General features: G+C 73.6%; 103 protein-coding genes, 9 tRNA genes and 2 pseudogenes (2 of these 114 cut by a window edge). 29 read left to right on the top strand and 85 right to left on the bottom strand.

The genetic code is table 11. The features are described 5' to 3' along the window. The 16 genes from AB0K43_RS14265 to pyrR all read right to left on the bottom strand — a co-directional run. On the bottom strand, positions 1–1,795 hold the 5' portion of the coding sequence (locus AB0K43_RS14265) for a primosomal protein N' (RefSeq protein ID WP_363639342.1). 272 nt of this gene lie to the left of the window's left edge; only the first 1,795 of its 2,067 coding nucleotides appear in the window; its start codon is at positions 1,793–1,795; its stop codon lies off the left edge, out of view. 138 nt (positions 1,796–1,933) lie between these two features. Next, on the bottom strand, positions 1,934–3,142 hold the full coding sequence (metK, locus tag AB0K43_RS14260) for a methionine adenosyltransferase (RefSeq protein WP_363639340.1): 1,209 nt from the start codon (positions 3,140–3,142) through the stop codon (positions 1,934–1,936). Positions 3,143–3,296: 154 nt separating this feature from the next. Beyond that, the gene (coaBC, locus tag AB0K43_RS14255; protein ID WP_363639338.1) at positions 3,297–4,535 is read right to left on the bottom strand and encodes a bifunctional phosphopantothenoylcysteine decarboxylase/phosphopantothenate--cysteine ligase CoaBC; all 1,239 of its coding nucleotides are present in this window, start codon (positions 4,533–4,535) and stop codon (positions 3,297–3,299) included. 194 nt (positions 4,536–4,729) lie between these two features. Continuing rightward, entirely contained in the window at positions 4,730–4,996 is a 267-nt protein-coding gene (rpoZ, locus tag AB0K43_RS14250) for a DNA-directed RNA polymerase subunit omega (RefSeq protein ID WP_033819200.1), read from the bottom strand. Positions 4,997–5,053: 57 nt separating this feature from the next. Then, a complete protein-coding gene (gmk, locus tag AB0K43_RS14245; RefSeq protein WP_363639336.1) occupies positions 5,054–5,611 on the bottom strand; it encodes a guanylate kinase in 558 nt (185 codons plus the stop codon). Positions 5,612–5,671: 60 nt separating this feature from the next. Beyond that, positions 5,672–5,998 carry an integration host factor, actinobacterial type gene (gene mihF, locus AB0K43_RS14240; protein ID WP_033819202.1) on the bottom strand — a complete coding sequence of 109 codons (327 nt, stop codon included), beginning with the start codon at positions 5,996–5,998 and terminating at the stop codon, positions 5,672–5,674. A gap of 245 nt (positions 5,999–6,243) precedes the next feature. Then, complete coding sequence (pyrF, locus tag AB0K43_RS14235) at positions 6,244–7,080, bottom strand: orotidine-5'-phosphate decarboxylase (RefSeq protein WP_363639334.1); 837 nt, start codon at positions 7,078–7,080, stop codon at positions 6,244–6,246. Beyond that, on the bottom strand, positions 7,077–8,051 hold the full coding sequence (locus AB0K43_RS14230) for a dihydroorotate dehydrogenase (RefSeq protein ID WP_363639332.1): 975 nt from the start codon (positions 8,049–8,051) through the stop codon (positions 7,077–7,079). The genes pyrF and AB0K43_RS14230 overlap by 4 nt, the downstream gene beginning before the upstream one ends. Next, a complete protein-coding gene (locus AB0K43_RS14225; RefSeq protein WP_363639330.1) occupies positions 8,048–8,905 on the bottom strand; it encodes a dihydroorotate dehydrogenase electron transfer subunit in 858 nt (285 codons plus the stop codon). Before AB0K43_RS14225 ends, AB0K43_RS14230 begins: the two co-directional genes overlap by 4 nt. 127 nt (positions 8,906–9,032) lie before the next feature. Continuing rightward, positions 9,033–10,133, bottom strand: a complete 1,101-nt coding sequence (locus AB0K43_RS14220) for a quinone-dependent dihydroorotate dehydrogenase (RefSeq protein WP_363639328.1) — start codon at positions 10,131–10,133, stop codon at positions 9,033–9,035. 91 nt (positions 10,134–10,224) lie between these two features. Beyond that, on the bottom strand, positions 10,225–13,533 hold the full coding sequence (carB, locus tag AB0K43_RS14215; RefSeq protein WP_363639326.1) for a carbamoyl-phosphate synthase large subunit: 3,309 nt from the start codon (positions 13,531–13,533) through the stop codon (positions 10,225–10,227). 3 nt (positions 13,534–13,536) lie between these two features. Beyond that, positions 13,537–14,748 carry a glutamine-hydrolyzing carbamoyl-phosphate synthase small subunit gene (gene carA, locus AB0K43_RS14210; RefSeq protein ID WP_363639324.1) on the bottom strand — a complete coding sequence of 404 codons (1,212 nt, stop codon included), beginning with the start codon at positions 14,746–14,748 and terminating at the stop codon, positions 13,537–13,539. Beyond that, positions 14,745–15,317: a hypothetical protein gene (locus tag AB0K43_RS14205; protein WP_363639322.1), complete on the bottom strand. Its 573-nt coding sequence runs from the start codon at positions 15,315–15,317 to the stop codon at positions 14,745–14,747. The genes carA and AB0K43_RS14205 overlap by 4 nt, the downstream gene beginning before the upstream one ends. Continuing rightward, positions 15,314–16,618, bottom strand: coding sequence for a dihydroorotase (locus AB0K43_RS14200; RefSeq protein ID WP_363639320.1), 1,305 nt, complete (start codon positions 16,616–16,618; stop codon positions 15,314–15,316). Before AB0K43_RS14200 ends, AB0K43_RS14205 begins: the two co-directional genes overlap by 4 nt. Further along, on the bottom strand, positions 16,615–17,604 hold the full coding sequence (locus AB0K43_RS14195; protein ID WP_363639318.1) for an aspartate carbamoyltransferase catalytic subunit: 990 nt from the start codon (positions 17,602–17,604) through the stop codon (positions 16,615–16,617). Before AB0K43_RS14195 ends, AB0K43_RS14200 begins: the two co-directional genes overlap by 4 nt. Positions 17,605–17,608: 4 nt before the next feature. Then, on the bottom strand, positions 17,609–18,232 hold the full coding sequence (pyrR, locus tag AB0K43_RS14190) for a bifunctional pyr operon transcriptional regulator/uracil phosphoribosyltransferase PyrR (protein WP_363639316.1): 624 nt from the start codon (positions 18,230–18,232) through the stop codon (positions 17,609–17,611). 353 nt (positions 18,233–18,585) lie between these two features. Here pyrR and AB0K43_RS14185 point away from each other — a divergent pair, with 353 nt between their 5' ends. Beyond that, positions 18,586–19,089: a transcriptional regulator gene (locus AB0K43_RS14185; protein WP_014134541.1), complete on the top strand. Its 504-nt coding sequence runs from the start codon at positions 18,586–18,588 to the stop codon at positions 19,087–19,089. Positions 19,090–19,180: 91 nt separating this feature from the next. On the opposite strand, the gene AB0K43_RS14180 is transcribed toward AB0K43_RS14185, so the two are convergent. The 9 genes from AB0K43_RS14180 to AB0K43_RS14140 all read right to left on the bottom strand — a co-directional run bounded on the left by AB0K43_RS14180 (position 19,181) and on the right by AB0K43_RS14140 (position 27,327). After that, entirely contained in the window at positions 19,181–20,050 is an 870-nt protein-coding gene (locus AB0K43_RS14180) for a hypothetical protein (RefSeq protein WP_363639314.1), read from the bottom strand. A 132-nt stretch (positions 20,051–20,182) separates the two neighbouring features. Beyond that, positions 20,183–21,010: a thioesterase family protein gene (locus AB0K43_RS14175; protein ID WP_363639312.1), complete on the bottom strand. Its 828-nt coding sequence runs from the start codon at positions 21,008–21,010 to the stop codon at positions 20,183–20,185. A gap of 155 nt (positions 21,011–21,165) precedes the next feature. Next, positions 21,166–21,606: a transcription antitermination factor NusB gene (gene nusB, locus AB0K43_RS14170; RefSeq protein WP_350638606.1), complete on the bottom strand. Its 441-nt coding sequence runs from the start codon at positions 21,604–21,606 to the stop codon at positions 21,166–21,168. A 2-nt stretch (positions 21,607–21,608) separates the two neighbouring features. After that, positions 21,609–22,175 (bottom strand): elongation factor P, encoded by a 567-nt coding sequence (gene efp / locus AB0K43_RS14165; RefSeq protein ID WP_363639310.1) that lies wholly within the window; start codon positions 22,173–22,175, stop codon positions 21,609–21,611. A gap of 76 nt (positions 22,176–22,251) precedes the next feature. Then, on the bottom strand, positions 22,252–23,358 hold the full coding sequence (locus tag AB0K43_RS14160) for an aminopeptidase P family protein (RefSeq protein ID WP_363639309.1): 1,107 nt from the start codon (positions 23,356–23,358) through the stop codon (positions 22,252–22,254). 60 nt (positions 23,359–23,418) lie between these two features. Continuing rightward, positions 23,419–25,779, bottom strand: coding sequence for an FtsX-like permease family protein (locus AB0K43_RS14155; RefSeq protein ID WP_363639308.1), 2,361 nt, complete (start codon positions 25,777–25,779; stop codon positions 23,419–23,421). Continuing rightward, a complete protein-coding gene (locus tag AB0K43_RS14150) occupies positions 25,776–26,030 on the bottom strand; it encodes a hypothetical protein (protein WP_363639307.1) in 255 nt (84 codons plus the stop codon). Before AB0K43_RS14150 ends, AB0K43_RS14155 begins: the two co-directional genes overlap by 4 nt. Further along, on the bottom strand, positions 26,027–26,803 hold the full coding sequence (locus tag AB0K43_RS14145) for an ABC transporter ATP-binding protein (protein ID WP_363639305.1): 777 nt from the start codon (positions 26,801–26,803) through the stop codon (positions 26,027–26,029). Before AB0K43_RS14145 ends, AB0K43_RS14150 begins: the two co-directional genes overlap by 4 nt. Next, complete coding sequence (locus AB0K43_RS14140; RefSeq protein ID WP_363639303.1) at positions 26,800–27,327, bottom strand: PadR family transcriptional regulator; 528 nt, start codon at positions 27,325–27,327, stop codon at positions 26,800–26,802. The genes AB0K43_RS14145 and AB0K43_RS14140 overlap by 4 nt, the downstream gene beginning before the upstream one ends. Before the next feature lie 139 nt (positions 27,328–27,466). On the opposite strand from AB0K43_RS14140, the gene rpmG reads away from it, so the two are divergent. The 3 genes from rpmG to AB0K43_RS14125 all read left to right on the top strand — a co-directional run bounded on the left by rpmG (position 27,467) and on the right by AB0K43_RS14125 (position 28,626). Beyond that, positions 27,467–27,631, top strand: coding sequence for a 50S ribosomal protein L33 (rpmG, locus tag AB0K43_RS14135; RefSeq protein WP_363639301.1), 165 nt, complete (start codon positions 27,467–27,469; stop codon positions 27,629–27,631). 38 nt (positions 27,632–27,669) lie between these two features. Further along, positions 27,670–27,915, top strand: a complete 246-nt coding sequence (locus tag AB0K43_RS14130; RefSeq protein WP_363639299.1) for a type B 50S ribosomal protein L31 — start codon at positions 27,670–27,672, stop codon at positions 27,913–27,915. Between the two features lie 81 nt (positions 27,916–27,996). Next, complete coding sequence (locus AB0K43_RS14125; protein WP_363639297.1) at positions 27,997–28,626, top strand: DUF899 family protein; 630 nt, start codon at positions 27,997–27,999, stop codon at positions 28,624–28,626. A gap of 17 nt (positions 28,627–28,643) precedes the next feature. On the opposite strand, the gene AB0K43_RS14120 is transcribed toward AB0K43_RS14125, so the two are convergent. The 6 genes from AB0K43_RS14120 to AB0K43_RS14095 all read right to left on the bottom strand — a co-directional run bounded on the left by AB0K43_RS14120 (position 28,644) and on the right by AB0K43_RS14095 (position 34,485). Beyond that, positions 28,644–29,474, bottom strand: coding sequence for an ABC transporter permease (locus AB0K43_RS14120; protein WP_363639295.1), 831 nt, complete (start codon positions 29,472–29,474; stop codon positions 28,644–28,646). After that, positions 29,471–30,229 (bottom strand): ABC transporter ATP-binding protein, encoded by a 759-nt coding sequence (locus AB0K43_RS14115; protein ID WP_363639293.1) that lies wholly within the window; start codon positions 30,227–30,229, stop codon positions 29,471–29,473. Before AB0K43_RS14115 ends, AB0K43_RS14120 begins: the two co-directional genes overlap by 4 nt. Then, positions 30,226–31,020, bottom strand: a complete 795-nt coding sequence (locus tag AB0K43_RS14110; RefSeq protein ID WP_363639291.1) for a PIG-L family deacetylase — start codon at positions 31,018–31,020, stop codon at positions 30,226–30,228. Before AB0K43_RS14110 ends, AB0K43_RS14115 begins: the two co-directional genes overlap by 4 nt. Continuing rightward, a complete protein-coding gene (locus AB0K43_RS14105; protein WP_363639289.1) occupies positions 31,017–31,676 on the bottom strand; it encodes a papain-like cysteine peptidase in 660 nt (219 codons plus the stop codon). Before AB0K43_RS14105 ends, AB0K43_RS14110 begins: the two co-directional genes overlap by 4 nt. 3 nt (positions 31,677–31,679) lie before the next feature. Beyond that, positions 31,680–33,164 carry a glycoside hydrolase family 3 N-terminal domain-containing protein gene (locus AB0K43_RS14100; RefSeq protein WP_363639287.1) on the bottom strand — a complete coding sequence of 495 codons (1,485 nt, stop codon included), beginning with the start codon at positions 33,162–33,164 and terminating at the stop codon, positions 31,680–31,682. A gap of 163 nt (positions 33,165–33,327) precedes the next feature. After that, positions 33,328–34,485 carry a hypothetical protein gene (locus tag AB0K43_RS14095; RefSeq protein WP_363639285.1) on the bottom strand — a complete coding sequence of 386 codons (1,158 nt, stop codon included), beginning with the start codon at positions 34,483–34,485 and terminating at the stop codon, positions 33,328–33,330. A gap of 270 nt (positions 34,486–34,755) precedes the next feature. On the opposite strand from AB0K43_RS14095, the gene AB0K43_RS14090 reads away from it, so the two are divergent. Continuing rightward, entirely contained in the window at positions 34,756–35,802 is a 1,047-nt protein-coding gene (locus AB0K43_RS14090; RefSeq protein ID WP_363639283.1) for a phosphatidylinositol-specific phospholipase C domain-containing protein, read from the top strand. Between the two features lie 3 nt (positions 35,803–35,805). Here the strand turns inward: AB0K43_RS14090 and AB0K43_RS14085 are convergent, their stop codons facing one another. Continuing rightward, complete coding sequence (locus tag AB0K43_RS14085; RefSeq protein ID WP_363639281.1) at positions 35,806–37,050, bottom strand: serine hydrolase domain-containing protein; 1,245 nt, start codon at positions 37,048–37,050, stop codon at positions 35,806–35,808. 305 nt (positions 37,051–37,355) lie between these two features. On the opposite strand from AB0K43_RS14085, the gene AB0K43_RS14080 reads away from it, so the two are divergent. The 3 genes from AB0K43_RS14080 to AB0K43_RS14070 all read left to right on the top strand — a co-directional run bounded on the left by AB0K43_RS14080 (position 37,356) and on the right by AB0K43_RS14070 (position 41,397). Continuing rightward, positions 37,356–38,120 (top strand): ABC transporter ATP-binding protein, encoded by a 765-nt coding sequence (locus tag AB0K43_RS14080; protein WP_363639279.1) that lies wholly within the window; start codon positions 37,356–37,358, stop codon positions 38,118–38,120. After that, on the top strand, positions 38,117–39,940 hold the full coding sequence (locus AB0K43_RS14075) for a hypothetical protein (RefSeq protein WP_363639277.1): 1,824 nt from the start codon (positions 38,117–38,119) through the stop codon (positions 39,938–39,940). Before AB0K43_RS14080 ends, AB0K43_RS14075 begins: the two co-directional genes overlap by 4 nt. Positions 39,941–40,152: 212 nt before the next feature. Then, positions 40,153–41,397, top strand: coding sequence for an alpha/beta fold hydrolase (locus tag AB0K43_RS14070; protein WP_363639275.1), 1,245 nt, complete (start codon positions 40,153–40,155; stop codon positions 41,395–41,397). A gap of 10 nt (positions 41,398–41,407) precedes the next feature. Here AB0K43_RS14070 and AB0K43_RS14065 read toward each other — a convergent pair whose 3' ends face one another. Beyond that, a complete protein-coding gene (locus tag AB0K43_RS14065) occupies positions 41,408–43,066 on the bottom strand; it encodes a peptide-N4-asparagine amidase (RefSeq protein WP_363639273.1) in 1,659 nt (552 codons plus the stop codon). Between the two features lie 167 nt (positions 43,067–43,233). On the opposite strand from AB0K43_RS14065, the gene AB0K43_RS14060 reads away from it, so the two are divergent. Then, positions 43,234–45,168 carry a Xaa-Pro dipeptidyl-peptidase gene (locus tag AB0K43_RS14060; protein ID WP_363639271.1) on the top strand — a complete coding sequence of 645 codons (1,935 nt, stop codon included), beginning with the start codon at positions 43,234–43,236 and terminating at the stop codon, positions 45,166–45,168. A gap of 55 nt (positions 45,169–45,223) precedes the next feature. Here AB0K43_RS14060 and AB0K43_RS14055 read toward each other — a convergent pair whose 3' ends face one another. From AB0K43_RS14055 to AB0K43_RS13985, 15 genes are all read right to left on the bottom strand, one after another. Further along, a complete protein-coding gene (locus AB0K43_RS14055) occupies positions 45,224–46,030 on the bottom strand; it encodes a DNA-formamidopyrimidine glycosylase family protein (protein WP_363639269.1) in 807 nt (268 codons plus the stop codon). Positions 46,031–46,107: 77 nt separating this feature from the next. Then, on the bottom strand, positions 46,108–46,539 hold the full coding sequence (locus tag AB0K43_RS14050) for a DUF3052 domain-containing protein (RefSeq protein WP_363639267.1): 432 nt from the start codon (positions 46,537–46,539) through the stop codon (positions 46,108–46,110). 222 nt (positions 46,540–46,761) lie between these two features. Beyond that, a complete protein-coding gene (locus AB0K43_RS14045; RefSeq protein WP_363639265.1) occupies positions 46,762–47,538 on the bottom strand; it encodes an AAA family ATPase in 777 nt (258 codons plus the stop codon). 69 nt (positions 47,539–47,607) lie between these two features. Continuing rightward, on the bottom strand, positions 47,608–48,048 hold the full coding sequence (gene aroQ, locus AB0K43_RS14040; protein ID WP_363639263.1) for a type II 3-dehydroquinate dehydratase: 441 nt from the start codon (positions 48,046–48,048) through the stop codon (positions 47,608–47,610). After that, positions 48,045–49,133 carry a 3-dehydroquinate synthase gene (aroB, locus tag AB0K43_RS14035; RefSeq protein ID WP_363639261.1) on the bottom strand — a complete coding sequence of 363 codons (1,089 nt, stop codon included), beginning with the start codon at positions 49,131–49,133 and terminating at the stop codon, positions 48,045–48,047. The genes aroQ and aroB overlap by 4 nt, the downstream gene beginning before the upstream one ends. Beyond that, positions 49,126–49,644 carry a shikimate kinase gene (locus AB0K43_RS14030; RefSeq protein ID WP_363639259.1) on the bottom strand — a complete coding sequence of 173 codons (519 nt, stop codon included), beginning with the start codon at positions 49,642–49,644 and terminating at the stop codon, positions 49,126–49,128. The genes aroB and AB0K43_RS14030 overlap by 8 nt, the downstream gene beginning before the upstream one ends. Continuing rightward, positions 49,641–50,825 (bottom strand): chorismate synthase, encoded by a 1,185-nt coding sequence (aroC, locus tag AB0K43_RS14025; protein WP_363639257.1) that lies wholly within the window; start codon positions 50,823–50,825, stop codon positions 49,641–49,643. The genes AB0K43_RS14030 and aroC overlap by 4 nt, the downstream gene beginning before the upstream one ends. Positions 50,826–51,101: 276 nt before the next feature. Further along, on the bottom strand, positions 51,102–51,923 hold the full coding sequence (locus AB0K43_RS14020) for a shikimate dehydrogenase (RefSeq protein ID WP_363639255.1): 822 nt from the start codon (positions 51,921–51,923) through the stop codon (positions 51,102–51,104). A gap of 63 nt (positions 51,924–51,986) precedes the next feature. Beyond that, positions 51,987–52,799 carry an ATP-binding cassette domain-containing protein gene (locus AB0K43_RS14015; protein WP_363639253.1) on the bottom strand — a complete coding sequence of 271 codons (813 nt, stop codon included), beginning with the start codon at positions 52,797–52,799 and terminating at the stop codon, positions 51,987–51,989. Continuing rightward, positions 52,796–54,511 (bottom strand): endolytic transglycosylase MltG, encoded by a 1,716-nt coding sequence (gene mltG, locus AB0K43_RS14010; protein ID WP_363639251.1) that lies wholly within the window; start codon positions 54,509–54,511, stop codon positions 52,796–52,798. Before mltG (AB0K43_RS14010) ends, AB0K43_RS14015 begins: the two co-directional genes overlap by 4 nt. A gap of 127 nt (positions 54,512–54,638) precedes the next feature. Further along, on the bottom strand, positions 54,639–55,823 hold the full coding sequence (mltG, locus tag AB0K43_RS14005) for an endolytic transglycosylase MltG (RefSeq protein WP_363639249.1): 1,185 nt from the start codon (positions 55,821–55,823) through the stop codon (positions 54,639–54,641). 98 nt (positions 55,824–55,921) lie between these two features. After that, positions 55,922–56,407, bottom strand: coding sequence for a Holliday junction resolvase RuvX (ruvX, locus tag AB0K43_RS14000; RefSeq protein ID WP_363639247.1), 486 nt, complete (start codon positions 56,405–56,407; stop codon positions 55,922–55,924). After that, a complete protein-coding gene (gene alaS / locus AB0K43_RS13995; protein WP_363639245.1) occupies positions 56,407–59,076 on the bottom strand; it encodes an alanine--tRNA ligase in 2,670 nt (889 codons plus the stop codon). Before alaS ends, ruvX begins: the two co-directional genes overlap by 1 nt. Beyond that, complete coding sequence (locus AB0K43_RS13990) at positions 59,076–59,498, bottom strand: DUF6167 family protein (RefSeq protein WP_363639243.1); 423 nt, start codon at positions 59,496–59,498, stop codon at positions 59,076–59,078. Before AB0K43_RS13990 ends, alaS begins: the two co-directional genes overlap by 1 nt. A 3-nt stretch (positions 59,499–59,501) precedes the next feature. After that, the gene (locus AB0K43_RS13985; protein ID WP_363639241.1) at positions 59,502–59,981 is read right to left on the bottom strand and encodes a DUF948 domain-containing protein; all 480 of its coding nucleotides are present in this window, start codon (positions 59,979–59,981) and stop codon (positions 59,502–59,504) included. Between the two features lie 236 nt (positions 59,982–60,217). On the opposite strand from AB0K43_RS13985, the gene AB0K43_RS13980 reads away from it, so the two are divergent. After that, positions 60,218–62,389: an AAA family ATPase gene (locus tag AB0K43_RS13980; protein WP_363639239.1), complete on the top strand. Its 2,172-nt coding sequence runs from the start codon at positions 60,218–60,220 to the stop codon at positions 62,387–62,389. Positions 62,390–62,471: 82 nt separating this feature from the next. On the opposite strand, the gene rpsD is transcribed toward AB0K43_RS13980, so the two are convergent. Next, positions 62,472–63,086, bottom strand: coding sequence for a 30S ribosomal protein S4 (gene rpsD, locus AB0K43_RS13975; RefSeq protein ID WP_363639237.1), 615 nt, complete (start codon positions 63,084–63,086; stop codon positions 62,472–62,474). A 321-nt stretch (positions 63,087–63,407) separates the two neighbouring features. Then, on the bottom strand, positions 63,408–64,844 hold the full coding sequence (locus AB0K43_RS13970; RefSeq protein WP_363639234.1) for a replication-associated recombination protein A: 1,437 nt from the start codon (positions 64,842–64,844) through the stop codon (positions 63,408–63,410). A 102-nt stretch (positions 64,845–64,946) separates the two neighbouring features. Between AB0K43_RS13970 and AB0K43_RS13965 the strand changes: the two genes are divergently transcribed. Continuing rightward, positions 64,947–65,447, top strand: a complete 501-nt coding sequence (locus tag AB0K43_RS13965) for a VOC family protein (protein ID WP_363639232.1) — start codon at positions 64,947–64,949, stop codon at positions 65,445–65,447. A gap of 55 nt (positions 65,448–65,502) precedes the next feature. Then, positions 65,503–67,338, top strand: a complete 1,836-nt coding sequence (locus AB0K43_RS13960) for a tetratricopeptide repeat protein (RefSeq protein WP_363639230.1) — start codon at positions 65,503–65,505, stop codon at positions 67,336–67,338. Positions 67,339–67,363: 25 nt separating this feature from the next. On the opposite strand, the gene ppk2 is transcribed toward AB0K43_RS13960, so the two are convergent. After that, positions 67,364–68,185 carry a polyphosphate kinase 2 gene (gene ppk2 / locus AB0K43_RS13955; RefSeq protein WP_363639228.1) on the bottom strand — a complete coding sequence of 274 codons (822 nt, stop codon included), beginning with the start codon at positions 68,183–68,185 and terminating at the stop codon, positions 67,364–67,366. A gap of 229 nt (positions 68,186–68,414) precedes the next feature. On the opposite strand from ppk2, the gene AB0K43_RS13950 reads away from it, so the two are divergent. Further along, complete coding sequence (locus tag AB0K43_RS13950; protein ID WP_363639226.1) at positions 68,415–69,434, top strand: LysR family transcriptional regulator; 1,020 nt, start codon at positions 68,415–68,417, stop codon at positions 69,432–69,434. On the opposite strand, the gene AB0K43_RS13945 is transcribed toward AB0K43_RS13950, so the two are convergent. The 4 genes from AB0K43_RS13945 to AB0K43_RS13930 form a co-directional block, all read right to left on the bottom strand. Then, positions 69,407–69,913: an N-acetyltransferase gene (locus AB0K43_RS13945; protein WP_363639224.1), complete on the bottom strand. Its 507-nt coding sequence runs from the start codon at positions 69,911–69,913 to the stop codon at positions 69,407–69,409. The two genes, AB0K43_RS13950 and AB0K43_RS13945, sit on opposite strands and share 28 nt — an antisense overlap. A gap of 113 nt (positions 69,914–70,026) precedes the next feature. Then, on the bottom strand, positions 70,027–71,826 hold the full coding sequence (gene aspS, locus AB0K43_RS13940) for an aspartate--tRNA ligase (protein WP_363639222.1): 1,800 nt from the start codon (positions 71,824–71,826) through the stop codon (positions 70,027–70,029). After that, on the bottom strand, positions 71,823–73,088 hold the full coding sequence (gene hisS / locus AB0K43_RS13935) for a histidine--tRNA ligase (protein ID WP_363639220.1): 1,266 nt from the start codon (positions 73,086–73,088) through the stop codon (positions 71,823–71,825). The genes aspS and hisS overlap by 4 nt, the downstream gene beginning before the upstream one ends. Before the next feature lie 11 nt (positions 73,089–73,099). Further along, positions 73,100–73,807 carry an MBL fold metallo-hydrolase gene (locus AB0K43_RS13930; protein WP_363639218.1) on the bottom strand — a complete coding sequence of 236 codons (708 nt, stop codon included), beginning with the start codon at positions 73,805–73,807 and terminating at the stop codon, positions 73,100–73,102. Positions 73,808–74,065: 258 nt separating this feature from the next. Between AB0K43_RS13930 and AB0K43_RS13925 the strand changes: the two genes are divergently transcribed. Further along, entirely contained in the window at positions 74,066–74,857 is a 792-nt protein-coding gene (locus AB0K43_RS13925; protein ID WP_363639216.1) for a peptidylprolyl isomerase, read from the top strand. 261 nt (positions 74,858–75,118) lie between these two features. Continuing rightward, the gene (locus tag AB0K43_RS13920) at positions 75,119–76,348 is read left to right on the top strand and encodes a DUF349 domain-containing protein (RefSeq protein ID WP_363639214.1); all 1,230 of its coding nucleotides are present in this window, start codon (positions 75,119–75,121) and stop codon (positions 76,346–76,348) included. Between the two features lie 79 nt (positions 76,349–76,427). Here the strand turns inward: AB0K43_RS13920 and AB0K43_RS13915 are convergent, their stop codons facing one another. The 17 genes and pseudogenes from AB0K43_RS13915 to pgsA all read right to left on the bottom strand — a co-directional run bounded on the left by AB0K43_RS13915 (position 76,428) and on the right by pgsA (position 92,929). Beyond that, positions 76,428–77,255 carry a hypothetical protein gene (locus AB0K43_RS13915; protein WP_363639212.1) on the bottom strand — a complete coding sequence of 276 codons (828 nt, stop codon included), beginning with the start codon at positions 77,253–77,255 and terminating at the stop codon, positions 76,428–76,430. 107 nt (positions 77,256–77,362) lie between these two features. Then, positions 77,363–79,663: pseudogene (locus AB0K43_RS13910) on the bottom strand (bifunctional (p)ppGpp synthetase/guanosine-3',5'-bis(diphosphate) 3'-pyrophosphohydrolase); the annotation flags it as partial. Positions 79,664–79,915: 252 nt separating this feature from the next. Continuing rightward, positions 79,916–80,467, bottom strand: coding sequence for an adenine phosphoribosyltransferase (locus AB0K43_RS13905; RefSeq protein ID WP_363639211.1), 552 nt, complete (start codon positions 80,465–80,467; stop codon positions 79,916–79,918). 23 nt (positions 80,468–80,490) lie between these two features. Then, on the bottom strand, positions 80,491–81,603 hold the full coding sequence (secF, locus tag AB0K43_RS13900) for a protein translocase subunit SecF (RefSeq protein ID WP_363639210.1): 1,113 nt from the start codon (positions 81,601–81,603) through the stop codon (positions 80,491–80,493). 4 nt (positions 81,604–81,607) lie between these two features. Then, entirely contained in the window at positions 81,608–83,407 is a 1,800-nt protein-coding gene (gene secD / locus AB0K43_RS13895) for a protein translocase subunit SecD (RefSeq protein WP_363639208.1), read from the bottom strand. A 146-nt stretch (positions 83,408–83,553) separates the two neighbouring features. Then, positions 83,554–83,967 carry a preprotein translocase subunit YajC gene (yajC, locus tag AB0K43_RS13890; RefSeq protein ID WP_363639206.1) on the bottom strand — a complete coding sequence of 138 codons (414 nt, stop codon included), beginning with the start codon at positions 83,965–83,967 and terminating at the stop codon, positions 83,554–83,556. Between the two features lie 201 nt (positions 83,968–84,168). After that, positions 84,169–85,263: a Holliday junction branch migration DNA helicase RuvB gene (ruvB, locus tag AB0K43_RS13885; RefSeq protein WP_363639204.1), complete on the bottom strand. Its 1,095-nt coding sequence runs from the start codon at positions 85,261–85,263 to the stop codon at positions 84,169–84,171. A 65-nt stretch (positions 85,264–85,328) separates the two neighbouring features. Continuing rightward, complete coding sequence (gene ruvA / locus AB0K43_RS13880; RefSeq protein ID WP_363639203.1) at positions 85,329–85,940, bottom strand: Holliday junction branch migration protein RuvA; 612 nt, start codon at positions 85,938–85,940, stop codon at positions 85,329–85,331. Continuing rightward, a complete protein-coding gene (gene ruvC, locus AB0K43_RS13875; RefSeq protein ID WP_363639201.1) occupies positions 85,937–86,521 on the bottom strand; it encodes a crossover junction endodeoxyribonuclease RuvC in 585 nt (194 codons plus the stop codon). Before ruvC ends, ruvA begins: the two co-directional genes overlap by 4 nt. 115 nt (positions 86,522–86,636) lie before the next feature. After that, positions 86,637–87,395 (bottom strand): YebC/PmpR family DNA-binding transcriptional regulator, encoded by a 759-nt coding sequence (locus AB0K43_RS13870; RefSeq protein WP_363639199.1) that lies wholly within the window; start codon positions 87,393–87,395, stop codon positions 86,637–86,639. Between the two features lie 78 nt (positions 87,396–87,473). Beyond that, positions 87,474–88,100, bottom strand: coding sequence for a pyridoxal 5'-phosphate synthase glutaminase subunit PdxT (pdxT, locus tag AB0K43_RS13865; protein ID WP_363639198.1), 627 nt, complete (start codon positions 88,098–88,100; stop codon positions 87,474–87,476). Between the two features lie 93 nt (positions 88,101–88,193). Continuing rightward, positions 88,194–89,105: a pyridoxal 5'-phosphate synthase lyase subunit PdxS gene (pdxS, locus tag AB0K43_RS13860; RefSeq protein WP_350638556.1), complete on the bottom strand. Its 912-nt coding sequence runs from the start codon at positions 89,103–89,105 to the stop codon at positions 88,194–88,196. A 130-nt stretch (positions 89,106–89,235) separates the two neighbouring features. Beyond that, on the bottom strand, positions 89,236–89,781 hold the full coding sequence (locus AB0K43_RS13855; RefSeq protein WP_363639196.1) for a hypothetical protein: 546 nt from the start codon (positions 89,779–89,781) through the stop codon (positions 89,236–89,238). 11 nt (positions 89,782–89,792) lie between these two features. Continuing rightward, positions 89,793–90,158 carry an isomerase gene (locus tag AB0K43_RS13850; RefSeq protein ID WP_363639195.1) on the bottom strand — a complete coding sequence of 122 codons (366 nt, stop codon included), beginning with the start codon at positions 90,156–90,158 and terminating at the stop codon, positions 89,793–89,795. 13 nt (positions 90,159–90,171) lie between these two features. Then, a complete protein-coding gene (locus AB0K43_RS13845) occupies positions 90,172–91,353 on the bottom strand; it encodes a glycosyltransferase family 4 protein (protein WP_363639193.1) in 1,182 nt (393 codons plus the stop codon). Then, entirely contained in the window at positions 91,350–92,252 is a 903-nt protein-coding gene (locus AB0K43_RS13840; protein WP_363639376.1) for a phosphatidylinositol mannoside acyltransferase, read from the bottom strand. The genes AB0K43_RS13845 and AB0K43_RS13840 overlap by 4 nt, the downstream gene beginning before the upstream one ends. Positions 92,253–92,260: 8 nt before the next feature. Further along, on the bottom strand, positions 92,261–92,929 hold the full coding sequence (pgsA, locus tag AB0K43_RS13835) for a phosphatidylinositol phosphate synthase (protein ID WP_363639192.1): 669 nt from the start codon (positions 92,927–92,929) through the stop codon (positions 92,261–92,263). 248 nt (positions 92,930–93,177) lie between these two features. Between pgsA and AB0K43_RS13830 the strand changes: the two genes are divergently transcribed. Then, positions 93,178–95,220, top strand: a complete 2,043-nt coding sequence (locus tag AB0K43_RS13830; protein ID WP_363639190.1) for an elongation factor G — start codon at positions 93,178–93,180, stop codon at positions 95,218–95,220. Between the two features lie 30 nt (positions 95,221–95,250). Here AB0K43_RS13830 and AB0K43_RS13825 read toward each other — a convergent pair whose 3' ends face one another. Next, positions 95,251–95,685, bottom strand: coding sequence for a DUF393 domain-containing protein (locus tag AB0K43_RS13825; RefSeq protein ID WP_363639188.1), 435 nt, complete (start codon positions 95,683–95,685; stop codon positions 95,251–95,253). A 193-nt stretch (positions 95,686–95,878) separates the two neighbouring features. Between AB0K43_RS13825 and AB0K43_RS13820 the strand changes: the two genes are divergently transcribed. Next, the gene (locus AB0K43_RS13820) at positions 95,879–97,519 is read left to right on the top strand and encodes a hypothetical protein (RefSeq protein WP_363639186.1); all 1,641 of its coding nucleotides are present in this window, start codon (positions 95,879–95,881) and stop codon (positions 97,517–97,519) included. A 66-nt stretch (positions 97,520–97,585) separates the two neighbouring features. Here AB0K43_RS13820 and AB0K43_RS13815 read toward each other — a convergent pair whose 3' ends face one another. Next, the gene (locus tag AB0K43_RS13815; protein ID WP_363639185.1) at positions 97,586–98,146 is read right to left on the bottom strand and encodes an HIT domain-containing protein; all 561 of its coding nucleotides are present in this window, start codon (positions 98,144–98,146) and stop codon (positions 97,586–97,588) included. 79 nt (positions 98,147–98,225) lie between these two features. Next, positions 98,226–100,202, bottom strand: coding sequence for a threonine--tRNA ligase (gene thrS / locus AB0K43_RS13810; protein WP_363639183.1), 1,977 nt, complete (start codon positions 100,200–100,202; stop codon positions 98,226–98,228). A 275-nt stretch (positions 100,203–100,477) separates the two neighbouring features. On the opposite strand from thrS, the gene AB0K43_RS13805 reads away from it, so the two are divergent. Next, the gene (locus tag AB0K43_RS13805) at positions 100,478–101,251 is read left to right on the top strand and encodes an exonuclease domain-containing protein (RefSeq protein ID WP_363639181.1); all 774 of its coding nucleotides are present in this window, start codon (positions 100,478–100,480) and stop codon (positions 101,249–101,251) included. A gap of 81 nt (positions 101,252–101,332) precedes the next feature. Here the strand turns inward: AB0K43_RS13805 and AB0K43_RS13800 are convergent. The 3 genes from AB0K43_RS13800 to AB0K43_RS13790 all read right to left on the bottom strand — a co-directional run bounded on the left by AB0K43_RS13800 (position 101,333) and on the right by AB0K43_RS13790 (position 102,163). Further along, positions 101,333–101,404, bottom strand: a tRNA-Val gene (locus AB0K43_RS13800). 194 nt (positions 101,405–101,598) lie between these two features. After that, a tRNA-Val gene (locus AB0K43_RS13795) sits at positions 101,599–101,670 on the bottom strand. Between the two features lie 64 nt (positions 101,671–101,734). Then, the gene (locus tag AB0K43_RS13790) at positions 101,735–102,163 is read right to left on the bottom strand and encodes a TIGR02611 family protein (protein WP_363639180.1); all 429 of its coding nucleotides are present in this window, start codon (positions 102,161–102,163) and stop codon (positions 101,735–101,737) included. A 195-nt stretch (positions 102,164–102,358) separates the two neighbouring features. Here AB0K43_RS13790 and AB0K43_RS13785 point away from each other — a divergent pair, with 195 nt between their 5' ends. The 3 genes from AB0K43_RS13785 (at position 102,359) to AB0K43_RS13775 (ending at position 104,242) form a co-directional block, all read left to right on the top strand. Next, positions 102,359–102,772, top strand: coding sequence for an SsgA family sporulation/cell division regulator (locus AB0K43_RS13785; protein ID WP_030056266.1), 414 nt, complete (start codon positions 102,359–102,361; stop codon positions 102,770–102,772). Positions 102,773–103,123: 351 nt separating this feature from the next. Then, entirely contained in the window at positions 103,124–103,693 is a 570-nt protein-coding gene (locus AB0K43_RS13780; protein WP_363639178.1) for a CGNR zinc finger domain-containing protein, read from the top strand. A 48-nt stretch (positions 103,694–103,741) separates the two neighbouring features. Continuing rightward, a complete protein-coding gene (locus AB0K43_RS13775; protein ID WP_363639176.1) occupies positions 103,742–104,242 on the top strand; it encodes a DsbA family protein in 501 nt (166 codons plus the stop codon). Positions 104,243–104,250: 8 nt separating this feature from the next. Here AB0K43_RS13775 and AB0K43_RS13770 read toward each other — a convergent pair whose 3' ends face one another. The 3 genes from AB0K43_RS13770 to AB0K43_RS13760 form a co-directional block, all read right to left on the bottom strand. Then, a complete protein-coding gene (locus tag AB0K43_RS13770; protein WP_363639175.1) occupies positions 104,251–105,093 on the bottom strand; it encodes a GNAT family N-acetyltransferase in 843 nt (280 codons plus the stop codon). A gap of 121 nt (positions 105,094–105,214) precedes the next feature. Beyond that, positions 105,215–106,033 carry an aminodeoxychorismate lyase gene (locus tag AB0K43_RS13765; RefSeq protein WP_363639174.1) on the bottom strand — a complete coding sequence of 273 codons (819 nt, stop codon included), beginning with the start codon at positions 106,031–106,033 and terminating at the stop codon, positions 105,215–105,217. Positions 106,034–106,058: 25 nt separating this feature from the next. Continuing rightward, entirely contained in the window at positions 106,059–107,096 is a 1,038-nt protein-coding gene (locus AB0K43_RS13760; RefSeq protein ID WP_363639374.1) for a chorismate-binding protein, read from the bottom strand. A gap of 300 nt (positions 107,097–107,396) precedes the next feature. Between AB0K43_RS13760 and AB0K43_RS13755 the strand changes: the two genes are divergently transcribed. From AB0K43_RS13755 to AB0K43_RS13725, 7 genes are all read left to right on the top strand, one after another. Further along, positions 107,397–107,469, top strand: a tRNA-Gly gene (locus tag AB0K43_RS13755). A gap of 40 nt (positions 107,470–107,509) precedes the next feature. Continuing rightward, a tRNA-Cys gene (locus AB0K43_RS13750) sits at positions 107,510–107,583 on the top strand. A gap of 33 nt (positions 107,584–107,616) precedes the next feature. Beyond that, positions 107,617–107,688: transfer RNA gene (locus tag AB0K43_RS13745), tRNA-Val, on the top strand. A gap of 49 nt (positions 107,689–107,737) precedes the next feature. Next, a tRNA-Val gene (locus AB0K43_RS13740) sits at positions 107,738–107,809 on the top strand. Positions 107,810–107,858: 49 nt separating this feature from the next. Next, positions 107,859–107,930: transfer RNA gene (locus tag AB0K43_RS13735), tRNA-Val, on the top strand. A 49-nt stretch (positions 107,931–107,979) separates the two neighbouring features. Continuing rightward, positions 107,980–108,051 (top strand) — tRNA-Val (locus tag AB0K43_RS13730). Between the two features lie 52 nt (positions 108,052–108,103). Continuing rightward, positions 108,104–108,175, top strand: a tRNA-Val gene (locus AB0K43_RS13725). Positions 108,176–108,419: 244 nt separating this feature from the next. Here AB0K43_RS13725 and AB0K43_RS13720 read toward each other — a convergent pair. Further along, positions 108,420–108,611, bottom strand: coding sequence for a hypothetical protein (locus AB0K43_RS13720; protein WP_363639172.1), 192 nt, complete (start codon positions 108,609–108,611; stop codon positions 108,420–108,422). Between the two features lie 517 nt (positions 108,612–109,128). Between AB0K43_RS13720 and AB0K43_RS13715 the strand changes: the two are divergent. Continuing rightward, positions 109,129–110,283 (top strand): annotated as a pseudogene (locus AB0K43_RS13715) (protein kinase); the annotation flags it as partial. 846 nt (positions 110,284–111,129) lie between these two features. On the opposite strand, the gene AB0K43_RS13710 reads toward AB0K43_RS13715, so the two are convergent. The 3 genes from AB0K43_RS13710 to cobT form a co-directional block, all read right to left on the bottom strand. Continuing rightward, positions 111,130–111,936, bottom strand: coding sequence for an RNA methyltransferase (locus AB0K43_RS13710; RefSeq protein WP_363639170.1), 807 nt, complete (start codon positions 111,934–111,936; stop codon positions 111,130–111,132). A gap of 85 nt (positions 111,937–112,021) precedes the next feature. Further along, positions 112,022–113,257: a uroporphyrinogen-III C-methyltransferase gene (cobA, locus tag AB0K43_RS13705; RefSeq protein WP_363639168.1), complete on the bottom strand. Its 1,236-nt coding sequence runs from the start codon at positions 113,255–113,257 to the stop codon at positions 112,022–112,024. A gap of 92 nt (positions 113,258–113,349) precedes the next feature. Continuing rightward, positions 113,350–113,429: the final stretch of a nicotinate-nucleotide--dimethylbenzimidazole phosphoribosyltransferase gene (cobT, locus tag AB0K43_RS13700; protein ID WP_363639166.1), read on the bottom strand. It continues 3,514 nt past the right edge of the window; only the last 80 of its 3,594 coding nucleotides appear in the window; its start codon lies off the right edge, out of view — the gene reads right to left on this strand; its stop codon occupies positions 113,350–113,352.

Genomic DNA, 113,429 nt, shown 5'->3' with positions numbered 1-113,429 from the left:
GGAAGCGCAGCTGCGCCCGCTCCTCCAGCTCCAGCGCCGCGTGCCCGGCCGGATCCCACCGCACCAGCGCCTGCACCGGCCGCGCGGTCGCCTCCGCGACCACCACCACCGTCCCCCCCGCCGAGGCCGGCCGGACCAGCGCCGCGGCCGTCAGCCACCGCCGCAGCGCCTCCTCCCCCGCCCGTAGGTCGGGGCGGTTGAGCAGGGCCCAGCCGTCCAGCAGCAGCGCCGCCGCGTACCCGCCCTCGGCGAGCGGCTCGGCGCCCGGGGTGGCGATCACCAGCGAGGGCACCCCGGGCACGGTGGCCAGCACCGCGTCCTTGCCGGAGGTGCGCACCGGCACCCGGGGGAAGGCCTTGCCCAGCTCCTCCGCCGTCCGCCGGGCACCCACCACCTGGGCCCGCAGCCGGAACGAGCCGCACTCCACGCAGTGCCAGTCCGGCTCCGGGGTGCCGCACCAGGTGCAGGACGGCGGCCGGTCGGCGCCGACCGACTCCAGCGGGCCGCCGCAGGGCCGGCAGCGGGCCGGCTCCCGGCAGCGCCCGCAGGCCAGCCGCGGCTGGTAGCCGCGCCGCGGCACCTGGATCAGCACCGGCCCGCGCTCCAGCGCCTCCCGGGCGGCCGTCCAGGCGACCGAGGGCAGCCGGGCCGCCCGGGCGGCCTCGTCCCTGGCCTCGTCCAGATCGGTGACGGTGCGGATCCGCGGCGCCAGCGCGCGCACGGTCTCCCGCTCGGCCGCCAGCGGGCGCGCCCAGCCGGTGTGCAGCAGCTGCGCCGCCTCGACCGTGGTGGACAGCCCGCCGAGCAGCACCCCGGCGCCCTCCTCGGCGGCCCGCAGCAGCGCCACCTCGCGCACATGCGCGTACGGCGCGTGCAGGTCGCTGTGGCTGCTGTCGCCGTCCGACCAGACCACCACCAGGCCGAGGTCGCGGACCGGCGCGAACATCGCGGCCCTGGTGCCGATCACGGCCCGCACCGACCCCCGGCTCACCGCGAGCCAGCGCCGGTAGCGCTCCTGCGGCCCGGCCTCGGCCGCCAGCGCGGTGTGCCGGCCGGGCCCGAGCAGCGCGGTGAGCGCCTCGTCGACCCGCCCGGCTGCGCGCCCGTCGGGCAGCACCACCAGCGCGCCCCGGCCGCCGGCCAGGGTGGCGGCCACCGCCCGGGCGATCTCCTCGGGCCAGTGCGGCCCGGGCAGCGCCGTCCAGACCGCGCGCGGTGCGTGACCGGCGGCCAGCGAGGCCAGGAAGGACGGCCCCTGCGGATAGCGCGTCCAGCTGCCCGGCTCGGGCAGCGGGGGCGCCGGCAGCGGTGCGGGCGACGGGTCGGCCTCGGCCCCGGCGTGCCGGGGGGGCACGGCCAGCTGGAGCACGTCCGCCAGCGTCCCCGCGTACCGGTCGGCGACCGCACGGCACAGCCGCAGCAGGGCGGGGGTGAGCACCCGCTCGGGCGAGAGCACCCGGGACAGCGGCGCCAGCGGCCCGGGGTAGTCGGAGGCGGCCAGCCGCTCCACCACGAACCCGTCGTGCAGCTGCCCGCCCTCACGCCGGCCGGAGGCCCCGACCCGGGCGCCGAACCGGACCCGTACCCGGACGCCCGGCTGCGCCTCCTGGTCCATCGCGGCGGGCACCGCGTAGTCGAAGTACTGGTCGAGGCTGAGCACGCCCTTGTCCACCAGCACCCGGGCCACCGGCAGCTGCTCGGCCAGCTCCAGCCCGCGCGCGGCCTTGGGCCGGGAGCGGCGGACCGTCTCCCGGATGAAGGCCAGCTGCTCGCCGGCGCCCTCTGCGCTGCCCATCGCTCCCGTGCTCCACGCTCCCGCCCAGGTCGGCCGACCCGGCCCGAGCATCAACGTAGCCGATCCCGCCGACATCCCCCGGAACGCGGCGGACGGCGGCCGCCCCGCAGGGCGACCGCCGTCCGTCGGAGTCGGGCGTCAGGCCTGGACGGCCTTCTTCAGGTCCTCGACCCGGTCGGTGCGCTCCCAGGTGAAGTCCGCGTCGTCGCGGCCGAAGTGGCCGTACGCGGCGGTCTTCGCGTAGATCGGGCGCAGCAGGTCCAGGTCGCGGATGATCGCGGCCGGGCGCAGGTCGAAGACCTTCACCACGGCTTCCTGGATCTTGAGGACCGGGACGGTCTCGGTGCCGAAGGTCTCCACGAACAGGCCCACCGGCTCGGCCTTGCCGATCGCGTACGCGACCTGGACCTCGGCGCGGGTGGCGAGGCCGGCGGCGACGATGTGCTTGGCGACCCAGCGCATGGCGTAGGCGGCCGAGCGGTCGACCTTGGACGGGTCCTTGCCGGAGAAGGCGCCGCCACCGTGGCGGGCCATGCCGCCGTAGGTGTCGATGATGATCTTGCGGCCGGTCAGGCCGGCGTCGCCCATCGGGCCGCCGATCTCGAAGCGGCCGGTCGGGTTGACCAGCAGCCGGTAGCCGTCGGTGATCAGCTTGATGCCGTCGTCGGCGAGCCGCTTGAGCTCCGGCTCCACCACGAACTCGCGGATGTCCGGGGTGAGCAGCGAGTCCAGGTCGATGTCGCTGGCGTGCTGCGAGGAGACCACCACGGTGTCCAGGCGCAGCGCCTTGTCGCCGTCGTACTCGATGGTGACCTGGGTCTTGCCGTCGGGGCGCAGGTACGGGATGGTCCCGTTCTTGCGGACCTCGGACAGCCGGCGGGAGAGCCGGTGCGCCAGGGTGATCGGCAGCGGCATCAGCTCCGGCGTGTCGTCGCACGCGTAGCCGAACATCAGGCCCTGGTCGCCCGCGCCCTGCTTGTCCAGGTGGTCCTCATCGCCCTCGACCCGGGCCTCGTACGCCGTGTCCACACCCTGCGCGATGTCCGGAGACTGCGAGCCGATCGAGACCGAGACGCCGCACGAGGCGCCGTCGAAGCCCTTCTTCGAGCTGTCGTAGCCGATCTCCAGGATCTTCTCCCGGACGAGCTGCGCGATCGGCGCGTACGCCTTCGTGGTGACCTCACCGGCGATGTGCACCAGGCCGGTGGTGATCAGCGTCTCCACGGCCACGCGCGAGGTGGGGTCCTCCCGCAGGAGGGCGTCGAGGATGGTGTCGCTGATCTGGTCAGCGATCTTGTCGGGGTGTCCCTCGGTGACCGACTCCGAGGTGAACAGGCGGCGAGACACAGCGCTCCCTGGGGTTGCAGCGGCTGCTGACTGAAGGACCACGGTTCGGCGGACCGGCCATGGTCATCCGGAAAGACTTGATTCCTGGAGTGTAACGGTCAGGCCCCTGGGACGGGCTACCTGCCCGCGCAATGGGATGTACAAGCAGTGCGGATCACAGCACCGCCGAGCCGGGCAGACGGGTGACGACCTGGTCCCAGACCGTGTCGGCGAGCGCCTCCTTGGGGCCGTCGGGGATCGCCACCTCGGCGCCGTCGGCGGCCAGCACCACGGCGGCGTTGGTGTCCCGCCCGAAGGCCTTGCCGTCCCCGACCTCGTTCACCACCAGCAGGTCGCAGCCCTTGCGCGCCAGCTTGGCCCGGCCGTTCTCGAGCACCCGGTCGGTCTCGGCGGCGAAACCCACCACCAGTTGGTCCGGACGGGTGCGGTGGGCGGCCAGCTCGGCCAGGATGTCGGGGTTGCGGACCAGCGCGACCGGGGCCGGCTCGACGCCCTCGACCTTCTTGATCTTGCCGGTGGCGTACTCGGCGGGCCGGAAGTCGGCCACCGCCGCGGCCATCACCACCACGTCCGCGTCCACCACCGCCTTGAGCGCGGCCTCGCGCAGCTGGAGCGCCGTGGAGACGTGCACCACGTCCACCCCCGCCGGATCCGGCAGCTCGGCGTTGGCGGAGAGCAGGGTGACCCGGGCACCCCGGGCCGCGGCGGTGGCGGCCAGCGCGTAGCCCTGCTTGCCGGAGGAGCGGTTGCCGAGGAAGCGCACCGGGTCCAGCGGCTCGCGGGTGCCGCCGGCCGAGACCACCACGTGCCGGCCGGCCAGGTCCCGCTCCAGGGTGCCCCGGGCCAGCACCCGGCGACAGGCCTCGAAGATCGCGGACGGCTCCGGCAGCCGCCCCTTGCCGGTGTCGACGCCGGTGAGCCGGCCGACGGCGGGCTCCAGCACGATCGCCCCCCGGCGGCGCAGGGTGGCGACGTTCTCCTGGGTGGCCGGGTGCTCCCACATCTCGGTGTGCATCGCCGGCGCGAAGACCACCGGGCAGCGCGCGGTGAGCAGGGTGTTGGTCAGCAGGTCGTCGGCCAGGCCGTGGGCGGCCTTGGCCATCAGGTCCGCGGTGGCCGGGGCGACCACGACCAGGTCGGCCTGCTGGCCGATCCGCACGTGCGGCACCTCGTGCACGCTGGCCCAGGTCTCGGTGGCGGCCGGCCGGCCGGACAGCGCCGCCCAGGTGGCCTCGCCGACGAAGTGCAGCGCGGCGGCGGTCGGCACCACCGTCACCCGGTGGCCCGACTCGCTGAGCCGGCGCAGCAGCTCGCAGGCCTTGTACGCGGCGATCCCGCCGCTGACGCCGAGGACCACGCGCGGGGCTTGGGCCTGCTCCGGGCTCGCGTTCATGGGTGCTGCCTCTCCTCAGGGCCAGGTCGCGGCCAACCTCACGACCGGTCCGCCTGGCCGACCGGCCACCTTACGACCGGCCCACCTTACGACCCTTCAGAGGCGCTCAGCGAGGCGGCCCGCAGCATCGCGAAAGGGCCCGCCCACCAGGTCTTTCGACCGGGCGGACGGGCCCTTCGCAGGCTGCGCCGGAATCAGGCGGCCTCGATCGCCTCGGCGGTCAGCAGGCCGGCGTTGATCTCGCGGAGCGCGATCGACAGCGGCTTCTCGTGCACGTGGGTGTCGACCAGCGGACCGACGTACTCCAGCAGGCCCTCGCCGAGCTGCGAGTAGTAGGCGTTGATCTGACGGGCCCGCTTGGCCGCGTAGATCACCAGGCTGTACTTGGAGTCGGTGGCCTCGAGCAGCTCATCGATCGGCGGGTTGATGATGCCCTCAGGCGCGGTCATCGAAGAGGACACGCTAAAACCTTCCGAAGTGGATATCTCCGACCCGGACAGGCTCACGAGCCGATCCGGTCAGACTACACCGAGCAAGGCTAGCAGCTCGGCGGCCACCTGCTCGACCGAGGTGTTGACCAGCATGGTGTCGAACTCCGGCTCGGCCGCCAGCTCGACCTTGGCCGCATCCAGCCGCTGGTCGATCACGTGCTGCGGTTCGGTGCCCCGGCCGGTGAGCCGGCGGACCAGCTCCTCCCAGCTCGGCGGGGCCAGGAACACCAGCTGGGCCTCGGCCATCGACTCGCGCACCTGGCGGGCGCCCTGCAGGTCGATCTCCAGCAGCACCGGCACCCCGGCTTCCAGCTTCTCCTGCACGGCCCCACGCGGCGTGCCGTACCGGTTGCCGGCGAACACGGCCCACTCCAGCAGCTCGCCGTTGGCGATCAGCTTGTCGAACTCGTCGTTGTCGACGAAGTAGTAGTGGACCCCGTCCTTCTCGCCGGGCCTCGGGTGCCGGGTCGTCACCGACACCGAGAGCCAGACCTCGGGGTGCTGCTTCCTCATATGAGCGACGACCGTGCTCTTGCCGACCCCCGAAGGGCCGGAGAGCACGGTCAGCCGCGGACGCTCACTCATGCACCGATTATCCCGGATCGCGGACGATCCCGGGACCACGGGGTGCGACGCGGGCCCGATTCAGGAGGCCGCGCCGCCGAACTCCCGCTCCAGGGAGGCGATCTGGTTGGTGCCGAGGCCTCGGACACGACGGCTCTCGCTGATGCCGAGGCGCTCCATGATCTGCTTGGCGCGCACCTTGCCGACACCCGGCAGGCTCTCCAGCAGGGCGGAGACCTTCATCTTGCCGATGACCTCGTCATCGGCCTTGCCGGCCTTGATCACGTCGTGCAGCGAGGCGCCGGAGTGCTTGAGCCGGTTCTTGACGTCGGCACGCTTCCGACGAGCCTCGGCGGCCTTGGCGAGCGCAGCGGCGCGCTGTTCAGGAGTAAGGGGCGGAAGAGCCACGCCGTTCACCTCAGGTGTGAATGGAAGGGAGGAGCTATGACTGGTGGTACCCGGCCATCGAACACAGACCCTGAACACAGGGCTCTGACCTGCAAGAGCGACGCATTGTGCCGCCGTTCGGTGACCTACCGCCGGACACTACCCAACTTGGGCTTCCGCGTCAGGAAAAGAACACGAAAAGTCCTGGTCAGCCAAGGCCGACCCAGGACTTTCCGGGCAAATCCACCGGCTTGCGCCCGGTATTCTCAGCTGTTTGTGACTGCGCTCACATCGTCGACGAAGCGCGCGGCGGCCTCCCGCAGGGCCGCCACGGACGGTCCGTGCTTCAGCACGTCACGGCTCACACTGGGCACCACGTTGCGCACCGAGGCGCCGAAGACCCGCGGCAGGTCCTTCGCGGTCGCACCCTGCGCGCCCACGCCCGGGGCCAGCAGCGGGCCGTTGATGGCCAGATCCGCGCCGGCCTCGGCCAGGGTGGCGCCGACCACCGCGCCGAACGAGCCCAGCGGCTCGGCGCCGGCGTTCTCGGCCGCCAGGCGGTCGAGCACGCCCTGCGCGACGCTCCGCCCGTTCGCGGCCGTCGCCCGCTGCACCTCGGCGCCCTCCGGGTTGGAGGTGAGCGCCAGCGCGAAGATGCCGGCCCCGTTGGCCCGGGCCAGGTCGAGCGCGGGCTGCAGCGACCCGAAGCCCAGGTACGGGCTGACGGTCAGCGCGTCGGAGAAGAGCGGGCTGCCCGGGGCGAGGAAGGTCTCGGCGTAGGCCGCCATGGTGGAGCCGATGTCGCCGCGCTTGGCATCCATCACGACCAGGGCGCCGGCCGCCCTGGCCTCGGCGACGGTCCGCTCCAGCACCGCGATGCCCCGGCTGCCGAACCGCTCGAAGAAGGCAGCCTGCGGCTTGAGCACGGCGACCCGGTCGGCCAGTGCCTCGACCACGGTGCGGGAGAAGGTCTCCAGACCGGCCACGTCGTCGGCCAGGCCCCAGGCGGTGAGCAGGGAGGAGTGCGGGTCGATGCCGACACAGAGCTGGCCGCGGGTGTCGAGGGCCTGGCGCAGCCGGGCGCCGAAGGGGGCGAGGGTCATGGGGTCCTTCCAGCAGGGGTTTCGGTGCGGTGGGCCAGGCCCACCACGTCGGTGAACTTGGTGAAGCCCCGGGCCGCCAGCTCGGTGCGCAGCTCGTCCAGGATGCGCAGCGGGGCGGTGGGGTCGTTGAACAGGGTGGTGCCGACCGCGACGCCGCTCGCGCCGGCGAGGGCGAACTCCAGCGCGTCCCGGCCGGTGCGCAGCCCGCCCATGCCGATGATCGGCACCGGCGGGATCCGGCCGGCCAGCATGGCGGCGTGCACCTCGTAGACGCAGCGGACGGCGATCGGGCGCACGGCCGGCCCGGACAGGCCGCCGAAGCCGGCCGCCAGGGCCGGCCGGAGGGTGTCCAGGTCGATCGCGGTGCCCAGGGTGGTGTTGATCATCGAGAGGCCGTCCGCGCCGGCCTGGACGCAGGCGGCGGCGATCTCGGTGATCGAGGCGACGTCGGGCGAGAGCTTGGCGTAGACCGGCAGCTGTGCGTCGGCCGCCCGGCGCACCGCGCGGACCACGTCGTACGAGGTGGCCGGGTTGCGGGCGAAGAGCAGGCCGCGGTCGGCGCTGTTCGGGCAGGAGATGTTGAGCTCGATGCCGATCACCCCGGCCCGGCCGCCCAGGCGCGCGGCCACCTCGGCGAACTCCTCCAGCCGCTCGCCGGCGATCGAGACCAGCACCCGGGCGCCGAGCTCGGCGAGCCGGGGCAGCTCGTCGCGGACGAAGGCGTCGATGCCGACCCCCGGGAGGCCCACCGCGTTCAGCATCCCGGACGGGGTCTCGGCCAGCCGCGGGACGGCCGAGCCGGCCCGCGGGCAGGACATCACCGTCCTGGTGGTGACCGACCCCAGCGCGTCCAGCGGGACGAACTTGGCCAGCTCCCGGCCGTACCCGGCGCAGCCGGCCGCGGTGGTGAGCGGGTTCGGCAGGGTGAGCGGCCCGAACGGGACCGTCAGGTCGACGTCCTCGGGGGTCATCGGGCCACCGCCCCCGCCCCGGCCGCGCCCGCCGGATCGGGCGGGACGCGGCCGGCCTCGGACCAGCGGACCCGGGCGCCGTCGAAGACCGGGCCGTCGGTGCAGCAGCGGGTGGGGCGGCTCACCCCGTCGGCGCCGACCACCGGCAGCACGCAGGTCGCGCAGAGCCCGGTGCCGCAGGCCATCGCCGTCTCCACCGCCGTCCAGCAGCGGGCGCCCAGCTCGAGCGAGACGCGGCTGATGTCAGCCAGCAGGGGCAGCGGGCCGCAGGCGTACACCACCCGGGCGTCGATCGCCTTGATCGCCTGCGCCAGCGGGTCGGTGACCAGGCCGGTCAGGCCGGCCGAGCCGTCCTCGGTGACCACCAGGACGTCCCTGGTGAGCGCGCGGGCCTGCGCCACCCCGAACAGCCGTCCGGAGCTCGCCGCGCCGAGCATGAAGCCCACCTCGCCGCCGTCGCGCCGGATCTCCTCGGCGAGGGCGAACAGCGGTGCGCCGGCATACCCGACGGCCACCAGCAGGCTGCTGACCGGGCCGTCGGGCAGCGGGAACGGCGTGCCGAGCGGAGCGATCAGGTCGACCCGCTCCCCGGCCCTGGCGCGCACCAGCTCCCGGCTGCCCGGGCCGCGCTCCTCGACCAGCAGCTCGACGGTGCCCGCCGCCTGGTCCGCCCGGTGGATCCAGAAGGCCCGCCGGAGCAGCATCGAGGAGAGCGGCCCGCCGACCGCGACGGTCGCGAAGTGGCCCGGTCTGACCCGGGGGGCCGCAGCGGGGGCGTGCAGCACCAGCCGCTGGTAGGCCCCTTCGGGGGTGCTGGAGAGCACCTCGGCCTCGGTCCGGACAGGATTGGCCATTTCGCATCACCTTTCGGCCGGCCGTCGTGACGGTTCGAACTCTCCCAAACCCGCGCGGACGCTGTCACTTCGCCCGCGCACCTGTGCGTCCCCCGCGGCCCGAACGCCTGTGCTCCGCAGGCGCCGGCTACCGCGGCTTCGCCGTGCCGACCGCCTCCGCGACGGTGCGGTGGCCACTGGCCCGCAGCCGGGCCGCCAGGCCCTTGTGCACGCGCCGCATCCAGAACGGCCCTTGGTAGACGAACGCGCTGTACCCCTGCACCAGGTCGGCCCCGTGCAGGATCCGCTGCCAGGCGTCCTCCGCGGTCTCGATGCCGCCGACCGAGATCAGCGTGAGCCGGCCCTCGGTCCGCGCCCGCAGCCGCTGCAGCACCTCCAGCGAGCGGTCGGCCAGCGGCGCGCCGGACAGGCCGCCCATGCCGATCTCCTCGATCCGGGCGGCCGGCTCCCGCAGCCCGTCCCGGCCGATCGTGGTGTTGGTGGCGATGATGCCGTCCAGGCCGAGCTGCAGGGCCATGTCCGCGATCTCGTCGATGTCCTCGTCCGCGAGGTCCGGGGCGATCTTCACCAGCAGCGGCACGTGGTGCGCCACGGCCGCGTCGGCGGCCTTGCGGACATCCCAGAGCAGCGGTCCGAGCACCTGGACGGCCTGCAGGTTGCGCAGCCCCGGGGTGTTCGGCGAGCTGACGTTGACCACCAGGTAGTCGGCGTACGGGGCGAGCCGCTCGGTGCTCTTCAGGTAGTCGGCCGTGGCGTCGGCCTCCTCGACCACCTTGGTCTTGCCGATGTTGACGCCGATCACCGGGGTCGAGGTGGTGTGCGGGCGCTTGGCGAGGCGGGCCGCGACCCGGGCCGAGCCCTGGTTGTTGAAGCCCATCCGGTTGATCAGCGCGCGGTCGTCGACCAGCCGGAACAGCCGCGGGGCCGGGTTGCCGGGCTGCGGCTCGCCGGTCACGGTGCCGATCTCGACGAAGTCGAAGCCCAGCATCGACAGGCCGTCGATGCCGATGCCGTCCTTGTCGAAGCCGGCGCCGAGGCCGAAGGGGCCGGGCAGGTCGAGGCCGAGCGCGGTGGTGCGCAGCGAGCGGTGCCGCGGCGCGAGCACCAGGGCGACCAGCTGCTTGAGGCCGGGGATCGAGGCGGCCAGCCGGATCCAGAAGAAGGCCAGGTGGTGGGCCTTCTCCGGGTCCATCTTCCGGAAGACCAGGTTGAACAGGATCTTGTACACGGGCGGGAGTGCGCCTTCCTGGAGCGACAACAGCGGGGAGGACATGGGAAGTGGGGGGCACCCGTGCTCGGTGCCCCCCACTAGGGTGTCGCTACTTGCGCCCGGCGTTGATCAGCGCCGCGTGCTCCTGGAGCGACATCACCCCGATCTCGCCGTGGGTGAGCGCGTCGATGCCCTGCACGGCCGCGCCCATGGCCTGGACGGTGGTCAGGCACGGCACGCCGCGCGAGACGGCCGCGGTGCGGATCTCGTAGCCGTCGAGACGGCCGCCGGTGCCGTACGGCGTGTTGATGATGAGGTCGACCTCGCCGTCGTGGATCAGCTGGACGATGGTCCGCTCACCCTTCGGGCCCTCGCCCTCGCTGTGCTTGCGCACGATGGTGGACGGGATGCCGCCGCGCTGCAGCACCTCGGCGGTGCCGGCGGTGGCGAGCACCTCGAAGCCGAGCTCGACCAGCGCGCGGGCCGGGAAGACCAGGTTGCGCTTGTCGCGGTTGGCGACCGAGACGAAGACCTTGCCCTTGGTCGGCAGGGCGCCGTACGCGCCGGCCTGGGCCTTGGCGTAGGAGGTGCCGAAGACCTTGTCGATGCCCATGACCTCACCGGTCGAGCGCATCTCCGGGCCGAGCACGGTGTCGACGCCGCGCCCGTGGATGTCGCGGAAGCGGCTCCACGGCATCACGGCCTCCTTGACCGAGATCGGGCAGTCGGCGGGCAGGGTGCCGCCGTCGCCCTCGGCCGGGAGCAGGCCCTCGGCGCGCAGCTCGGCGATGGTGGCGCCGAGCGAGATCCGGGCGGCGGCCTTGGCCAGCGGCACGGCCGTCGCCTTGGAGGTGAACGGCACGGTGCGCGAGGCGCGCGGGTTGGCCTCCAGCACGTAGAGGATGTCCCCGGCCAGCGCGAACTGGATGTTGATCAGGCCGCGCACCCCGACGCCCTCGGCGATCGCCTCGGTGGAGGTCCGCAGCCGCTTGATGTCGTAGCCGCCGAGGGTGATCGGGGGCAGCGCGCAGGCGGAGTCGCCGGAGTGGATGCCGGCCTCCTCGATGTGCTCCATCACGCCGCCGAGGTAGAGCTCGGTACCGTCGTAGAGCGCGTCGACGTCGATCTCGACCGCGTCGTCCAGGAAGCGGTCGATCAGCACCGGGTGCTCGGAGATCAGACCGGCGTGCCGCTCCAGGTAGGAGGCCAGCGAGGGCTCGTCGTAGACGATCTCCATGCCCCGGCCGCCGAGCACGTACGAGGGTCGGGCCAGCACCGGGTAGCCGATCTCGTCCGCGATCGCCTTGGCCTCCTCGAAGGAGAAGGCGGTGCCGTGCTTGGGCGCCGGCAGGCCGGCGTCGCGCAGCACCCGGCCGAAGGCGCCGCGCTCCTCGGCGAGGTCGATCGCCTCGGGCTGGGTGCCGACGATCGGTACGCCGTTGTCCTTGAGCGCCTGCGCCAGGCCCAGCGGAGTCTGGCCGCCGAGCTGGACGATGACGCCCGCCAGCGGGCCGGCCTGCCGCTCGGCGTGGACGATCTCCAGCACGTCCTCCAGGGTGAGCGGCTCGAAGTAGAGCCGGTCGGAGGTGTCGTAGTCGGTGGAGACGGTCTCCGGGTTGCAGTTGACCATCACGGTCTCGTACCCGGCGTCGGCCAGCGCGAAGGAGGCGTGCACGCAGGAGTAGTCGAACTCGATGCCCTGGCCGATCCGGTTCGGGCCGGAGCCCAGGATGATCACGGCGGGCTTGGTGCGGGTGGCGACCTCGCTCTCCTCGTCGTAGGACGAGTAGAAGTACGGGGTCTTGGCGGCGAACTCGGCCGCGCAGGTGTCCACGGTCTTGAAGACCGGGCGGATGCCGAGCGCGTGCCGCACCTCGCGGACCACGTCCGGCTTCAGGCCGCGGATCTCACCGATCTGCTGGTCGGAGAAGCCGTGCCGCTTGGCGTGGCGCAGCAGCTCGGGGTGGAGCTTGTCGGCCTCGGCCAGCTCGGCGGCGATCTCGTCGAGCAGGAAGAGCTGGTCGACGAACCACGGGTCGATCCGGGTGGCCTCGAACACCTCCTCCGGGCCGGCGCCGGCCCGGATGGCGTCCATGACGGTGTTGATCCGGCCGTCGGTGGGCACCTGGGCCTTGGCCAGCAGCTCGGCCTTGTCGCCCGGCTCGCCGGTCCAGCTGAACTGCGAGCCCTTCTTCTCGAGCGAGCGCAGCGCCTTCTGCAGCGCCTCGGTGAAGTTGCGGCCCATCGCCATGGCCTCGCCGACCGACTTCATGGTGGTGGTCAGCGTGGCGTCGGCGCTCGGGAACTTCTCGAACGCGAACCGCGGGACCTTGACCACGACGTAGTCGAGGGTCGGCTCGAAGGAGGCCGGGGTCTGCTCGGTGATGTCGTTGGGGATCTCGTCGAGCGTGTAGCCGACGGCCAGCTTGGCGGCGATCTTGGCGATCGGGAAGCCGGTGGCCTTCGAGGCCAGCGCCGACGAGCGCGAGACCCGCGGGTTCATCTCGATGACGATGACCCGGCCGTCGACGGGGTTGACCGCGAACTGGATGTTGCAGCCGCCGGTGTCGACGCCGACCTCGCGGATCACCGCGATGCCGATGTCGCGGAGGATCTGGTACTCGCGGTCGGTCAGGGTCATCGCCGGGGCGACGGTGATCGAGTCACCGGTGTGCACGCCCATCGGGTCGAAGTTCTCGATGGAGCAGACCACCACGACGTTGTCGTGCTTGTCGCGCATCAGCTCCAGCTCGTACTCCTTCCAGCCGAGGATGGACTCCTCCAGGAGCACCTCGGTGGTCGGCGAGAGGGTCAGGCCCTGGCCGGCGATCCGCCGCAGGTCCTCCTCGTTGTGGGCGAAGCCGGAGCCGGCGCCGCCCATGGTGAACGAGGGCCGGACCACGACCGGGTAGCCGCCGAGGGTGTCGACGCCGGCGAGCACGTCCTCCATCGAGTGGCAGATCACCGAGCGGGCCGACTCGCCGTGGCCGATCTTGGCGTTGACGGCCTCGACCACGCCCTTGAACAGCTGGCGGTCCTCGCCCTTGTTGATCGCCTCGACGTCGGCGCCGATCAGCTCGACGTTGTACTTGTCGAGGGTGCCGGCCGCGTGCAGCGAGATTGCGGTGTTGAGCGCGGTCTGGCCGCCGAGGGTGGGCAGCAGCGCGTCGGGGCGCTCCTTGGCGATGATCTTCTCGACGAAGTCCGGGGTGATCGGCTCGACGTAGGTCGCGTCGGCGATCTCCGGGTCGGTCATGATCGTGGCCGGGTTGGAGTTGACCAGGATCACCCGCAGGCCCTCGGCCTTGAGGACCCGGCAGGCCTGGGTGCCCGAGTAGTCGAACTCCGCCGCCTGGCCGATCACGATCGGGCCGGACCCGATGACCAGGACGGACTTGATGTCGGTGCGCTTCGGCACGGGTCAGCTCCCTGTGGTGGTGCGGGCCGGGGCACCGGCCATCGAGTCGACACTGTGCTGGGCCTGGTCGCCGCGCATGAGCTCGACGAACCGGTCGAAGAGGTACGCGGCGTCGTGCGGGCCGGCCGCGGCCTCCGGGTGGTACTGGACGCTGAACGCCGGGGTGTCCAGGCACTGGAGGCCCTCGACCACGTTGTCGTTCAGGCAGACGTGGGAGACCTCGGCCCGGCCGTACGGCGTGTCGCTGACCTTGTCCAGCGGGGCCTCCACGGCGAAGCCGTGGTTGTGCGCGGTGACCTCGACCTTGCCGGTGGTGCGGTCCTGCACCGGCTGGTTGATGCCGCGGTGACCGTACTTCAGCTTGTAGGTGCCGAAGCCGAGCGCGCGGCCGAGGATCTGGTTGCCGAAGCAGATGCCGAACAGCGGGGTCTTGCGCGCCAGCACGCCCTGCATCACCGCGACCTGGTGGTCGGCGGTGGCCGGGTCGCCCGGGCCGTTGGAGAAGAACACGCCGTCGGGCTCGACCGCGTAGACGTCCTCGATGGTGGAGTTGGCGGGCAGCACGTGCACCTCGATGCCGCGCTCGGCCATCCGCTGCGGGGTCATCGCCTTGATGCCGAGGTCGATGGCGGCGACCGTGAAGCGCTTGGTGCCGACGGCCGGCACGACGTACGGCTCGGTGGTGGCGACCTCGGCGCAGAGGTCCGCGCCCTTCATCTCGGGTGCCTCGTTGACCCGGGCCAGCAGGGCGGCCTCGTCGGCCAGCGCGGGGCCGGAGAAGATGCCGACCCGCATCGCCCCGCGCTCGCGCAGGTGCCGGGTGAGCGCCCGGGTGTCGACACCGCTGATGCCGACGATGCCCTGCGCGGCGAGCTCCTCGTCCAGCGAGCGGCGCGAGCGCCAGTTCGACGGCACCCGGGAGGGGTCGCGCACGACGTAGCCGGCGACCCAGATCTGCCGGGACTCCGGGTCCTCGTCGTTGACGCCGGTGTTGCCGATGTGCGGGGCCGTCATGACGACCACCTGGCGGTGGTACGACGGGTCGGTGAGGGTCTCCTGGTAGCCGGACATGCCGGTGTTGAAGACCGCCTCGCCGAAGGTCTCGCCGTGCGCGCCGTAGGCCTGGCCGCGGAAGGTCCGGCCGTCCTCCAGGACGAGCACGGCGGGCACGCGCTCCCGCCTCAAGCGCTGAGTGGTCGGGGCAGGTGCGGTCATGATGCGGTGCCTTCCGTCTGCTGCGTGCGGGTGGAGAGTTCGAGGATGGCGGCGATCCAGGCCGCGTGCTGGTCCGGCTGGTCCAGCCGGAAGCCGGACTCCAGGCCGGTGGTGCCCAGGCGCCAGCCGACGACCAGCAGGCCGGAGGGGACGACCTTGCCGGCGATGGCGGAGTCCTGGCGGGCCCCGGCCAGCACCTCGACCGGGATCCACAGGTCGGTGCCGCCCGGGCGGCGGGCCAGCAGGCCGCGCTCGGTGAGGGTGAGGTCGGCCAGGCTCCGGGTGCCCAGGTCGTGCGCGACGACCCGGTCCAGCCAGTTCCCGGCGGTGGTGGTGCCGTGGTAGCGGCCGGCGGCGGTGAGGGTGGCCGGCCCGGGGTCGGCCGGCACCTCGGGCAGCGGCGGCAGGTCGGACTGCAGCGTGCGGCGCCAGTTCCAGCCCTGCCGCATCAGCCAGTAGACCAGCGCGATCACGATCACCAGGCCGACCGTCCAGCCGATGTAGCCCGGCCAGTCGGTCACCTTGGCCTGGCCCTCGGCGGCGAGCGGGGCCGTCACGAGGGCGGTCACTTGAGATCGCCCTGCTCGGCCAGCTCGCCGGCCAGCACCGTGGCCGTGCCGCGCAGGAAGGTGGCGTGCACCCGCCCGGGCAGGTCGAGACCGCGGTAGGGGCTGTTGCGGCTGCGCGTCGCGAAGGTTTCGGGATCCACGGCACCACGGTACGCGGGATCGAAGAGCACCAGGTTCGCCGGTTCACCGACCGAGACGGGCCTTCCGTGGCCGGTCAGGCGCCCGATCCGGGCCGGCCGGCGGGACATCCGGTCCGCCACGCCCTCCCAGTTCAGCAGGCCGGTGTCGACCATGGTCTGCTGCACGACCGACAGCGCGGTCTCCAGCCCGACCATGCCCATCGCGGCGACCGCCCACTCGCAGTCCTTGTCCTCCGCCGGGTGCGGCGCGTGGTCGGTGGCGACGGCGTCGATGGTGCCGTCGGCCAGCGCGGCCCGCAGCGCCTCCACGTCGGCGGCGGTGCGCAGCGGCGGGTTGACCTTGTAGACCGGGTCGTAGCTGCGTACCAGCTCGTCGGTGAGCAGCAGGTGGTGCGGGGTGACCTCGGCGGTCACGTCCCAGCCCTTGGCCTTGGCCCAGCGGACGATCTCGACCGAGCCGGCGGTGGAGAGGTGGCAGACGTGCAGCCGGGAGCCGACGTGCGCGGCGAGCAGCACGTCCCGGGCGATGATCGCCTCCTCGGCGACCGCGGGCCAGCCGCCGAGCCCGAGCTCGCCGGAGACCTGGCCCTCGTTCATCTGGGCGCCCTCGGTCAGCCGCGGCTCCTGGGCGTGCTGGGCGACCACGCCGTCGAAGGCCTTCACGTACTCCAGCGCGCGGCGCATGATCACCGCGTCGTCCACGCACTTGCCGTCGTCGGAGAAGACCCGCACCCCGGCGGCGGAGTCGTGCATGGCGCCGAGCTCGGCGAGCTTCTTGCCCTCCAGGCCGACCGTGACGGCGCCGACCGGCTGCACGTCGCAGTAGCCGGACTCCTGCCCCAGCCGCCAGACCTGCTCGACCACACCGGCGGTGTCCGCCACCGGGAAGGTGTTGGCCATCGCGTGCACCGCGGTGTATCCGCCCTTGGCGGCGGCCTGGGTGCCGGTCAGCACGGTCTCGGCGTCCTCGCGGCCGGGCTCGCGCAGGTGGGTGTGCAGGTCGACCAGGCCGGGCAGGGCGATCAGGCCGCGGCCGTCGATGTCCACGTCCGCCTCGGCCGTCAGGCCGGTGCCGATCTCCCGGAACACGCCGTCGGCGATGAGGATGTCCTGGGGCGCGCCGCCGAGGATCTGGACGTTGCGGATCAGGTAGCTCGTCACTTGGCGGCCTCCGGGGAGTCGGTACGGGTGGTGTCTGCGGCGGCGTCGGCGAAGACCGCCCCGCCGAGCAGGAGGTACAGCACGGCCATCCGGGTGGAGACGCCGTTGGCGACCTGCTCGACCGCGGTGCAGCGCGGGGAGTCGGCGACCTCGGCGGTGATCTCCATGCCGCGGACCATCGGGCCGGGGTGCATCACGATGGCGTGCTCGGGCAGCTGCGCCATCCGGATGCCGTCCATGCCGTACCGCCGGGAGTACTCGCGCTCGGTCGGGAAGAACGCCGCGTTCATCCGCTCGCGCTGGACCCGGAGCATCATCAGCGCGTCGGTCTTGGGCAGCACCGCGTCGAGGTCGTAGGAGACCTGGCAGGGCCAGTTCTCGATCCCGATCGGCAGCAGGGTGGGCGGGGCCACGAAGGTGACCTCGGCGCCGAGCGTGGTCAGCAGGTGGACGTTGGAGCGGGCCACCCGGCTGTGCAGGACGTCGCCGACGATGGTGACCCGGCGGCCGGCCAGGTCGTGCCCGGCGCCCGGGTTGAGGTGGCGCCGGATGGTGAAGGCGTCCAGCAGCGCCTGGGTGGGGTGCTCGTGGGTGCCGTCGCCGGCGTTGATCACGCTGCCGTGCAGCCAGTCGGACTGGGCCAGCCGGGCCGGCGCGCCGGAGGCGTGGTGCCGGATCACCACCGCGTCGGCGCCCATCGCCTGCAGGGTCAGCGCGGTGTCCTTGAGGCTCTCGCCCTTGGAGACCGAGGAGCCCTTGGCGGAGAAGTTGATGACATCGGCGGACAGCCGCTTCTCGGCGACCTCGAAGGAGGTCTTGGTGCGGGTGGAGTCCTCGAAGAAGAGGTTGACGACGGTGCGGCCGCGCAGCGTGGGCAGCTTCTTGACGGAGCGTCCGGAGAGGTGGGCCAGCTCCTCGGCGGTGTCCAGGATGAGCAGGGCGTCGTCGCGGCTGAGGTCTGCGGTGGAGACGAGATGGCGCTTCACGCGGTCACTCCGGGAGGTGCGGGTCGGACGGCTGGGCGGCGAGCGCCTGGGAGGACCGGGCGGTGTAGTCGCGGTCGCCGACCAGGACGGCGTCCCGGCCGTCGGTGTCGGCGAGCTGCACCTGCACGGCCTCGCGCAGCGAGGTGGGCAGGTTCTTGCCCACGTAGTCGGCGCGGATCGGCAGCTCGCGGTGGCCGCGGTCGACCAGTACGGCGAGCTGGACGGCGCGTGGGCGGCCGATGTCGCTCAGCGCGTCCAGCGCGGCCCGGATGGTGCGGCCGGAGAACAGCACGTCGTCGACCAGGATGACCAGCTTGCCGTCGATGCCCTCGGCGGGGATCTCGGTGTGCTCCAGCGCGCGGGCCGGCTTCAGCCGGAGGTCGTCCCGGTACATGGTGATGTCCAGGGTGCCGAGCGGGATCTCGCGGCCGGCCACCTGGTTGAGCCGGGTCTGCAGCCGGCGGGCGAGGTGGACACCGCGGGTGTGGATGCCGAGCAGCACCACGTCGTCGGCGCCCTTGGCGCGTTCGACGATCTCGTGGGCGATCCGGGTGACGATCCGGGTGATGTCCCCGGCGTCGAGCACCTGGTGCGGCGGACGCGGCGCCGATGGAATGTGTGTGGTCATGCCGAAGCGGACCTCCTTCCCCGCCTCACTGGACGGGCCTTAAAGGATGTCTGGAATTGCACTCCCGACCGTGGCGGAAGCCTCGCCCATGGTAGCAGTGCGCTCACCCGCGTTCAGGACCGGCTGGTTCCGCTTCACCCGATCGGCCGTACCGCGCCGGTTCACGGAGCCGCCCCGAGCTATTCGCACGACTGCCCCATTCGGCTTGACGCGACTACCTCACTCTACGTAACCTCACAGTGAGTTACGAGACCGCCTCTGTACCCACCGGTACGGTCGGCCGGATCCGCGGTCATCACCCGCTCGCTCGTGGCTCACCACTGAACGCGAAGCAATCTCGTCCGGGGAGATCTATGTCCAGCGACTACGCGAAGCAACTCGGGGCCAAGCTCCGGGCGATCCGCACTCAGCAGGGTCTCTCCCTGCACGGCGTCGAGGAGAAGTCCCAGGGTCGCTGGAAGGCAGTCGTCGTCGGCTCGTACGAGCGTGGCGACCGCGCGGTGACGGTGCAGCGCCTGGCCGAGCTGGCCGAGTTCTACGGCGTCCCGGTGCAGGAGCTGCTCCCCGGCGGGACCCCGGGCGGCGCGGCCGAGCCGCCGCCGCGCCTGGTGCTCGACCTGGAGAGACTGACTCAGGTGCCGTCCGAGAAGGCCGGCCCCCTGCAGCGCTATGCGGCCACCATCCAGAGCCAGCGCGGCGACTACAACGGCAAGGTGCTGTCGATCCGCCAGGACGACCTCCGCACGCTGGCCGTGATCTACGACCAGTCGCCGTCGATCCTCACCGAGCAGCTGATCAGCTGGGGCGTGCTCAACCCCGACGCCCGCCGCGCGGTGCGCGAGGAGGACGCGGGCTGACGCCCAACCGTCAGCAGAAACGTCACGGCGGGGTGCGCTGTCGCGCACCCCGCCGTCGCGCCGTCCGGACAGCGGCCCGGCGGCGGCGCCTTCAGCACACCGAGCCGAGGCTGAAGCCCGGCCGCGCCTCCACCCCGTCCAGCTCGACCGCGGCCGGCGCGTAGCCGAACCCGGTGCTCTGCCAGGCCCAGGCCACCTGCCGGTACTCCCCGCAGGCCCCCGCGGAGCCCTGCGAGCCGTGCAGCAGGGCCGCCCCCGGCAGCTCCCGGACCAGCCCGGCGCAGAGCACCGCGCAGACCAGGTCGAGGTCCTCGTCATGGATCCGCACCACCCCGTCCTCCCAGTGCAGGATCCGGGCGTCCGCCGCCAGCCGCCCGCCGGGCCCGTCCACCACGCAGTGGAACTGGTAGGTGCCGGCGCCCGCGCCGACCAGCATCCGGCGGAAGATCTCCGAGGCCCGCTCGTACGCCTGCCGGACCTGCGGGAGCAGCTCCTCCGGGGAGCCGCACAGCCCGCCGTCCAGCAGCAGGTCGGCGTGGCGCAGGGTCAGCCCGCCCTCCCGGGCCCGGACCAGGCGCGGCAGGAAGTCACCGGCGAGCTCCTCGCCCTGGTAGGGCAGCAGCTGGGTCTGCAGCGGCGGATTGACCAGGTAGCGCTCCCGGGAGCTCTGCTCGGTCGGGTCCAGCGCGTGCAGCAGGCAGAAGTCGGCGAAGTCCTCGGGGTGGAACATCCGGGCCTGGACGGTGCCGAACACCCGGCGCGCCTCGGTCAGCAGGGTCGCGGTGTCCCGCAGGTAGGCCGCATGGTCCGCGGCCTCGGTCAGCCGCCAGGGGCGGGCCCGCTCGAAGTCCTCCGCACTGGTGAGGATCCCGGTGACGAAGGCCTCCTCGGGCCGACGGCCGCCCCCCGCCCCGGTGGAGGTGCAGCGGGAGGACCGGGGGGTGCGGCTGTTGCGGGGCATCGGTGGCTCCTGGGGGGCGGGGAGTCGTAGGGGGCGGCCGGTCGGCCGCTGCCCCTCTTCCTCCCCACCCTCACCCGCCGCACACGTACGCGTTGTCACAGGCCTGTAACCGAGTGCGACCGGCGCCGTCGCCTACTGCGGGCGCGGCGCCCGCGCCAGCTGGCGGGACTGGGCGACCAGCCGGCCGGCCGAGTCCCAGACCTCGGCATCCTCCTCGAAGTAGCCGCCGGCCAGGTTGCGGGTGGCGTGGCTGACCCGCAGCCAGCCCGGCTCGGGCCTGGCCCGCAGGTGCACCGTGAGCTCGATGGTCGGGGCCCAGCCGGGCAGGCCGAGGTCGAAGGTGACCGGCGGCAGCGCGTCGGCCACCAGGAGCAGCAGCAGCGGGTCCGGCTCGCGGCCGTCGGCGAGCTTGAACCAGCCCTGGATCCGGCCCTCCTTCGAGGGCTGCCCGAGCGCCCAGCCGATGGTGGCCGGGTCGAGTCTCAGGTCGAACCGCTCCAGCAGGGCCGCCTGGTCGAGCAGGGACGGCGGCGCGTGCTCGACCCCGACGCACTCCTCGGGCGGCGGCATGACCGGCGGCCGGGCGGTGGTGCGCACCTCGCCGCCGAGGCCGTCCAGGTCGCCGTAGGTGGCCAGCACCCGCAGCCGCTCCTCGCCGTCCTGGCTCAGCGAGGCGGTGCCGGTGGACAGCGAGCGGCCCTGGCGCACCAGCTCGGTGCGCACGCTCGCGGGGCCGGGCCGGGCCGCCGAGAGGTAGTAGCCGCTGATCGACACCGGGTCCGGGTGCTCCCCGTGACGCAGCGACAGGGCGTGGCCGGCCACCGCGAGCAGCAGGCCGCCGTTGATGCCGCCGCCGATCTGCCAGCCGGCGTCGAGCTCGGCCTCGTACCGGCCCGGCTGCTCGGAATGCGGGGTCAGGGCGATGCCCCGGTCGAACTCGCTGCGTATCGCGGTGGTCATGGGTACGTGTCCTTCGCTGCGACGGTCCCGGCCTGCGCCTGGTTACTGGCGAGTAGCCTACGCCGCGGGCGCCCGGCCGACCAGGACCGTACGTCGGCCGGGAACGCGTGAAGGCCGCCGGACCGAGGTCCGGCGGCCTTCACGCGGGGGACGTGTCAGTCCCGGCGGATGGTCGGCTTGAGCTCCATGAAGCGGGCCAGCAGGCCGTTCACGAAAGCGGGCGAGTCATCCGTGGAGTATTCCTTGGCGATCTCGACGGCCTCGTCGACCACGACCGCGTCCGGGACACCGTCCTCCCAGATCAGCTCGTAGGTGCCCAGGCGCAGGACGTTGCGGTCCGCGACCGGCATCCGGTCGAGCGTCCAGCCGACCGCGTAGGTGGCGATCAGGTCGTCGATCCGGCGGGCGTACCGGGAGTACCCCTCGACCAGCTGCATGGTGTACTCGGCCACCTGCGGGATGCCCTCGTCGGGCTTGGGCTCGCGTGCGCGGGCCACCCAGTCGGCGAGCACCTGCTCGGGGGAGACACCACGGTGATCCGCCTCGAACAGGATCTGGAAGGCCCTGGTGCGGGCCTTGCTGCGTGCAGCCGCCACGGTTACTTGTTCACCCGGCCGAGGTAGCTGCCGTCGCGGGTGTCGACCTTGATCTTCTCACCGGTGACGATGAAGAGCGGGACCTGGATCTCGGCGCCGGTCTCCAGGGTGGCCGGCTTGGAGCCGCCGGTGGAGCGGTCGCCCTGCACGCCGGGCTCGGTGTGCTCGATGGTCAGCTCGACCGAGGCCGGGAGCTCGATGTACAGCGGGGCGCCCTCGTAGACCGCGACCAGGGCCTCGAAGCCCTCCAGAAGGTACTTGGCGGCGTCGCCGACGACCGAGGGGTCGATCGGGAGCTGGTCGTAGGTGTCCGTGTCCATGAACACGAACTGCTCGCCGTCCTTGTAGGAGAACTGCATGCCACGCTTGTCGACGTTGGCGGTCTCGACCTTGGTGCCCGCGTTGAAGGTCTTGTCGACGACCTTGCCGGTCAGGACCTCCTTGAGCTTGGTGCGCACGAAGGCCGGACCCTTGCCGGGCTTGACGTGCTGGAACTCGACGACGGACCAGAGCTTGCCGCCGTCAAGCTTGAGGACCATGCCGTTCTTGAGATCGTTCGTGGAAGCCACGGGCGCACTAACTCCTGGATATAGCTGTCAAGGAACCAAGAAGGACGCGCAACCTGCTGCCGGGCCGGGGCCACGGCTACAGGGCGAGGAGCTCCTTGGTCGTTATGGTGAGCAGCTCGGGCCCGCCCTCCTCAGGGGGGCGCACCACGAGCGTGTCCTCGATCCGGACGCCGCCCCTGCCCGGGAGATGGACCCCCGGACCGACGGTGACCGGCACGCGATTGTCCAGTTTACCCATGTCGGCGGGGCCCAGACGCGGCGCCTCCCGGATCTCCAGTCCGATTCCGTGTCCGACCGGATGCACCGAGCGCTCGGTGTGGCCGGCCGCCTGGAGGATCGAACGGGCCGCGTCGTCCGGAACGTGCTGCGGTACCCCCGGCCCGAGCGCCTCCCGGCCGGCCCGCTGGGCGTGGAAGACCAGCCGGTGCAGCTCCACCTGCCAGGGGGCCGGGGCCGCGCCGATCACGAAGGTGCGGGCGGTGCGGATCCCGTACCCGCGGTACTGGGCGCCGAGCACCACGGTGAGGAAGTCACCCTCCTCCACCCGGTGGTCGGTGGGCTGGTGGTGCTCCAGCCCGGAGTGGCCGCCGGTGCCGACCGAGACCGGGAAGGCGGCCCGGTCGGCGCCGTGGTCGATCATGCGGCGCTCCAGCTCCATCGCCAGGTGCCGCTCGGTCCGGCCGACCAGGATCGACTCCAGCAGCTCGCCGAGCGCCTGGTCGGCGATCTCGGCCGCGATCCGCAGGTCGGCGATCTCGTGCTCGTCCTTGACCACCCGCAGCCGCTCGACCGCCTGGTCGAGGTCGAGCAGCCGCAGCCCGGTCGCGGTGGCGGCCAGGCCGCGGTGGCGGCCGACCGTGAGGTCGTGCTCCTCCACGGCCAGGTCGGCCACCTTCAGCCGGACGGCCGCCTCGGCCAGCGCCAGCGCGGTGTCGGTCTGCGAGAGCACCGGCAACCGGGCGACGTCCTCGGCGATCAGGTGTTCGCCGCTGTCGTCCGGAGGCAGGTCGTCGGGCACCGCCAGCAGCACCCGGTCCCGGGTGAGCAGCAGGCTCGCGCCGCACGGCGGGCAGCCGGTGAGGTAGCGGACGTTGGCGGCGCGGGTGACCAGCGCGGCGTCCGCCCCGGAGGCACTGCAGTACTCCCGGAGACGTTCCCGTCGGGCCGCGTGCGCATCGGACATGGATCGAGCGTACGAAGCCGGGCCGTCCTCCGCCCGTCGGGGCGGCCGACGGGGCCGCCGCTACTCGTAGCGCAGGGCGGCGGGCCGGGTGCCGCGCCGCAGCGCGGGCAGCGTCAGCACGGTGACCCCGAGGACGGCGGCCGCCGCCGTACCCGCCAGGGTGATTACGCCCGTCCGGTCGATCGCGGCGGGCAGGCCGGCCAGCGCGAGCAGGGTGCGCCCGAGGCCGGTGCCGACCGCGACCGCCAGCAGCAGGCCGACCGCCGTCGGCAGCGCGCTCTGCCACAGCAGGGACCACGCCAGGGTGCGCCGGGGCGTGCCGAAGGCGGCCAGGCAGGCCAGCGTCCGGCGGCGCTCGCGGAGCTGCTCCAGCAGGCCGACCAGCATGCTCAGCGAGATCAGCAGCACGGTGGCGGTCGCCGCGGCGGTCAGCGCCCGGCGGATCCCGTCGAAGCCGCGGTCGGCCTCGTCCACGGTCTCGTCCGGGAACGCCACCCGGGCCGCCGGGTCGACCGCGGCGAGGGCGTTGCGCACCCGCTCCCGGGCGTCCGGCACGCCGCCGTCCAGGGTCAGCTCGACCTGGGCGGGCCGGCCGGCGCGCACCCCGTCGGGCAGCGCAGCCGCGGTGGCCAGCACGATGCCGTCGAGGAGGCGGCCGCCCGGGCCGGGGCGGGCCTCGACCGCCGGCAGGGCGGCGGGAAGGTGCCAGCGCACCCCCTGGTGGTCGTCCATCGCCGTGACCTCGGCGCCCGGCACCGGCCGGTGGGCCGCACCGCCGGCCGGAAGGCCGCCGGTCACCACGAAGGCGTCGCCGTCGGCGCAGGACGGCAGCACCGCGAAAGCCTTGAGGGCGGCGCAGTCGCCCACCCGCACGAGGTCCGTCCCGCCGACCTCGACCGCGGTCTCCCGCAGCCACAACTCGGTGTAGCCCACGCTCTCGGCCGTGCCGGGCACCGCGCGCAGCCGCGCGGCCAGTTCGGCGGCCCGCTCGCCACCGCCCTCCAGGGTCACCGTGCCGCCGGGGGCCACCGCCCGGGCCGCCGGGCCGCGCGGATCGCGCTCCCGGTGGCCGGCCGCGATGCCGCCGAACAGGCTCTGCAGGGCGATCGCGCCGGCCACGGCGACCAGCACGCCGGCCGTGGTCCGGGAGGCGGCCCCGCCGCTGAGCCGCAGCCGGCCGACGGCCAGCTGCCAGGACGGCGGGCCGGTCGGCAGGTGCCGGACGGTGAGGTCCAGGAGGGCGGGCAGCACCACGGCGATGCCCACCAGCAGTAGGACCATGCCGAGCACCACGGCGGCCAGCAGCTCGGGAGCCGCCATCAGGTCGGTACGGCCCTGGGCCTGGCCGATCAGCAGGGCCCCGGCGGCCGGCAGCGCCAGCCGCCACCAGAGCCTGCGCCGGGTGGCCGCGGAGCCGCGCGCCACGCCGAGCGGCTCCGCGGCCACCCCGCGCATCACGAGCAGCGTGGCGGCCACCGCCAGCAGCGGCACCACCGCCATCACCGAGACGGCCAGCAGCGGATCGGGGTCGATGTCGGCGGCGAAGACGCTCAGCCCCTGGAGGGTCACGTACTCGGCCAGCCGCCGGGCGGCCAGGAAGAGCAGCCAGCCCGCCGCCAGGCCGGCGACGGCGCCCGCCAGGGACTCCCCCGCGGCGATCCGGGCGGTCATCGCCCGGTCGGCGCCGACCAGTCGCAGCGCGGCCAGCCGCCGGTCGCGGGCCTCGCCGCCGAACCGGGTGGCGGCGCCGGCGAACACCGCCACCGGGGTGAGCAGCACCACGATGCCGACCACGGTGAGCAGCACCAGTTCGGGCTCCAGCGCGCGGGGCGGGTACCGGTCGCCGAAGGAGTCGATCCGCAGCGCGCCGTGGGCCGCGTCGAGGCGGTCGCTGCCCAGGACGAAGCTGAGGTCACCCGGGCCGACCAGGCCGCCGCTGCCGATCTCGCCGCTCACCGGGTGGTCCAGCCGCTCCTTCAGCAGCCGGCCCTCGGCGGAGCCGAGCAGGTCGGCGAGGGCGGGCGAGACCACCATCTCGCCGGGCTTCGGGTAGCCGCTCAGGCCCGGCGGCAGCGGGGCCAGCGGGCCTTCGGGCTGCACGATCCGGCCGCGCACCTCGGCCCCCCGGAAGCGGGTACCGGCGTCCATCAGCAGCAGGGTCCGGTCGGAGGCGGCCAGGTCGGGGTCGGCGTGCATGGTGTCGACCAGGGCATGGATCCGGTCGTCGCGGTGGTGCTTCATCCCGGGGAACGAGGAGGCGAGGAGCAGCATCGCGACACCGAGGCCGACGCCGGCCGCGGTCAGCACGGTACGGGCCCGGCTGTCCCGGCCGCCGGTGAAGGCGAACCGGATGCCGAGGGCGAGGTGGCCGAGCCGGCGCAGCCGGACGGTCGGCGCGGGCGGGCGGGCGGTCTGGTTCACGGGGCCGTCTCCGGGTCGCGGGCGTCGCCGTGGACCAGCACGGCGGAGAGGTCGGGGGCGGTCACGGCGCTCCAGCCCAGCCGGAGCAGCCGCCGGCTGTCGCCGAGCGGGCCGGGCGCCGGCCGGTCCCGTCCCTCCCCAGAGGCGTCGCCCGCGGAGTGGGCGAGCGCGAGCAGCAGGGCGGCGGCGGCCAGGCCGACCGCGATCCCGCTCGGGACGCGGCGCTCCGGCCGGGGCGAAGGCGGCTTCACCGGCCCGCCCCCGGCGCACCGGTCCGGCCGTCGCGGACCACGACCTCGCGGTCGGTGTAGGCGGCGACCCGGGCCTCGTGGGTGACCAGCACCACCGCGGCACCGGTCTCCTCGACCGCGGCGCGCAGGAGTTGGAGCACCCGCTCGCCGTTGAGCGAGTCGAGCGCTCCGGTCGGCTCGTCGGCGAAGACCACCCGGGGCCCGGTGACCAGGGCTCGCGCCACCGCGACCCGCTGGCCCTGGCCACCGGAGATCTCGCCGGGCCGCTGCCCGGCGGCGTCCTCGACCTCCAGCCGCTCCAGCCACTCACGGGCCCGGGCCTCGGCGGCGCGCCGGCGCAGGCCGTTCAGGCGCAGCGGCAGTGCGACGTTGTCCAGGCAGGACAGCTCGGGCACCAGTTGGCCGAACTGGAAGAGGAAGCCGAAGTCGGTGCGGCGCAGCGCGCTGAGGCTGCGGTCGGAGAGGTCGGACAGCTCCTGGCCGCGGTAGGTCACGGTGCCGGTGTCCGGCCGGATGATGCCGGCCAGGCAGTGCAGCAGGGTGGACTTGCCGGAGCCGGAGGGGCCCATCACGGCGACCAGCTCACCCGGCATCACCCACAGGTCGGCGCCGGCCAGTGCGGTGGTCGGCCCGTACCGCTTGCCCAGTCCGGCGGCGCTCAGCAGGGCGCCGGGGCGGGCCGCCGCCCGCTCGGCGGCGGGGTCGGAGCCGATGGCCTCGACCGGCTCGACGCCCTCGTCGGCCTCGACGGCCTCGACGGGAGAGATCCTCATGCCGGCCGCACCTCCCGGCCGAGCTCGTCCAGGCGGGCGGCCGTCAGCTCCAGCCAGCGCAGGTCCGCCTCCAGGTGGAACAGCGCGTGGTCGCAGATCAGCTGGTCGGCGAGGTCGCCGGCGGCCTTGCGGCGGGTCAGCTCGCGCATCTGCCGCAGGTGCTCGGCCCGCTGCACGTCCAGCACCTCGTACGGCCGGCGCCCGGTCAGCAGGGCGAGCACGACCTTGGTGTAGAGGGTGTTCTGCAGGTAGGGCTCGGGGCTCTCCGGGCGGGCCAGCCAGCCGGCCACGTCGGTCACGCCCGCCTCCGTGATGGCGTACCGCTTGCGCTCGGGCCCGTCGCCGGGCTCGACGCCCTCGACCTCGACCAGTCCGCTCTTCAGCAGTCGGGAGAGGGTGGAGTAGACCTGGCCGTAGGCGAGCGAGCGGGTGCGGCCGAACTGCTCGTCGTAGGCGCGCTTCAGGTCGTAGCCGTGGCGCGGGTGGGACTCCAGGAGCCCGAGGATGGTGTGTCCGAGTGACATGGCAGGGACTATACCCCGCAGGTATACACCGAGTGCATAGTGCCCCTTCCACGCGCTTCGCCCGCCGGGAATGATTCGGCGGCACGCCCGGTTGCGACCCCATGACAATGACTTCCATTGCCAGGAGAAGGAGGCGATCATGGCCCGCAGCGACCTGCGCCCGATCGTGACCCTGCGATCGACGGCCGGCACCGGCTACACGTACGTGACCCGCAAGAGCCGTCGCAACGACCCGGACCGGCTGGAGATCCGCAAGTTCGACCCGGTCGCCGGCGAGCACGTGCTGTTCCGCGAACAGCGCTGAACCACCGCCCGCAGCAGCAGCAGCAGAGGAGAGACGACATGCAGCACGGCATCCACCCCGCGTACCGTCCGGTGGTCTTCCGGGACCGCGCCGGGGAGTACGCCTTCCTCACCCGCTCGACGCTCGCCGGCAACGGCACGGTGGAGTGGACGGACGGGCGCCGCTACCCCGTGGTCGACGTCGAGACCTCCTCGGCGAGCCACCCGGTCTGGACCGGCAGGACCCGGATCCTGGACACCGCCGGCCGGGTCGAGCAGTACCGCCGCCGCTACGGGCAGGGCTGACCACCACCGGGCCGCGCCGCGGGCCCCGCGCCCCGGCGCGGCCCGGTCGTCCATACCCACCCGATCGGCGACAATCCGGACATGGAGACACCCGAGATCGTGTCGGCCGCCGACTGGCAGCTCGCCCGCGAGGAGCTTCTGACGGCCGAGAAGGAAGCCACCCGCACCCTGGACGCGCTCGCGGCGCGCCGGCGCCGGCTACCGATGGTCAGGTTCGACCAGGAGTACCTGTTCGACACCCCCGCCGGCCCCCGGAGCCTGCTCGAACTCTTCGAGGGCCGCGACCAGTTGGTGGTTTACCAGTTCATGGACCTGGGCCCGGACCGGCTCTGCCCCGGCTGCACCTGGTTCACCGACAACGTGCCCGCGGCCGGCCCGGCCCGGCTCGCCGACCGCGGGGTCACCTGGGTGACGGTGTCGAACATGCCGCTCGCCCGGATCGAGGCGGAGAAGGAACGGCTGGGCTGGACCTTGCCGTTCGTCTCCTCGCACGGCACGTCCTTCTCGGCGGACTGCGGGGCGGGCGGCGGCTTCCTGCTGAGCGTCTTCCTGCGCGACGGCGATCAGGTGTACCGGACCTACAGCACCACCTCGCGCGGGGTCGACCGGCTGGTCTTCGGCAACAGCATCCTGGACCTCACCCCGTACGGCCGGCAGGAGGCCTGGGAGGACTCCCCGCCCGGCTGGCCGCAGCACCCCACCTACGGCTGACCGGGCGACGCCCCCGGTCAGGAGTACCGGGTGACCAGGCCGCGGCGGCGGAACGAGCGGAGCATCCGGCCGAGGGCGAACAGCCCGCCGGCCAGCAGGACGGCGGTGCCGCCGGTGGCCAGGGCCAGCTCCCGCCAGGGCATGCCGTGGCCCGCCGCCAGCGCGCGTCCGACCGCGAAGACGTGCGTGGTGGGCAGCGCGGCGGCGACCGGCCGCAGCGGCGCCGGCAGGGTGGAGACCGGGTAGAAGACGCCGGACAGCGGCATCACCACCGAGAGCGCGCCCCACACCAGGGCCTCCGCGCCACTGCCGTACCGCAGGACCAGGCCGACCACGGTCAGCGCCACCGCCCAGCCGCAGGCGAGCAGCAGGGCGGCCACCGGGATCAGCCCGAGGCCGAGCGAGCTGATGTCGAACGCGTAGGCGGCCAGGGCGAGTCCGGCGACGGCGGTGGTGCTGACCGCGGTGCGCAGCAGCGCGAACAGGCCGACCCCGGCGAGGTACTCCCACCCCCTGAGCGGGGTGGTGAGCAGGCCCAGCACATTGCGCGACCAGGTCTCCTCCAGGAAGCCGGTGGCCAGCGAGATCTGGGTCTGGTGCACCAGGTGCCAGAGCACCGTGCCGCTCAGCAGGAAGACCGCCAGGCCGGCGCCGGCCGACCCGGCGGCGTCCGCCGCGAACAGGCCGATCGAGCCGTAGAGCAGGGTGTCCACGGCAGGCCAGACCAGCACGTCGAAGAAGCGGTGCGGGCTGCGCCGGAGCACCAGCCAGTGCCGGCGGGTGACCGCGCGGACCCGGTGCGCGCAGGCCGCGGCGGGGGCGCGGCGGGCCGCCAGGTCGAGGGTCATGCGGCGGCCCCCCTGGCCCGGTCGCGTTCCGCGGCGAGGTGCAGGAAGACACCCTCCAGGTCCGCGCGCCCGTAGCGGCGGGCGATCTCCTCGGGCGTCCCGTCCGCGGCCACCCGGCCCGCCGCGAGGAACACCACCCGCCCGCAGAGGCGTTCCACCTCGACCATGTCGTGGCTGGTGACCAGCAGTGCGGTGCCGTGCCCGGTGGAGAGGTCGAGCAGCGCGGTGCGCACCCGCAGGGCGATGTCCGGGTCGAGCGAGGCGGTCGGCTCGTCCAGCACCAGCAGTCGGGGGGCGTGCAGGGCGGCCTTGGCGATCCCGACCAGGGTCCGCTGGCCGCTGGAGAGTTCGGTGCCGATCGCGGACGCGAGGTGGGCCAGGCCGAAGCGCTCCAGGGCCGCGTCGACAGCGGGGCCCGGGTGCCGCAGGCCGTACAGGTCGGCGTACAGCCGCAGGTACTCGCGCACCCGGAGGCGGTCGGGCAGCGGGAGGTAGCCCGCCACGAAGCCGACCGCGTCCATGGCGGCCGGGCGGGCGGCGGGCAGGCGGTGACCGAGGATCTCCACGGTGCCGCCGTCGGGCTCCACGGCGCCGAGGCACATCAGCAGGGTGGTGGTCTTGCCGGCGCCGTTCGGGCCGAGCAGGCCGACCCGCTCGCCCGCGTGCACGGTCAGGTCGACGCCGTCGACGGCGCGGCCGCGGCGGTACTCCTTCACCAGGCCGCGGGCGGTCAGGATCCGCTCGGGGCCGGTCATCCGCGGGCCTCCAGGGACCAGACCAGCTCCGCGCGCAGCGGGCCGGTGCGGGCCAGCAGGCTGCCGTGGTCCGCGGCCAGCGGGGCGAGCTGGGAGGCGTGGCAGAGCACGGCCGCGCGCTTGGCGGCCCACTGCCGGTCGTCCAGCCGCAGGTGGTGGCGGACGGTGCTGCGGTGGGTGCGCAGCAGGTCCTGGTAGGCCAGGCCGCACATCGGGCTGCGGGCGAGTGCCCGGTCGGCCCGGTCGGTGGCCCACTCGGGGAGGTGACCGGTGTACGGGAGGTCCGCGTAGACCAGCGGCGGGGCGGCGCCGAGGCCGGCCAGCACGGCCAGCGCGCGGTCCCGGACGCGCTGGTGGTCGGGCTGGTTCGAGCCGACCGGGACGAGCACGGTGGTGTCCGCCGGGAGGGCGGCCAGCAGGTCGTCGATCCCGGTCGGCTCGCCGCCGTCGCCGTACGGGCCGTCGGGGTGGTCGAGCACCACCTGCTGGGCGCCGAGCAGCGCGCAGGCGCGGGCGTCCTCGGCGAGCCGGGCGGCGTACGCCTCGCGGGCGGTGGAGAAGCCGCAGGTGGCGTCCCACCAGGAGACCGGGTGGTGGGTGGCGGGGGCGCCGCCGAAGACGGTGACCACGGCCACCGGGCCGGGGAGTTCGGGGATCAGTCCGGCCAGCGAGAGGGCGGCGTCGTCGAAGTGCGGGGAGAGGATGACGGTGCGCCAAGCCGGTTCGGGGGGCGTCGAGCGGGGTGCCGCCGGGTGCTGGGGCGTCGGGTGCTGGGGCGTCGGGTGGTTCATCGGTGCCGGTCTCCGAGGGGTGGCTGGTGCCGGGGCCAGAGCTGGGCCGGGTCGAGGCGGTGCAGGGCGGCGAAGGCGGCGTCCCACTGGTCGTCGTCGCCCTCCCAGCGGCCGGGGGCGGCGGCGACGGTGCCCCAGGCGATCCCGGGGGGCAGCCGGTCGGCGTCCTCGGGTGCGGTCCGGCGCAGCCAGAGCAGGGCGAAGCGGTGGCCGGGGTGCTCGGCGGCGAGGGTCGCCCGCAGCCGGCGCAGATCGGCGGCGGCGAGCTCGTCGAAGGCGTCGTGGTGCACGTAGAGGACCCGGTCCGCGGAACTCGAGAGTGCCCGCCAACGCTCGGCCAGCGCCTGGTACTTGGCCCGGACGACCGGGAGTTCGCGGTCGATGTCGGCCTGGGTGAGCGGGCCGGGGGCGGCCGGGTGGAAGTCATGGAAGAAGCGGATGTCGCTGCCCCGGTCGAGTGCGCACCGGCCGTCGTCGAACGGTTCCACCAGGCCGGGGCGCAGTACGGTGCGGAAGTCGGTGGCCACGGCCTCCAGGACGGATTCGAAGTCGAGGTCGAGCCAGTCGAAGAAGTGGGCCCGGTCGCTGCCGGTGATCCGGCGCAGCTGGTAGGTGGACTCGCAGTGGTAGCCGAGGCCGACGCAGTGCTGGTACACGGCTCACACCCGGTCGGCGGGCGCCGGCCCCGGCCGGCTGCTGCCGCCGGCGAGGTACTCGGCCGCGGCGGTCGCGTTCGCCAGGCCGGCGCCCCTGGCCAGCAGGGTCGGGGCGGCGGTCGCGTCCGGGGCGAGGCCGAACTCGACGGCGATCAGGTCGGGGCGGCGGGTGCGCAGGGCACGCAGGGTGTCGCGCTGCCAGGGGTCGCGGTGGGCGTCCCGGACGGCGACGGCGAGGAGGCCGTCGGCGGGCAGCGGTATCCGGTCCGGATCGGTGCCGGGCTCGACCTCGGTGCTGCCGGCGAGCGCGCCGAGCGCGGCCAGCGGGGCGGCGAGCCCCCAGGGCGCCTCGCCGACCGCGAGGTTGGCGGTGGCGCCGAGCCGGACGGCGTGCACCTTCCGCGGCCCGGCCGCCGGCGCCGTCCCGTGCGCGGTGAGGGCGCGGCGGGCGGCGGCCAGGCCGACGGCGCGGTCCGGGGCGGGTGCGGTGGCGCGCGGGTGGGCCCAGGCCCGCAGGTCGGCGACCCGGGCGGCGGCCTCGGTGAGCCGCTGTTCGGTCAGCCGGCCGTCCCGGAGGGCGAGTTCGACCGCTTCGTGGATCTCCGGCAGGAGCTTCTCGCCGTCCGGGGAGCCGAGCAGGACCAGGTCCGATCCGGCCGCCAGGGCGGCGACGGCCGCACCGCCGAAGCCCCGGCCCTCGACGATCGGGGCCATGTCCAGCGCGTCGGTGACGATCGTGCCCCGGAAGCCGAGCCGGTCGCGGAGCAGGCCGCTGAGGATGGCCCCGCTGAGGGTGGCGGGCAGCGGGTCGATCCGGGGCAGCCGGATGTGGCCGGTCATCACCGCGCGGGCGCCGGCCGCGATGCCCGCGGCGAAGGGCGGCAGGTCCAGGGCGTCCAGCTGGTCGAGGTCGCGGTCCACGTCGGGCAGCGCGGTGTGCGAGTCGGTCCGGGTGTCGCCGTGGCCGGGGAAGTGCTTGAGGGTGGCGGCCACCCCGTGCTGCTGGAGCCCGGTGACAAAGGCCGCGGTGTGCCGGGCGACCAGATCGGGGTCGGCGCCGAACGAGCGGACCCCGATGATCGGGTTGTCCGGGCGGGAGTTGACGTCCGCGCACGGGGCGAGGCAGAGGTTGACCCCGGCGGCGGCGAGGTCGGCGGCGATGGCTCCGGCGACCCGGGTGGTCAGCTCCGGGTCGTCGACCGCGCCGAGGGCGTGGTTGCCCGGGTAGGCGCTGCCGGTGAGGTAGTCGAGCCGGGTGACGTCGCCGCCCTCCTCGTCGAGCGCGATCAGCAGGTCGGGCCGGACCGCCCGCAGGCGGTCGGTGATGTCCTCGCGGAGCGTGCCCCGCGGATCCAGCAGGTTGCTGCCGAACAGGGCGACGCCGGCCAGGCCGTCGTCGGCGGCGCGCAGGATCCAGTCGGCCGGGGTCCGGCCCGCGTAGGCGGGCAGCAGGCAGGAGTTGACGAGAGCGGCGGTGGTGCGAGGCATGTCGGGTGGTGCCTTCCGTGCGCGGTCGGGGTCGCCGGGGAAGCCGGGGGTGCGGGCGGGGGCCGGGGGTGCGGGCGGGGGCCGGGGGTGCGGGCGGGGGCCGGGAGTGCGGGCGGGGGCCGGGAGTGCGGGCGGGGGCCGGGAGTGCTGGGTCTCCGGCCGGTCAGCTGCCGGTGCGGCGCAGCAGCACGCCGAGGCTGCCGCGCTTGCTCAGGTACGCCCGGCCGCCGCAGACGGTCTCCAGCCGGGGGCCGACCAGTTCGGTCTCCTCGGCGGCGTGCCAGGTCTTCGAGGCGGCCAGCCAGGGGTGCAGCCCGGAGCGCAGCGCCTCCGGCTCGAGGGCGACGAAGACCAGGTCGGTGCGCAACCGGTCGATCAATGCCGGGTCCTGGCCGTAGTAGAGCATCTCGATCAGCAGGTAGGCCGGGGCGGCGGGCCCGTCCGCCTTGGCCAGGGCGGCGAGTTCGGCGTCGCCGACCACCACCTCGGGCCGGGCGGCCAGGGCGCTCGCCAGCCGGTCGCGGAACAGCGGGTTGGGCTCGGTGGCCAGTACCCGGTGGCCGGCGAAGGCCAGTCGGCGGGTGAGCGCGCCTTCGCAGGCGCCGACCTCCACCAGGGCTCGGGCGCCGGGCGGGCAGTGCCGGGTGACCCAGGCGGCGGTGGCGTCCAGCCGCTCGGCCTCGTACGGGGAGGTGGCGAACTCCCACGGGTCGGCCACCGAGGCGGCCTCCTCGTCCAGGCTGGCGAGCAGCGCGAACAGGCGCTCGCGCTCCGGCCCGGTGGCCTCGAAGAAGCGCTCGGCGGCGGGCACCCGGGCGGTGTAGAGCATGTGCTGGGGGTGGTCGGAGGCCAGCAGGTGGGCACACCGGCGGTTGACGAACTCCAGCTTGGCCGAGGTGAGTTCGCGACTCAGCGGACGGTCGAGGTCGCTGACGAACTGGAGGAAGGGCGAGTAGCCGACGGCGTGCCGGACAGGCAGCGCACCGGCGGCGCGGGCGGCCGCCCGGCCGAGCGCGCCGCGGCTGCGGCGGTTGTCGGCCGGCGAGTGCGTCCAGAGCCGGGCGGGGCCGCCGGCGGCGGCCCGGGCGATCGTCCCGGCGAGGGCGTCGGCGTCCGGCGGGTCGGCCCGGCGGCAGGCCGGGCCGACCAGCGGGGCGATCGCGGCGAGCCGCTCGACGGTGCCCGCGCCGGCGGGGAGGGCGAGCAGCACATCGGAGTCCGCGATGAGCACCCGCACCTCGGCCCCGCCGGGATCGGCGAGCACGGAGAGGAAGTCGAGGACCGCGTCCTCGGCCCGGAGCACCACCACGATGTCGATCACAGACGGGTCCCGTCGGATTGGCCGGCAGCAGGATCGGACCCGAGCGCGTCCGATCGACGCGGCGTCCGAGCAGGAAGACTAACCCTCCGTCAGCTTCGTGGTCCAGACCAATCGTTGATCCGGTTTCCGCTCGGCCCCCGCTCCCGCGAAGCCCGCGCGCCGGACGCTCACTCCACCGAGGCCCACTCTTCCTTGTCATGTCACCTTCCGTGCGCTCGAATGGTCGACGCTCTCCCTCAGCGTCCCCACCTTTCCTGCGCAGGAGGAACCTTGACCGTCCGTCGCATCCTCGCCGCCGGCCTGCTCGCCCTCGCCGCGGCCGCCGTGATACCCGTCCAGCAGGCGGCCGCCGCCGGCCCCGGCGAGCTCCCGTTCGGCTCCGCCACCACCGTCGGGCTGCACAACACCTACGACCCGGCGGCCTTCCCGTACCTGGCCCAGGGGCTGGACACCGGCACCGGCCTGATCGAGCTGGACGCCTGGACGGACACCATCACCAAGGAGTGGAAGGTCAGCCACTCCAACCCGCTCGGAAACGCCAACAACTGCGTCAACGCCACCACCGCCGCGCAGCTGTACAGCGGTGGCGCCAACAAGAACCTGGAGGCCTGCTTCGACGACATCCGGGTCTGGCTCGCCGCCCACCCCACCGCCGGGCCGCTGGTGGTCAAGCTGGAGCTCAAGGGCGGCTTCGCGGCCAACCGGGGCATGGGCCCCAAGGAGCTCGACGCGCTGATCGCCGCGCACCTGGGCAGCGCCGCGTTCCGCCCCGCCGACCTGCTCGCGAAGGCCGGCGGCGGCGCGTACCCGAGCCTGGACGACGCCGCCCGGGGCGGCAACTGGCCGAGCCGCGCCGCCCTCGCCGGCCGGGCGATGGTCGAGGTGATCCCCGGCACCGTCGAGGAGAGCAACCCCTTCGACACCCTGCACACCGACGTCGAGTACGGCCGCTACCTGCGCGACCTGGCGGCGGCCGGCAAGCTGGGCCAGGCGCAGATCTTCCCCGCCGTGCACGGCGCCGCCGCGGCCGACCCGCGCAGCCGGTACGAGGCGGCGATCCGGCCCTGGTTCGTGCTCTTCGACGGTGACGCGGCCGCCTTCCTGAACGGCATCGACACCTCCTGGTACGACAGCCGCCACTACCTGCTGGTGATGACGGACGCGCAGAACGTCGCACCCGCGATCAGCGGCACCGACCCGACCGCCGACCAGGCCCGGGCCCGCGCGGTGCAGCTGGCCGCGGCCCACGCCTCGGTGGTCTCCAGCGACTGGCGGCACCTGCCCGAGGTGCAGTCGCTGGTCCTGCCGCGGGGCTGACCGTCAGGCCCCGGGCCGCCGGTCCGACCCGCAGGCGGCCTCGGCCACGAAGGCGTCCTGGGCCCGCACCGCCGCGTCCGGGTCGGGGAGGTCGAAGGGGGTCATCGACAGGGCGAACTGCCGGCGGCCGTCCTCCCCGCCCAGCAGCAGCGTGGCGTACCCGGGGATGCCACCACCGTGGCCCCAGAGGTCACCGCAGGGCGAGGAGGTCCGCATCAGGCCCAGACCGTAGCCGTCGCCCCCGCCGGACGGCACGGTGGTCTTCATCTCCGCCAGCTCGGCGGGCCGCAGCAACCGCCCGCCGAGCAGCGCGGCGTGGAACCGGGTGAGGTCCGCGGTGCTGGAGATGCCCGCCCCCGCGGCCCCGGCCATCGACGGGTTGAGCTCGGTGATGTCCGCCCGGCCCGCCGGCAGCTTCAGGTAGCCGCGCGCGTGCGGGCCGGTGATCAGCGGCGAGGTGCCCGGCATCGAGGTGGCGCGCAGGTCGAGCGGCCGGGCGACCCGGCGCTCGACCTCCTCGTTCCAGGAGTGCCCGGTGACCTTCTCGATCAGCATGCCGAGCACGATGTAGTTGGTGTTGGAGTAGTGCCAGCCCTGCCCGGGGGCGAAGTACGGGTCGTGCGCCGCGGCGAGGGCGACCAGCTGCTGCGGGCGGTAGCTGGTCCACCGGCCGACGGCGAGCCAGTGCGGGCTGGTCTCGGGCTCCGCGAAGGCCGCGTCGTCGGTGTAGTTGAACAGCCCGCTGGTGTGGTTGAGCAGCTGGCGGACGGTGATCGCGCCGCCGCCCGGGAGCAGGCCGGGCAGGTGGCGCTCGACCGGGTCGTCCAGCCCCAGCTTCCGTTCGGCCTTGAGCTGGAGGACCACGGTGGCGACGAAGGTCTTGGTGATGCTGCCGATCCGGAACCGGCCGTCCACCGGCGCCGGCGCACCGGTGTCCAGGCTCCGCACGCCGGCCGCGCCACGCCAGGGTGTCCGGCCCCCGTCGCGGACCTCCGCGATCGCCGCGGTGGTCATGTTCCCCGCCACCAGGCCGCCGAGCGCCCGCTGCAGCGCGGCCGCGTCCCGGTGGCCGCCGGCGGGCTCCACCGGCCCCGGCGCGGCGGCGAAGGCGGCGGGGGCCGCAGCCAGCAGTGTGAGGCCGGCCAAGGCCCCGGCGGCGAGCCGGACGGCGGTCCTGCGCCGCCTCCCTGCCCCGTACCGCCGGTCGATCCCGCGCCGCCGGTCGGTCCGGTGCTGCTGGTTGGCCATCACGGCCCCCTCCCCGGGCCGGACGCTCCGGCCCCGGATCCGAGCCTCGCACCCGCGGGCCGCCCCGGTCCTCCCCCGCCAGGACGGCACCCGCTCCACCCGAGGGAGGACAAGTACCGGAGTTTCACTCAGGGTTGACCATCCATCAGGAGGATGACCAGGTCTGCCACCGGGCGGCGCCCGCACCCGCCCGGGCCCTGCCCGGACCCCGCTCGTGCCCCGCCCGGACCCCGGCCTCCCCGGCCGAACGCCCCCGCCCCGGCTGGGTAGGGTGGGCGGACACCCGCAGCGAGAGGCACCCGCCCATGGCCAAGACGTCCGCCGAGGCCCGCAAGGCCCTGCTCCAGCTCACCGGAGTGAGCCGCACCTACGGCGAGCGGCAGGTGCTGCACCCGGTCAGCCTGCGACTCGCCGCCGGCGAGTGCCTGGCGCTGCTCGGCCACAACGGCTCCGGCAAGTCCACCCTGCTGCGGATCGCGGCCGGGCGGGAGCTGCCCACCGCGGGCACCGTCCGCTTCGACGGACTCCCGATGGACGAGAACGACCCGCGCATCCGGGCCAGGGTCGCCGTGGTCGGCGACACCGTCGCCTGCTACCCCGACCTGTCGGTCCGCGAGCACCTGCTGCTGGTCGCCGTCGCCCACGGGGTCGCGGACGCGCCCGACTGGATCGAGCACGTCCTGGCCGAGCGCAACCTCGCCGACCGGGCCGACGCCCTGCCGTCTGCCCTGTCCTCCGGGCAGTTGCAGGCGCTGCTGCTGGCCTGTGCCATGGTCCGCCCCCGCGACCTGCTGCTGCTCGACGAGCCGGAGCAGCGCCTCGACCCGGACGCCCGCCGGCGGCTCGCGGAGCTGCTCCGGGCGGAGCTCGCGGACGGCGTGGCGGTGCTGCTGGTGACCCACCACACCGATCTCGCCCTGGAGGTGGCCGACCGGGTGATGGTGCTGGAGGACGGCCGGGTACTGGCCGAAGGCCCGCCGCGCCGCGTCCTGTCCGACGGGATCACCGGCGGGGACGTCAGCAGGGTCGGCGGCGGCGCCGTCACGGGCGGCAAGGGCGGCGCCCGGTGAGCGACTCCACAGCCCCGCCCACGGCCGCCGCACTGCCCGGGGCCGCCGCCCCGCACGACGACGACCCGCACGACGACGCCCGGCACGACGACGACCCACGCGACACCGACCCGCACGACGCGGCCCCGCAGGACGCCGCCCCCGAGGACCTCCCGCCGGACTGGAGCGCGGAGGACGACTGGACCGACGAGGCACTCACCCTGCTGCGCACCCTGCGCGCGCCGCACCGCCGCAACCGGGCCGGGCAGATCGCCTTCGCGGTCTACTGCACCGTGCTCGTCCTGGTGGCCTGGGGCGTCACCCCCAGCTTCGGGCTGCTGCTGCAGTCCTCGATGGGCGCCGACTACACCGGTCACGGCCCCGCCCTGCTCGCGGCCCTGCCCAGCGCGGTGGCCGCGGCCTCGCTGGCCGCCCTGCTGCTCGCCGCCCGCGACGGCCTGTGGCGCGGCCCGGTGGTGCCGCCGCGGGCGACCGCCGACTGGCTGCTCCCGCACCCCGTCCGGCCGCACCGGGTGCTGCGCCCGTGGTTCTGGCTGTCCTGCGCCCTGGCCGCCGCACCGGGGGTCCTCGCGGCGGCCGGCGCGATGGTCGCCCTGGCCCTGACCACCCGGGCGCCGCTGCCCGCCGCCTTCGGCTGGTGCCTGCTCGGCGGGGTCTGCGTGCCGCTGCTGGCCACCTGCACCGGCCTGGCCGTGGAGCGGAGCGACCGGATCGCCGCCCTGGTCCACCGGCTCACCCCCTGGGTGACCGTGGTGATCCTGCTGCTCGTGACCCAGAGCGTGTTCGCCGCCCGGGGGCACCGGGTGGGCTGGCTGGAGCGGGCCGAGCTGTGGTCCGGGCCCTGGGGCTGGGCCGGCCTCGCCGCCCTCGCCCCGACGCCCGCCGCGCGGCCCGGCGCCTGGGCCGCGGCCGCGCTGCTGCTCCTGCTCACCGCGGGCTGCGTGGTGCTGGCCGACCGGGTCTGCGGCGACATCCCGCCCGCCAGGCTGCGCGAGCGCGCCCGGACCGCCGCCGGGGTGCTGGCCGCCCTGCGCACGGTGGAGCTGCGGGCCGCCCGGCTTACCGTCAGCAGCACCACCAAGGGCCGGGGCCCGCGCCGGGTGCGGCTGCCGGCGCCGCGCGCCCGCTGGCTCGCGGTGCCCTGGCGGGACACGCTCACGCTGCTGCGCTCCCCCGCCCGGCTGGGCCGCTCGCTGCTGCTCGCGGTGCCCTCGGCCCTGTGCGCCTACCTGGTCCACTCGGCCTCCGGCCTGGCCGCCTGGGCCGGTACGGCACTCGCCCTGGTCCTCGGCTACCTCGCGACGGCGCAGCTGCTGGAGCCGGCCCGGATCGAGACCGACGACGCCCGCCGCGCCTCCTGGTCGCCGTACCCGTTCGCCGGGCTGATGCTGCGGCACGCCGTGGTGCCGACCGTGCTCGGGGTCGGCGCGGGGGTGGCGGCGGCCACCGCGGCGGTCGTCGCGGGCGCCGGCGGCCGGGCCTGGCTGGCGCCCGCCGCCGTCCCGGCGATGGTCGCCGCCGGCCTGGTGAACGCCTGCCGCGGCTTCGTCCGGCAGGACCTGATGTTCGGCTCCTCCCGGGCCCCGGGCTCGGGAGGCGGGCCGCTGATGTTCGCCGCCTGGTACGCGGCCGGGCCGGCGGTGGCCGTGGTGGTGCTCACCGTCCCCTTCACCGAGGCGCTCACCGGTGGCTCGGCCGCCGCCGTCCTCAAGACGGCGGCACTGAGCCTGGTGACGGCGGCGGTGCTGCTGTGGTGGGCCTACGACCGGGCCGGGAACGTGACCATCCGCAGCCAGGCCGGCCGGGTCGGACCGCGGTGAACCCCGGGGGCGTCGAGAGCACCCCTGACGCCCCCGGGCACCGCTCGACTCCCGCACCGCCGGGTGGCGCCTCGACGTGCCATCGCGTGGGCGTCGTGCGGCTCCGCGGGCGAGTGGACAGCGCTGGACAGTCACCGCCCTTGCCAGGCCTGGAAAGTGGACACCACCCGGGACCAGCCTGAGCGGCGACACCGACGCCAAGGAGAAGTCCGATGGAACGACTGCTGTTTCCCGGTGACGCCCAGTTCTGGTACGAGGCCCTGCGCTCGTTCGGTCATATCGCCTACGGCGGCGCCGACTTCGGCGAGGTGGTCGCCACCGGCCGGCGCATCAGGGAGGGCGACTACGGCAGTTGGTACGAGGAGTGGCTGGCCACCGCCGACCGGGTGACCCGCGAGGCCGTGCGGGCGCTGGACGGCGGGCACCCGGTGAGTGCCCGGGACGGCTTCCTGCGGGCCTCGAACTACTACCGGTCGGCCGAGTTCTTCCTGCACGGCCACCCCTGCGACCCCCGGCACCAGCACGCCTACCAGCGCTCGGTGGACTGCTTCCGGTCGGCGGCGGCCCTCTTCGGCCCCCGGATCGAGCCGGTCCGGATCCCGTACGAGGGCACCACCCTGCCCGGCTACCTCTACCGGGCCGACACCTCGGGAGCACCCCGCCCCACCCTGGTCATGCACAACGGCTTCGACGGCACCGCCGAGGAGATGCACTTCTTCGGAGCGATGGCCGGCGTCGAGCGCGGCTACACCGTGCTCTCCTTCGACGGCCCCGGCCAGCCGGGGCCGCTGCACCGCGAGGGCCTGGTCTTCCGCCCCGACTGGGAGAACGTGGTGGGGCCGGTGCTGGACTTCGCCATGGCGCTGCCCGAGGTCGACAGCGACCGGGTCGCCCTGCTCGGCAACAGCATGGGCGGGCTCCTCGCCCCCAGGGCGGCGGCCTTCGACCACCGCCTGGCGGCGGTGATCGCCCTCGACGGCGTCTACGACCTGGGCCCCGCGGTCACCGACCTGCTGCCCGGCGAGCGCGGCGAGATCGAGCGCCGGCTGCGCGCCGACTCCGACCCGGAGCTCGACGCCCTGCTCGACCGGATGATGGCCGGGAATCCGGTGCTGCGCTGGGCGATCAACCACGGCATGTACGTGATGGGGGTGGACACCCCCCGGGCGTTCGGCGCCGCCTACCTCGACTACCACCTGCGCGACGGCATCGCGTCGCAGATCCGCTGCCCGGCCCTGATCTGCGACGCCGCCGAGGACCTGTTCTTCGCCGGCCAGGCCAAGCAGCTCTACGACGACCTCACCTGCCCCAGGACCTTCCTGGAGTTCACGGCGGAGGAGGGCGCCGACGCCCACTGCCAGGCCGGCGCCCAGCGGCTGGCCATGGCCCGGATCTACGACTGGCTGGACGACACGCTCGGAGCCACCCGGGACAGCGCCCGCGCCCTGGCCGCCTGAGCCCGGGCCGTCACGGCACCGGCCAGCCGTCCCGGGTGGTGGCCGTCCGGTGGTAGCCGCCGTCCGGGCCGGTGGAGCGGTAGTCCTCCACCGCGTTCGCCGTCCGGACGGTGGTGTCGCCGTCGTGGCGGTGCGCGCTCGGGCGGTAGCTGTGGTCGACGGTGGTCCGGCCGACCAGCAGCGGCCCGAGCCGCAGGGTGTCCTCCTGGTGGCGCCCGAGCGCCATGGTGGTCCGCTGGTCGGTGTTGCCGGCCGCGTCGCGGCTGTAGCGGTAGTCGACGTCCAGCGGGTCGCTCTCGTGGCTGCTGCGGACCTGCGGCGCACCGCCACCTCGGGTTGCCGTGGAGCGGGTCAGGTCGGTCCGGTTGTGCAGCGCCAACTCGTTCCCGGCTGCGCCGAGTTGCTGGTCCGAGCTGAAGGAGAGGTCGTCCCGGACCTCGGTGCTGACCCGGCCGTGCGAGGTCTGCACCCATCCGCTGGCGCGGTCGTGCCGGGCGGCGGTGACCGTCCAGTGGCCGTTGCCGCCGCCCTGGTCGGTCAGCGCCGTGCTGACGTCCGCCGCCGGGGCGACCCGGTGGTCGGTGAGCGCGCCCTCGGTCCGGGCCCGGCCGTGGTCGACCTCGGCGAACAGGTTGACCTGCCCGGTCCACAGGTCGTTGCTCTGGCTCTCGGCCGCGTTGACCGCGATCCCGAGCGCGTGCGGGCGCCCGTCCAGCAGCAGCCCGACGTACGGGGTCAGGTCGAGCCGGTAGGCCGGCAGGTCGAAGGCGGCGATCCCGGGGATCGGCCGCCACAGCAGCGGGTCCCAGCCGCCGGTGTAGATCACCGGGTACGGCCAGACGGCGCCGGCCACCCGGCCGTCCACCGAGAGCGTCAGCTCGCGGAACGGCCCCTTGCCGCACAGCCCGAGGCCGGGGTTGGCCCGGACGAACTCCTCCGGCGCGGAGGCGTACGCGAACTCCTCGCAGGCGCCGCCGCCCCGGGTGTACACCTCGGCGGTCAGCCGCTCCAGGTTCTGCGGGAAGGTCAGCGCCGTGGTGGCGGACGGTGCGGCGACGGTGAGGCCGAACGGGCCGGTGGTGAGCAGGCGGTCGGCCGTCCGGGCGGCCGGCCACCGGGCGGAGGTGGTGAAGAAGGTCAGGCTCGCCGTGATCCGGAAGACGCCGGTGTAGGTGGCGTCGGTGACGTTGGCGAGGTCGAAGGCGAAGGGCTGCGGCCGGTCGAACAGCGGGGCGTAGCGGGTCAGGTCGCGCTCCAGGCGCCACTCGATGCCCTCGGCGGACGGCTCGGGCGTGGAGGACAGCAGCACCTCGACGCCGCCGATCCGGACGGTGAACAGCCGGTCGAACTGGCGGCCCGCCACCTGCCCGTGCAGGTCGAGCCGCACGGCCGACCACGGGCCGCGGCAGGCCGCCGGCGGGGTCAGGGTGGTGGCGTACGGGGTGTCGGGCGGATTGCCGTAGCCGTTGCTGAACGGCTGGTCGTGCATCAGCTCGACGGTGCAGGAGCGGGTGTCGGGCCTGGCCAGCGGCCTGGCCACGCTGAACGGGTCGTGGTAGTCGGTGCCGAAGTCGGCCCGCGCCGGGCCGGCCGCCAGCAGCGTGGCGGCGAGGGCGAGCAGGGCGGCGAGCAACCGCGCCGCGCGGCGGAGCAGGGGACGGACGGCCATCGCTGGGTGCCTCTCTTCGCTGCCGGGCGGTCGAGGCATCCTCCCGATCCTGGCATGCCTAGGTCAAGAGCCCCCGGAACCCAAGCCGTCCCGGCCTGTAAAATCTTTGTTTGCACATCGTCAAATCCCTTCTGGTGAGCGGCACTTCGGACCTACCGTCGTGCACTGTGATAACCAGCCGAACCAGATCGTTCGCCCTCGTCACGACGCTGCTCGCCGCCCTCGCCACCGTCCTGCTCGGCCCGGCGGCCGCGCAGGCGAGCACCGGCGGCACCGTCCGCGACGGCGCCAGCCAACCGGTCTACTCCTACGCCGCCGCCGTCCGCGAGACGGTCTGGGTCGACACCGGCCTCGACGGCGACGGCGACGGCCGCACCGACCGGGTCGCCGCCGACATCGTCCGCCCCCGCGAGCCGGCCACGGCCGGCCTGCGGGTCCCCGTGATCATGGACGCCAGCCCGTACTACTCCTGCTGCGGGCGCGGCAACGAGAGCCAGCTGAAGACCTACGACGCGCAGGGCGGGCCGGTGCAGTTCCCGCTCTTCTACGACAACTACTTCGTGCCGCGCGGGTACGCCGTCGTCCTGGTCGACCTGGCCGGCACCAACCGCTCCGACGGCTGCGTGGACGTCGGGGGCCCGTCCGACGTGACCTCCGCCAAGGCGGTGGTGGACTGGCTGAACGGCCGCGCCCCCGGCTACCGCACCCGCACCGGCACCGGCGCCGTCGGCGCGGACTGGGCCACCGGTGCGGTGGGCATGATCGGCAAGTCCTGGGACGGCACCATCGCCAACGGCGTGGCCGCCACCGGCGTGCCGGGCCTGAAGACCGTCGTGCCGATCTCCGCGATCAGCTCCTGGTACGACTACTACCGCTCGGACGGTGCCCCGCTCTACAGCGGCACCCCCGCCGACCTGTCGAGCTACGTGGAGAGCTCGGCCACCCTCGCGCACTGCGCCGGGGTGCAGCGGCAGCTGGCCGCCGGGGCGCCCGCCAACGGCAACTGGACCGCACTGTGGCAGGCCCGCGACTACGTCGCCGCGGCGGCCCGGGTACGCGCCAGCGTCTTCGTGGTGCACGGCATGCAGGACCTCAACGTCCGCGGCATCAACTTCTCCCAGTGGTGGTCGGCGCTGGCGCAGACCGGCGTGGAGCGCAAGATCTGGCTCTCCCAGACCGGCCACGTCGACCCCTTCGACTTCCGCCGCTCCGCCTGGGTCGACACCCTGCACAGCTGGTTCGACCACTACCTGCTGGGCATCGACAACGGGATCCAGCGCGGCCCGGCCGCCGATGTGGAGCGGTCCCCCGACCAGTGGACCCAGGACCAGACCTGGCCCGCCCCGGGCACGGTGACCAGCACCCTGGGCCTGCGCCCCGGCGCCCTCACCACCGCGGCCGGCAGCGGCACCGCGCGGTTCACCGACGACCCGGCCCGGGACGAGAACGCCTGGGCCACCGACGCCGACCGCAGTACCCCGGACAAGACCGTCTTCACCACCGGGGTGCTCACCCGGCCGCTGCGGGTCTCCGGCGGCGGCTCGATCACCCTGACCGCCACCCCCTCCACCAGGAGCGCCCGGCTCAGCGCCGTGCTGGTCGACCTCGGACCGGCGACGATCCGCGACTACCGGGCCGACGGGGAGGGCATCAGCACGCTGGCCACCCGCTCCTGCTGGGGCGACAGCACGCCCGGCGACAGCGCCTGCTTCCTGGACACCGCCGCCGACACCGCGCAGGTCGGCGCCACCGTGTTCGCCCGGGGCTGGGCCGACCTCGGCCACTACGCGGGGCTCGACCGGTCGCTCGCGCTCACCCCCGGCAAGGCGTACCCGATCACCTTCGACCTGGCCGGGACGGACCACGTGGTGCCCGCCGGCCACCGGCTCGCGCTGATCGTGGCCGGGACGGACGCCGGACTGATCGACCCGCCCTCCACCAGGCCGGCCGTCACCCTCGACCTGGCCCGCTCCGCACTCCGGCTGCCGGTGGTGGGCGGCGTGGCCACGCTGCCGCAGGCGGCCCCGACCGCAGGCCCCGCACTCCCCGGCCTGCCCTCCGGCCCGGCCGGCACCGCGGCCCGCCCGGAGACCTTCCGCTGAGCCGCACCCACCGACGCGCCCCCGCCCGACGCCCACCGGCGCCGGGCGGGGGCGCTCAGCGCTGCTGGCAGGCCGGGCACCAGAAGAGGTTCCGGGCGGCGTGCTCCTCGGTACGCACCGGGGTGCCGCAGACCAGGCAGGGCTGGTCGGTGCGGCGGTAGACGTAGACCTCGCCGCCGTGGTCGTCCACCCGCGGCGGGCGGCCCATCGCCTCCGGGGTGTGCTCGGGCCGCACGGTGTCGATCCGGCCGATCCCCGCGCCCTCGTGCATCAGGGCCACCAGGTCGGCCCAGATCGCGTCCCACTCCGCCCTGGTCAGGTCGCGGCCGGCCCGGTGCGGGCTGATCCCGAGGCGGAACAGCACCTCGGCCCGGTAGACGTTGCCGACGCCGGCGAGCACCTTCTGGTCCATCAGCAGCGCCGCGACCGTGGTGGAGCTGCGGGAGATCCGCTGCCAGGCCGGCACCGGGTCGGCGCCGGAGCGCAGCGGGTCGGGGCCGAGCCGGCGGTGCACCGCGGCCTTCTCCGCCGGGGTCAGCAGCTCGCAGGTGTTCGGACCGCGCAGGTCGGCGTAGCCGTCGTCGGAGGCCATCCGCAGCCGGATCAGGCCGACCGGCTCGGGCGCCGGCCCGGCGCCGAAGGTGAAGCCGCCGTAGAGGCCGAGGTGGATGTGCAGCCACGCCTCGCCGAAGCCGAGGAACAGGTGCTTGCCGTGGGCCTCGGCCTCGTCCAGGGTGCGGCCGTCCAGCAGGGCCGCGCCGTCGGCGAACCGGCCCTGCGGGCTGGAGACGCGGACCGCTCGGCCCCCGAAGGTCCGGAGGTTCTCGGTGGCCAGGCGGTGGATGATGTGGCCCTCGGGCACGGGCGTCAGCTCCTCGGCAGTTCCGTTGCGACGCCTCCATCATCCCAGCGGGGTACGACACCCCGGCCCGGCCGGGGCTATCGTCGGGCGGCCTTGGGGGTGACCAGCCGGGCGGCGCTCCAGTTGACCGCGACGCTGGCCGACTTGGTCTGCGACAGCCCCGCCGTCTGCGCCGCCTCGCTGATCTCGCTGGGCTCCACGTGCCCGTCCCGACCGGACTTGGGCGTGAGCAGCCAGATCACCCCGCCGTCCTCCAGCAGGCCGATGGCGTCCACCAGGGCGTCCGTGCAGTCGCCGTCGTCCTCGCGGAACCACAGCAGGACGGCGTCCGCGACGTCGTCGTACTCCTCGTCCACCAGGTCCTGGCCGGTGGCCTCCTCGATCGCCTCCCGGAGTTCGAGGTCGCAGTCCTCGTCGTAGCCGATCTCCAGGACGACCTGACCGGGCTGGAATCCCAGCCTGGCAGCCGGATTCGCGCGCTCCTCGGCCTGGTCGGCGGTCGCCGTCATCGCAGTCTCCTTCTGTGCCCGTCAACGGTTTCCGCCAACCATGGCCGACGGCTGCCCGAATGCTCGGCAAGCACGAGTTACGTCACTCGATCGAGTGAAATGAGCGGCGCGCCATCGCCGCCGGCCACCGGCACCACCAGCACCGACACCCGCCCCGGCACCACCAGCACCGGCCCCAGCCCCAGCACCGGCCCAGGGCCCGGCCCCGGCCCCGGGTCCCGGTCAGCCGATCGGGCGGCCGGCCAGCCGGGAGAGGATCGCGTGGTCCAGCGCGGCGGCGGTGGTGGCCACGTCCAGCTGGGAGTTGTCGATGATCGGCAGCCCGGAGGTGCGCCAGCCGGCCATCCGCCCGTGGATCCGGGCGACCTCCTCGTCGCTGAGCCGCCGGTTGCCGCTGCGCCGGGCGTTGCGGGCGAGCACCGAGTCCAGGCCGGGCAGCAGCACGACCGGGATCATCCCCGGGCCGATGTGCCGCTTCCAGCCGCCCAGGCCGATCGCCGGGCGGTCCGGGAAGACCGCGTCGTCGATGATGCAGGAGATGCCGTTCGCCAGGTAGTTCCGGCAGGCGAAGCCGCAGGTGCGGCGGGCCAGCCGGTACTGCGCCTCGGAGGCGGTGTTCCACCCGGACTGCGGGTTGGCGAAGCCGGCCTGCACCCACTCCCGGACGTCGTCCAGGCTGATGTGCGCGGTCGCGGTCGGCCGGCGCTCCGCCCAGTGCCGGGCGACGGTGGTCTTGCCGGCACCGGCCGGCCCGATCAGCAGCACCGCGAGCGGCCCGGTGGGCAGGTGCTGCGGCGGGTGCGCGGGAAGCTGCACGGGGGCTCCGGTCGGCAGCACGAAGTGCCCGGTCGCCCCGGGCGGCACGGCGGCCGGCGCACCGGGATGCGGCGGCCGGGCCGGGGTGTACGGCGGCTGTTGGCCTGCCTGCTGGGTGGGGTACGGCGGCGCCAGTGGTCGCGGAGGCACCGGCCCTCCCCCTACGTACTGCGTCACGGTCACCTCCCGACGGGGACACTACACGTCGGCCCGGTGGCGGGCACAGTCCGCCACCGGGCCGATGATCGCACGTCAGCGCGTGGTGAGCTGCTCCGCGAGGGCGCGCAGCGCCAACTCGTAGGATCCGAGGCCGAAGCCGGCGATGGTGCCGGAGGCGACCGCGGCGATGACCGAGTTGTGCCGGAACTCCTCGCGCGCGTACGGGTTGGAGATGTGCACCTCGATCAGCGGCGCGGTCCGCTGGGCGGCCGCGTCGCGCATCGCGTACGAGTAGTGCGTGAAGGCGCCCGGGTTGATCACCACCGGGGTCTGCCGGTCGGCCGCCCAGTGCAGCCACTCCACCATCTGCTGCTCGGAGTTGGTCTCCTTGACCTCGACCTCGAAGCCCAGCTCCTTGCCGAGCGAGGTGCAGCGCTCGACCAGCCCGGCGTAGGAGGTGGCGCCGTAGACGTCCGGCTCCCGGCTGCCGAGCCGGCCGAGGTTGGGGCCGTTGAGCACCAGCACGCGGCTCACCCGGACACCTCCGCGTACGCGCCGACCAGCAGGGACGGGTCCGGGCCCTCCAGGATGGAGGTCTTGCCGAGGCCGTCCAGCACCACGAAGCGCAGCAGGTCGCCGCGCGACTTCTTGTCGATCTTCATGGCGTCCAGCAGCTTGGGCCAGGCGTCCGCGCGGTAGCTCAGCGGCAGGCCGACCGAGCCGAGCACCGCCTTGTGCCGGTCGGCGGTCTCGTCGTCCAACCGGCCGGCCAGCCGGCCGAGTTCGGCGGCGAACACCATGCCGATCGAGATCGCCGCACCGTGCCGCCACTTGTAGCGCTCGTTGCGCTCGATGGCGTGGCCCAGGGTGTGGCCGTAGTTGAGGATCTCCCGGCGGCCGGACTCCTTGAGGTCGCCGGAGACCACGTCGGCCTTGACCTGGATGGCGCGCCGGATCAGCTCCACGGTGTGCGGCCCGGCCGGCGTGGTGGCGCCCTGCGGGTCGGACTCGATCAGGTCGAGGATGGCCGGGTCGGCGATGAAGCCGCACTTGATCACCTCGGCCAGGCCGGAGACGTAGTCGTGCCGGGGCACGGTCTCCAGGGTGCCGAGGTCCGCGAGCACGCCGGCCGGCGGGTGGAAGGCACCGACCATGTTCTTGCCCTCGGCGATGTTGATGCCGGTCTTGCCGCCGACCGCCGCGTCCACCATGCCGAGCAGCGTGGTGGGCATCGAGATCCAGCGCACCCCGCGCAGCCAGGTGGCCGCGACGAAGCCCGCCAGGTCGGTGGTGGCGCCGCCGCCGAGACCCACGATCACATCGCTGCGGGTGAAGCCGGTCTGGCCGAGCACCGACCAGCAGTACGCGGCCACCTCGGCGCTCTTGGCCTCCTCCGCGTTGGGCACCTGGAGCGCGATCGCCTCGTACCCCTCGGCGGCCAGGTCCTCCCGGATCGCCTCGGCGGTGGCCTCCAGGGCCTCCGGGTGGATGATCGCGACCCGCTTGGCCCGGTTGCCGATCAGCGGCGCCAGCTCACCGAGCAGCTGATGCCCGATCAGCACCTCGTACGGGTCGTGGCCGGCGCTGCCGCCGACCCGGATCGTCACGGTGTCAGTCATGGATCTTCAGCTCCAGTGCTTCCAGTACGGCGTCGGCGACCTGCTCGGCCGTACGCCCCTCGGTGTCGACCGCGGCGGTGGAGACCGCCAGGTAGACCGGGCGGCGGACGTCCATCAGCTCGCGCCAGCGGGCCCGCGGGTTGATCGCGAGCAGCGGCCGCGGGGCGTCCAGGCCGACCCGCTTGACGGCGTCCCCGAGCGCCACGTCGAGGAAGACCACCGGCAGGCCGGCCAGCACCTCGCGGGTGGGCTCGGCCATCACCGCGCCGCCACCGAGGGCCAGCACACCGGTGTGGCCCTCGACGGCGGCCCGGACGGCCCGCTGCTCCAGCTCGCGGAAGTGCGGCTCGCCCTCGTCCAGGAAGATCTCCGGGATCGGCTTGCCGGCCAGCGCCTCGATGTCCGCGTCGGTGTCCCGGAAGGCGACCTGGAGCCGGTCGGCCAGCAGCCGCCCGACCGTGCTCTTGCCGGCCCCGGGCGGACCGACCAGCACGACCACCGGTGCGGTCATCGGACGATCAGGTTGTCGAGGTAGCCCTGCACGTTGCGGCGGGTCTCGGAGACGTTGTCGCCGCCGAACTTCTCCGCGACCGCGTCGGCGAGCACCAGCGCGACCATCGCCTCGGCGACGATGCCGGCGGCCGGCACGGCGCAGACGTCCGAGCGCTGGTGGTGCGCCTTGGCGGGCTCACCGGTGCGCACGTCCAGGGTCTGCAGGGCCCGCGGCACCGTCGCGATCGGCTTCATCGCGGCCCGCACCCGCAGCAGCTCGCCGGTGGACAGGCCGCCCTCGGTGCCGCCGGAGCGGCCGGAGGTGCGCTTGACGCCCTCCGGGGTGGGGACGATCTCGTCGTGCGCCTGCGAGCCCGGCACCCGGGCCAGGTCGAAGCCGTCGCCGACCTCGACGCCCTTGATCGCCTGGATGCCCATCAGCGCGGCGGCCAGCCGGGCGTCCAGCCGGCGGTCCCAGTGCACGTGCGAGCCGAGGCCGACCGGCACGCCGTACGCCAGCACCTCGACCACACCGCCCAGGGTGTCGCCGTCCTTGTGCGCCTGGTCGATCTCGGCGACCATCCGCTCGGAGGCGTCCGGGTCCAGGCAGCGCACCGGGTCCGCGTCCAGGCGGGCCTCGTCCGCGGGCAGCGGGTAGACGCCGGCCGGGGCCTTGGCGGCGGCCAGCTCGACCACGTGCGAGACGATCTCGATCCCGCAGGTCTCCTTGAGGTAGGAGCGCGCCACGGCGCCGAGCGCGACCCGGGCCGCGGTCTCCCGGGCGGAGGCGCGCTCCAGGATCGGGCGGGCCTCCTCGATCGAGTACTTCTGCATGCCGGCGAGGTCCGCGTGGCCCGGCCGCGGCCGGGTGAGCGGCTCGTTGCGGGCCAGGTTGGCCAGGATCTCCGGGTCGACCGGGTCGGCCGACATCACCTGCTCCCACTTCGGCCACTCGGTGTTGCCCACCATCACGGCGACCGGGCTGCCCATGGTGAGACCGTGCCGGACACCACCGAGGAAGGTCACCTCGTCCTGCTCGAACTTCATCCGCGCACCGCGGCCGTATCCCAGCCGGCGGCGGGCCAGCGCGTCGGCCACCAGCTCGGTGGTGACCGGCACACCGGCCGGCAGGCCCTCCAGCGTCGCGACCAGAGCGGGGCCGTGCGACTCCCCCGCCGTCAGCCAGCGCAACCTACCCAACGGAGCTCCTTCGTCAGCGGCCCGGACCGCAGCTGCGGGCCGGGCCGGGCGTCTCGTCGGCGGTCCCCGTGCGGGGGCCCGCCCTCCGTCTCCGATCTTTTCATGCCTGGCGGCCCACCGGGTGCACGGTCCGCGTTGCGGACATCGAACATCCGCCCCTTGTCCACCGGCACCCCGTCCGACCTGCGGGATCGCTCCCGCACCCGGCCCGATCCGGCCGAGCCCGCCGCCCGTTCTCAGTCAGGTCCGCACCCCGCCCGGCCCGCTTCGGCCCGCTCAGGCCAGCGCCGCCTCGCCGGCCGCGCGCATCGCCGCCAGCGGGCCGCCGGCCACCCCGGTGAACTGCTCGAACTGCAGGACCGCCTGGTGCACCAGCAGGTCCAGGCCACCCAGCACGGTGGCCCCGTGTGCGGCGCAGGCGGCCGCCAGCGCGGTCGGCCACGGGTGGTACAGGACGTCGAACAGCGCGCCCGGACGCTCCGGGACGGCCGCAGCGAAGGCGTCGGTGGCCCCGACCGGCGTGGTGGAGATGGTCAGCGGCGCGGCCAGCGCCTCGCCCGCCCGGTCCCAGTCGGCCGTCCGGAGGTCCAGCCCGAGCCGCTCGCCGAGCGCCCGCATCTCGGCCGCCCGCTCCGGGCTGCGGACATAGACCGTCACCTCGCCGTCGCAGATCTGGGCCAGCGCCGCCAGCGCGGAGGAGGCGGTCGCCCCGGCCCCCAGCACGGCGGCCGCGCCGACCCGCCGGATGCCCCGCTCGGCGAGCGCGTTGACCAGGCCGGGGATGTCGGTGTTGTCACCGCGCCGGCTCCCGTCCGGGCCGAACACCACGGTGTTCACCGCGTCGACGGAGCGGGCGGTCGCGCTCACCTCGTCCAGCAACGGCATGATCGCCCGCTTCAGCGGCATGGTCAGCGACAGGCCGGCCCACTGTTCGTCGAGCCGCGCCACGAATCCGGGCAGCGCGGCCTCGTCCACCTCGAAGCGGTCGTAGCGCCAGTCGGCCAGCCCCAGCGCGGCATACCCGGCCCGGTGCAGCGCCGGGGAGAGCGAGTGCGCGATCGGCGAGCCGAGTACGGCCGCCCTGTGCTGCGTGGTCACGGACCTGGTCACCTTTCGCCGGGGATCACCGGGCACGGAGATCACCGAGAACGATAGCGGCCGTCAGCGCGCCGGCGTCCGGGCGGCCGCCCGGGCCGCCCACCGGCCCTCGGCGCGGGTGATCAGGATCGGGTGCCGGAAGCACGCGCTGACCAGCTCGGTGGTGAGCACCTCGGCCACCGGCCCGGCGGCGACCGTCTCGCCGTCGCGCAGCAGCAAGGCGTGCGTGGTGCTCGCCGGCAGCTCCTCCAGATGGTGCGTGACCAGCACGCTCGCCAGCTCGGGATGGTGCAGCCGCAGGTCGTCCAGGCTGGCCAGCAGTTGCTCGCGCGCGGTCAGGTCCAGCCCGGTGGCGGGCTCGTCCAGCAGGAGCAGCCGCGGCGCGGGCATCAGCGCCCGGGCGATCAGGGCCCGGCCGCGCTCGCCCTGGGAGAGCGTCGGCCAGGGGGCCTCGGCCCGGTGCCCGATACCCAGCGTCGCGATCAGCGCCTCGGCGTGCGCGGCCTGCTCGGCGGTGGGCCGCCAGCGCGGGAACAGCTCGATGCTGTTGGTCACCCCGGTCAGCACCACCTGGCGCACCGTCAGCGGCGAGCGCAGCGGATGCCGCGGGTTCACGTGCCCCAGGTACGAGCGCAGCTCCCGCAGATCCACCCGCCCCAGCTGCCGCCCGAGCACCCGCACCTCGCCGCGGGTCGGGTGGCTGACCGCGCCGAGCAGCGCGAGCAGCGTGGTCTTGCCGGCCCCGTTGGCGCCGAGCACGGCCCAGTGCTCGCCGGGCAGCACGGTCAGCGAGACCTCGCGCAGCAGGTACCGGCCGTCGCGGACCACGTCGACCCGCTCGGCGTGCAGCAGCGGGTCGGCGTGGTGCGAACTCACTTGCACATGCCCGCGCTCTCGTCGAAGCCCTGGTTGTGGGCGGTGCAGTAGTCCTTGACGTCCTTCTTGAAGTCCTCGAAGGTGACCGCGAAGCGGGTCTCCTTCGCCGAGAGCGCCACGAAGTACGCCCAGTCGCCCGGCGTCGGGTTGAGCACCGCCTGGATCGCCTCGTCGCCCGGGTTGGCGATCGGGGTGGGCGGCAGGCCCTTGTTGACGTAGGTGTTGTACGGGCTCTTGTCCCCGTCCTTCTCCGCGACGGTGAACTTGGTCCGCCCCAGCTTGTACTGCAGCGTGGTGTCCAGCTGGAGCTTGCCCTGGGTGGCCTGCGTGTTCAGCCGGTTGTAGAGGACCCGCGCGATCTTCCCGAAGTCCGCGTCGTTGTTGCCCTCGGCCTGCAGGATGCTGGCCTCGATGAGCACCTCGTACCCGCTCTTGAGGCCGATCTTCTGGGCGCCCTCGTCCAGCTTGAGGTCCTGGAGGTGCTGGACGGCCGTGGAGACCATCTGCTTCAGCAGCTCCTCGGGCTTCATCCCCTCGGCGATCGAGTACCGGGTGGGGAAGAGGAAGCCCTCGGGGTTGCCCTGGGCGTAGGGCGGCAGCCCGAGCGCGGCGACCTGGGTCTTGGCGACGTTGGCCGTGGTGCCGGCCGGCAGCTTGAGCTTGCCGTCGATCAGCACGTAGATGTCCGAGGCCTTCTTTCCCTCGGGCACGACCAGCACGTTGCCGCCGGCCGAGTCCACCAGGTACTTCACGGCGGCCTCGGCGGACATCTGGTGGTGCAGGGTGAAGAAGCCCGGCTGGATGGTGCCGGCCTTGGGGTTCTTGTTGAAGGCCGCGATGAAGGCGTCGGTGCTCTTCACCACGTCGGCCTCCTTGAGCGTCGCACCCATCGCGGCGCCGGAGCCCGGCTTGATCTCGACGTTGACCGAGCCGCTGCCCTCGCCGGCGTAGTCCGGCGGCGGCCCGAAGTGGCTCTGGTAGAAGCCGTAGCCCCACCAGGCGGCGCCGGTCGCACCGCCGAGCAGCACCAGGGCGACCACCAGGCAGGCGCCGCGGTTGCGGCGGCCGGCCTTCTTGCCCTTCTCCTTGCGCTTGCGCTCGGCGTCCCGGGAGGTGTCCTCCTCGTCGGCGCCGAAGAACGACTCGTCCTCGGCCGCCGCGGGCTCCTGGTAGCCGAGGTCGCCCTCGTCCTCCCAGAGCTCGGCCTCGGGCTCGGCCGGCGGGGCGTCCAGCGCGGCGGCCTCGGCCTCCCAGTCGATCCCGTCCGGGCCGGGGCCGGAGGGCTGCGGCTGCACGGGCTGTTGCTGCTGCGGCGGCATCGGCCGCTGCTGCTGCACCACCTGCTGCGGGTGCTGCTGGTAGCCCTGCTGGGGCGGCTGCTGGTACACCGGCGCCTGCGGCTGGCCGTACTGCGGCTGCGCGTAGCCCTGCTGCTGGCCACCGTACGGGCCGCCCTGCTGCGGCCAACCCTGCTGCGGTTGCTGCGGCTGGGGCTGCTGCGGCTGCTGCTGGGGGTAGCCCTGCTGCTGGCCGCCGTACGGCCCGCCCTGCGGGTACCCCTGCTGCTGCCCGTACGGGCCGCCCTGCGGGTGCTGCTGCTGCCAGGCGCCCGGCTGGCCACCGGACTGGGGCTGCGGTCCGTCGCCGCCCGGGGAACCGGGGTACCACGGCTGCTCGCCCTGGGGGCGGTAGCCCCCACCCAGATCAGTCATCGATCCCCTTAAAGCGTCCCTGCGACTGTGGCGAACCGCAGACGTATCGAACCGGCGTGCTAGGGACACGCCCGAAAGGAGACGTTACCGTACCGCAGCGTAGCCCCCGGCCGGGTGCCCGCGGCCCTCACGGTGCGGACGGCGCAGGTGAGGAGGGATGCTGCGCGCTGTAGGCGTTGAAGTCCGCGACGTTCTTCAGGTGCTGTTCGGGACTGTCCGTGAACCTGGTGTCCCCGGGGCTGACCGTCACGAAGTAGATCCAGTCCCCCTCCGCGGGGTGGGTGGCCGCGCGCAGGCCGTCCCGGCCGGGGTTGCCGATCGGTCCGGGCGGCAGGCCCTTGTGCAGGTAGGTGTTGTAGGGCGAGTCGAGCCGGGTGTCGGTGGCGGTGGTGGTGAGGGTGGAGCGGCCGAGCGCGTAGTTGATGGTGGAGTCGAGCTGCAGCGGCATGCCCTTGGCCAGCCGGTTGTAGATCACCCGGGCCACCTTGGCCATGTCGTCCGGGTTGTCCGCCTCCGCCTCGGCGAGGCTGGCCACGATCAGCGTCTGGTAGGCGGACTGCCCCTCGATCGCCACCACGCCATTGGCCTCGGCGGCCTTCTCGGCCTCCTTCACCATCTGCTGGAGCAGCCCGAAGGGGGTGGTCTCGCCGGTGATCGGGTAGGTCGACGGGAACAGGTAGCCCTCGGGGTTGCCGTGCGCGTCGGCCGGCAGGCCGAGCTCGCCGGAGCGCTGCTGGACGACCGCCTGGGTGGTGCCGGCCGGCAGGTTCAGCCGGGCGTCCACGGCCGCGTAGATCTGCATGGTCCGGCGGCCCTCCGGGATGGTCAGCGCGTTGGCGTTGCCCGGGTCGAGCAGCACGTTCAGCGCCGCGGCCGCCGACATCCGCTTGCGCAGGGTGTACGTGCCGGGCTGGATCCGGTTGCCCGCCGGGCTCTTGGCGGCGGCCTCGGTGAAGGCCCGGGTGCTGGCCACCACGCCGTCCTTGACCAGCACCTGGCCGATCTGGGTCAAGGTGGCGCCCTGGCTGACCGAGACCTGGACGGTGCCGCTCCCGTTGCCGGTGAAGTCGGCCGCCGGCGGCCGGCCCTTCGGCCACAGCAGGTAGCCCGCCAGCAGCACCGTGCTGACCACCGTGAACAGCGCCACCGCCGTGAGCAGGCAGGCCAGCCCGGTGTGCCGGCGACGCGGGTCCGGCGGCTGCGGCGGCTCCCCGCCGAGCGGCACGTACGGCTCCGGATCCAGCACGGGCGCGCCGAGGTGACCGGGCGTGAGACCGGGAGTGAGACCGGGGGTGATGAACGGGTCGGTCACGGGAGCCCTCGGGTCGGCGGCAGGCGGCGGGGGACGGCAAGGGGCCCGTACGGACTCGCGTCCGCACGGGCCCCAACCCGCACGCTAGGCCAGGCCGATCAGCTGACCGGTTCGACGCTCTCACCAGGAGCGCGTCCGCTCACCCGTTCGGTCTCCAGGGCGCTCTGCAGGATCACCACGGCGGCGGCCTGGTCGATCACCGAGCGGCCCTTCTTGCTGCTCCGCCCGGAGGCGCGCAGCCCCTGGCTGGCGGTGACGGTGGTCATCCGCTCGTCCACCAGCCGGACGGAGACCGGGGCGACCAGCGCCGCCAGCCGCCCGGCGTACGCCCGGACCTTGGCCGCGGCCGGCCCCTCCTTGCCGCTCAGCGAGCGGGGGAGGCCGACCACGATCTCGATCGCGTCGTACTCCTCGGCGATCTCCTTGAGCCGGGCCTGGGACCGGCCGCCGGCCGGGACGGTCTCCACCGGGGTGGCGATCAGCCCGTCAGGGTCGCAGGACGCGACCCCGATCCGGGCGTCACCCACGTCGACGGCGATCCGGCGGCCGCGGCGGAAGACCTTCTCCGGCTGCTGCTCCTCCATCAGGCGGCGCGCTCCGCCACCAGGGCGCGGACGGCGGCGATCGCCTGGTCCACGGCACCGGCGTCGGTGCCGCCGCCCTGGGCCACGTCGTCCTTGCCGCCACCGCCGCCGCCGAGCGCCTTGGCGGCGGCCCGGACCAGCTCACCGGCCTTGGCGCCGCGCGAGCGGGCGTCCTCGTTGGTGGCGATCACGGTCAGCGGGCGGCCGTTCGCCACGGTGAAGGCGGCGACCACGGCCGGCCGGGAGCCGAGCCGGGAGCGGACGTCGAGGACCAGCTTGCGCAGGTCGTCGGCGCCGGTTCCGTCCGCCACCCGGGCGGCGACCACGGCCACCCCGCGGACGTCCTCGGCCGCGTCGGCGAGGCCCGCCGCGGCGGCGAGCACCTTCTCGGCGCGGAAGCGCTCGATCTCCTTCTCGGCGTCCTTGAGCTTGGCGAGCATGCCCGAGATCTTCTCCGGCAGCTCCTCCGGACGGCCCTTGACCAGCTCCTGGAGCTGCGCGACCACGGTGTGCTCGCGGGCCAGGAACTTGTAGGCGTCGACGCCGACCAGCGCCTCGACCCGGCGCACGCCGGAGCCGATCGAGGACTCGCCGAGCAGCTTCACCAGGCCCAGCTGGGCGGTGTTGCCGACGTGCGTGCCACCGCACAGCTCCTTGGAGAAGTCGCCGATGGTGACCACCCGCACGGCGTCGCCGTACTTCTCGCCGAACATCGCGATGGCGCCGGCCTTGCGGGCCTGGTCCATCGTCATCACCTCGGCGGTGACCTCCAGCTCGCGGGTCAGCACCTCGTTGATCTTCTGCTCGACGTCGGTCAGCACGCTGCCGGGCACGGCGGCGGGCGAGCCGAAGTCGAAGCGGAAGCGGCCCGGCGCGTTCTCCGAACCGGCCTGGGCGGCCGTCGGGCCGAGCGCGTCGCGCAGCGCCTGGTGGGTCAGGTGGGTCGCCGAGTGGGCCCGCGAGACGGCCCGGCGGCGGTCGGTGTCGATGGTGGCGTACGCGGACGAGCCGAGCACCACCTCACCGAACAGCACCCCGCCGGAGTGCACGACCACGCCCGGCACCGGCTGCTGGACGTCGCGGATCTCGACCACCGCGCCGGAGTCCAGCCGGATCCGGCCGTGGTCGGCGAGCTGGCCGCCGCCCTCGGCGTAGAACGGGGTGCGGTCGAGGATGATCTCCACCTCGTCGCCCTCGGTGGCGACCGGCGCGGGGACGCCGTCCACCAGCAGGCCGACCACGGTGGCCTCGCCCTCGGTGGCGTTGTAGCCGGTGAAGACGCTGGCGCCCGCCTTGTCCGCCACCTCGCGGTAGGCGGCCACGTCGGCGTGGCCCATCTTCTTGGCCTTGGCGTCGGCCTTGGCCCGGTCGCGCTGCTCCTGCATCAGGCGGCGGAACCCGGCCTCGTCCACCTGGAGGCCCTGCTCCTCGGCCATCTCCAGGGTCAGGTCGATCGGGAAGCCGTAGGTGTCGTGCAGCTTGAAGGCCTGGTCGCCGGAGAGCACCGCGCCGCCGGACTGCTTGGTCTCGGTGACGGCCGCGTCCAGCAGGTTGGTGCCGCTGCGCAGGGTCTGCAGGAACGCGGTCTCCTCGGCGACCGCGACCGTCTCGATCCGCTTGCGGTCGGCCTCCAGCTCCGGGTACTGCGGGCCCATCGCCTTGATGGTGACGTCGGTGAGCTCCTTGGCCACCTGCCCGGTGGCGCCGAGCAGCCGCATGTTGCGGATGGCGCGGCGCAGGATGCGGCGCAGCACGTAGCCGCGGCCCTCGTTGCCGGGGGTGACGCCGTCGCCGATCAGCATGATCGCGGTGCGGAAGTGGTCGGTGACCACGCGCAGCGAGACGTCCGACCGGTGGTCGGCGCCGTAGGCGTGGCCGGTCAGCTCGGCCGCCCGGTCGAGGATCATCCGGCTGGTGTCGATCTCGAAGAGGTTGTCGACGCCCTGCAGGATGGCGGCCAGGCGCTCCAGGCCGAGGCCGGTGTCGATGTTCTTGCTGGGCAGGTCGCCCAGGATCTCGAAACCGTCCTTGCCGTCACCGTGGCCGCGCTCGTACTGCATGAAGACCAGGTTCCAGATCTCCAGGTAGCGCTCGCCGTTGACCGCCGGGCCGCCCTCCTCGCCGTAGGCGGGGCCGCGGTCGTAGTTGATCTCCGAGCACGGGCCGCACGGGCCGGGGACGCCCATCGACCAGAAGTTGTCCTTCATCCCGAGCCGCTGGATGCGCTCGGCCGGGACGCCGATGACGTCCCGCCAGATCTTCTCGGCCTCGTCGTCGTCCTTGTAGACGGTGATCCAGAGCTTCTCCTGCTCCAGGCCGTAGCCGCCGTCGGCGACGGGAGCGGTGAGCAGCTCCCACGCCGACTTGATGGCGCCTTCCTTGAAGTAGTCGCCGAAGGAGAAGTTCCCGCACATCTGGAAGAACGAGCCGTGCCGGGTGGTCTTGCCGACCTCTTCGATGTCCAGGGTGCGCACGCACTTCTGCACGCTGGTGGCACGCGTGAACGGCGGCTTCACCTCGCCGAGGAAGTACGGCTTGAAGGGCACCATGCCGGCGTTCACCAGCAGCAGGGTGGGGTCATCGGCGACCAGCGACGCCGACGGAACGACGGTGTGGCCGCGCTCCTCGAAGAAGCGCAGCCAGCGGCGGCGGATCTCTGCCGACTCCATCAGTGGTCCTTCCGGTTGGGGCCTCCCGGCAGCTCGTCGAGCCGGCGGGAGGGCGAATCAAGGGCTTGGGGGGTGGTGCGGGTACTGCGCGACGGGGGCAGGGCGGCGGCCGGGGAGCCCGGGGCCGCCGAGATAGCTCGGTACGTCGGCTCGCCGCGCAGCGGGGCCCGCCGGCGCGGCGGCTCGACCACCGCGGTGCCGTCCAGACCGAGGTCGGCGCGCAACTGCTCCTCGCGCTCGGCCATCCCGGCGCGGACGTCCCGGGCGAAGCGCTTGGCGGCGTCGCCCAGGTGCAGGGCGCCGCGCGCGGCGGTGCCCGACAGACTGTCAGGGGTGAGCCGGTGGACGGCCTCGTTGGCCTTGTTCATGGCCCAGACGGTGGCACCCGCGCCGACCGCCATCCAGAAGATGCGACGAACCATGGTTCAGCCCCTCACGGCTCGCCGGACCCGGCCGAGCAGGCCGCCGCCGCGCGGCGCGGCGGCGGCCCGCACCTCGGCGCGGATCAGCTTCGCCAGCGCCTCGCGCTCCGCCGCCTGCTGCGGCAGCGTCACCGTGCCCTGCTGCTTGCTGACGGCCTTTCGGACGCCGTAGCTGAAGGCCGCGACCTTGACCAGCGGGCCGCCGATGGTGGCGGCGACGGTCGAGGAGAGCGCGTTGGCGTTGGCGGCGGCGTCCTGCACGTTGGCGGTGATCTCGTCCACCCGCTCCAACTGCTCGTTGGCGCTGCGCACGGCGGTGCCCGCGTCGACCAGCAGCGGCACGGCCTGCTCGGTCACGGCGGCGACCAGGACGGTGGCCTCCCGGAGCACCCGCGACAGCCGTACCAGGACGACGGCGAGCAGCGTGACCAGCACCGCCCAGAAGACGGCCACCAGCAGGCCGGCCAGCTCTCCCACGGACACCGGTGCGCTCCCTCGCCTTGCCTCTTCAGCGGATCTTCCTCAAAGGTGAACCCTATCGCGGCCGACCGGCTTCCCCCGACCGGCTTTCCGGGAGCCGGGGCCGCCGGTGGCCCGGGCAGCGGTCCTGGTGGCCGGCGTGACCTCGGGCCGACCGTGTCGTTGGGCCGGGTGGGCCCGTGCAGCGCGGGTCGCAGGGGTTGTCCGGGGTGTCGGTCCGGCCAGACAGGGGGCGGCAGTTGACCAGTGAGCCGACGGCGGCGCGGGGCGGGGCCCCGGCAGGCCGGCTGCCCGCCGACGTGACCAGTTTCGTCGGGCGGCGCGCGGAGCTGGCCGCGCTGGCCGGCCTGCTGGAGTCGGCCCGGCTGGTGACGGTCACCGGGCCCGGCGGGGTCGGCAAGACCCGGCTGGCGCTGCGCGGTGCCGCCGAGGCCGATCGGGCCGGTCTCTTCCCGGACGGCGCCTGGCCGGCCGAGGTGAGCACGGTGCGCGACCCGCTGCTGCTCGGCCACGCGGTGCTGAACGCGCTCGGGCTGACCGACGCCACCGCCCGTCCGCCCGTGGAGGTGCTGGTCGAGCGGCTGGCCGACCGCCGGCTGCTGCTGGTGCTGGACGGCTGCGAGCACCTGGTCGGCCCGTGCGCCGAGCTGGTCGACACCCTGCTGCGGGCCGCCCCCGGGGTGCGGGTGCTGGCCACCAGCCGGCAGGCGCTGGGCTCGGCCGGCGAGCACCTGCTGCCGGTCGCCCCGCTGCCGGTGGAGCCGACGCCCGGCGGCGGGCCGGCCGAGGCCGTCGCGCTGTTCGTCGACCGGGCGGCGGCCGTGCTGCCCGGATTCGAGCTGACCGAGGGCAACCGGGCCGAGGTGGCCCTGCTCTGCCGCCGGCTGGACGGCATCCCGCTGGCGGTGGAGCTGGCCGCCGGCCGGCTGCGCGCGCTGTCGGTGGCCCAGCTCAACCTGCGCCTGGACGACCGCTTCCGGCTGCTCACCGGCGGCGTCCGGACGGCTCCGCTGCGGCACCGGACGCTGCGCACCGCGATCGGCTGGAGCCACGAACTCTGCACCATGAAGGAACGTTTGCTCTGGGCCCGGCTCTCGGTCTTCGCCGGTGCGTTCGACCTGGACGCCGCGGAGTACCTCTGCGCGGGCGAGGGCATCGAGGCCGAGGACCTGCTGGAGCTGATCGGCGAGCTGGTCGGCAAGTCGGTGCTGCTCCGTGAGGAGGGCCCGAACGGCGTCCGGTTCCGGATGCTCGACACGCTGCGCGAGTACGGCGGGCAGTGGCTGCGGGCCGGCGGCGAGCAGCACCGGCTGCTGCGCCGGCACCGCGACTGGTACCTGGGGGTGGCGACCTGGGGCGAGGTGGAGTGGTTCGGCCCGCGCCAGGCCGAGACCGCCGAGCGCACCAGGCTCGCCCACCCCAACCTGCGCGCCGCGCTGGAGTTCTCGCTGGGCGAGCCCGGCGAGGAGCAGCTCGCCCTGGTGCTGGCCGGCACGCTGTGGTTCTACTGGGTCGGCTCCGGCCACCTCGGCGAGGGCCGGCACTGGCTGGACCGCGCGCTCGCGCTGGCCCCCGAGCCCACCGAGGCCCGGGCCAAGGCGCTCTGGGTGACCGGCTACATGGCGATCCTGCAAGGCGACCTGGCCCGGGCCCTCCCCGCGCTGGAGGAGTGCCGCCGGCAGGCGCTGGCCACCGGCGACGACCGGGCACTGGCGTACGCGGTGCACCGGCAGGGCTGCGCGGCGCTGATCGGCGACGCCCCGGAGCGGGCGGCCGAGCTGTTCGAGGAGGCGCTCTGGCACTACAACGCGCTCGGCGAGCTCAACAGCAACGTCCTGATGGCCATGTTCGAGCTGGGCATGGCGTACCTGTTCCTCGGTGACGGCGACAGCGGCGAGGTGTGGATCGACCGGGTGCGCGAGCTGGCCGAGGAGCACGGCGAGCAGTGGGCGTACGCCTACGCCCTGTACGCGCTGGCCTACGCCCGCTGGTCGGTCGGCGAGGTGCGGCGCGCCCGGGCCTACGCCCGGGAGTGCGTCCGGCTGAACCACCTGTTCCGCGACCTGCTGGGGATCGTGCTGGCGATGGACGTGCTGGCCCTGCTGGAGACCGAGGGCCCGGACGGCGACCTGGTCGAGGCGCGGGTGCTGCAGGGCGCGGCGCACCGGATCTGGCAGGCGGTCGGGAAGCCCTTCTTCGGCTCCCGCTCGTTCAACGGGCCGCACCTGGAGTGCGAGCAGCGGGCCCGGGACGGCCTGACCGACCAGGAGTTCCACGAGGCGTTCCGGCTGGGCGGGCTGCTCGATCTGGACGCGGCCGTCTCCCGGGCGCTGGGCCGCGGCGGCCGGCCCGGCCCGGAGGGCCTGCCGGGTCCGCGTCCGGTGCGGCCGTCCCCGGTGCCGACCGGGTGAGCCGCAGCGCGGGCGGCCCGCGGAAAGGGCCGAGCCCCGCAGCCGGCAGGCTGCGGGGCTCGGTGTGGTACTCGCTCGCGGGTCAGCGCGAGTAGTACTCGACGACCAGCTGCTCGTCGCAGATCACGGGGATCTCGCGACGCTGCGGCTGGCGGTCCAGGCGGAAGGCCAGGGCCTTCAGGTTGACCTCGAGGTACTTCGGGGTCTGGCCCTCGCCGGCGTTGCCGCCCTCGCGAGCCACCTGGAAGGGGGTCTTCTCCTTGGACTTGTCCTTGACGGTGACGACAAAGCCCGGCTTCAGCTGGAACGACGGCTTGTTGACCTTGCCGCCGTTGACCTCGATGTGGCCGTGCACGACCATCTGACGGGCCTGGTAGATGGTGCGGGCGATGCCCGAACGCAGGACCAGGGCGTCGAGGCGGGTCTCCAGCTCGGCGATGAGCGCCTCGCCGGTCTTGCCCTCGACCTTCTTGGCACGGTCGAAGGCCCGCGCCATCTGCTTCTCGCTCAGGTCGTACTGCGCGCGCAGACGCTGCTTCTCGGTCAGACGGACCTTGTAGTCAGAGTTCTGCTTGCGGCCACGGCCGTGCTGGCCGGGCGGGTACGGGCGGGCCTCGAAGTACTTGACGGACTTCGGGGTCAGCGGGATACCAAGGGCACGAGCGATCTTGACCTTGGGACGCTTCTGGTTCGCCATGAACCAAACCTTCCTTGCTTTTCGAATACGGCTTCACCAGGTGTTGACGGAGGTCGCTCCTCGCGACCCGGAGAAAAACCACCCGCGAGGGGGTGATCAGCCGCTCTCCGGAGCCGGGCACATCCGTGCATGCACACGAGAGGCCCACGACCACGAGGGTGGTGGGCTGCCCGCGACACCGTAAGCCGGTGCGCGACGCTCCAAGGGCCGCTCCCGAAGGAGGACCCGTAGGCCGATGCCCCGCTGGTGCGGCCGGTCGGCCGGGCTCTCACCCGCCGCCGTGCCCGGGACAAGGCACTCCGGGACAGTGTACAGGCGATCTCAGGTCCCCTCCGCCGCGCCCGCCCCCTCATCCGGCTGCGGCGGCGGCGACTGCGCCGGTGCCTGCGGCTGCCGGGCCGGCGGCTTCGGCTCGCCGCGCAGCCGGGCCCTGGTCCAGGTCACGGTGTCGGCGTACCGGGCCTCGGCGCCGTGCCGGGTCGGGCTGTAGTACTCCCGGCCGTGCACGGTGTCCGGCGCGTACTGCTGCGCGGCGATGCCCTCCGGCAGGTCGTGCGGGTAGCGGTAGCCCTGGCCGTGGCCGAGCTTGCCGGCGCCGCCGTAGTGGGCGTCCCGCAGGTGCGGCGGGACGGCGCCGGCCAGCCCCTGCCGGACGTCGGCCAGGGCGGCGTCGATGGCCAGGTAGGCGGCGTTGGACTTGGGCGCCAGGGCGAGCGCGATGGCTGCCTGGGAGAGGATGATCCGGGCCTCCGGGAAGCCGATCAGCGCGACCGCCTGGGCGGCGGCCACGGCCGTCGACAGCGCCGTCGGGTCGGCCAGGCCGACGTCCTCGCTGGCCGAGATCATCAGCCGGCGGGCGATGAACCTCGGGTCCTCGCCGGCCTCGATCATGCGGGCCAGGTAGTGCAGCGTGGCGTCCACGTCGCTGCCCCGGATCGACTTGATCAGCGCGCTGGCGACGTCGTAGTGCTGGTCGCCGTCCTTGTCGTAGCGGACGGCGGCCTGGTCCACGGCCGTCTCGGTGGTGGCGAGCGTGATCCGCTGCCCGCCCTGCTCCAGCGCGGCGCCGGCCGCCGCCTCCAGCGTGGTGAGCGCCCGCCGGGCGTCGCCGCCGGCCAGCCGCACCAGGTGGTCCTCGGCCTCGTCGGTCAGCTCGACGGCGCCGGCCAGGCCCCGCTCGTCCGCCACCGCGCGCCGCAGCAGGGCCCGCACGTCGGCGTCGGTGAGCGACTCCAGGGTGAGCAGCAGCGAGCGGGACAGCAGCGGGGAGATCACCGAGAAGTACGGGTTCTCGGTGGTGGCGGCGATCAGGGTGACCCAGCGGTTCTCCACCGCGGGCAGCAGCGAGTCCTGCTGGGCCTTGGAGAAGCGGTGGATCTCGTCCAGGAACAGCACCGTCTCGCGGCCGGACATCCCGATCGCGCGGCGGGCCCCCTCGATCACCGCGCGGACTTCCTTGACGCCCGCGGTGATCGCCGAGAGCTCCACGAAACGGCCCTCGACGGCCTGGCTGATCACATGCGCCAGGGTGGTCTTGCCGGTGCCGGGAGGCCCCCAGAGGATCACCGAGCTGGTCGCCGCGGGCCCGCGCGAACCGGCCACCAGGCGCCGCAGCGGCGAGCCGTCCTTCAGCAGCCGGCGCTGGCCGGCCACCTCGTCCAGGGTGCGCGGCCGCATCCGTACCGCCAGCGGGGCCCGGCCGGGCTCGGCGGCCTGACGCTCCTCGGCGGCTGCGGTGAAGAGATCCGGTTCTTCCACGCCTGAAGCGTATGCGAGTGCGCGGACAGTTCGGGACCAGGTAGTTCGAATTTGAACGGGGCAGCGTAGGCTGGTCGGACCACCTGGAAGGAGCAGTACGCCATGGCCGTACGCCGTCTCAACCACGCCGTGCTCTGGATCCGCGACATCGACCGCTCGGTCGAGTTCTACCGCGAGGTCCTCGGCTTCGGGGTCGACCACCTGATGCCCGGCCGGGCGGCGTTCCTGAGCGCCCCCGACAGCGACAACGACCACGACCTCGGTCTGTTCGCGATCGGCCCGGACGCCCCCGGCCCCGAGCAGGGCCGGGTCGGGCTCTACCACCTGGCCTGGGAGGTCGGCACCCTGGGCGAGCTCGCCGCCCTGGGGCACCGGCTGGCCGAGCGCGGGTCCCTGGTCGGCTCCACCGACCACCTGGTCTCCAAGTCCTTCTACGCCAAGGACCCGGACGGCAACGAGTTCGAGCTGATGTGGCGGGTCCCCCGCGAGGACTGGCCCGCCGCGGACTCGGACGCCCGGCCGGGCCCGCTGGACCTCCCCGCCGCCATCCAGCGCTGGGGCAGCGACCTGGCCACCGGCGCCGCGGCCGGCTCGGCCACCTGACGCGGGCGCGCGCTAGGTTCTGACCCGGATCATCGTGCCCGGGGGAAGGACCGCAGTGACGCACGCAGACGAGCACGGCGACGGGAGGCTGGCGGCCGAGGGGGAGGTCGCGCTGGCCCGGCTCGCCCTGGCCGACCTCGAACTGGCGCACGCCGCCGGCCACCTGGCGAACGCCGCCGCGCTGGACCCGGCCCTCCCGGAGGTCCACGAGGCACTCGCCGAGCTGGCCGTCCGGGCGGGCGGGCCCGCCGCGGCGCTGGACTGCTTCCCGCTGGAGCAGCCCACCATCGGCGAGGTCGGCTGCCGCGCCTCACTGGCCGCGGCCGCCGGGCGCTGGGAGGAGGCGGTCGGCCTGCTCTCGCACGTCCTGCGGGAGGAGCCGGACCGCCCGTGGGCCTCGGTCGCCTGGCTCGGCCACCCGGAGCTGCCCGCCCGGCTCGGGCCCGAGCCGGCCCTGCGGGCGATCGCCCGGGTGGTCGGCGGCGGCCTGCCGGACCCGCTGCCCGCCGCCGCGGCCGAGCAGCTGCGCCCGTTCTACGACCTCATCCGCGCCTGCGTGGCCCGCTCCCCCACGCACCCGGGCCTGCTCACCATGGCCTCCGGCCTGGCCCGCCGCTACGGCGACCACGACACGGCCGTCGGCTGGGCCCGCGCCTCGCTCGCCACCGCGCCCTCGCACAGCGGCGCGGTGATGCTCGGCTTCGCGCTCCGCTCGGCCGGCCGGCCCGAGGAGGCGCTCGCGGTCTGGGAGCGGGAGCTGGCCCGGGATCCGTCCGACCTCTCGCTGCACGTGGACGTCGGCGAGCTGTACGCCACCCTGGGCCGCCCCGCCGAGGGCCTGCCCTGGATCGAGCGGGCGCTCGCCGCGGACCCGGACCACCCGCAGGCCGCACCCGCCCTGCACGGGGTCCGGTTCACCCTCGACGAGGACGGCACCCACCTGGCGGCCCTGGCCGACCACCTGCGCGAGCACCCCGACCACGGCTACGCCTCGACCGTGCTGGCCCGCTGCAGCGAGGGCCGCCCGTGGCTGCGGCACGTCGGCTCCGCCTCCGAGGCGATCATCGGCGTGCTGCACCAGGTGCTGGAGCAGCAGGGCGCGGTCGGCGGCGCCTGCACGCTCTCCGCCCCGGAGCCGCCTAGCGCGCTGGCCCTCTTCCACGCCACCGTGCCGGACGCCCGGGTGACCGTCCTCGGCGTACCGGAACCGGATCTGCGCGAACCGCTGCGCCCGGTCGGCGTCCGGCTCTGGCGGTACGAGGGCACCGAGGCCCGGCCCGCCGTGGCGCCACCCTCCGCCGAGGCGGCCGAACTGCTGCGCTCGGTGGCCGACCTGTCCTGGCCGCACCTGCTGGCCGCCTACGACCACGCCGTGGCGCTGTCCTCGCTCTCCCTGGACGACCTGCTCGGCTGCCTCGCCCACCCGCCCGCGCCGGCCGAGGACGAGACCGGCCGCCGGCTCGCCGCCCGCTGGCCGGACCTGTGGGCGCGGGCCGGGCAGAGCTTCGCCTGCCTCGCCCTCACCCACCACCGCACCGACCAGCCCTGGGCCGGCTCGGACCGCCGCCGGGTGCTGGCCGACCTGCTCTTCGGCCCCGAGGACTGGGTCACCGAGACGGCCGCGCTCGCCCTGGTCGCGGTGGCCTGGACCGACCCCGACGCCCGCCGGGACGCGGCCGACCTGGTCGCCCGCCGGATGCTGGACGCCGTCCGGGCCGGCCGCACCCGCACCGTCACCGTCCTCGACTCGCTCTGCCGGCTGACCCTGGCGATGCCCGGCCTCGCCCCCGAGATCACCGCCCTGGCCCGCCGCGAGCTCGCCGCCACCGCGGACCGCACTCCCGGGGCCCCCGCCCGCCCCAAGCGCCGCTGGTTCCGCCGCCGGGGCTGAAGCGCTCGGCTCGAGCGCTCGCCCGCTACGGCCTCTCCAGCCGCTCCAGCGCCGCCGCGTGATCCGGCACGTACTTCTGCAGATCCCGCGGCGGCCGCTGGTAGCCCTGCGGCCGGGGGCGGGGCGGCAGGGCCACCTCGGGCCGGCGGACCTCCCGGTAGGGCACCGAGGAGAGCAGGTGGGCGATCATGTTGATCCTGGCCCGCCGCTTGTCGTCGCTCTCCACCACGTTCCAGGGCGACTCCGGGATGTCCGTGTGGACGAACATCTCGTCCTTGGCCCGGGAGTAGTCCTCCCAGCGGGTGATCGACTCCACGTCCATCGGCGAGAGCTTCCACTGCCGCATCGGGTCGGTCATCCGGCCCCGGAAGCGCCGTTCCTGCTCCACGTCGCTGACCGAGAACCAGTACTTGCGCACCAGGATGCCAGCCTCGATCAGCATCCGCTCGAAGGTCGGGCACTGGTTCAGGAACTGCTGGTACTCCGCCGGGGTGCAGAACCCCATCACCTTCTCCACCCCGGCCCGGTTGTACCAGCTGCGGTCGAACAGCACGATCTCCCCCGCCGCGGGCAGCTGCTCGACGTACCGCTGGAAGTACCACTGGCCGCGCTGGCGCTCGGTGGGCGCCGGGAGCGCCGCGACCCGGGCCAGCCGGGGGTTGAGGTACTCCGTCACCCGCTTGATGGCGCCGCCCTTGCCGGCCGCGTCCCGCCCCTCGAAGACCACCACCAGCCGCACGCCCTCGGCGCGCACCCACTCCTGGAGCTTCACCAGCTCGTACTGCAGCCGCAACAGCTCGGCCTCGTAGGGCTTCCTCGGAAGACGATCCCTGTGCTTCCCCGCCACCCTGGCCTCCGATCGCGTACAGCTGACGGTCACTCACGCTACGGGTGATCCGCCCGGCGCGCAGGTCGGCACGGGGTGGAGATCCGGCGGACGGCGGCGGAGCACGACGACGGGCGGCCCCGGCCCGACAGTCCCCTGCGCTGCCGGCGCCGGGGGCCGCCCGACGAGTGATCAACTCTCCCCCGGACCCCGCCCGTGGGGCAAATTACCCGACTCATAACCTTGCGGCATGGACATCGACACCCGCCTGCTGCGCTACTTCGCCGCGGTCTACGAGGAGCGCCAGCTGACCGGGGCGGCCGCCCGGCTGCTCGTGAGCCAGCCGACCCTGACCAAGCAGATCCGGCAGCTGGAGGCGCAGCTGGGGGTGCGGCTCTTCGAGCGCTCGCGGGAGGGCATGACACCCACCCCGGCCGGCCACGCGCTGGCGGCCAGGTCCGAGGCGCTGCTGGCCGGCTGGGAGGAGGCGCTGCGGGCCACCCGGCAGGCCGCCACCCAGGCGGCGGGCACCCTGCGGGTCGGGTTCGAGGGCAGCACCATCAACGTGGTCGACCGCGCCACCGTCGAGGACTTCGCCCACCGGATGCCCGGCTGGCAGCTGCAGATGCGGCAGAACAACTGGTTCGACCCCACCTCGGGCCTCGCCTCGGGCGAGATCGACCTGGCCCTGTGGCACGCGCCCGGGTCCGTCGCGGCCGAGTACAACCACGCGGAGCTGGGGGTAGAGGACCGCTGCGCCGTCCTGCCGGCCGGCCACCGGCTGGCCGAGCGGGAGCTGCTGGACTTCGCGGAGCTGCTGGACGAGGACTTCGTCGCCATCCCGCAGGAGGCCGGCCGCTGGCGGGACTACTGGCTCGCGGCCGAGGAGCGCGGCGGCCGGCCGGCCAGGATCGGCGCGGTCGCGCACAACGCGGACGAGTGGCTGACGGCGGTGGCCTGCGGCCAGGGCATCGGCTTCGCGCCGGCCACGATGAGCCGGCTGGCGTCCCGGCCGGGCGTGGTCTACCGCCCGGTGCGCGGCCTCAGCGCCAGCCGGGTCGGCCTGTACTGGCCGCTGGACCAGCCGCTGACCCCGGCGATGGCCGCCTTCGTCCGCAGCTGTCGGAAGACGGTGCGGATCGGGGCGGGGGTCGCGGGGCCGTCCGCACTGGGCTCGGTGCCCGCGCAGCGCCGTCCGGCGGACCGGGGTGCCGCCACCCGGCGCGGGTCGGCGCAGCCCGTTCAGACCGCCGCGAACGGCGCCGGGTAGCGACAGACGCCCTGGGTGCTGCCGTCGTAGCCGCCCAGCGGGAGGACCTGGAAGTAGGCGTCGGGCGCCTCGAAGGGCCCGCTGACCCGGTGCCGGGAGGCCGGCTCGAAGCCGAACCTGCCGTAGTAGTCGGGGTCGCCGAGCACCACCACCAGCTGCTCCCCGGCCGCCTCGGCCGCCGCCAGCGCGGCCCGGACCAGGGCGTCGCCGACGCCCTTGCGCTGCCACTCCGGCGCGACCGCCACCGGTGCCAGCGACAGCGCCCGGCCCTCGCCGACCTGGAGCCTGGTCATCAGCACGTGCCCGATGATGAGGTCCCGCTCGTCCACCGCGACCACCGAGAGGGCCGGCACCCAGGCCTCGTCCCGGCGCAGCGCGTCCACCAGGTCCGCCTCCTCGGGGCCCGGGAAGGCGGCCATGTGGACCCGTCTGGTGGCGGGGGCGTCCGCCGGGTTCTCGACTCTGGTACGGATGGTCATCCTCGACCCCTCTGCTGTGGCACGTCGTTGTGCACCGGCCCCGGGCGGGGTGAGCCTACCTTGCGGAGGTTCACCCCGGCCGGGGCCGTGAGCATGGCGTTACTGACCAGGTGTCAGGCCTTGACCTCGGACTCGGCGGCGGTGGCCGCCGGCTTGTCCGCGCCCTTGGGCTTGGCGTCCACACCGGCCTCCCGGCGCTGGGCCGGGGTGATCGGGGTCGGCGCACCGGTGAGCGGGTCACCGCCGGTGCTGGTCTTCGGGAAGGCGATGACGTCCCGGATGGTGTCGTACCCGCCGAGCAGGGTGACGATACGGTCCAGGCCGAAGGCGACCCCGCCGTGCGGCGGCGGGCCGTAGTTGAAGGCGTCGAGCAGGAAGCCGAACTGCGACTGCGCCTCCTCCTCCGACAGGCCGATCGCGTCGAAGGCCCGCTTCTGCACCTCGCGCTGGTGGATACGGATCGAGCCGCCGCCCAGCTCGGAGCCGTTCAGCACCAGGTCGTAGGCGTTGGACAGGGCGCTGCCCGGGTCGGTGTCGAAGGTGGCCAGCGACTCCGCGGTGGGCGCGGTGAACGGGTGGTGCACCGCGTGCCAGCCCTGGAACTGGCCCTTGTCGTCCTCGATCGGCTCGAACATCGGGAAGTCGACCACCCAGAGGAAGGCCCACTGCGACTCGTCGATCAGGTCGCAGCGGCGGCCGATCTCCAGGCGGGCCGCGCCGAGCAGCTCCTGCGAGGCGGTCTTCTTGCCGGCGGCGAAGAACACCGCGTCGCCCGGCTTGGCGCCGGCCGCGGCGGCCAGGCCGGCCAGGTGCTCCTCGGAGAGGTTCTTGGCGACCGGGCCGCGCAGCTCGCCGGTCTCGGCGTCCACCAGCACGTACGCCAGGCCCCGGGCGCCGCGCGCCTTGGCCCAGTCCTGCCAGGCGTCCAGCTGCTTGCGCGGCTGGGAGGCGCCGCCGGGCATCACGACCGCACCCACGTACGGGGCCTGGAAGACCCGGAACTCGGTGCCCTGGAAGTACTCGGTCAGGTCGGTGAGCTCCTGGCCGAAGCGGACGTCCGGCTTGTCGGAGCCGTAGCGGTTCATGGCGTCCGCGTAGGTCATCCGGGGCAGCGGGTTGGGGATCTCGTACCCGTGCACCTGGCGCCAGATCGCCCCGACGACCTTCTCGCCGAGGGCCAGGATGTCCTCCTGGTCGACGAAGGAGGCCTCGATGTCCAGCTGGGTGAACTCCGGCTGCCGGTCGGCGCGGAAGTCCTCGTCGCGGAAGCAGCGGGCGATCTGGTAGTAGCGCTCCATGCCGGCCACCATCAGCAGCTGCTTGAACAGCTGGGGCGACTGCGGCAGCGCGTACCAGTGGCCGGGCTGCAGGCGGACCGGGACGAGGAAGTCGCGGGCGCCCTCGGGGGTGGAGCGGGTGAGGTACGGCGTCTCGATGTCGAGGTAGTCGTTCTCCTCCATCACCGTGCGGATGATGTGGTTGACCTTGGAGCGCAGGCGCAGCGCGCGGGCCGGGCCCTCACGGCGGAGGTCCAGGTAGCGGTAGCGCAGGCGCACCTCCTCGTTGACCGTGCCGGGCTCGTACTCGGCGACCGGGAACGGCACCGGGGCGGCCTCGGAGAGCACCTCCAGCTCGTTCACCACGACCTCGATCGCGCCGGTCGCGATGTCGGGGTTCTCGTTGCCCTCCGGGCGGACCCGGACCTCGCCGGTGACCTTGACGCAGTACTCGGCGCGCAGGCTGCCGATCGCCTCCAGGTCGCGGGCCACGATCTGCACGGTGCCGGAGGCGTCGCGGAGGTCGATGAACGCGACTCCGCCGTGGTCACGGCGGCGGGCGACCCAGCCGGCCAGGATGACGGTGGTGCCGGCGTGCTCCGCGCGGAGCGTGCCCGCGTCGTGCGTGCGGATCACAGCTGCTTCTCCTTCAGGGTGGTGACGAGTGCTTCGAGGGCGACGGGCGTCTGCTCGCCGGTGGTCATGTCCTTGAGCTGGACGACGCCTTCGGCGAGGTCCCGGTCGCCGGCGATCAGCGCGAAGCGGGCGCCCGAGCGGTTGGCGGACTTCATGGCGTTCTTGATGCTCTTCACGCCGAACGCCAGGTCGGTCGCCACACCCGCCCGGCGCAGCTCCACCACCTTGGCGAACAGGACGTTCTTGGCCTCCTCGCCGAGCGCCACGGCGTACACCTCGGTGGCGGCCGGCAGGTCGAGGACGATGCCCTCGGCCTCCATCGCCAGGAAGGTGCGGTCCACGCCGAGGCCCCAGCCGACCGAGGGCAGCGCCGGGCCGCCGAGCATCTCGGACAGGCCGTCGTAGCGGCCGCCGCCGCCGATCGCGGACTGGGCGGCGAGGCCGTTGTGCACGAACTCGAAGGTGGTGCGGGTGTAGTAGTCCAGGCCGCGGACCAGCTTGGGGTCGTCCACGAAGGCGACGCCGGCCGCGGTGAGCAGCTCGCGGACCTTCTCGTCGTACGCCTTGCAGTCCTCGCAGAGGAAGTCGCGCAGCATCGGCGCGTCGGTCAGCTGCGCCTGTACGGACTCGCGCTTGTCGTCGAGCACCCGCAGCGGGTTGATCGCGGCCCGGCGGCGGGTGTCCTCGTCCAGGTCGAGACCGGCCAGGAATTCCACCAGGGCGGCCCGGTAGACCGGGCGGCACTGCGCGTCGCCGAGGCTGTTGATCAGCAGCGAGTAGTTGCGCAGGCCGAGCGCGCGGAAGGCGTCGTCGCCCAGGATGATGATCTCGGCGTCCAGCGCCGGGTCCTCGGCGCCCAGCGCCTCGGCGCCGACCTGGGAGAACTGCCGGTAGCGGCCGGCCTGCGGGCGCTCGTAGCGGTAGAAGTTGCCCGAGTACCAGAGCTTGACCGGCAGGTTGCCCAGCTTGTGCAGGTTGGCCTGGAGGGTGGCGCGGACCACCGAGGCGGTGCCCTCGGGGCGCAGCGCGAGGTCCTCGCTGCCGCGCTTGGTGAGGGTGAACATCTCCTTGGTGACGATGTCGGTCGACTCGCCGACGCCTCGGGAGAACAGCCCCAGATCCTCGAAGACCGGCGTCTCGATGTAGCCGTAGCCGGCCCGGCGCAGCGGCGCGGAGAGTTGCTCGCGGATCGCCAGGTAGGCCGCGGAGTTCGTCGTCGGCAGCAGGTCGTAGGTGCCCTTGGGGGCGGTGAAGGTGGTCAACTTCTCTTCCGTCACATTCCTCGTCGCGGGAAGGCCGGAGCGTCGAGCGCTCCCGCCGCCTGCTTGAGGTAGGGGTTGGTGGCGCGCTCACGGCCGATGGTGGTCTGGGAGCCGTGGCCGGAGAGGACCACGGTGGCGTCGTCGAGGGGCAGGCAGACCCGGGCCAGCGAGCGCAGAATCGCCTCGCTGTCCCCGCCCGGGAGGTCCGTACGCCCGATGGAGCCGGCGAAGAGCAGGTCACCGGAGAACAACACCGGGGGGATGTCGTCGCTCGAAGGCGTCCTGAAGGTCACCGACCCCTTGGTATGGCCCGGCGCGTGGTCGACGGTGAGCCGCAGGCCGGCCAGCTCCAGCACGCTGCCGTCGGTGAGCTCGCGGACGTCGTCCGGCTCGCCGACCGTCAGGCTGCCCATCAGCTGCTGCCCGAGCGAGCGGCCGAGCGCGCGCTCCGGGTCGGCCATCATGTAGCGGTCCTCGGGGTGGATCCAGGCGGGCACGCCGCGCGCGCCGCAGACCGGCACCACGGAGGCGATGTGGTCGATGTGGCCGTGGGTGAGGACCACCGCGACCGGCTTCAGCCGGTGCTCGCGGATCAGCTCCTCGACGCCCTCGGTGGCCTCGTGGCCCGGGTCGACGATCACGCACTCCTCGCCGGCGGCCGGCGCGACCAGGTAGCAGTTGGTGCCCCAGGCCCCGGCGGGAAATCCGGCGACGAACAACGCGAGTCCTCCACGATCGGGGGGCGGGTCCGCTGGAGTCACCGCCTGGTCACACCAGAGCCTACCGGCGGGACACCGCCGCGGGCGAACCGGTTGCCGGGCGCCGCCGCGCGCCCGGCCGGGCCGCCCGCGGCCCGCCGCCGGGCCCGCTTGACCTCGAACTTACGCACAGGGTCCTTACACTTGGCCGCCGACGGGTGCGATGATCCGCATCGACACTTTCCCAGACGTCCAGCGCACACGTAGGAGACCCGGCCGGTGGCCAGCAGCAACGAACAGCGACGGCGGCAGCTCGCCCGCGAGAAGTACGAGCGTCAGGCAGCGCGTCGGGCCGAGGCCCACAAGCGCAGCAAGCAGCGCAGAGCGATCATCGGCGCCGCGCTCGCGGTCGTGGTGGTCGCCGCCGGCGGTGCCTGGGCCGGCGGGGTCTTCGACTCCGACGGCAAGGCGAAGACCCCGCAGGCGGCCCCGACCGCCCCGGTGACCCAGGTCAAGGGCTGCAACCCGCCGGCCGCGGGCCAGCCCAACGGCAAGCAGTGGAAGACCGAGCCGGCCATGACGCTGGACGCCAAGGCCGCCTACACGGCGACCCTGACCACCAGCTGCGGCCCGGTCACCGTCTCGCTGGACGCCGCCAAGGCGCCGCACACGGTGAACTCCTTCGCCTTCCTGGCCGGTGAGCAGTACTTCGACCACGTCAAGTGCCACCGCCTGACCACCGAGGGCATCTACGTCCTGCAGTGCGGCGACCCGACCGGCACCGGCTCCGGCGGCCCGGGCTACCAGTTCCCGGACGAGAACCTGACCGGCGCCACCTACCCGGCCGGCACCCTGGCGATGGCCAACGCCGGCCCGGGCACCAACGGCAGCCAGTTCTTCCTGGTCTACAAGGACACCCAGCTGCCGCCGAACTACACCCCGTTCGGCAAGATCACCGGCGGCCTGGAGGTCCTCCAGAACATCGCGGCCGGCGGTGTCCAGGGCGGTGGCGGCGACGGCGCCCCGGTGGCCGACGTCGTCCTCGACAAGGTGGCCGTGGCCAAGGGCTGACCCGCCGGGAGCCGGTCGGGCGCCGCGTACCACGAAAGGGGACGCGGCGCCGCCGGAAATCACCCGGGCGGGGATGCGGACAGCACCGGCGCTGGTCGCCTATGTTGCTGTTGTATAGGGTGCCCTGACCGTCGGCCGTCACCCTCGGCGCAACAACGGACGGCTCGGACGGCGGACCTGCATCGGTCCGCCGCACATCAACTGTGGACGACGCACGCGCCCCGCACCCGCGGGCCCGCGGCGTCATGTGGAGGAGGCGCTGTGAGCAGCGACCCGTGGGGCCGTGTCGACGAGCAGGGGACCGTGTACGTCAGGACCGCGGACGGCGAACGCGCCGTCGGCTCCTGGCAGGCCGGTTCCCCGGAGGAGGCCCTCGCCTACTTCGAGCGGAAGTACCAGGGCCTGGAGGCCGAGATCGGCCTGCTGGAGCACCGCGTCCGCAAGACCGACCTGGCCGCGAAGGAGGCGCAGGTGGCCCTCGACCACCTGCGCGCACAGGTGGTCGAGGCGCACGCGGTGGGGGACCTGGACGCGCTGGCCAAGCGGCTCGACACGCTGGCCGGTGAGATCGAGACCCGGCAGACCGAGCGCCGGGCCGCCCGGGCCAAGGCCCAGGACGAGACCCGCGCCGCCAAGGAGGCCCTGGTCGCCGAGGCCGAGCAGCTGGCCGAGTCCACCCAGTGGCGCGAGGCCGGCGACCGGCTGCGGGCCCTGGTGGACAGCTGGAAGGCGCTGCCGCGGCTGGACCGCAAGAGCGACGACGAGCTGTGGCACCGGTTCTCGCACGCCCGCTCGGTCTTCTCCAAGCACCGCAAGGCGCACTTCGCCGCGCTGGACGTGGAGCGGGACCAGGCGCGCGCGGTGAAGGAGAAGCTGGTCGCCGAGGCGGAGGCGCTGTCCGGCTCCACCGAGTGGGGCGCGACCGCCGCCGCGTACCGCGACCTGATGACCCAGTGGAAGGCCGCCGGCCGCGCCCAGCGCGACGCGGAGGAGGAGCTGTGGGCCCGCTTCCGGGGCGCGCAGGACGTCTTCTTCCAGGCCCGCTCCGCGACCTTCAGCGAGCGCGACGCCGAGCAGGGTGAGAACCAGCAGCTCAAGGAGGCCCTGCTGGTCGAGGCCGAGGCGATCCTGCCGATCACCGACCTCAAGGCCGCCAAGGCCGCGCTGCGCGACATCAACGAGCGCTGGGAGGCCATCGGCCACGTGCCGCGCGACGCCCGGCCGAAGCTGGACGCCCGGCTGAACACCGTCGAGCGGGCGATCCGCGAGGCGGAGGACGCCGAGTGGCAGCGCTCCAACCCGGAGGCCAAGGCCCGTGCGGCCGGCATGACCGGGCTGCTCCAGCAGGCCGTGGACAAGCTCCAGGCCGACCTGGACAAGGCCCGGGCGGCCGGCAACGCGAGCCGGGTCGCCAAGCTGGAGGCCGAGCTGGCGGGCCGTCAGGCCCTGCTGGACCAGGCGCTGAAGAGCCTCCAGGAGTTCAGCGGCTGATCCCCGCGCCACGCCGCGAGGGCCCCCTCGGTGCCGAGCCGAGGGGGCCCTCGCACGTCCGGGCCCGCCCGGGCCGAGCTCAGACCGTGGTGGTCGGCCCGGTGGCGCCGGACTCGCGCTGCAGCTCGTCCAGGTCCAGGGTCTGGTTCGGCGCGGGCGGGGTGGCCGCCACCTGGGCGCCGAAGTCCTTGAAGTCCAGCCGCCCGGACTCCTCCCCGGCGACCTTCTCCAGCCGGACGGGGTACGGGCGGCCCTCCACCGACACGTAGAGCGTGCCCGGCAGGCCGTCCTGGGTGGTGATCACCGAGATCACCTGGGCGCCCTCCACCGTGGTCCGGGTGCCCGCGCTGAGCGGTCCGTTCCTGGTGCCGACCAGGTCGATGATCGCGTTCAGGTCGCAGAGCGAGCCGACCTCCGCGAAGTCGGCGTTGTCGACCGTGGTCCTGAGGTACTTGTCACCGATCAGCTGGGCGATCGCCGGGCCGGCGTTCGCGTCCAGGAACGCCGCGTCGGGCTTGATCCACAGCTGCTGGCCGACCTTCACCAGCCGGAAGCCGCCCTGCCCGGCCATGCTCATGGTGCCGGCGCAGTTGGCGTCCGCGTCCATCGCCAGGTCGATGGTGATCCCCTCGCCGGCCGAGTCCACCTCGCCGGTGACCCGTACGCTGCGGCCGTCCTTGAGCGCCTGCGCCGAGCGCTCGACGATCTCGCGCGGTTCGAGCGTCTCGACGCCGTTCGGGGAGGCCGGCGCGGCGCTGGCACCTGCCGGGGCGGATCCGGAAGGGGCCGCGGTGGCCGGCGCGGAGCCGCCGGATCCGGAGCCGCTCCCGCCGCTCGCGCACCCGCCGGCGGCCGCCGTCAGCCCGGCTCCCACCAGCACCGCCACGACCATCTGCCTGCCACCCATGGCGGCCTCCGCGAGTCGACACATCAGCACCGCATCGGACGGTGACATTCTGTGCCGCCCGCGCGGGCCCCGCATCCGCAGCCGGCGGGGCCCACCGGGCCGGCGGCCTACTTCCGGGCCGAGGTCACCCGGTAGACGTCGTAGACGCCCTCGACCCCGCGGACGGCCTTCAGCACGTGCCCGAGGTGCTTGGGGTCACCCATCTCGAAGGTGAAGCGGCTCATCGCCACCCGGTCCCGGGAGGTCTGCACCGCCGCCGAGAGGATGTTGACGTGCTGGTCCGAGAGCACCCGGGTGACGTCCGAGAGCAGCCGGGAGCGGTCCAGCGCCTCCACCTGGATGGCCACCAGGAAGACCGAGGACTGGGTCGCGGCCCACTCGACCTCGATCATCCGCTCCGGCTGCTGGGTCAGGGACTCCACGTTGACGCAGTCCGCGCGGTGCACCGAGACCCCGTTGCCCCGGGTGATGAACCCGACGATCGGGTCGCCCGGTACCGGCGTGCAGCAGCGCGAGAGCTTGACCCAGACGTCCTCGACACCCTTGACGATCACGCCCGGGTCGCCCTTGGCCCGGCGGCGCACGGCCCGGCTCTGGTGGGTCGGGGTGGCCGTCTCGGCCAGGTCCTCGACCGCGCCCTCCTCGCCGCCGAGCGCCTGCATCAGCTTCTGCACGATGGACTGGGCCGTGACGTGGCCCTCGCCGATCGCCGCGTACAGCGAGGAGATGTCGGGGTAGCGCATCTCGTGCGCCAGGGTGACCAGTGAGTCGCCGGTCAGGATGCGCTGGATCGGCAGGCCCTGCTTGCGCATCGCCCGGGCGATCGCCTCCTTGCCCTGCTCGATCGCCTCCTCGCGGCGCTCCTTGGAGAACCAGGCACGGATCTTGTTCCGGGCCCGCGGGGACTTGACGAAGGTCAGCCAGTCCCGGGACGGGCCGGCGTTCTCCGCCTTGGAGGTGAAGACCTCGACGGTGTCGCCGTTCTCCAGGGTGGATTCCAGCGGCACCAGCCGGCCGTTGACCCGCGCCCCTATGCAGCGGTAGCCGACCTCGGTGTGCACCGCGAAGGCGAAGTCCACCGGGGTGGAGCTGGCCGGCAGCGCTATCACGTCGCCCTTGGGCGTGAAGACGAAGACCTCGTTGTTGGAGAGGTCGAAGCGCAGCGACTCCAGGAACTCGCTCGGGTCCTCGGTCTCCTTCTGCCAGTCCAGCAGCTGGCGCAGCCAGGCCATCTCGTTGACGGCGTCGGCCTTGTCCTGCTTGCGCTCCTGGCGGGGGGTGTCGGTGCGGACCTTGGAGGTGCCGGCCACCGCGCGCTGCTTGTACTTCCAGTGCGCCGCGATGCCGTACTCGGCCCGGCGGTGCATGTCGAAGGTGCGGATCTGCAGCTCGACCGGCTTGCCGCCGGGGCCGATCACCGTGGTGTGCAGCGACTGGTACATGTTGAACTTGGGCATCGCGATGTAGTCCTTGAACCGGCCGGGGACCGGATTCCATCGCGCGTGGATCGTGCCCAGCGCCGCGTAGCAGTCGCGGACGGTGTCGACCAGGACCCGGATGCCCACCAGGTCGTAGATCTCCGCGAAGTCGCGGCCGCGCACGATCATCTTCTGGTAGACCGAGTAGTAGTGCTTCGGCCGACCGGTCACCGAGGCGGTGATCCGGGCGCCGCGCAGGTCGCCCTGGACCTGGTCGATCACGGTCGCCAAGTACTCGTCGCGCTTGGGCGCGCGCTCGGCCACCAGGCGGACGATCTCGTCGTACATCTTGGGGTAGAGGATCGCGAAGGCGAGGTCCTCCAGCTCCCACTTGATGGTGTTCATCCCCAGCCGGTGCGCCAGCGGGGCGTAGATCTCCAGCGTCTCGCGGGCCTTCTTCTCCTGCTTCTCCCGCTTGAGGTACCGCATGGTGCGCATGTTGTGCAGCCGGTCGGCCAGCTTGATCACCAGGACCCGCGGGTCCTTGGCCATCGCGACGACCATCTTGCGGACGGTCTCGGCCTGCGCGGCCTCGCCGAACTTCACCCGGTCCAGCTTGGTGACGCCGTCGACCAGCAGGGCGACCGAGTCGCCGAAGTCGCGGCGCAGCGTCTCCAGGCCGTAGTCGGTGTCCTCGACGGTGTCGTGCAGCAGCCCGGCCATCAGGGTCGGGGCGTCCATGCCCAGCTCGGCCAGGATGGTGGCGACGGCCAGCGGGTGGGTGATGTACGGGTCGCCGCTCTTGCGCTTCTGGCCGCGGTGCCACTTCTCGGCGACCGCGTAGGCGTTCTCGATGTCCTTGAGCAGCGCCGGGTCGGCCTTCGGGTCCTGCGCCCGGATGGTGCGGAACAGCGGCTCCAGCACCGGGTTGACCGTGGAGCTGCGCTGGCCGCCGAGGCGGGCCAGGCGGGCGCGCATACCGCCGGAGGACGGCCGGGGCGCGGCGGGCGGCCCGGGGCGGACCGGGGCCGTACCGGAGGGCGCGGGCCGGGTCTGGTCAGCCGTGGGCACAACCTCGTCGGGCAAGGACACTCCTCGGGGGCGCGGGGCCTGCCCCTCGCACAAGTGGGCAGGGGTGAACCTTCATGGTACCGAGAGTGCAGGCCGGGCGTTCCGCCGCCCGGCCGGGAATGCCCGAGGGGGGCGCACGGCTCTCGCCGTGCGCCCCCTCGGAAGCAGGATTCAGACCGTGACCAGCGTCTCCAGCGGAGCGCCGCCGAGGTGCGGCAGCAGCCGCTCCCGGCCGGGCAGGAAGCCCAGCTCCATCAGCACCACCACGCCCACCAGCTGCACGCCGGCCTGGCGGACCAGGTCCACCGAGGCACCGATGGTGCCACCGGTGGCCAGCACGTCGTCCACCACCAGGACCTTCTCGCCCGGGGCGAAGGCGTCGCACTGCACCTCGAGGGTGGCCGAGCCGTACTCCAGGTCGTAGGACTTCCGGAAGACCTCGCCGGGCAGCTTGCCCGCCTTGCGGATCGGCACGAAGCCGAGACCGGCCGCGAAGGCCGCCGGGGCGGCCAGCACGAACCCCCGCGCCTCCAGACCGACCACCTTGGTCGCACCGAGCGCCTTCGCCCGGTCGGCCAGCGCCTGGGTGAGGGCCGCGAAGGCCTCGGCGTCGGCCAGCAGCGGCGCGATGTCCTTGAACAGCACGCCGGGCTTCGGGTAGTCCGGTACGTCCCGGATCCGGCTGTTGAGCAGCTCGGCCAGGACGGGGTCAGGGGAGGTCACGGGGGTCCTTACGGAGTACGGGCTCAGTGCTTGCCGGAGGGGCGGCCCTTGCCGCGGGCCCGGCCCACCGGCTGGTTGCGCTGACCAACCATACCCGCCGCCGGCTCGGAGCCGTCCTCGCCGCTCCCGTCGGCGGCCGGCTCGGCCGCCTGCTCGTCGGCCGCCTTGGCGTCCGCGGCACGGCGGGCGGCGACCCGCTTGGCCAGGTCCTTCATCTCCGGCGTCAGCTCCTTGAGCTGCGCGAGCAGCGGGGTGGCGACGCAGATGGAGGAGTACGCACCGGCCGCGAGACCGATGAACAGGGCCAGCGAGATGTCGTTCAGGGTGCCGGCACCGAGGATGCCGCCGCCGATGAACAGCAGCGCGGCGACCGGGAGCAGCGCGACCACGGTGGTGTTGATCGACCGCACCAGGGTCTGGTTGAGGCCGAGGTTGGCGGCCTCGCTGTAGGTGCGCTTGTTCTGCTTGGTGATGCCCTTGGTGTTCTCCTTCACCGTGTCGAAGACGACGACGGTGTCGTAGAGCGAGTAACCGAGGATGGTGAGGAAGCCGATCACGGTGCCCGGGGTGACCTCGAAGCCCACCAGGGCGTACACCCCGATGGTGATCAGGAGGTCGTGGACCAGGGCGACCAGGGCCGCCACCGCCATTCGCCACTCGAAGGCGACGGCCAGGTAGATGGTGACCAGCACCATGAAGATCACCAGGCCGAGCAGCGCCTTCTGGGAGATCTCGTGGCCCCAGCTGGGGCCGATCACCTGGGCGTTGACCTCGTTGGCCGGGATCGACAGCTCCTTGGAGAGCTGCTCGGTGAAGGTGGTGGCGTCCACCTGGGAGGCGGAGCTGACCTGGATCCGGATGTCGCCCTTGTCGGTCGACTGCACCAGGGCGGTCGAGTCGTGGGTGATCTTGTTGGCGACGTCCTGGGCCTGCGAGACCGACAGACCGGGCTTGTTGACGGTGTAGACCGAGCCGCCCTTGAACTCGATGCCCAGGTGCAGGCCCATGGCCAGGCCGATGGCCGCGACCAGGACGATCACGCCGGAGATCGAGTACCAGAGCTTGCGGCGGCCGACGAAATCGAAGCTGATCTCGCCCTGGTAGAGGCGGTGGCCGATGTTGCCGAAGCGCGACATGGCGTCAGGCCTCCTTGGGGGCGCTGGTAGCGGAGCCACGGCGGCGGCTGCTCCGGATCGGCGGGCGCGCGCCCAGCCGCTTCGGGTCCAGGCCGGACCACTTGTGGCCGCTGGAGAAGAACTTGGTGCGGGCCAGCAGGGTGATCAGCGGCTTGGTGAACAGGAAGATCACCACGACGTCGAGCAGGGTGGTCAGACCCAGGGTGAAGGCGAAGCCCTGGACCTTGCCGACCGACACCAGGTACAGCACGGCGGCACACAGGAAGGACACGAAGTCCGAGACCAGGATGGTGCGCCGGGCCCGCGGCCAGGCGCGCTGCACGGCCGGGCGCAGCGGGGCGCCGTCGCGGACCTCGTCGCGGATCCGCTCGAAGTAGACGATGAAGGAGTCCGCGGTGATACCGATCGCGACGATCGCACCGCAGACCGCCGGCAGGTTGAGCGCGAAGCCGATGGTGGCGCCGAGCAGCGACATGATCGCGTAGGTGAGCGCGGCGGAGACCAGCAGACCACCGATCGAGACCAGGCCGAGGCCGCGGTAGTAGACCAGCGAGTAGATGACCACCAGGACCATGCCGATCAGACCGGCGATCAGGCCGGCCTTCAGCTGCTCACCGCCGAGCTGCGGGGAGACCGTGGTGACGTCGCTCTTGGTGAAGTCGAGCGGCAGGGCGCCGAAGCTCAGCACGTTGGCGAGGCCCTTGGCCTCCTCCTGGCCGAAGTTGCCGGAGATGACCGCGTTGCCGCCGGTGATCGACTGGCTGACGTAGGGGTGCGAGACCACCTGGCCGTCCAGCACGATGGCGAACTGGTTCGCCGGGGACTGCTGGGTGGCGAGCTGCCCGGTGACGGCGGCGAAGGCCTTCGAGCCGGCGTCGGTGAAGGACAGCTGGACCTGCCAGCCGGCCGCCTGCTGGGTGTCGAAGCCCGCGGAGGCCTTGGCCACGTCGCCGCCGTTCAGCGCGACCGGGCCGAGGATGAACTTGTTCCAGCTCTGCTGACCCTTGACGCCGGTGTCCTCCTGCTTGAGCGAGCAGGCGACGGTCGGCTTGGTCGGGTCGGTCTGGAGGTCCTTGCGCTGCTTGGGGTCCGAGCAGTCCAGCGCGGTGAACTGCGCCTGCAGCGCCGCGATGGCCGGGTCGGCGGCCGGAGCCGGGGCGGTGCCCGGGTCGACCGGCGCGCTCGGGGAGGCGGCCGCGGCCGGCGAGGCGGCGCCCGACGCGGTCGGGTCGGCCTGCAGGGCGCCGCTGACGGCGCGGCCGGCCTTGCTGGCGCTGGCCGAGGCACTGGCGCTGGTGCTCGGCTTGGTGGCGGCGGCACCGGTGGCCGAGCCGCTCGGGGCCGGGCTCGGCGAGGCGCTGCCGGTGGCCGAGGCGCTCGGCGAGGCCGAGGGGTCGGCGACCGGCTGGCCGCTGGGCGCGTAGGTCAGCACGGGGCGGAAGTAGAGCTTCGCGGTGTCGCCGACCTGCTTGATCGCGGTCTGCTGGTCACCACCGTCCGGGATGTTGACGATGATGTTCTTGTCGCCCTGGGTCTGCACCTCCGCCTCGGAGACACCCATGCCGTTGACGCGCTGCTGAATGATGCCGACCGCGATGTCCATGGCGGACTTGTTGATCGCGGCGGGATCCTTCGACGTAGCGGTCAGCGTGATGCTGGTGCCACCGGCGAGGTCGATTCCGAGACGAGGGGTCTTGTGACCCGTCCCGAACATGAGGGCGACCAGTCCGACGGTCGCCACCAGGATGAGGGCCAGCGCCCGTCCCGGGTAACCGTCGCGCGGACGCGACTTTGGTGTTGCCACCTTGCTCGTTTCTCCCTGTCCATGCCGCCGCGGGCGCGGCCGCCCCGGTCCGGCTTGTGGCGGGACGGGGGACACCGGCGCGGGACGGCCGTGAGGTCCTGTTGGCTAGCGGCGGGCTGCCGCTCGATCGGGCACGCCCGACCGTACTACTTGCTCTCGGGGGCCTCACCGTCGGCGCTGCCGTTGCCCGACTTGTCCTTGTCCAGGCTGAGCGGCCTGTCCTCGACGGCCGGCTCGTCGGCGTCGGCCGCGGACTCGACGAGCTCCTCGGCGTCGTCCTCGGCCGGGCGGCCGTTGATGATCGCGTCGTACTCCAGCGGGTCCAGCACGGCCGCGACGGCGCCCTTGGTGAAGTGGGTGACCACACCCGGCGCGATCTCCAGCTCGACGGTCTCCTCGTTGACCGACTTCACCAGCGCGTAGAGGCCGCCGATGGTCCGCACGCCCGCGCCCGGCTCAAGAGCCTGCTGCATGGACTGCTGCTGCGACTGGCGCTTCTTCTGCGAACGGAACAGCAGGAAGATCGCCACGAGCGGGAGGAGGAGGATGATCAGGTTCACAGCCAGGGTCCTTAACAGGCCACCTGCCGAGGCAGCCCATGGTATGCGTCGGCCCATCGGGCGAGAGGGGCGGTCCGGCGGAGTCTAGGCGACCCGCTCTGATCGGACAACGCCAAGCATCGCATCATGCCGCCGAAAGTGGCGACCCTCCGCCTGCACGGATTCCGTCCGGTTCGCTCACGCCCCGATCGCGGCGCCCCCTCAGCCCGAGCTCTTCCCGTCCCACAGCCCGGGCGGCGCGGGGGCCGCCGGCCGCGGCTGCTGGAGCGGCGGGGTCAGACCCAGATGCTGCCAGGCCGCGGCGGTGGCGACCCGGCCGCGGGGGGTGCGGGCGAGCAGCCCTTCACGGACCAGGAAGGGCTCGGCCACCTCCTCGACCGTCTCGGCCTCCTCCCCCACCGCGACCGCGAGGGTGGACAGGCCGACCGGGCCGCCGCCGAACAGCCGCAGCAGCGCGTCCAGCACCGCCCGGTCCAGCCGGTCGAGCCCCCGGGCGTCCACCTCGTAGACCTCCAGGGCCCGGCCGGCGATCTCCCGGGTGACCACGCCGTCATGCCTGACCTGCGCGAAGTCCCGGACCCGGCGCAGCAGCCGGTTGGCGATCCGGGGCGTGCCCCGGGAGCGGCCGGCGATCTCGGCGGCCCCGGCCGGGTCGATCTCCACGTCCAGCAGGGCGGCCGAGCGGTGCACCACCCGCTCCAGCTCGGTCGGGGTGTAGAACTCCATGTGCCCGGTGAAGCCGAAGCGGTCGCGCAGCGGCGGCGGCAGCAGGCCGGCCCGGGTGGTGGCGCCGACCAGGGTGAACGGCGGCAACTCCAGCGGGATCGCGGTGGCGCCCGGGCCCTTGCCGATGATCACGTCGACCCGGAAGTCCTCCATCGCCAGGTAGAGCATCTCCTCGGCGGGCCGGGACATCCGGTGGATCTCGTCCAGGAAGAGCACCTCGCCCTCGGTGAGCGAGGAGAGGATCGCCGCGAGGTCGCCGGCGTGCTGGATGGCCGGCCCCGAGGTGATCCGGATCGGGGCGTTCAGCTCGGCCGCGATGATCATCGACAGGGTGGTCTTGCCGAGCCCGGGCGGGCCGGAGAGCAGCACGTGGTCCGGGGCGCTGCCGCGCCGGCGGGCCGCCTGGAGCACCAGCGAGAGCTGCTCGCGCACCCGCTCCTGGCCGATGAACTCGTCCAGCGCCTTGGGGCGCAGCGCCGCCTCGACCGCCTGGTCCTCGCCGTCGGCGGCCGCCCGCACCAGCCGGTCGGCGGCCAGGCGGTCGGCGGGATCGGGGTCGTACGGGCTCATCGGGGCGGGCTCCAATGTCGACAAGGGGACAGGTCGTCAGATGGCTGAGGCGACGGGACGGGGTGTCAGCGGGTGCGGTTCAGCCCGCGCAGGGCGGCCTTCAGCAGGACCCCGACGTCCGGCACGGCCTGCGCCTCGGCCTCCGGGGCGACGGCGGCGACCGCCTCGTCGGCCTCGCGCGGGGCGTAGCCGAGGCCCACCAGCGCGGCGTGCAGCTGCTCGTGCCACGGCGCGGGGCCGGCGGCGATCGGCTTCTGGGCCGGCACGCTGCCGTGCGGGGCGCCCAGCTTGTCCTTGTACTCCAGCAGCAGCTTGGCCGCCTTGGCCTTGCCGATACCGGGCACCGCGATCAGCGCCCGCTCGTCGCCGCCGGCGATCGCCGCGCGCAGCGCGTCCGGGCTGTGCACCCCGAGCATGGCCTGGGCCAGCCGGGGGCCGACGCCCGGGGCGGCCTGGAGGATCTCGAAGGTGGCCCGCTCGTCGTCGTCCGCGAAGCCGTACAGGGTGAGCGAGTCCTCCCTGACGACCAGTGAGGTGGCCAGCCGGACGCTCTCGCCGAGCCGCAGGCCGGCCAGCGTGGCCGGGGTGCACTGGACGGCCATCCCGACCCCGCCGACCTCGACGACGGCGACGGTGGCGGCGACGGCCGCGACCGGGCCCTGGACGAAGGCGATCATCGGCGGTACTCCTGACGGGCGGCGGGGCGGGCGGTACGGGGGGCGGCGGCCCGGGCCGCGGGGGCGGCCGCGGCGGCCTGGGCGATCGCGGCGGTGAGCCGGTTGGTCGCGCCGCCGCGCCAGATGTGACAGATGGCCAGCGCCAGCGCGTCGGCGGCGTCGGCGGGTTTCGGCGGGGCGTCCAGCCGCAGCAGCCGGGTGACCATCGCGGTGACCTGGGCCTTGTCCGCCCGTCCGGAGCCGGTGACGGCGGCCTTGACCTCGCTCGGGGTGTGCAGGGTGACCGGGATGCCGCGCCGGGTGGCGCAGAGCATCGCGACCGCGCTGGCCTGCGCGGTGCCCATCACCGTCCGGACGTTGTGCTGGGCGAAGACCCGCTCGACCGCCACCAGATCGGGCCGGTGCTCGTCCAGCCACTGCTCGATGCCCTGCTCGACCAGCAGCAGCCGCGGCCCGATCTCGGCCTCCGCGGGCGTGCGCACGACCCCGACCCCGACCATGGTCAGCGGCCGGCCGGGCGCACCGTCCACCACACCGACGCCGCACCTGGTCAGCCCAGGGTCCACACCCAGCACCCGCACCGCAAGCCCCGCCTCTCGTCCGACTCGGGAAGGCTACCGGTCGCCTCCGACAGCCGGACCGACGACACCGGCCCGGCGGTCCGAGCGGACCACCGGGCCGGTGTGCGGGAGGCGCCTACTCGGCGTCGAGCTGGGCCCCGACCTCGTCGCTGATGTCGAAGTTGGCGAAGACGTTCTGCACGTCGTCGCTGTCCTCGAGGGCGTCGATCAGCTTGAAGATCTTGCGGGCGCCGTCGGCGTCCAGCTCGACCTGCATGCTGGGCACGAAGTTGGCGTCGGCCGAGTCGTAGTCGATCCCGGCGTCCACCAGCGCGGTGCGCACGCCGACCATGTCGGTGGCCTCGGAGATCACCTCGAAGGTGTCGCCGAGGTCGTTGACCTCCTCGGCGCCGGCGTCCAGGACGACCTCGAAGACCTTGTCCTCGTCCACGCCGTCCGTCTTCGGGACGATGATGACGCCCTTGCGGTTGAACAGGTAGGACACCGAGCCCGGGTCGGCCATGTTGCCGCCGTTGCGGGTCATCGCGACCCGGACGTCGGAGGCGGCGCGGTTGCGGTTGTCGGTGAGGCACTCGATGAGCACCGCGACGCCGTTCGGGCCGTAGCCCTCGTACATGATCGTCGAGTAGTCGGCCCCGCCGGCCTCGGCGCCCGAGCCGCGCTTGACGGCCCGGTTGATGTTGTCGATCGGGACGGAGCTCTTCTTCGCCTTCTGGATGGCGTCGTACAGCGTCGGGTTGCCCGCCGGGTCGCCGCCGCCGGTGCGGGCCGCCACCTCGATGTTCTTGATCATCTTGGCGAAGAGCTTGCCGCGCTTGGCGTCGATCACGGCCTTCTTGTGCTTGGTGGTAGCCCACTTAGAGTGGCCGGACATCGCCAGCTCCTTTACGTCGCCAGATGGAAATGAACAGAGGAGATCTTACCGGTGTCGTCACCGGCACCTCGCACACGGTCAGCGCGAGCCTTCGAGGGCGCTCTCGACCATGGTGACGAAGTAGGCGTGCACCCGGTGATCACCGGTCAGCTCGGGGTGGAACGAGGTGGCCAGCAGGTTGCCCTGGCGGACCGCGACGATCCGGCTGTCGGGGCCGTCGGCGGCCGGCACCTCGGCCAGCACCTGGACGCCCTCGCCCACCGACTCCACCCACGGGGCGCGGATGAACACGCCGTTGACGGGCTCACCCGCCAGGCCCTGGAACGGGATCGCGGACTCGAAGGACTCGTTCTGCCGGCCGAAGGCGTTGCGCCGCACCGTCATGTCGATGCCGCCGACGGTCTCCTGGTCGTCCCGGCCGTCCAGGATCTTGTCCGCCAGCATGATCATGCCCGCGCAGGTGCCGTAGACCGGCATCCCCGCGGCCACCCGCTCGCGCAGCGGGTCCATCACGCCGAACAGGATCGCCAGCTTGGACATGGTCGTGGACTCGCCGCCGGGGATCACCAGCGCGTCGACCTCGGCCAGCTCCTCGGCCCGGCGCACCGGGCGGGCGAGGGCATCGGCGGCGGCGAGCGCGATCAGGTGCTCGCGGACGTCGCCCTGCAGGGCGAGGACGCCGATCACCGGGTTGTTGGAGGACACGGTTGTTACCCCTTGGGATTTCGGTCTGGGTACGTGGCGCGGCCCGCCGCGCAGTGGAGCCGCGGCGGGCCGACGAGCATGCTGCGGGAGTGGTTACCAGCCGCGGTTGGCGTAGCGCTCGGTCTCCGGCAGGGTGTCGCAGTTGATGCCGACCATGGCCTCGCCCAGGTTGCGGGAGGCGTCCGCGATGATCTTCGGGTCGTCGTAGAAGGTGGTGGCCTTGACGATCGCGGCGGCGCGCTTGGCCGGGTCACCCGACTTGAAGATGCCGGAGCCGACGAAGACGCCCTCGGCGCCCAGCTGGCGCATCAGCGCGGCGTCGGCCGGGGTGGCCACGCCACCGGCGGAGAACAGCACCACCGGGAGCTTGCCGAGCTCGGCGACCTCCTTGACCAGCTCGTACGGGGCGCGGAGCTCCTTGGCGGCGGCGTACAGCTCGTTGTTGTCGAAGCCACGCAGCTTGGCGATCTCGTTCTTGATCTGGCGCAGGTGGCGGACCGCCTCGACCACGTTGCCGGTGCCGGCCTCGCCCTTGGAGCGGATCATGGCCGCGCCCTCGGCGATCCGGCGCAGCGCCTCGCCCAGGTTGGTGGCGCCGCAGACGAACGGCGTGGTGAAGGCGAACTTGTCGGAGTGGTTGACCTCGTCGGCCGGGGTCAGCACCTCGGACTCGTCGATGTAGTCGACACCCAGCGACTGGAGGACCTGGGCCTCGACGAAGTGGCCGATCCGGGACTTCGCCATGACCGGGATGGAGACCGCGGCGATGATCTCCTCGATCATGTTCGGGTCGGACATCCGGGCCACGCCGCCGTCCTTGCGGATGTCCGCGGGGACCCGCTCCAGGGCCATGACGGCCACCGCACCGGCGTCCTCGGCGATCTTCGCCTGCTCGGCGTTGACCACGTCCATGATCACACCGCCCTTGAGCTGCTCGGCCATGCCGCGCTTGACGCGGGCGGTGCCGATCTGCGGCTGGTCTGCGGTGATGGGGGTGGTGGACACGTGAGACCTCACTCGAAGATGAACCAGTGCTATCGCCCTATCGTAGGCCCGAAGAGGCCGTGACCCATGCGCCATCCAGTCCATCGCCACGTTCGGCATACGACAAACAGGCTGGATCCGGCGGCGCTCCCTACGCGGGAGCGCCCTCCGGAGTCAGGGCCACCGGCGGCTCGTCGTCCATCTCGAAGGCCAGTGGGAAGGGCGCCCGGCCCGCCAGCCGGAAGTAGCGAACCAGCCGGTGCTCGCGTACCGCTCGGGCCGCCCGGACCGCGTCGTTGTGGAACCGCCGTGCCATCGGCACCCGGCGGACCGCCGCCGTCAGGTCCTTCACCGCCTCCGCGCCGCCGGGCGCCGCCAGCAGCGCGCGCACCTGCTCGGGCTCCGCGAGGACCGCCCGCAGCGCCAGGCTCAGCTCGCTCTCGGCCACCTCGCGGTGCTCGTCCTCGCTCTGCCGGGCCGCGTGCGAGGCCTCGTAGAGCAGGATCGAGGCCGCCGGGTCCAGCAGCGAGGAGGTGGCCAGCTCCATCGCCACCGCGGCCCGCCGGACCAGCTGGGCGTCCAGCGAGGCCTTCGCCGCGTCGATCCGCGCGTGCAGCCGGTCCAGGCGCCCCGCCGTCCAGCTCAGGTAGACGGCGAACAGCACGACCGCCGCGGCGGCCCAGATCCAGGTAGTCACGGGGCGTTACGCTACCCCGCCGCCGAAACCGACTTCCGGTAGGTCCGCCGGTCCAGCTCCACCACATCGACCGCCAGGTGCAGTTCGACGCCCTCGGCGGGCACCGCGTGCCGCTCCAGCAGGGCCAGCAGCGCCTCGGACAGCGCGCCGCGCCGCTCCACCGTGCGGCCGTCCAGGAAGATCCGGATCTCCAGCAGCAGGACGTCGCGGGCCGGGTCGCCGTCCCCCACGTAGCTCTCCTCGACCCGGCGGAAGCGGGTCTTGCACGCCGACAGGTCGCCACCGATCGTCTCGACCACCAGCGGGTGCAGCTCGGCCGCGAAGGCCCGCCGGTCGAGGTGCACCCGGTCGGAGTGGTCGACGGTGATCTGCGGCACGGGAGCCCTCCTCTCAGTCCCGGCCCAGGCCGAAACGCTCGCGCCACCCGGTGCGCTCGTCCTCGGCGACCGGCGGCATCCCGTCCGTCACCGTCTCGTAGACCGAGAGGATCTCCGCCCCGACGGTGTCCCAGTCGAACCGCCGCACGTGCCGCGCCGCCGCCTCGCGCAGCTCCGCCAGGCGCTGCGGATTGCCCAGCAGCTTCACCGCCGCCCCGGCCAGCGCCTCGGCGTCCTCCACCGGGAACAGCTCGCCGGCCCCGCCGCCGTCCAGCACCTGCCGGAACGCGTCCAGATCGCTGGCCAGCACCGGAGCACCGGCCGACATCGCCTCGACCAGGATGATCCCGAAGCTCTCCCCGCCGGTGTTGGGCGCCACGTACAGGTCCACGCTGCGCAGCAGCCGGGCCTTGTCCGCGTCGGTCACCATGCCGAGGAACTCGACCTGCGCCCGCACCTCGGGGGCCAGGCCCGCCACGGCCTCCTCCTCGTCGCCCTTGCCGGCCACCAGCAGCCGCACACCGGGCCGCTCGGCGAGGATCTTCGGCAGCGCCGCCAGCAGCGTGGGCAGCCCCTTGCGCGGCTCGTTGATCCGGCCGATGAAGCCGATGGTGCCCGCCCCGCCGTCCACCGCCGTGCCCTGCCAGCGCGGATCCGGCTCGGCGTCGGCGAAGAACCGCACGTCCACCCCGTTCGGGATGACCACCGCGTCACCGCCCAGGTGCTCCACCAAGGTCCGCCGGGCGTACTCGCTGACCGCGATCCGGGCGCTCATCTTCTCCAGGCCCGGCTGGAGGATCGGCGAAGCCGCGATCATGGCCCGGGAGCGCGGGTTGGAGGTGTGGAAGGTCCCGACCATCGGACCGGACGCCGACCAGGCGGCCAGCATCGACAGGCTCGGCGAGTTCGGCTCGTGCACGTGCAGGATGTCGAACCGCCCGTCGTGCAGCCACCGCCGCACCCGGGCCGCCGACAGGATCCCGAAGCTCAACCGGGCCACCGAGCCGTTGTACGGCACCGCCACCGCCCGCCCGGCCGACACCACGTACGGCGGCAGCGCCTCGTCGTCCTCCGCCGGCGCCAGCACCGAGACCCGGTGCCCGAGCCCGATCAGGTGCTCGGCCAGGTCGCGGATGTGGAACTGCACCCCGCCGGGCACGTCCCAGTCGTACGGGCAGACGATGCCGATCTTCACTGGCTCCCCCTCACGGGCCGCGGACCGTCCAGATCCGCCAGCCACAGCTTCTGCAGCATGTGCCAGTCCGCCGAGTGCTCCCGGATCCCCTCGGCCCACACATCGGCCAGGGCCTGGACCATCACCCCCGTGCGCTCGCGCCGGTCGCCCTCGGCCGGCACCGCCACCTCCGGGTGGATCTCCGCCCGCAGCATCGGCCCGTCGAACCAGAGCGTCACCGGGAACAGCGCCGCGCCGGTCTGCTGGGCCAGCGCCGCCGGACCGGCCGGCATCCGGGTCGGCTCACCGAAGAAGTCCACCGGGATCCCGGCCGCCGAGAGGTCCCGGTCGCCCACCAGGCAGACCAGCCCGCCCGCGCGCAGCCGCCGGGCCAGCGTGCCGATCACCGACACCTCGCCGCCGGTCAGCGCCAGCACCTCCATGCCCAGACCCTCGCGGTACGCCACGAAGCGGTCGAACAGCGACTCCGGCTTCAACCGCTCGGCGACGGTGGTGAACGGATACCCGCCGGCCGACGCGATCCACGCCCCGGCGAGGTCCCAGTTGGCCATGTGCGGCAGCGCCAGCACGGCGCCGCGCCCGGCGGCCATCACCTCGTTCAGCGCCTCGATGTTCTTGACCGTGACGGCGTCCGCGATCCGCGCCAGGCTCCAGGCCGGCAGCCGGAAGGACTCCATCCAGTACCGCAGGTAGGAGCGCATCCCCGCCCGCGACAGCTCGCGCAACCGGGCCTGGTCCGCCTCCGGGTGCACCCGGGCCAGATTGGCCTCCAGCTGCCGCACGCCCTTGCCCTGCTTGCGCCAGACCGAGTCCGCGATCCGGTCGAACAGCCCGCGGGCCACCGGCTCGGGCAGCCGCTTCACCGCGGCCCAGCCCAGCGCGTAGGCCGAGTCCACCAGCCGGTCCTTCACTCCGCCCCCTCGGCACCGGCCAGCGCCGCGGCCGCCCGCTCCATCTCGATCGACTCCCGGCGCACCGTCAGGATCCGCTGCAGCATCGTCACCAGGCTGCCCACCGCCACCACCCACAGCGCGAACGGCAGCAGCCACTCCACGTACGGCAGGCCGAAGGTGTGCAGACCGGCCACACCCGCCGCGACCAGCGTGATCACCAGCCGCTCGGCCCGCTCCACCAGCCCCGACACGTCCACCGGGAAGCCGAGGCTCTCACCGCGCGCCTTGGTGTACGAGACCACCTGGCCACTGGCCAGGCAGAAGATCGCGACCACGCACAGCAGGTTGTTGTCGCCCGTCCCGGCGTACCACATCGCCAGGCCGCCGAAGATGGCCGCGTCCGCGACCCGGTCCAGCGTGGAGTCCAGGAACGCGCCCCACTTGCTGGAACGCCCCGCCTGGCGGGCCATGTTGCCGTCGACCAGGTCGGAGAAGATGAACAGGGTGATGGTGATGGTGCCCCAGAAGAACTCGCCCCGGGGGAAGAACACCAGCGCCCCCGCGACCGACCCGGCCGTACCGATCAGCGTCACCGCGTCCGGGCTCACGCCCCAGCGCAGCAGCAGGGCGGCGAACGGCGTCAGGACACGTGTGAAGAAGGCACGCGCGTATTTGTTGAGCATGGCCTTCCGGACCGCTCCGATTCTCGGGATTCCGCTCCGAGCCGCTACCGGCACCGGGCGACCGAGCGGATCGTCCCACCCGGCTGGACAATGGTATCCACGCTGCTCGCGCGCTCCGTCGCCCCACGCCCGCGAGCGGGCATTCAGGCCAACTGACCACCGCCCAGGGCAGTTCGGCACCTACGGGACGTGATCGACCCGTCCCCGACAGTAACGGACCAGCGGGGCGCACGGAGGTCTCAGCAGCCATGGCGGACCGCACAGTCACCCACAGCCCGGCCCCCACCGCCGACCGACCCGACCAGCTGCGCAACGTCGTACTGGTGGGCGCCAGCGGTGCCGGCAAGACCACCCTCGCCGAGTCGCTCGCCCTCACCGCCGGCGCCCTCACCAGGGCCGGGACCGTCCCCGACGGCACCACCGTCAGCGACCACGAGGAGATCGAGCACCACCAGCAGCGCTCCGTCCAGCTCTCGCTACTGCCGATCTCCTGGCAGGACACCAAGATCAACCTGCTCGACGCACCCGGCTACGTCGACTTCGCCGGCGAGCTGCGGGCCGGCCTGCGGGCCGCCGAGGCAGCCCTGTTCGTGATCTCCGCCACCGAACCCGTCGGCCCCGCCGTCCTCGCCCTGTGGCGCGAGTGCGCGGCCGCCGCCATGCCCCGGGCGGTGGTCCTCACCCACCTCAACGCCGCCCGGATCCGCCTCGACGAGACCCTCGACGAACTCCGCCGGACCCTCGCCGACGGCCGCACCGACACCCTCCTGCCCCTGCACCACTACACGCTCACCGACGGCCACCTCACCGGCTCCGTCGACCTGCTCACCGGCGCCCGCACCGGCCGACCCGACGAGACCGGCGACCTCACCGAGGAACGGGCCCGGCTGGCCGAAGCCATCGCCGGCGAGGACGACGAACTGCTGGGGCGCTACCTGGCCGGCGAGGAACTCGACACCGCGGCCCTCACCGCCGCGCTCCGCCGCGAACTGCGCCAGGACACCCTGCACCCCGTCCTCGCCACCGCCCCGCCGGCCGACCCCGGCGGCCCCGCCCCCGGCGCCACCGAACTGCTCGACCTGATCGCCGCCGCCTTCCCCTCCCCGCTCGACCGCGCCGACGACCTACCGCCCTGCGACACCGACGCACCGCTCGCCGCCCAGATCGTCCACACCGGCGAGGACCCGTACGTCGGCCGGCTCAGCCTCACCCGGATCTACGCCGGCACCCTGCGCCCGGACACCACCGCCCAGCTCCCCGGCCACCCCGACGAACGCGTCACCGCGCTCAGCTGCCCGTTCGGCCGCCAGCAGCGCCCCGTCCCGCACGCCGTCGCCGGCGACCTGGTCTGCCTCGCCAAACTCACCGCCGCCCGCACCGGCGACACCCTCACCACCGGGCCGGACACCCTGCCGCCCTGGCCGGTGCCCGAGGCGCTGCTCCCGGTCGCCGTCGAGGCGCACAGCAAGGCCGACGAGGACCGGCTCTCCCAGAGCCTGGCCAGGCTCGCCGCCCAGGACCCGGCCCTGCGCGTCGAACAGAACCCGGACACCCACCAACTCGTGCTCTGGTGCACCGGCGAGGCGCACCAGGCCGTCACCCTGGACCGGCTGCGCACCCGCTACGGCGTGCACGTCGACACCGTGCCCTACCGGGTCGCCCTGCGCGAGACCTTCGGCTCCCGCGCCGAGGGCCACGGCCGGCACGTCAAGCAGTCCGGCGGCCACGGCCAGTACGCGATCTGCGACCTCACCGTCGAGCCGCTGCCCGGCGGCGGCTTCGAGTTCGTCGACCACGTGGTCGGCGGCTCGGTGCCGCGCAACTTCATCCCCTCGGTGGAGAAGGGCGTCCGGGCCCAACTCGCCCACGGCGTCCTGTCCGGCTACCCGGTCACCGACATCCGGGTCACCCTCACCGACGGCAAGGCGCACTCGGTCGACTCCTCCGACGCCGCCTTCCAGACCGCCGCCGCGCTCGCCCTCAAGGAGGCCGCCGGGCACGCCAAGGTCCAGCTGCTCGAACCCGTGGACGAGGTCCAGGTGCTGCTGCCCGACGAGTACCAGGGCGCCGTGCTCAGCGACCTCTCCGCCCGGCGCGGCCACGTCCTGGGCACCGAGCCGGGCGGCCCCGGCCTCAGCCTGGTCCGCGCCGAGGTCCCCGAGATCGAACTCACCCACTACCCCGTCGACCTGCGCTCGCTCTCGCACGGCACCGGCAGCTTCTCGCGCAGCTACGTCCGGCACGCACCGATGCCGGGCGCCGTCGCGGCCCGCTACGAGCGCGCCTCCTGAGCACCCCCGGGGCCGCCCCGCCGCCTGCCCTCAGGAGTGCCCGCGCCGCGGCAGCGCACAGGCCGCCGTGCCACCCGGCAGCTGGTGCCGGTGGCGGGCCGTGAAGCGGTAGACCGCCGCCGCGAGCGGGCGCACCGGCGCCAGCGTGAGCACCGCGCCCAGGTACGCCCAGGCGCCCCCCGACCGCAGCAGCAGCCGGGCGGCCGCCTGCGCGCCCCCGTACACCGCGCCGGACGGCGTCACCCAGAGCACCTCCCGCTCGGCCCGCTCCGCCGTGACCTGGCCCCGGCCGCCGGCCCTGGCGTCCAGCCCCGGCAGGTCGGCGAACTGGAACGGCACCGCCGCCCAGCCCCCCGAGGACAGGCTCGCCCTCAGGTAGCGCTCCGCGAAGTTCACACAGGTGGTGCAGAAGCCGCAATCGCCGTCGAAGACCAGCACCGGGTCCCGTGAAATGTCCTCAGCCATGCCCCCGATCCTGCCGCATCGGAGCACCCGCCGAAGACAACCGATCACCCGAGGATCGAAGCGCGCCGCGAACGAGCAGCATCCTGACGGGATCGGCGGTGGCCGAGATGTGACTGCGGTTCAGACGATCATCCACGCGAGCAGGCGGCGGCACGGTAACCTGCCGCTGACAAGGGGAGGAGGGCCTGCCACAGTGAGCCAGCTCGACATGACCCCGGGTGCGCAGATACCCCGGACGGACGTCGGCAACCAGACCGCGGTCACCCAGGCGCTCTCCTCGGCCGCCTACCGCGACGCGCCGTACTCGGCGCTGGGCGACCTCACCGGGGTCAAGGTCAAGGAGGGCAAGTTCGCCCTGTTCCGGCCGAGCGCCGGCGAGGCCTTCAGCCGCGCCCTGCTCGACCGCACCCTGCCGCCCAAGCGCAACCCGCTGGTGCCCTCCTTCGGCACCGACGTGCGGATGGTGGTCGAGCACTGCCTGGCCGCCCAGGACCTGCGCGACGCCCGGGACAAGCAGCTCAGCACCGTCACCCTGCTGTGCGGCGGCCTGTTCCTGCCCGGCACCCTGATCTGGCTCGCCGCCTACCAGGTCCGCGCGCACTTCGCGAAGGCCGGCTCGGCACGGGACGGCTTCTTCGGCACCCTGGCCCTGCTGGTGGCGGCCGGCCTCGCCGTGCTGCTGGCCGTGCGGCCGCCGGTCGGCGGGCTGTGGAGCCTGTACTTCCGGATCATGATGCTCGGCCCGGTGCTCGGCTGGTTCCTGGCCAAGCGGATCGCGCTGCGCTCCACCCTGGAGCAGCGGGCCCGCTGGAGCGGCCTGGTCGAGGGCAGCGCGGTCGCGGCCACCGTGCCCAAGGCGGTGCCCCGGGACCACCTCGACAAGAAGGCCACCGAGCTCAAGGGTTCGCTCGACCGGCTGACGGCCGAGCAGGAGACCAACGTCCAGCACTACGCCGGCACGAAGGGCGTCCTCGGCGTCGGCGCCCGCTGGGCGAACTGGGACCTCTCCGAGGACCTCCGCCCGGCCGAGGGCCACGAGGACTTCCGGGTCTTCCACATCTACGACCTGGCCCGCAAGATCGCCGACCGGCTCGGCTCCCTGGCCACCAGCGAGATCCCGAACGGCGCGATGCCCCGCCCCGCGGTCCACCAGTGGGTGGTGCAGGACATCCCCGAGGGCGCGGACGAGATCGGGCGCCCCGGCGGCAGCGAGATGGACGGCTACCGGATGCGTGACTTCGCCATCGGCGAGGTCGCCAACCGGCAGACCTACGGCACCGATCTGCGGCACCGGATCGCCGTCCAATTCGTGCTGCACAAGGGCCAGTTGGTGGCGACCATGCTGGTCGACATCTCGGTGCTGCACAACAACCTGCGGGTCAGCGTGACCGGCCACGCGCTCGGCCCGATCGCCGGGTACTTCACGGCGAAGCCCAAGCCCAAGGAGAAGAACATCCCCAAGACGGTCCGGTTCTGGGAGGAACAGACCGTCCAGCTGTCCCTGGTGGACAACGACGAGGTGGTCCGGCAGGCCGTCCGCGCGCCGTTCATGCGGGTCCCCACCCTGCTCACCTGGCTCGGCGGTTCGATCGGCCTGCCCGAGCCGTTCAGCCTGCGCGCCTCCTGGGCGGACAAGACCTGGCCCAGCCGGTTCAAGTCCGACGACGTCATCCAGGGCGCGACCCCGGTGGTCAACGTGATCCTGGCCGCGACCATGGACTTCCTGGAGGAGCACGACGTCAGCGTCGACCGCTTCACCAACCGCTCCAACATCATGAAGTCCGAGATGCAGGGCGCCCGTCCGTACCACGCGGACCGCTACGACGCCGGCTGACCGGCGGCGCACGACCGAGGGCCGACCCCGATCCCCGGGGCCGGCCCTCGGTCGTAGCGCGTCGCCTCAGCCCTGCGGCCAGAGGTCGGCCAGCATCTTCCGGGTGTCGGCGAGCAGCTGCGGCAGCACCTTGGTGTGCCCCACCACCGGCATGAAGTTGGTGTCCCCGCCCCAGCGCGGCACCACGTGCTGGTGCAGGTGGGCGGCGATCCCCGCACCGGCGGCCGCGCCCTGGTTCATCCCGATGTTGAAGCCGTGCGCACCGGCGGCGGCCCGCAGCGCGGTCATCGCGCGCTTGGTGAAGTCGGCCAGCTCGACCGTCTCCGCCTCGTCCAGATCGGTGTAGTCGGCCACGTGCCGGTACGGGACCACCATCAGGTGGCCGCCGTTGTAGGGGTACAGGTTGAGCACCGCGAAGACCGAGCCGCCGCGGGCGATGATCAGCCCGTCCTCGTCGCTGAGCCCCGGGATCGAGCAGAACGGGCAGCCGTCGTCGGGGGCCGGCCCGGTGGGCTTGTTCTCACCCTGGATGTACGCCATCCGGTGGGGGGTCCACAGGCGCTGGAAGCCGTCCGGCTCCCCCACGCCCTGCTGCAGTTCCGGCTCGCTCGTCATGCTGATCAGCATAGGCGCCGCGGCCCGCCGGGAAACCAGTGCGGGGCAGACTCATGACGAGCCTGCCCCGCGCCGGGTCACACCTGCCCGGTCACACCTGGATGCGGCGCTCCACGGCGTCGACGATCTCGGCGACCGCCTCGGCCACCGGGACGCCGTTCTTCTGCTCGCCGTTGCGGTAGCGGAAGGAGACCGCGCCCGCCTCGACGTCGTCGTTGCCCGCGATCAGCATGAAGGGGACCTTCTGCTTCTGCGCGTTGCGGATCTTCTTCTGCATCCGGTCGTCCGAGGCGTCCACCTCGACCCGGATGCCGTGCCTCTTCAGCTCGGCCGCCACCTCCCGCAGGTACGGGATGTGCTCGTCGGTGATCGGGATCCCCACCACGGTGACCGGGGCGAGCCACGGCGGCATGGCGCCGGCGTAGTGCTCCAGCAGCACCGCGAAGAAGCGCTCGATCGAACCGAACAGCGCCCGGTGGATCATGACCGGCCGCTGCCGGTTGCCGTCCGAGCCCTGGAACTCCAGCTCGAACCGCTGCGGCAGCTGGAAGTCGACCTGGATGGTCGACATCTGCCAGGTCCGCCCGATCGCGTCCTTGGCCTGCACCGAGATCTTGGGACCGTAGAACGCCGCGCCGGCCGGGTCGAGGACCAGCTCCAGCCCCTGCTTCTCGGCGGCCGCCCGCAGGGTCTCGGTGGCCTCCTCCCAGTCCTCGTCCGACCCGATGAACTTCTCCGGATCCTTGGTCGAGAGCTCCAGGTAGAAGTCGTTCAGCCCGTAGTCGCGCAGCAGGTTCAGCACGAAGGTGAGCAGCGAGTCCAGCTCGTCGGCCATCTGCTCGCGGGTGCAGTAGATGTGCGCGTCGTCCTGGGTGAAGCCGCGGGCCCGGGTCAGGCCGTGCACGACACCCGACTTCTCGTACCGGTACACGGTGCCGAACTCGAAGAGCCGCAGGGGCAGTTCGCGGTACGACCGGCCGCGCGAGCGGTAGATCAGGTTGTGCATCGGGCAGTTCATCGGCTTGAGGTAGTAGTCCGTCTCGCCGTCGAGCTTCATGGGCGGGTACATGCCGTCGGCGTACCAGTCCAGGTGGCCGGAGAGCTCGAACAGGGTGCCCTTGGTGGCGTGCGGCGAGTAGACGAACTCGTAGCCGGACTCCTCGTGGCGCTTGCGCGAGTAGTCCTCCATCACCCGGCGCATCACGCCGCCCTTGGGGTGGAAGACGGCGAGGCCGGAGCCGATCTCCTCCGGGATGGAGAAGAGGTCGAGCTCGCTGCCGAGCTTGCGGTGGTCGCGCTTGGCGGCCTCCTCCAGGAACTCCAGGTGCGCCTTGAGCTCGTCCTTGGTCGGCCAGGCGGTGCCGTACAGGCGCTGGAGCTGCGGGTTCTTCTCGCTGCCGCGCCAGTAGGCGGCGGCCGAGCGCATCAGCTTGAAGGCCGGGATGTTGCGGGTGGACGGCAGGTGCGGGCCGCGGCACAGGTCGCCCCAGCACACGTCACCGGTCTTCGGGTCCACGTTGTCGTAGATGGTCAGCTCGCCGGCGCCGACCTCGACCGAGGCGCCGTCCTCGACCGAGGCGCTGCCCTTGAGGCCGATCAGCTCCAGCTTGAACGGCTCGGCGGCCAGCTCCGCGCGGGCGGCCTCGTCGGTGACCACCCGGCGGGAGAACTTCTGCCCGCGCTTGATGATCTCCTGCATCCGCTTCTCGATGGCCTTGACGTCATCGGGGTGGAACGGCTTCTCGACGTCGAAGTCGTAGTAGAAGCCGTCCTTGATCGGCGGGCCGATGCCGAGCTTGGCCTCCGGGAAGATCTCCTGCACGGCCTGCGCCATCACGTGCGCGGTCGAGTGGCGCAGGATGTCCAGGCCGTCCTTGCTGCCGATCGCGACCGGCTCGACCTCGTCGCCCTCGCCCACCTGGTAGGCGAGGTCCTTCAGCGCACCGCCGACGCGGGCGGCGATGATCGAGCGGTCGTCGGCGAAGAGATCGGCGGCGGTAGTGCCCGTGGTCACCACGCGCTCTTCCCGATCGGGTTCGCGGTTGATGATGATCCGGACGTCGGTCACCGGTCTCTCCTGACATCTGTGTGCCACAGCACTCTGCTGCGCACCCCCGATGGTACCGAGCCGTGACCGGCCGCCGTGCACCGATATCACCCCGCCGCCCCAGTGAGCACACCCTCACCCTGGGTGAGGCACCCCCGCTCCGCCGGGTCGCGCCGAACCGGGATTGAGTGGGCGTCAACTGCGGTATCACCTCTGCGTAACGCCGCTGGGCGCGGCGCGCCACCGGTCCTCGGCGGCGCGCGGCGCCCCGCCAGGTGGCACCGTGAGGGGCAGTCATGGAGCAGTCAGGGCACTGGTACGAAGGTCCGCTCGCCTCGTTCGACACCGAGACCACCGGCGTGGACGTCGAGTCCGACCGGATCGTCTCCGCCGCCCTGGTGTTCCAGCCCGCCCCCGGCCTGCCGGTGCGGACGGTCGGCTGGCTGGCCGACCCGGGCGTCCCGATCCCCGACGGCGCCCGCGCGGTGCACGGCATCAGCGACGAGCAGGTGCGCGCCCACGGCCGCCCGGCCCGCGCCGTGGTCGGCGAGATCGCCCGGGCACTGGCCGAACAGGCCGCCGCCGGCGTCCCGGTGGTGGTGATGAACGCGCCGTACGACCTGACCCTGCTCGACCGCGAGCTGCGCCGGCACCGCGGCGGCTCGCTGTCCGAGGCGCTGGCCGGCGGCGAACTGCTGGTGCTGGACCCATGGGTGCTGGACAAGCACGTGGACCGCTACCGCAAGGGCCGCCGCACCCTGACCGACCTGTGCGCCCACTACGACATCAGCCTGGTCGGCGCGCACGACGCCGCCGCCGACGCGGGCGCCGCGCTCCAACTGGTCCGGGCGCTGGGCTCCCGCTTCCCCGACCGGATAGGCGCACTGGCCCCGCCCGAGCTGCACCTGCGCCAGGCGGTCTGGCACGCGGCCCAGGCCCGTGGCCTGCAGCGCTGGTTCGACCGCTCGGGCACCCCGGAGCAGGTGGACTTCGCCTGGCCGCTGCGGCCGGCCCGCTGCACCTGCGGCCACCGGCTGAGCGCCGACCACCGCTGTGACCTGGCGGCCTGAGCGGGGCGAGCGGCCCGGATCGACCGGAACAGCAGTCAGGCCCCGACCAACTGGTGGTCGGGGCCTGACTGTTGTGCTCGGTGGGCGATACTGGGATCGAACCAGTGACCCCTTCGGTGTGAACGAAGTGCTCTCCCGCTGAGCTAATCGCCCGGGCAACGAGAAGAAGACTAGCACTACTTGGCCACAGGTCTCCAATCGCCTTCCGCCGGCCCCGGCCGACGCCCCCACAGATCCCCCTGTGCACCTGCCTGGTGAATAGGCATCAGGAGTTGCGGGATATCGGGAAAGGCGTAGGGCCCCGGCCAATGAATGGCCGGGGCCCTACGCCTTACTGTGCATTCCGGTGGGCGATACTGGGATCGAACCAGTGACCCCTTCGGTGTGAACGAAGTGCTCTCCCGCTGAGCTAATCGCCCGGGTGCAGGGAAAACATTACCCCATCTGCCGGGGTGCTCCGAACACGCCCGGAGCCCCCTGCGGCTACCAGGGCATCGCCAGCCCGTAGCGCCACAGGTACCAGCCGGCCGCCGCGGCGATCAGCACCAGCACGAGCGCGGTGAGCGCCAGGTTGCGCCGGCGGACCTTCGGGTCCATGGCACGGTGTGCCGCCTCGGCCACCTTGCGCCTGGTCCAGCGCAGGACCCGCTGCGCCCACACGAACTCGGTCGCCCACACGCCCATGCCCAGCAGGATGACCACCCAGCCCGGGCCGGGCAGCGGCAGCAGCACGACCCCCAGCCCGACCACCGCCAGCCCGGCCAGGAAGACGATCACCCGCCAGGTCCGGTGCAGCGCCGGCGAGCGGCGGATGAACGCCGGCGCCCTGGACCCGGCCGGCCGCCCGGCACCGTCGTCCGGGGCGCTCGCGGTGACCGTCTCCACCCGTTCCTTGTCACTTCGCACAGACATGCCGCGAAAAGTACCCGAGTTCCGGGCCCGACGGGGCCGGGCGGGGTGCCCATGGCGATTCCGCAATGCGCCGGAAGGGGTACGACTCGCACCTGAATCAGGACAGACGGGTTTACAGCGGGCTTAGAGGTGGGATGGTCCGTTCGCCGACGTGCGATTCCCCGAGCGCACACTGAGCGAAAGGCCCTGGCGCTTATGAACACCACGGTCAGCTGCGAGCTGCACCTGCGCCTCATCGTGTCCAGCGAGTCCTCACTGCCCGTCCCCGCGGGCCTGCGCTACGACACCGCCGACCCCTATGCCGTGCACGCGACGTTCCACACCGGTGCCGACGAGACCGTTGAGTGGGTGTTCGCCCGTGACCTCCTCGCGGAGGGGCTGCACCGACCCACCGGCACCGGCGACGTGCGGGTGTGGCCCTCGCGCAGCCATGGACAGGGGGTGGTCTGCATCGCCCTCAGTTCTCCGGAAGGAGAAGCCCTGCTGGAGGCCCCGGCACGTGCGCTCGAGTCTTTTCTCAAGCGCACCGACGCCGCCGTGCCACCCGGTACCGAACACCGTCACTTCGACCTGGACCGGGAGCTGTCCCACATCCTCGCCGAGAGCTGACCCCGACCGAGGTGCCCGCCGCCTGCGAGCGGCAGGGTGATCCTCACCGCGTCCGTCCAACTCGGGGGCACGGACGCTGCACCGGCCGCTGCACGCGGCCCGGGGCCGGCCCAGAGCGAGGAACATGATCCGCACCGCACCATCGAACACCCAGCGGAGCACGCGTCCACGGCGCGGCCACCACCCCTGACCGGGTGAGGGTCGCGCCGTCGTCGTCGGCGCGCGCCCCGGGCGGCGGCCGGAATGTCGCGTACGCGCCCGTTCACCGCCGGGTGACGGTGGCTGCCGGTAGAGTCACGGGTGATGACCGACGCGGGTGGCACCGGCCCCCGCCGCGTGAGGAGCCCCCACGTGCTGATCACCCATGACACCGAGTGCGCGCTGAGCATTCTGGTCGAGCTGCTCAACACCGCGCCCGAGGCGTGCGGCGCCGAGCAGCTGCCCGATGTCGCGGCCCTGTCCGCGTTCGTGGTGGGGCAGGAGATCAGCGAGATCGACTCCCTCACCCCGGCCGACCTGGCCGCGGTGCAGGCGCTGCGCGGAGAGCTGCGCGCGGTGTTCTCCGCCGAGACCACCGATCACGCCGCCGAGCTGGTCAACGCACTGGTGGCGGCCGCCGGCACCACGCCCCGGCTGACCAACCACGACCACCACGGCTGGCACATCCACTACTTCGCCCCGCACGCGGCCATCGGCGACCACCTGGCGGCCGAGCTCGGGATGGCGCTGGCCTTCATCGTGATGGCCGGCGAGCGCGAGCGGCTGCGCCGCTGCGAGGCACCGGACTGCGCCCGGGTCTTCGTGGACCTCTCCCGCAACCGCTCCCGCCGCTACTGCGACAGCCGGACCTGCGGCAACCGGCTGCACGTGGCCGCCTACCGGGCCCGGCAACGCTCGGCGGAGGCCGTCACCGCGGGCTGATCCGCCGGGTGGCCGGGCCCCGCGCACCCGGGTGGGAGACTGGGAGCCATGACCGACGCCTCCCTCCCCCGCCTCGAGCTCTGGTGCGAGCTCCAGTGCCCGGACTGCCGCACCGCCCTGGACGACGTACGGGCGCTGCGCGCGCGGTACGGCGACGCGCTCGCCGTCGAGCTGCGGCACTTCCCGCTGGAGAAGCACAAGCACGCCTACGCGGCGGCCGAGGCCGCCCAGGAGGCCTTCGACCAGGGGCGTGGCTGGGAGTACGTGGAGGCCGTGCTGGGCCGGGTCGAGGAGCTGGACCGGGGTGGCCAGAAGTTCCTGGTCGCGGTCGCCGAGGAGCTCGGTCTGGACGCCGAGGAGCTCGACCTGGCGCTGATCGACGGCCGGCACACCCTGCTGGTCGACGCCGACCAGGCCGAGGGCAAGGCGATCGGTGTCAGCGGCACCCCCACCTATGTGATCGCCGGGCAGCGTCTGGACGGCGGGAAGAGCCAGGACGGGCTGCGCGAGCGGATCGTCGAGCTGATCGAGCAGCACCGGGCCGGCTGAGCGGCCGCTCAGTACAGCTGCTTGCCGAGCACCCGCAGGGTGACCCGGTAGCCGAGCGAGCGGTAGAGGGCGGTGGCGACCTCGTTGTGGCTGAACACGTTCAGCCCGAGGTGGTGGACGCCCGCGGCCAGGCATTCGCGCTCGGCCAGCAGCATCAGGCTGCGGCCGTGGCCCTCACCGCGCCGGCCCTCCGCGACCTGCACCACCATGACCCAGGCCAGCGGGCTGCCGTCCGGCAGCGTGGACTGTCTCAGCGCCACCCAGAGACTGCCCAGGACGGCGCCGTCGGTGCCCCGCAGCTGCCGCAGGGCGACTCCCTCGGTGGCCTCCCGCCGGGGCAGGACCTGCTCGTGGTCGGCGTCGGACTTGGCCCGGGCCTGGGCCTCGGTCAGACCGGATCCGAGCAGGTCGGCGAGGTAGCCGGCCTCGGACTCGGCCAGCCAGTCCTCGTACTCGGCCGGGCCGATCCGGTCCACCCTCAGGCTGCCGGGCAGCAGTGGCGCGACGTCCAGCCGCTTGGCCATGTTGCGCATCCGCTCGGTGTAGCCGAGCATCCGGGCCAGCCGCAGCGCGGCGGTCGCCCCGGTCGGCACCGCGACGTCCAGCCGGGTGCAGCCCCAGCCGCGCAGCACCTCCTCGGCGGCCAGCGCGCCGATGGTGGCCCGGCCCCGGCGGCGGCCCTCGGTGACCTCCAGCTCGGAGATCTCGCCCCACCACTGCGGGCCCCGGGGCAGCGCCGTGGTGCGCAGGCCGCCGACCGGCCGGCCGTTGACGCAGATCTGCCAGCGCCGGCTGCGGCCGCCGCCGGGCCAGGAGTGCTCGGCGCCCTCGGGGCGCAGGGTGGTGGTCATGAGGGCTCCCTTCCCGGTGGGAGCCCGGTTCTACCCCGCGTACGGCGGGCCGGCTCGGCGGGGTGCCCGGCGGTCGAGGTCCCGAGGGCGCTCAGGCGTCCACAGGCGTTCTCAGGCGTTCTCAGGGGTCGAGGTCGTCCGCGCTGCGCTCGGCGAACTGGGCCATCGCCTTGAGGGTGACCGGGCCGGGGCCGGGCAGCTCCCGGTCGTCGATCCGGACGACCGCCTGGACGTCGCGCAGCGTGGAGGTCAGGAAGACCTCCTCGGCCGCCAGGAGCGCCTCGAAGGGGAGGTCCCGCTCCTGGGCGCCGGTCCAGTCCACGGTCAGCTGCCGGGTGATGCCGGCCAGGCAGCCGGAGGCCAGGGTCGGGGTGACCAGCTGCCCGTCGACGACCAGGAAGACGTTGGATCCGGTGCCCTCGCAGAGCAGGCCCGCGGTGTTGGCGAACAGTGCCTCGGAGGCCCCCGCGCGGTGGGCGGCGGCGAGGGCGACCACGTTCTCGGCGTAGGAGGTGGTCTTCAGGCCGGCGACGGCGCTGTGCTCGTTGCGGCGCCAGGGGACGGTGACCACGGCGGTGGTGTCGGGCCGGGGCTTGGCGGCGCCGAGGGCGGCGACCAGGCTGGGCGGCTGGTCGCCGCGCTCCGAGCCGAGCGGGCAGGTGCCGCCGGTGTAGGTGATCCGGAGCCGGCCGAGCGGCATCGGGTTGGCGCGCAGGACCTGCTCGCAGGCCTCGCGGACCTCCTCGTGGTCCGGGTCGGGCAGGCCCAGGCCCCGGGCGGAGCGGGTCAGCCGGTCGAGGTGGCGGGTGAGGGCGAAGGCGCGGCCGTCGACCGCCTTCACGGTCTCGAACACGCCGTCGCCGACGGTGAGTCCGTGGTCGAGCACGGAGAGGGCGGCACGCTCGCCGTCCGCCAGGGATCCGTTGACCCAGATCTTCATCGGGCGCTGCTCCTCGGGGGTGGGATCAGAACAGGTGGGTGCCCGACGCTATCGCGACCAGGCGGGCGGCCTTGAGCTCGGTCTCGTCCCATTCGCGCTCGGGGTCCGAACCCCAGGTGATGCCGGCGCCGGTGCCGAACCGCAGCACCGGCCGACCCTCGGTCCGGTCGATCCAGAAGGTGCGGATGCCGACGGCCAGTTCGGCCTGGCCGCGGTCGGCGTCCACCCAGCCGATCGCTCCGCAGTAGGGGCCGCGCGGGGCGGTCTCCAGGGCCTCGATGATCCGCAGGGCGCTGGACTTGGGGGCGCCGGTGACGGAGCCGGGCGGGAAGGTGCCGGCCAGCAGCTCGGGCCAGCCGGCGCCGGCGCGCAGGGTGCCCTGGACGGTGGAGACCAGGTGGACCAGGCCGGGGTGCTTCTCCACCACGCACAGGTCGGGGACGGTGATGCTGCCGGTCTCGCAGACCCTGCCGAGGTCGTTGCGGACCAGGTCGACGATCATCACGTTCTCGGCGTGGTCCTTCTCCAGCAGGTCGTGCTCGGTCCGGCCGGTGCCCTTGATCGGCCCGGAGGACACGGTGTCGCCCTGCCGTCGCAGGTAGAGCTCGGGCGAGGCGGTGGCGATCTCCACCCCGTGCGAGGGGAGCCGAATCGTTCCTGCGTACGGCGCCGGGTTGCCGTGGGCGAGCAGGGCGGTCAGTGCGTCGATGTCGGTGCGCGCCGGATCGGGCAGCGGCGCGGACAGCACCCGGCAGAGGTTGGCCTGGTAGACCTCGCCGGCCGCGATGTGCTCCCGGATGCGGCGGACGCCCGCGGTGTAGGCGGTGCGGTCGAGCGAGCTGTGCCAGCTGTCGGGGTGCGGGCCGAGCCAGCCGCCCCCGGCCGCTCCGGTGGTGGCGCCGCCGGGCGGGGTCGGGTCGGGGCGCAGCTCGTCGAAGCGGGCGCAGATCAGCCGGCCCTCGAAGTCGTGGGCGACCGCCCAGAAGCCGGTGGAGTCCAGGGCGGCCGGGTCCGAGGTGACCTCGCGCAGCCCGGTCACGAGGAGTCCGCCGAAGCGGGCCATCGGCTGGTCGGGGCTGAGGGGGGTGGTGCGGCCGGACACGGTTCTCCTGCGCGGATTCGGTGCTGCTGGCCCGGGTGCGGGCGCGCGGGCCGGGGGTGGCCCCGGTGCCTGAAGTGTAGGTCGGCGCCCTGCGGGGTGCGGCGCCTGCACGTGCCGGTACGGCTGACGAACCGCCACCTCGTGGCCACCCCCGCGCCACGCTGCGGGAACGGATTTTTAGCTGGCCGGGGAATCCGCTAGAGTTCAACACGTCGCCGGGACGCGGAACCGAGAAAACACGGGGAAGCAGCCGGGAGACAGGCGGACGTGGCTCAGTTGGTAGAGCATCACCTTGCCAAGGTGAGGGTCGCGAGTTCGAATCTCGTCGTCCGCTCGATGGGGAACAGGGTAAGATCGTTCTTCAGAAGTTGCCTGGTGGAGTGGCCGAGAGGCGAGGCAACGGCCTGCAAAGCCGTGTACACGGGTTCAAATCCCGTCTCCACCTCCAAGAGGTGCCCCTGGTTCGCCGGGGGCCCTCCCCGCGCGATTAGCTCAGCGGGAGAGCACTACCTTGACACGGTAGGGGTCACTGGTTCAATCCCAGTATCGCGCACTCGGATCCACCGGGGTCAGCCCCGGGACGGCACGTCAGTGCTGGTCGAGCGCGATTAGCTCAGCGGGAGAGCACTACCTTGACACGGTAGGGGTCACTGGTTCAATCCCAGTATCGCGCACTCGGATCCACCGGGGTCAGCCCCAGGTCGGCACGTCAGTGCTGGTCGAGCGCGATTAGCTCAGCGGGAGAGCACTACCTTGACACGGTAGGGGTCACTGGTTCAATCCCAGTATCGCGCACTCGGATCCACCGGGGTCAGCCCCAGGTCGGCACGTCAGTGCTGGTCGAGCGCGATTAGCTCAGCGGGAGAGCACTACCTTGACACGGTAGGGGTCACTGGTTCAATCCCAGTATCGCGCACTCGGATTCGCAAGATCCGCAACAGCATGACCGTGGCTGTGACATCGGTCGAGCGCGATTAGCTCAGCGGGAGAGCACTACCTTGACACGGTAGGGGTCACTGGTTCAATCCCAGTATCGCGCACCGCAGCAGCCGAGCCGTGGTCTCATCGAGACCACGGCTCTTGGCGTTGGCCCCCATGTCGTCCTCGGACATGCGTGTCGCCGGGTACGGCACTGCCCTCACCGACAGTCCGTACCCGGCAACCACGCTCCGGGGCCGCTTCGTGCGACCGCTGTGCTCCTGTGCCCGCATTGCCCGTCCAGTGCCCCGCGGGTGGGGAGCGGCGCGGTGCGCGAACCCCGGCCGACACCGATCTCCCCCGAGATCAGCGCCCGATCAGATCGGCGACCGCCCTCGTCTGGGTCACCAGTTGGTCCCACCCGCCGAAGAGCACCAGCAGCAGGACCGCGCACGGGACGGCGATCGCGAGGGCCACGGCCGGGTGCCTGGTGTCGGCTCCGGTGTGCGAGGCGGTGGGCCTGTGGCGGCGGCCGGCTCCGTTGAGCTGCATGGCCATGGTCTCTGCTCCTGCCGTCCTGCTCGGACCGGTCTGTCCCGTACGGCCTGTCCGAACGGGGTGGGAAGTGGGCGCGGCGGTGGATTCTCGGGGGACGAGGTGATCCGCCCGCCGCTGTAGACAAAGGTATGCCGGGGCCGGGGTGGGGGGCGTCATGCCGGCGTACCGTCCGGTGGCCTCCGGGAGGATGACCCGGCGACGTGCCGTGTACTACTGGAGGCGGAGACGGGGAGGATCCGATCCCCGAGGGAACCCTGATACCGGCCCCTAGCCCGGGCTGCGCGCCTGGTCGGGCGGGTGGCCGGCGGCCGGGGGCGCGGGCCCGACCGGCGGGTGTCGCCGGGGTGCGGCGGTGGGCGGATCGGATACGGAGGAGCCGTGTGTCCGACAATCCGACCGGCTGCCGGGGTGTTGCGTATCAGCACACCGCAGCAGGCAGTCCGTAAGCTGTGGCCCGACAGGATCTGACGATCCCCCATCCGACGGGGGATCACCCCACAGGCTGACGGGAACGAGCATGGCGATGATGCGGCTGCGGCGTGAGGACCCCCGCATCGTCGGCCCCTACCGGCTGCACCGACGGCTCGGGGCCGGCGGGATGGGTGTGGTCTACCTGGGCTCCGACCGCAAGGGGCAGCGGGTGGCGCTCAAGCTGATCCGGGCCGAGCTGGCCGAGGACGCCGAGTTCCGCACCCGGTTCGCCCGGGAGATCGCCGCCGCCTCGCGGATCAGGGGAGGTTGCACCGCGCGCGTGGTCGGCTCGGACATCGAGACCGAGCGCCCGTGGCTGGCGACCGCGTACGTGCCGGGGCCCTCGCTGTACAAGCGGGTCGGCGAGGAGGGGCCGCTGCCCTGGCCGGAGGCGGCCCGGATCGGCGCGGCGCTGGCCGACGGGCTGGTCAAGGTGCACGAGGCGGGGGTGGTCCACCGCGACCTGAAGCCGTCCAACATCCTGCTCTCCCCCAAGGGCCCGCGGATCATCGACTTCGGGATCGCGTGGTCCCGCGGCGCGAGCACGCTCACCCACGTCGGCACGGCGGTCGGCTCCCCCGGCTTCCTGGCGCCCGAGCAGGTGCGCGGCGCGGCCGTCACCCCGGCGACGGACGTCTTCGCGTTCGGCGCGACGCTGGCCTTCGCCCTCACCGGTGACACGCCCTTCGGCTCGGGGGCCTCCTCCGAGGTGATGCTCTACCGGGTGGTGCACGAGGAGCCCGAGCTGTCCCTGGTGCCCGCGCCGCTGGCGCCGCTGGTGCGGGCCTGCCTGGCCAAGGAGCCGGCCGAGCGGCCGCCGGCCGGCGCGCTGCACGAGCGGCTGAGCGAGCTGGCCGCCCGCGGGGCGGCCCTCGGTGCCGGCCGGGGCCGCGCCACCGTGCCGCCGCCGGCCGCACCGGCGCACCCGGTGGCCGCGGCCCCGGCCGACCGCCCGGTCCGGCGCCGACCGGCCCAGCCCGCGACCGCGCCGATGCCGCGACCGGAACACCCGGCGCAGCCCCGGGAGCGCCAGCAGACCCCGGCGCCCGGCCGGCCGCCGGCCCAGCGGGACCGCCAGCACACCCCGCCGCCGGGGCGGCCGGTCGGGGCCCGTCGTCGGCTGCTGCGCCAGCGGGTGATCGTCTTCGTCACCGTCACGGTCGGGGTCGCGCTGGCGATCGCGGCCGCCCAGGGCTGCGAGAACCGTGGCAGCCAGGGTCTGCCCCAGCAGCGGCCCGGCGTGTCCGGCGGTCCGTCGGCCGACCAGCCCGCGCCGCTGTCGATCGACGGTGCCGGGGCCGCCGCGCCGCTGGCGACCGCCGCCCGCAGCGGCGGGGACGCGGGTCTCGCCCCGGCCGTCGGCCAGGTGCCGAACGGCGACTGGCCCAACCGGGTGTACACCGACCCGGCGGGCGGCCAGCCGATCCGGCTGAAGGACGGCCGCAGCGGCGGTGAGGGCGCGCAGACCGTGCTGACCACCGTGCTGGCGGCCCGCTACCGGGACGCGCCGGCGGCCGTGGTGGTGCTGCGGCGCTCCGAGGGTTCCGTCCCGGCCGATCTGGTCCAGCTGTTCGGGTTCAACGGGGACCAGCCGGTGCTGGTGGCCTCCCGGGCCTCGGCCGCGGACCCGCAGGCCGGCCCGGTCTGGCGGATCGAGAACGGGGCGCTGCTCCGCGAGGAGCGGGTGTCGCAGACCGGCGCGGTCTCCACCACCCGCTACACCGTCCGGACCGACGGCAGCCTGGAGGAGTCCTGGCCGGGGGCGGGGATCTCCGGCGGGGTCACGGGCCGGGCCATCGGCTGACCTGATCATCCGGATCGGCCGATCCCCCCGGGCGGGATCGGCAGAACAGCAGTGCGTACCGCTCCCTGCGGCGGCGTGCCCGCGTCGCCGTTCCGTCGAACGGGAGCCTCTTGGTGATCCCCACGAAACTCGCGGGTCGCAGACTCGCGGCCGGGGTGGCGGAGCTCGCGCTGGCGCGCCGCGCACGGCGAAGGCGCACGGCCCCGGTCGGGGTCGCGCGCCTTCGGCGTCCGGCGGGCCGGGTCAGCCCGCGGTGACGGCGTAGAAGGCGACGGCGGCGGCCGCGCCCACGTTGAGCGAGTCGATGCCGTGGGCCATCGGGATCCGGACCGCGCGGTCGGCGGCGGCGAGGGCGTGCCGGGTCAGCCCGTCGCCCTCGGCGCCGAGCATCAGGGCGGCGCGCTCCAGGCGGTGCGGGGCCGCTTCGGCGAGGTCCACCGCGTGGTCGGCCGGGGTGAGCGCGAGCAGCTGGAAGCCGGCCGCGCGGACGGTGTCCAGGGCGGCCGGCCAGGGGTCGAGCCGGGCGTACGGGACGGCGAAGACCGCGCCCATCGAGGTCTTGACGGCGCGCCGGTACAGCGGGTCCGCGCAGTCCGGGGAGAGCAGCACCGCGTCCATGCCGAGAGCGGCGGCGCTGCGGAAGATCGCGCCCAGGTTGGTGTGGTCGACCAGGCCCTCCAGCACCGCGACCCGGCGGGCGCCGGCGAGGACCTCGGCCGCCTGCGGCAGCGGCTTGCGCTCCATCGAGGCCAGTGCGCCGCGGTGCACGTGGTAGCCGGTGACCTGCTCGGCGAGGGCGGGCTCGACCAGGTGGACCGGCGCCTCGGCGGCCTCGATCACCTCGGCCATCACGCCGAGCCACTTGGCGGTGAGCAGCATCGACCGCATCCGGTAGCCGGCGTCCAGCGCCCGGCGGATGACCTTCTCGCCCTCGGCGATGAACAGACCCTCGGCGGGCTCGCGGCGGCGGCGCAGCTCGACATCGGTCAGGCCGGTGTAGTCGGCGAGGCGGGGGTCGGCGGGATCGGTGACGATGCTTGGTTCGGACACGGGCTCGATCCTGCCCGGCGAGTGGGCGCGCAGGCAAACCACCCGGGGCGTCCCGGCGGGTGCGGGACGCCCCGGAGGGCCGGGGTCAGTGGGCCAGGACGTGGACGACCTCGCCGATCACGATGACGGCGGGGGGCCGGATCCGCTCGGCGGCCACGGTCGCGGCGACGGTGGCCAGGGTGGCGTCCACCCGGCGCTGGGCGGCGGTGGTGCCCTCCTGGACGACGGCGACCGGGGTGTCTGCGGGGCGACCGGCCTCGATCAGCTTCGCGGCGATGTCGCCGATCTTGTCGACCGCCATCAGCAGCACCAGGGTGCCGGTCATCCGCGCGGCGGCCTCCCAGTTGACCAGGGAGCGGGGATCGCCCGGGCCGACGTGGCCGGAGATGACGGTGAACTCGTGGGTCGTCCCGCGGTGCGTGACGGGGATGCCGACGGCGGACGGGACGCTGATCGAGCTGGAGATGCCGGGGACGACGGTGACCGGCAGCCCGGCCTCGACGCAGGCCAGCAGCTCCTCGCCGCCGCGGCCGAAGACGTACGGGTCGCCGCCCTTGAGGCGGACCACGAACTTGCCGGCCCTGGCGTGGTCGATCAGGGTCCGGTTGATCGCCTCCTGGGCCATGAAGCGCCCGTACGGGATCTTGGAGGCGTCGATCACCTCGACGTGCGGGGGCAGTTCGGCGAGCAGCTCGCGCGGGGCGAGGCGGTCGGCGACCACCACGTCCGCGTCGGCGAGCAGCCGGCGGCCGCGGACGGTGATCAGGTCCGGGTCGCCGGGGCCGCCGCCGACCAGGGCGACGCCGGGGGTGCGCTCGCGGTACTGGCGGGCGGTCAGCGAGCCGTCCCGCAGGCCGTCCACGATGGCGTCGCGCAGGCCGGCGGAGTGCCGGGGGTCGCCGGTCAGGACGGCGACGGTCGCGCCGCCGTCCCGGCCGCTGGCCGGGGTCCAGGCGGAGGAGGCGGCGGCGTCGTCGCTGCGGGCGCAGAACACCCGCAGGCGTTCGGCCTCGTCGGAGACGGCCGCGTTGACGTCCGGGTCGTCGGTGGCGACCAGGGCGTACCAGGCGGCGGTCAGGTCGCCGTCGGCGTAGCCGCGCCGGTGCCAGGTGAGCTCACCCGCCTCCGCCATCGCGTGCACGGCGGGGGTGGTGGCGGGGGAGATCAGCTGGATGTCCGCCCCGGCGGCGATCAGCGCGGGCAGCCGGCGCTGGGCGACCTGGCCGCCGCCGACCACGACCACGCGGCGGCCGGCGAGCAGCAGGCCGACCGGGTACGGGGTCAGGCCCTCGGTGCTGGGGTGCGGATTGGGCGCGGTCATCGGCAGTGCTCCTGATGGGGTGGGGGACGGGCGTGCACAGCTGCGCCCCGTACCGACGCGCCCTCGGGCCGGTACGGGGACTGGCTGAGGGGTCAACCCTTCTCGGTGACTCCGGCGGAGTCGAAGGTGGCTACATCGTGCATCGCGCGGGCCGCACTCTGCACCAGCGGAA

This window comes from Kitasatospora sp. NPDC049258 (assembly GCF_040678895.1).
In the GTDB taxonomy this organism is placed as follows: Bacteria; Actinomycetota; Actinomycetes; order Streptomycetales; family Streptomycetaceae; genus Kitasatospora.
The sequence above is the reverse complement of the archived record's forward strand: the minus strand, read 5'-3'. Positions and strand labels throughout refer to the sequence as shown.

Excerpts from the sequence above, each read along its gene's own strand:
- coaBC (WP_363639338.1), bottom strand. The coding sequence starts at position 4,535 with ATGAACGCGAGCCCGGAGCAGGCCCAAGCCCCGCGCGTGGTCCTCGGC.
- gmk (WP_363639336.1), bottom strand. The coding sequence starts at position 5,611 with ATGAGTGAGCGTCCGCGGCTGACCGTGCTCTCCGGCCCTTCGGGGGTC.
- pyrF (WP_363639334.1), bottom strand. The coding sequence starts at position 7,080 with ATGACCCTCGCCCCCTTCGGCGCCCGGCTGCGCCAGGCCCTCGACACC.
- AB0K43_RS14230 (WP_363639332.1), bottom strand. The coding sequence starts at position 8,051 with ATGACCCCCGAGGACGTCGACCTGACGGTCCCGTTCGGGCCGCTCACC.
- AB0K43_RS14225 (WP_363639330.1), bottom strand. The coding sequence starts at position 8,905 with ATGGCCAATCCTGTCCGGACCGAGGCCGAGGTGCTCTCCAGCACCCCC.
- carA (WP_363639324.1), bottom strand. The coding sequence starts at position 14,748 with ATGACCGCACCTGCCCCGACCACTCAGCGCTTGAGGCGGGAGCGCGTG.
- pyrR (WP_363639316.1), bottom strand. The coding sequence starts at position 18,232 with ATGACCACACACATTCCATCGGCGCCGCGTCCGCCGCACCAGGTGCTC.
- AB0K43_RS14185 (WP_014134541.1), top strand. The coding sequence starts at position 18,586 with ATGTCCAGCGACTACGCGAAGCAACTCGGGGCCAAGCTCCGGGCGATC.
- AB0K43_RS14180 (WP_363639314.1), bottom strand. The coding sequence starts at position 20,050 with ATGCCCCGCAACAGCCGCACCCCCCGGTCCTCCCGCTGCACCTCCACC.
- AB0K43_RS14175 (WP_363639312.1), bottom strand. The coding sequence starts at position 21,010 with ATGACCACCGCGATACGCAGCGAGTTCGACCGGGGCATCGCCCTGACC.
- AB0K43_RS14160 (WP_363639309.1), bottom strand. The coding sequence starts at position 23,358 with ATGTCCGATGCGCACGCGGCCCGACGGGAACGTCTCCGGGAGTACTGC.
- AB0K43_RS14145 (WP_363639305.1), bottom strand. The coding sequence starts at position 26,803 with ATGAGGATCTCTCCCGTCGAGGCCGTCGAGGCCGACGAGGGCGTCGAG.
- AB0K43_RS14140 (WP_363639303.1), bottom strand. The coding sequence starts at position 27,327 with ATGTCACTCGGACACACCATCCTCGGGCTCCTGGAGTCCCACCCGCGC.
- rpmG (WP_363639301.1), top strand. The coding sequence starts at position 27,467 with ATGGCCCGCAGCGACCTGCGCCCGATCGTGACCCTGCGATCGACGGCC.
- AB0K43_RS14130 (WP_363639299.1), top strand. The coding sequence starts at position 27,670 with ATGCAGCACGGCATCCACCCCGCGTACCGTCCGGTGGTCTTCCGGGAC.
- AB0K43_RS14125 (WP_363639297.1), top strand. The coding sequence starts at position 27,997 with ATGGAGACACCCGAGATCGTGTCGGCCGCCGACTGGCAGCTCGCCCGC.
- AB0K43_RS14120 (WP_363639295.1), bottom strand. The coding sequence starts at position 29,474 with ATGACCCTCGACCTGGCGGCCCGCCGCGCCCCCGCCGCGGCCTGCGCG.
- AB0K43_RS14115 (WP_363639293.1), bottom strand. The coding sequence starts at position 30,229 with ATGACCGGCCCCGAGCGGATCCTGACCGCCCGCGGCCTGGTGAAGGAG.
- AB0K43_RS14110 (WP_363639291.1), bottom strand. The coding sequence starts at position 31,020 with ATGAACCACCCGACGCCCCAGCACCCGACGCCCCAGCACCCGGCGGCA.
- AB0K43_RS14100 (WP_363639287.1), bottom strand. The coding sequence starts at position 33,164 with ATGCCTCGCACCACCGCCGCTCTCGTCAACTCCTGCCTGCTGCCCGCC.
- AB0K43_RS14085 (WP_363639281.1), bottom strand. The coding sequence starts at position 37,050 with ATGGCCAACCAGCAGCACCGGACCGACCGGCGGCGCGGGATCGACCGG.
- AB0K43_RS14080 (WP_363639279.1), top strand. The coding sequence starts at position 37,356 with ATGGCCAAGACGTCCGCCGAGGCCCGCAAGGCCCTGCTCCAGCTCACC.
- AB0K43_RS14070 (WP_363639275.1), top strand. The coding sequence starts at position 40,153 with ATGGAACGACTGCTGTTTCCCGGTGACGCCCAGTTCTGGTACGAGGCC.
- AB0K43_RS14065 (WP_363639273.1), bottom strand. The coding sequence starts at position 43,066 with ATGGCCGTCCGTCCCCTGCTCCGCCGCGCGGCGCGGTTGCTCGCCGCC.
- AB0K43_RS14050 (WP_363639267.1), bottom strand. The coding sequence starts at position 46,539 with ATGACGGCGACCGCCGACCAGGCCGAGGAGCGCGCGAATCCGGCTGCC.
- aroB (WP_363639261.1), bottom strand. The coding sequence starts at position 49,133 with ATGACTGACACCGTGACGATCCGGGTCGGCGGCAGCGCCGGCCACGAC.
- AB0K43_RS14030 (WP_363639259.1), bottom strand. The coding sequence starts at position 49,644 with ATGACCGCACCGGTGGTCGTGCTGGTCGGTCCGCCCGGGGCCGGCAAG.
- mltG (WP_363639251.1), bottom strand. The coding sequence starts at position 54,511 with ATGACTGATCTGGGTGGGGGCTACCGCCCCCAGGGCGAGCAGCCGTGG.
- ruvX (WP_363639247.1), bottom strand. The coding sequence starts at position 56,407 with ATGGAGGAGCAGCAGCCGGAGAAGGTCTTCCGCCGCGGCCGCCGGATC.
- alaS (WP_363639245.1), bottom strand. The coding sequence starts at position 59,076 with ATGGAGTCGGCAGAGATCCGCCGCCGCTGGCTGCGCTTCTTCGAGGAG.
- AB0K43_RS13990 (WP_363639243.1), bottom strand. The coding sequence starts at position 59,498 with ATGGTTCGTCGCATCTTCTGGATGGCGGTCGGCGCGGGTGCCACCGTC.
- rpsD (WP_363639237.1), bottom strand. The coding sequence starts at position 63,086 with ATGGCGAACCAGAAGCGTCCCAAGGTCAAGATCGCTCGTGCCCTTGGT.
- AB0K43_RS13965 (WP_363639232.1), top strand. The coding sequence starts at position 64,947 with ATGGCCGTACGCCGTCTCAACCACGCCGTGCTCTGGATCCGCGACATC.
- AB0K43_RS13950 (WP_363639226.1), top strand. The coding sequence starts at position 68,415 with ATGGACATCGACACCCGCCTGCTGCGCTACTTCGCCGCGGTCTACGAG.
- AB0K43_RS13945 (WP_363639224.1), bottom strand. The coding sequence starts at position 69,913 with ATGACCATCCGTACCAGAGTCGAGAACCCGGCGGACGCCCCCGCCACC.
- AB0K43_RS13915 (WP_363639212.1), bottom strand. The coding sequence starts at position 77,255 with ATGGGTGGCAGGCAGATGGTCGTGGCGGTGCTGGTGGGAGCCGGGCTG.
- secF (WP_363639210.1), bottom strand. The coding sequence starts at position 81,603 with ATGTCGCGCTTCGGCAACATCGGCCACCGCCTCTACCAGGGCGAGATC.
- ruvB (WP_363639204.1), bottom strand. The coding sequence starts at position 85,263 with ATGAGCCCGTACGACCCCGATCCCGCCGACCGCCTGGCCGCCGACCGG.
- ruvA (WP_363639203.1), bottom strand. The coding sequence starts at position 85,940 with ATGATCGCCTTCGTCCAGGGCCCGGTCGCGGCCGTCGCCGCCACCGTC.
- AB0K43_RS13870 (WP_363639199.1), bottom strand. The coding sequence starts at position 87,395 with ATGTCCGGCCACTCTAAGTGGGCTACCACCAAGCACAAGAAGGCCGTG.
- pgsA (WP_363639192.1), bottom strand. The coding sequence starts at position 92,929 with ATGCTCAACAAATACGCGCGTGCCTTCTTCACACGTGTCCTGACGCCG.
- AB0K43_RS13830 (WP_363639190.1), top strand. The coding sequence starts at position 93,178 with ATGGCGGACCGCACAGTCACCCACAGCCCGGCCCCCACCGCCGACCGA.
- AB0K43_RS13825 (WP_363639188.1), bottom strand. The coding sequence starts at position 95,685 with ATGGCTGAGGACATTTCACGGGACCCGGTGCTGGTCTTCGACGGCGAT.
- AB0K43_RS13815 (WP_363639185.1), bottom strand. The coding sequence starts at position 98,146 with ATGCTGATCAGCATGACGAGCGAGCCGGAACTGCAGCAGGGCGTGGGG.
- AB0K43_RS13805 (WP_363639181.1), top strand. The coding sequence starts at position 100,478 with ATGGAGCAGTCAGGGCACTGGTACGAAGGTCCGCTCGCCTCGTTCGAC.
- AB0K43_RS13790 (WP_363639180.1), bottom strand. The coding sequence starts at position 102,163 with ATGTCTGTGCGAAGTGACAAGGAACGGGTGGAGACGGTCACCGCGAGC.
- AB0K43_RS13785 (WP_030056266.1), top strand. The coding sequence starts at position 102,359 with ATGAACACCACGGTCAGCTGCGAGCTGCACCTGCGCCTCATCGTGTCC.
- AB0K43_RS13775 (WP_363639176.1), top strand. The coding sequence starts at position 103,742 with ATGACCGACGCCTCCCTCCCCCGCCTCGAGCTCTGGTGCGAGCTCCAG.
- AB0K43_RS13770 (WP_363639175.1), bottom strand. The coding sequence starts at position 105,093 with ATGACCACCACCCTGCGCCCCGAGGGCGCCGAGCACTCCTGGCCCGGC.
- AB0K43_RS13765 (WP_363639174.1), bottom strand. The coding sequence starts at position 106,033 with ATGAAGATCTGGGTCAACGGATCCCTGGCGGACGGCGAGCGTGCCGCC.
- AB0K43_RS13760 (WP_363639374.1), bottom strand. The coding sequence starts at position 107,096 with ATGGCCCGCTTCGGCGGACTCCTCGTGACCGGGCTGCGCGAGGTCACC.
- AB0K43_RS13720 (WP_363639172.1), bottom strand. The coding sequence starts at position 108,611 with ATGGCCATGCAGCTCAACGGAGCCGGCCGCCGCCACAGGCCCACCGCC.
- cobA (WP_363639168.1), bottom strand. The coding sequence starts at position 113,257 with ATGACCGCGCCCAATCCGCACCCCAGCACCGAGGGCCTGACCCCGTAC.